This is a genomic window from Pseudomonas sp. WOUb67 (assembly GCF_050058005.1).
Classification (GTDB): domain Bacteria; phylum Pseudomonadota; class Gammaproteobacteria; order Pseudomonadales; family Pseudomonadaceae; genus Aquipseudomonas; species Aquipseudomonas putida_R.
The window spans coordinates 5770439-5883631 of sequence record NZ_CP170112.1 but is presented as its reverse complement, the minus strand read 5'-3'; the positions used below and the strand labels follow the sequence as shown (position 1 = coordinate 5883631).

Annotated in this window: 98 protein-coding genes, 4 tRNA genes, 1 pseudogene and 1 riboswitch (2 of these 104 only partly in view); of the genes and pseudogenes, 62 read left to right on the top strand and 41 right to left on the bottom strand. The window is 63.8% G+C overall.

Features of this window, described 5'->3' with window-relative positions:
* The 3 genes from relA to ABOC32_RS25975 all read left to right on the top strand — a co-directional run.
* Positions 1–1812, top strand: the 3' portion of a protein-coding gene (gene relA / locus ABOC32_RS25985) for a GTP diphosphokinase (RefSeq protein WP_086974699.1). 429 nt of this gene lie to the left of the window's left edge; 1812 of the gene's 2241 nt are visible here — the last part of the coding sequence; the start codon falls outside the window, past its left edge; the stop codon is at positions 1810–1812.
* A 124-nt stretch (positions 1813–1936) separates the two neighbouring features.
* Positions 1937–2770, top strand: coding sequence for a nucleoside triphosphate pyrophosphohydrolase (mazG, locus tag ABOC32_RS25980; RefSeq protein ID WP_426809401.1), 834 nt, complete (start codon positions 1937–1939; stop codon positions 2768–2770).
* A 26-nt stretch (positions 2771–2796) separates the two neighbouring features.
* Complete coding sequence (locus ABOC32_RS25975) at positions 2797–3336, top strand: DUF2058 domain-containing protein (RefSeq protein ID WP_086974697.1); 540 nt, start codon at positions 2797–2799, stop codon at positions 3334–3336.
* Between the two features lie 45 nt (positions 3337–3381).
* Here the strand turns inward: ABOC32_RS25975 and ABOC32_RS25970 are convergent, their stop codons facing one another.
* From ABOC32_RS25970 to purM, 4 genes are all read right to left on the bottom strand, one after another.
* Positions 3382–3564 carry a hypothetical protein gene (locus ABOC32_RS25970; protein ID WP_054900562.1) on the bottom strand — a complete coding sequence of 61 codons (183 nt, stop codon included), beginning with the start codon at positions 3562–3564 and terminating at the stop codon, positions 3382–3384.
* Between the two features lie 274 nt (positions 3565–3838).
* Positions 3839–4549, bottom strand: coding sequence for a DUF3108 domain-containing protein (locus tag ABOC32_RS25965; RefSeq protein ID WP_016501109.1), 711 nt, complete (start codon positions 4547–4549; stop codon positions 3839–3841).
* 8 nt (positions 4550–4557) lie between these two features.
* Positions 4558–5211 carry a phosphoribosylglycinamide formyltransferase gene (purN, locus tag ABOC32_RS25960; protein WP_426809400.1) on the bottom strand — a complete coding sequence of 218 codons (654 nt, stop codon included), beginning with the start codon at positions 5209–5211 and terminating at the stop codon, positions 4558–4560.
* On the bottom strand, positions 5211–6269 hold the full coding sequence (gene purM / locus ABOC32_RS25955; RefSeq protein ID WP_043204324.1) for a phosphoribosylformylglycinamidine cyclo-ligase: 1059 nt from the start codon (positions 6267–6269) through the stop codon (positions 5211–5213). Before purM ends, purN begins: the two co-directional genes overlap by 1 nt.
* A gap of 437 nt (positions 6270–6706) precedes the next feature.
* On the opposite strand from purM, the gene ABOC32_RS25950 reads away from it, so the two are divergent.
* The 5 genes from ABOC32_RS25950 (at position 6707) to ABOC32_RS25930 (ending at position 11269) form a co-directional block, all read left to right on the top strand.
* A complete protein-coding gene (locus tag ABOC32_RS25950) occupies positions 6707–7774 on the top strand; it encodes a DUF2066 domain-containing protein (protein ID WP_426809399.1) in 1068 nt (355 codons plus the stop codon).
* 12 nt (positions 7775–7786) lie between these two features.
* The gene (locus ABOC32_RS25945; RefSeq protein ID WP_234229678.1) at positions 7787–8860 is read left to right on the top strand and encodes an AI-2E family transporter; all 1074 of its coding nucleotides are present in this window, start codon (positions 7787–7789) and stop codon (positions 8858–8860) included.
* Between the two features lie 252 nt (positions 8861–9112).
* Positions 9113–9820 carry a DnaA regulatory inactivator Hda gene (gene hda, locus ABOC32_RS25940; RefSeq protein WP_016485270.1) on the top strand — a complete coding sequence of 236 codons (708 nt, stop codon included), beginning with the start codon at positions 9113–9115 and terminating at the stop codon, positions 9818–9820.
* A 126-nt stretch (positions 9821–9946) separates the two neighbouring features.
* A complete protein-coding gene (locus ABOC32_RS25935) occupies positions 9947–10594 on the top strand; it encodes an NlpC/P60 family protein (protein WP_234229677.1) in 648 nt (215 codons plus the stop codon).
* 141 nt (positions 10595–10735) lie between these two features.
* Positions 10736–11269 (top strand): C40 family peptidase, encoded by a 534-nt coding sequence (locus tag ABOC32_RS25930; RefSeq protein WP_426809398.1) that lies wholly within the window; start codon positions 10736–10738, stop codon positions 11267–11269.
* Between the two features lie 56 nt (positions 11270–11325).
* On the opposite strand, the gene ABOC32_RS25925 is transcribed toward ABOC32_RS25930, so the two are convergent.
* Entirely contained in the window at positions 11326–12633 is a 1308-nt protein-coding gene (locus ABOC32_RS25925; protein WP_426809397.1) for a PQQ-dependent sugar dehydrogenase, read from the bottom strand.
* A gap of 861 nt (positions 12634–13494) precedes the next feature.
* A riboswitch (cobalamin riboswitch) is annotated at positions 13495–13715 on the top strand.
* 120 nt (positions 13716–13835) lie between these two features.
* Here ABOC32_RS25925 and cobO point away from each other — a divergent pair.
* The 14 genes from cobO to ABOC32_RS25855 all read left to right on the top strand — a co-directional run bounded on the left by cobO (position 13836) and on the right by ABOC32_RS25855 (position 25084).
* On the top strand, positions 13836–14447 hold the full coding sequence (gene cobO, locus ABOC32_RS25920) for a cob(I)yrinic acid a,c-diamide adenosyltransferase (protein ID WP_043198530.1): 612 nt from the start codon (positions 13836–13838) through the stop codon (positions 14445–14447).
* Positions 14444–15739, top strand: a complete 1296-nt coding sequence (locus ABOC32_RS25915) for a cobyrinate a,c-diamide synthase (protein ID WP_426809396.1) — start codon at positions 14444–14446, stop codon at positions 15737–15739. The genes cobO and ABOC32_RS25915 overlap by 4 nt, the downstream gene beginning before the upstream one ends.
* Positions 15736–16386 (top strand): 5,6-dimethylbenzimidazole synthase, encoded by a 651-nt coding sequence (gene bluB / locus ABOC32_RS25910; RefSeq protein WP_426809395.1) that lies wholly within the window; start codon positions 15736–15738, stop codon positions 16384–16386. The genes ABOC32_RS25915 and bluB overlap by 4 nt, the downstream gene beginning before the upstream one ends.
* Positions 16383–17291 (top strand): adenosylcobinamide-phosphate synthase CbiB, encoded by a 909-nt coding sequence (cbiB, locus tag ABOC32_RS25905; RefSeq protein WP_426809394.1) that lies wholly within the window; start codon positions 16383–16385, stop codon positions 17289–17291. The genes bluB and cbiB overlap by 4 nt, the downstream gene beginning before the upstream one ends.
* Positions 17284–18276: a threonine-phosphate decarboxylase CobD gene (cobD, locus tag ABOC32_RS25900; protein WP_426809393.1), complete on the top strand. Its 993-nt coding sequence runs from the start codon at positions 17284–17286 to the stop codon at positions 18274–18276. The genes cbiB and cobD overlap by 8 nt, the downstream gene beginning before the upstream one ends.
* Complete coding sequence (locus ABOC32_RS25895; protein ID WP_426809392.1) at positions 18273–19727, top strand: cobyric acid synthase; 1455 nt, start codon at positions 18273–18275, stop codon at positions 19725–19727. The genes cobD and ABOC32_RS25895 overlap by 4 nt, the downstream gene beginning before the upstream one ends.
* A gap of 1 nt (position 19728) precedes the next feature.
* Positions 19729–20250: a bifunctional adenosylcobinamide kinase/adenosylcobinamide-phosphate guanylyltransferase gene (gene cobU, locus ABOC32_RS25890; RefSeq protein ID WP_341797805.1), complete on the top strand. Its 522-nt coding sequence runs from the start codon at positions 19729–19731 to the stop codon at positions 20248–20250.
* Positions 20247–21302 carry a nicotinate-nucleotide--dimethylbenzimidazole phosphoribosyltransferase gene (cobT, locus tag ABOC32_RS25885; RefSeq protein WP_426809391.1) on the top strand — a complete coding sequence of 352 codons (1056 nt, stop codon included), beginning with the start codon at positions 20247–20249 and terminating at the stop codon, positions 21300–21302. The genes cobU and cobT overlap by 4 nt, the downstream gene beginning before the upstream one ends.
* Positions 21299–21865: an alpha-ribazole phosphatase family protein gene (gene cobC, locus ABOC32_RS25880; protein ID WP_426809390.1), complete on the top strand. Its 567-nt coding sequence runs from the start codon at positions 21299–21301 to the stop codon at positions 21863–21865. The genes cobT and cobC overlap by 4 nt, the downstream gene beginning before the upstream one ends.
* Position 21866: 1 nt before the next feature.
* Positions 21867–22589, top strand: coding sequence for an adenosylcobinamide-GDP ribazoletransferase (locus ABOC32_RS25875; RefSeq protein WP_426809389.1), 723 nt, complete (start codon positions 21867–21869; stop codon positions 22587–22589).
* A gap of 106 nt (positions 22590–22695) precedes the next feature.
* The gene (locus ABOC32_RS25870) at positions 22696–23100 is read left to right on the top strand and encodes a MarR family winged helix-turn-helix transcriptional regulator (protein WP_426809388.1); all 405 of its coding nucleotides are present in this window, start codon (positions 22696–22698) and stop codon (positions 23098–23100) included.
* 64 nt (positions 23101–23164) lie between these two features.
* Complete coding sequence (locus tag ABOC32_RS25865) at positions 23165–24367, top strand: MFS transporter (protein ID WP_426809387.1); 1203 nt, start codon at positions 23165–23167, stop codon at positions 24365–24367.
* Positions 24364–24486 carry a hypothetical protein gene (locus tag ABOC32_RS25860; protein WP_426809386.1) on the top strand — a complete coding sequence of 41 codons (123 nt, stop codon included), beginning with the start codon at positions 24364–24366 and terminating at the stop codon, positions 24484–24486. Before ABOC32_RS25865 ends, ABOC32_RS25860 begins: the two co-directional genes overlap by 4 nt.
* A 46-nt stretch (positions 24487–24532) precedes the next feature.
* A complete protein-coding gene (locus ABOC32_RS25855; RefSeq protein WP_426809385.1) occupies positions 24533–25084 on the top strand; it encodes a glutathione peroxidase in 552 nt (183 codons plus the stop codon).
* A gap of 707 nt (positions 25085–25791) precedes the next feature.
* On the opposite strand, the gene ABOC32_RS25850 is transcribed toward ABOC32_RS25855, so the two are convergent.
* Positions 25792–26052 (bottom strand): DUF2798 domain-containing protein, encoded by a 261-nt coding sequence (locus tag ABOC32_RS25850; RefSeq protein ID WP_426809384.1) that lies wholly within the window; start codon positions 26050–26052, stop codon positions 25792–25794.
* A 115-nt stretch (positions 26053–26167) separates the two neighbouring features.
* Here ABOC32_RS25850 and ABOC32_RS25845 point away from each other — a divergent pair, with 115 nt between their 5' ends.
* Positions 26168–27097 carry a LysR family transcriptional regulator gene (locus ABOC32_RS25845; protein ID WP_426809383.1) on the top strand — a complete coding sequence of 310 codons (930 nt, stop codon included), beginning with the start codon at positions 26168–26170 and terminating at the stop codon, positions 27095–27097.
* 42 nt (positions 27098–27139) lie between these two features.
* Here ABOC32_RS25845 and ABOC32_RS25840 read toward each other — a convergent pair whose 3' ends face one another.
* The 3 genes from ABOC32_RS25840 to ABOC32_RS25830 form a co-directional block, all read right to left on the bottom strand.
* Positions 27140–28405 (bottom strand): OmpP1/FadL family transporter, encoded by a 1266-nt coding sequence (locus tag ABOC32_RS25840; protein ID WP_426809382.1) that lies wholly within the window; start codon positions 28403–28405, stop codon positions 27140–27142.
* A 147-nt stretch (positions 28406–28552) separates the two neighbouring features.
* Positions 28553–29035: a hypothetical protein gene (locus ABOC32_RS25835; RefSeq protein ID WP_086974753.1), complete on the bottom strand. Its 483-nt coding sequence runs from the start codon at positions 29033–29035 to the stop codon at positions 28553–28555.
* A gap of 249 nt (positions 29036–29284) precedes the next feature.
* Positions 29285–29509, bottom strand: coding sequence for a hypothetical protein (locus ABOC32_RS25830; protein WP_016501083.1), 225 nt, complete (start codon positions 29507–29509; stop codon positions 29285–29287).
* Between the two features lie 946 nt (positions 29510–30455).
* On the opposite strand from ABOC32_RS25830, the pseudogene ABOC32_RS25825 reads away from it, so the two are divergent.
* Both ABOC32_RS25825 and rmuC read left to right on the top strand, forming a co-directional pair.
* Positions 30456–30794: pseudogene (locus tag ABOC32_RS25825) on the top strand (sel1 repeat family protein); the annotation flags it as partial.
* 180 nt (positions 30795–30974) lie between these two features.
* Positions 30975–32345 (top strand): DNA recombination protein RmuC, encoded by a 1371-nt coding sequence (gene rmuC, locus ABOC32_RS25820; RefSeq protein WP_426811663.1) that lies wholly within the window; start codon positions 30975–30977, stop codon positions 32343–32345.
* On the opposite strand, the gene ABOC32_RS25815 is transcribed toward rmuC, so the two are convergent.
* The 3 genes from ABOC32_RS25815 to bglX all read right to left on the bottom strand — a co-directional run bounded on the left by ABOC32_RS25815 (position 32317) and on the right by bglX (position 39678).
* On the bottom strand, positions 32317–35796 hold the full coding sequence (locus ABOC32_RS25815; RefSeq protein ID WP_426809381.1) for a hybrid sensor histidine kinase/response regulator: 3480 nt from the start codon (positions 35794–35796) through the stop codon (positions 32317–32319). The genes rmuC and ABOC32_RS25815 overlap by 29 nt on opposite strands.
* A 234-nt stretch (positions 35797–36030) precedes the next feature.
* Positions 36031–37209 carry an MFS transporter gene (locus tag ABOC32_RS25810; protein ID WP_426809380.1) on the bottom strand — a complete coding sequence of 393 codons (1179 nt, stop codon included), beginning with the start codon at positions 37207–37209 and terminating at the stop codon, positions 36031–36033.
* Positions 37210–37377: 168 nt separating this feature from the next.
* Positions 37378–39678, bottom strand: coding sequence for a beta-glucosidase BglX (gene bglX / locus ABOC32_RS25805; protein WP_426809379.1), 2301 nt, complete (start codon positions 39676–39678; stop codon positions 37378–37380).
* A gap of 160 nt (positions 39679–39838) precedes the next feature.
* On the opposite strand from bglX, the gene ABOC32_RS25800 reads away from it, so the two are divergent.
* Entirely contained in the window at positions 39839–41716 is a 1878-nt protein-coding gene (locus ABOC32_RS25800) for a 1-acyl-sn-glycerol-3-phosphate acyltransferase (RefSeq protein ID WP_426809378.1), read from the top strand.
* Between the two features lie 9 nt (positions 41717–41725).
* Here ABOC32_RS25800 and sugE read toward each other — a convergent pair whose 3' ends face one another.
* From sugE to rdgC, 3 genes are all read right to left on the bottom strand, one after another.
* The gene (gene sugE, locus ABOC32_RS25795) at positions 41726–42043 is read right to left on the bottom strand and encodes a quaternary ammonium compound efflux SMR transporter SugE (RefSeq protein ID WP_016501077.1); all 318 of its coding nucleotides are present in this window, start codon (positions 42041–42043) and stop codon (positions 41726–41728) included.
* A gap of 215 nt (positions 42044–42258) precedes the next feature.
* Positions 42259–43224 (bottom strand): bile acid:sodium symporter family protein, encoded by a 966-nt coding sequence (locus tag ABOC32_RS25790; protein ID WP_426809377.1) that lies wholly within the window; start codon positions 43222–43224, stop codon positions 42259–42261.
* Positions 43225–43409: 185 nt separating this feature from the next.
* Entirely contained in the window at positions 43410–44330 is a 921-nt protein-coding gene (gene rdgC, locus ABOC32_RS25785; protein ID WP_426809376.1) for a recombination-associated protein RdgC, read from the bottom strand.
* Positions 44331–44545: 215 nt separating this feature from the next.
* Here rdgC and ABOC32_RS25780 point away from each other — a divergent pair.
* The 4 genes from ABOC32_RS25780 to ABOC32_RS25765 all read left to right on the top strand — a co-directional run bounded on the left by ABOC32_RS25780 (position 44546) and on the right by ABOC32_RS25765 (position 45046).
* Positions 44546–44621 (top strand) — tRNA-Val (locus ABOC32_RS25780).
* Between the two features lie 13 nt (positions 44622–44634).
* Positions 44635–44711: transfer RNA gene (locus tag ABOC32_RS25775), tRNA-Asp, on the top strand.
* 169 nt (positions 44712–44880) lie between these two features.
* A tRNA-Val gene (locus ABOC32_RS25770) sits at positions 44881–44956 on the top strand.
* Between the two features lie 13 nt (positions 44957–44969).
* Positions 44970–45046, top strand: a tRNA-Asp gene (locus tag ABOC32_RS25765).
* Positions 45047–45260: 214 nt separating this feature from the next.
* On the opposite strand, the gene map is transcribed toward ABOC32_RS25765, so the two are convergent.
* Positions 45261–46058: a type I methionyl aminopeptidase gene (gene map / locus ABOC32_RS25760; protein WP_426809375.1), complete on the bottom strand. Its 798-nt coding sequence runs from the start codon at positions 46056–46058 to the stop codon at positions 45261–45263.
* A 317-nt stretch (positions 46059–46375) separates the two neighbouring features.
* Here map and ABOC32_RS25755 point away from each other — a divergent pair, with 317 nt between their 5' ends.
* The 8 genes from ABOC32_RS25755 (at position 46376) to ABOC32_RS25720 (ending at position 57234) form a co-directional block, all read left to right on the top strand.
* Positions 46376–50401: a molybdopterin-dependent oxidoreductase gene (locus tag ABOC32_RS25755; RefSeq protein ID WP_426809374.1), complete on the top strand. Its 4026-nt coding sequence runs from the start codon at positions 46376–46378 to the stop codon at positions 50399–50401.
* Between the two features lie 290 nt (positions 50402–50691).
* A complete protein-coding gene (gene nirB, locus ABOC32_RS25750; protein ID WP_426809373.1) occupies positions 50692–53244 on the top strand; it encodes a nitrite reductase large subunit NirB in 2553 nt (850 codons plus the stop codon).
* The gene (gene nirD / locus ABOC32_RS25745; protein WP_426809372.1) at positions 53244–53606 is read left to right on the top strand and encodes a nitrite reductase small subunit NirD; all 363 of its coding nucleotides are present in this window, start codon (positions 53244–53246) and stop codon (positions 53604–53606) included. Before nirB ends, nirD begins: the two co-directional genes overlap by 1 nt.
* Before the next feature lie 159 nt (positions 53607–53765).
* On the top strand, positions 53766–54698 hold the full coding sequence (pcaQ, locus tag ABOC32_RS25740) for a pca operon transcription factor PcaQ (RefSeq protein WP_426811662.1): 933 nt from the start codon (positions 53766–53768) through the stop codon (positions 54696–54698).
* Between the two features lie 228 nt (positions 54699–54926).
* Positions 54927–55691, top strand: coding sequence for an FKBP-type peptidyl-prolyl cis-trans isomerase (locus ABOC32_RS25735; protein ID WP_234229165.1), 765 nt, complete (start codon positions 54927–54929; stop codon positions 55689–55691).
* A gap of 288 nt (positions 55692–55979) precedes the next feature.
* Positions 55980–56420 (top strand): YkvA family protein, encoded by a 441-nt coding sequence (locus tag ABOC32_RS25730; protein ID WP_426809371.1) that lies wholly within the window; start codon positions 55980–55982, stop codon positions 56418–56420.
* 110 nt (positions 56421–56530) lie between these two features.
* Entirely contained in the window at positions 56531–56869 is a 339-nt protein-coding gene (locus ABOC32_RS25725) for a helix-turn-helix domain-containing protein (protein ID WP_426809370.1), read from the top strand.
* A complete protein-coding gene (locus ABOC32_RS25720) occupies positions 56866–57234 on the top strand; it encodes a hypothetical protein (RefSeq protein ID WP_016501064.1) in 369 nt (122 codons plus the stop codon). The genes ABOC32_RS25725 and ABOC32_RS25720 overlap by 4 nt, the downstream gene beginning before the upstream one ends.
* A gap of 152 nt (positions 57235–57386) precedes the next feature.
* Here ABOC32_RS25720 and ABOC32_RS25715 read toward each other — a convergent pair whose 3' ends face one another.
* The gene (locus ABOC32_RS25715; protein WP_426809369.1) at positions 57387–58346 is read right to left on the bottom strand and encodes an EAL domain-containing protein; all 960 of its coding nucleotides are present in this window, start codon (positions 58344–58346) and stop codon (positions 57387–57389) included.
* 118 nt (positions 58347–58464) lie between these two features.
* Positions 58465–60546 carry a carboxy terminal-processing peptidase gene (locus ABOC32_RS25710; RefSeq protein ID WP_426809368.1) on the bottom strand — a complete coding sequence of 694 codons (2082 nt, stop codon included), beginning with the start codon at positions 60544–60546 and terminating at the stop codon, positions 58465–58467.
* 140 nt (positions 60547–60686) lie between these two features.
* Here ABOC32_RS25710 and ABOC32_RS25705 point away from each other — a divergent pair, with 140 nt between their 5' ends.
* On the top strand, positions 60687–61649 hold the full coding sequence (locus tag ABOC32_RS25705) for an NAD(P)H-quinone oxidoreductase (protein ID WP_426809367.1): 963 nt from the start codon (positions 60687–60689) through the stop codon (positions 61647–61649).
* 112 nt (positions 61650–61761) lie between these two features.
* On the opposite strand, the gene ABOC32_RS25700 is transcribed toward ABOC32_RS25705, so the two are convergent.
* The 6 genes from ABOC32_RS25700 to ABOC32_RS25675 form a co-directional block, all read right to left on the bottom strand.
* Positions 61762–62415 carry an HAD family hydrolase gene (locus tag ABOC32_RS25700; protein ID WP_426809366.1) on the bottom strand — a complete coding sequence of 218 codons (654 nt, stop codon included), beginning with the start codon at positions 62413–62415 and terminating at the stop codon, positions 61762–61764.
* 14 nt (positions 62416–62429) lie between these two features.
* Positions 62430–63419 carry an ABC transporter ATP-binding protein gene (locus ABOC32_RS25695; protein ID WP_132844496.1) on the bottom strand — a complete coding sequence of 330 codons (990 nt, stop codon included), beginning with the start codon at positions 63417–63419 and terminating at the stop codon, positions 62430–62432.
* A 1-nt stretch (position 63420) separates the two neighbouring features.
* On the bottom strand, positions 63421–64215 hold the full coding sequence (locus ABOC32_RS25690; protein ID WP_059395324.1) for an ABC transporter permease: 795 nt from the start codon (positions 64213–64215) through the stop codon (positions 63421–63423).
* Entirely contained in the window at positions 64205–65056 is an 852-nt protein-coding gene (locus ABOC32_RS25685; protein ID WP_426809365.1) for an ABC transporter permease, read from the bottom strand. The genes ABOC32_RS25690 and ABOC32_RS25685 overlap by 11 nt, the downstream gene beginning before the upstream one ends.
* Positions 65053–65859 (bottom strand): alkaline phosphatase family protein, encoded by an 807-nt coding sequence (locus ABOC32_RS25680; RefSeq protein ID WP_234229171.1) that lies wholly within the window; start codon positions 65857–65859, stop codon positions 65053–65055. The genes ABOC32_RS25685 and ABOC32_RS25680 overlap by 4 nt, the downstream gene beginning before the upstream one ends.
* Before the next feature lie 146 nt (positions 65860–66005).
* Positions 66006–67064, bottom strand: a complete 1059-nt coding sequence (locus tag ABOC32_RS25675) for an ABC transporter substrate-binding protein (RefSeq protein ID WP_426809364.1) — start codon at positions 67062–67064, stop codon at positions 66006–66008.
* Positions 67065–67404: 340 nt separating this feature from the next.
* Here ABOC32_RS25675 and ABOC32_RS25670 point away from each other — a divergent pair, with 340 nt between their 5' ends.
* Complete coding sequence (locus ABOC32_RS25670) at positions 67405–68118, top strand: UTRA domain-containing protein (protein WP_426809363.1); 714 nt, start codon at positions 67405–67407, stop codon at positions 68116–68118.
* 105 nt (positions 68119–68223) lie between these two features.
* Here the strand turns inward: ABOC32_RS25670 and ABOC32_RS25665 are convergent, their stop codons facing one another.
* The 7 genes from ABOC32_RS25665 to minC form a co-directional block, all read right to left on the bottom strand.
* Entirely contained in the window at positions 68224–70377 is a 2154-nt protein-coding gene (locus ABOC32_RS25665; protein WP_426809362.1) for a mechanosensitive ion channel family protein, read from the bottom strand.
* Between the two features lie 44 nt (positions 70378–70421).
* Entirely contained in the window at positions 70422–70589 is a 168-nt protein-coding gene (locus tag ABOC32_RS25660; RefSeq protein ID WP_016501052.1) for a hypothetical protein, read from the bottom strand.
* 216 nt (positions 70590–70805) lie between these two features.
* The gene (locus tag ABOC32_RS25655) at positions 70806–72095 is read right to left on the bottom strand and encodes a M18 family aminopeptidase (RefSeq protein WP_049274952.1); all 1290 of its coding nucleotides are present in this window, start codon (positions 72093–72095) and stop codon (positions 70806–70808) included.
* 182 nt (positions 72096–72277) lie between these two features.
* Entirely contained in the window at positions 72278–72913 is a 636-nt protein-coding gene (locus ABOC32_RS25650) for an RluA family pseudouridine synthase (protein ID WP_011532730.1), read from the bottom strand.
* A gap of 151 nt (positions 72914–73064) precedes the next feature.
* Positions 73065–73319, bottom strand: a complete 255-nt coding sequence (minE, locus tag ABOC32_RS25645) for a cell division topological specificity factor MinE (protein ID WP_003252572.1) — start codon at positions 73317–73319, stop codon at positions 73065–73067.
* 3 nt (positions 73320–73322) lie between these two features.
* A complete protein-coding gene (gene minD / locus ABOC32_RS25640) occupies positions 73323–74135 on the bottom strand; it encodes a septum site-determining protein MinD (RefSeq protein WP_016501049.1) in 813 nt (270 codons plus the stop codon).
* A 101-nt stretch (positions 74136–74236) separates the two neighbouring features.
* A complete protein-coding gene (gene minC, locus ABOC32_RS25635) occupies positions 74237–74998 on the bottom strand; it encodes a septum site-determining protein MinC (protein ID WP_063422977.1) in 762 nt (253 codons plus the stop codon).
* Positions 74999–75109: 111 nt separating this feature from the next.
* Between minC and ABOC32_RS25630 the strand changes: the two genes are divergently transcribed.
* Positions 75110–76045, top strand: coding sequence for a lipid A biosynthesis lauroyl acyltransferase (locus ABOC32_RS25630; RefSeq protein ID WP_049274368.1), 936 nt, complete (start codon positions 75110–75112; stop codon positions 76043–76045).
* 148 nt (positions 76046–76193) lie between these two features.
* On the top strand, positions 76194–77342 hold the full coding sequence (locus tag ABOC32_RS25625; protein WP_049274369.1) for a patatin-like phospholipase family protein: 1149 nt from the start codon (positions 76194–76196) through the stop codon (positions 77340–77342).
* 99 nt (positions 77343–77441) lie between these two features.
* Here the strand turns inward: ABOC32_RS25625 and ABOC32_RS25620 are convergent, their stop codons facing one another.
* Together ABOC32_RS25620 and ABOC32_RS25615 are read right to left on the bottom strand one after the other, a co-directional pair.
* Positions 77442–78188 (bottom strand): MlaA family lipoprotein, encoded by a 747-nt coding sequence (locus ABOC32_RS25620; RefSeq protein WP_426811661.1) that lies wholly within the window; start codon positions 78186–78188, stop codon positions 77442–77444.
* Between the two features lie 73 nt (positions 78189–78261).
* Positions 78262–79560: a serine/threonine protein kinase gene (locus ABOC32_RS25615; RefSeq protein ID WP_426809361.1), complete on the bottom strand. Its 1299-nt coding sequence runs from the start codon at positions 79558–79560 to the stop codon at positions 78262–78264.
* Between the two features lie 190 nt (positions 79561–79750).
* On the opposite strand from ABOC32_RS25615, the gene ABOC32_RS25610 reads away from it, so the two are divergent.
* On the top strand, positions 79751–80104 hold the full coding sequence (locus ABOC32_RS25610; protein WP_426809360.1) for a hypothetical protein: 354 nt from the start codon (positions 79751–79753) through the stop codon (positions 80102–80104).
* A gap of 290 nt (positions 80105–80394) precedes the next feature.
* On the opposite strand, the gene ABOC32_RS25605 is transcribed toward ABOC32_RS25610, so the two are convergent.
* The gene (locus tag ABOC32_RS25605; RefSeq protein WP_426809359.1) at positions 80395–81960 is read right to left on the bottom strand and encodes a beta (1-6) glucans synthase; all 1566 of its coding nucleotides are present in this window, start codon (positions 81958–81960) and stop codon (positions 80395–80397) included.
* 197 nt (positions 81961–82157) lie between these two features.
* Between ABOC32_RS25605 and ABOC32_RS25600 the strand changes: the two genes are divergently transcribed.
* The 9 genes from ABOC32_RS25600 (at position 82158) to ABOC32_RS25560 (ending at position 94529) form a co-directional block, all read left to right on the top strand.
* Positions 82158–83018: a glycine betaine ABC transporter substrate-binding protein gene (locus ABOC32_RS25600; RefSeq protein ID WP_426809358.1), complete on the top strand. Its 861-nt coding sequence runs from the start codon at positions 82158–82160 to the stop codon at positions 83016–83018.
* A gap of 254 nt (positions 83019–83272) precedes the next feature.
* Positions 83273–83584: a DUF485 domain-containing protein gene (locus ABOC32_RS25595; protein ID WP_016501040.1), complete on the top strand. Its 312-nt coding sequence runs from the start codon at positions 83273–83275 to the stop codon at positions 83582–83584.
* Entirely contained in the window at positions 83581–85245 is a 1665-nt protein-coding gene (locus ABOC32_RS25590) for a cation acetate symporter (protein ID WP_426809357.1), read from the top strand. Before ABOC32_RS25595 ends, ABOC32_RS25590 begins: the two co-directional genes overlap by 4 nt.
* 217 nt (positions 85246–85462) lie before the next feature.
* Complete coding sequence (locus ABOC32_RS25585; RefSeq protein WP_426809356.1) at positions 85463–85939, top strand: CS1 type fimbrial major subunit; 477 nt, start codon at positions 85463–85465, stop codon at positions 85937–85939.
* 135 nt (positions 85940–86074) lie between these two features.
* Positions 86075–88531 carry a TcfC E-set like domain-containing protein gene (locus tag ABOC32_RS25580; protein WP_426809355.1) on the top strand — a complete coding sequence of 819 codons (2457 nt, stop codon included), beginning with the start codon at positions 86075–86077 and terminating at the stop codon, positions 88529–88531.
* A gap of 165 nt (positions 88532–88696) precedes the next feature.
* Positions 88697–89431, top strand: coding sequence for a fimbrial biogenesis chaperone (locus tag ABOC32_RS25575; protein WP_426809354.1), 735 nt, complete (start codon positions 88697–88699; stop codon positions 89429–89431).
* Positions 89432–89436: 5 nt separating this feature from the next.
* Entirely contained in the window at positions 89437–90624 is a 1188-nt protein-coding gene (locus ABOC32_RS25570) for a hypothetical protein (RefSeq protein WP_426809353.1), read from the top strand.
* Between the two features lie 26 nt (positions 90625–90650).
* On the top strand, positions 90651–91277 hold the full coding sequence (locus ABOC32_RS25565) for a response regulator (protein WP_426809352.1): 627 nt from the start codon (positions 90651–90653) through the stop codon (positions 91275–91277).
* Positions 91278–94529, top strand: a complete 3252-nt coding sequence (locus ABOC32_RS25560; RefSeq protein ID WP_426809351.1) for a response regulator — start codon at positions 91278–91280, stop codon at positions 94527–94529. It begins immediately after the preceding gene.
* Here ABOC32_RS25560 and ABOC32_RS25555 read toward each other — a convergent pair.
* Positions 94457–94609: a DUF3309 family protein gene (locus ABOC32_RS25555; protein WP_012271016.1), complete on the bottom strand. Its 153-nt coding sequence runs from the start codon at positions 94607–94609 to the stop codon at positions 94457–94459. The genes ABOC32_RS25560 and ABOC32_RS25555 overlap by 73 nt on opposite strands.
* Positions 94610–94903: 294 nt before the next feature.
* Between ABOC32_RS25555 and ABOC32_RS25550 the strand changes: the two genes are divergently transcribed.
* Together ABOC32_RS25550 and csrA are read left to right on the top strand one after the other, a co-directional pair.
* Positions 94904–95713, top strand: a complete 810-nt coding sequence (locus ABOC32_RS25550; protein ID WP_426809350.1) for an SDR family oxidoreductase — start codon at positions 94904–94906, stop codon at positions 95711–95713.
* Between the two features lie 120 nt (positions 95714–95833).
* Entirely contained in the window at positions 95834–96022 is a 189-nt protein-coding gene (gene csrA, locus ABOC32_RS25545) for a carbon storage regulator CsrA (protein WP_426809349.1), read from the top strand.
* 114 nt (positions 96023–96136) lie between these two features.
* On the opposite strand, the gene ABOC32_RS25540 is transcribed toward csrA, so the two are convergent.
* The 5 genes from ABOC32_RS25540 to mnmC form a co-directional block, all read right to left on the bottom strand.
* Positions 96137–96364, bottom strand: a complete 228-nt coding sequence (locus ABOC32_RS25540; protein ID WP_016501031.1) for a YheU family protein — start codon at positions 96362–96364, stop codon at positions 96137–96139.
* A 181-nt stretch (positions 96365–96545) separates the two neighbouring features.
* Positions 96546–97730, bottom strand: a complete 1185-nt coding sequence (locus tag ABOC32_RS25535; RefSeq protein WP_426809348.1) for an osmoprotectant NAGGN system M42 family peptidase — start codon at positions 97728–97730, stop codon at positions 96546–96548.
* Between the two features lie 200 nt (positions 97731–97930).
* A complete protein-coding gene (gene ngg, locus ABOC32_RS25530; protein ID WP_426809347.1) occupies positions 97931–99676 on the bottom strand; it encodes an N-acetylglutaminylglutamine synthetase in 1746 nt (581 codons plus the stop codon).
* 3 nt (positions 99677–99679) lie between these two features.
* A complete protein-coding gene (locus ABOC32_RS25525) occupies positions 99680–101467 on the bottom strand; it encodes an N-acetylglutaminylglutamine amidotransferase (RefSeq protein ID WP_234229189.1) in 1788 nt (595 codons plus the stop codon).
* 415 nt (positions 101468–101882) lie between these two features.
* Positions 101883–103847, bottom strand: coding sequence for a bifunctional tRNA (5-methylaminomethyl-2-thiouridine)(34)-methyltransferase MnmD/FAD-dependent 5-carboxymethylaminomethyl-2-thiouridine(34) oxidoreductase MnmC (gene mnmC / locus ABOC32_RS25520; protein ID WP_426809346.1), 1965 nt, complete (start codon positions 103845–103847; stop codon positions 101883–101885).
* Between the two features lie 215 nt (positions 103848–104062).
* On the opposite strand from mnmC, the gene pap reads away from it, so the two are divergent.
* The 3 genes from pap (at position 104063) to ABOC32_RS25505 (ending at position 108085) form a co-directional block, all read left to right on the top strand.
* Entirely contained in the window at positions 104063–105556 is a 1494-nt protein-coding gene (gene pap, locus ABOC32_RS25515; protein ID WP_049276395.1) for a polyphosphate:AMP phosphotransferase, read from the top strand.
* A 260-nt stretch (positions 105557–105816) separates the two neighbouring features.
* Entirely contained in the window at positions 105817–106767 is a 951-nt protein-coding gene (locus tag ABOC32_RS25510; RefSeq protein WP_426809345.1) for an IS110 family transposase, read from the top strand.
* Positions 106768–107122: 355 nt separating this feature from the next.
* Positions 107123–108085, top strand: a complete 963-nt coding sequence (locus tag ABOC32_RS25505) for a DMT family transporter (RefSeq protein WP_426809344.1) — start codon at positions 107123–107125, stop codon at positions 108083–108085.
* Between the two features lie 123 nt (positions 108086–108208).
* Here the strand turns inward: ABOC32_RS25505 and ABOC32_RS25500 are convergent, their stop codons facing one another.
* A complete protein-coding gene (locus ABOC32_RS25500) occupies positions 108209–109603 on the bottom strand; it encodes a class II fumarate hydratase (protein ID WP_063422994.1) in 1395 nt (464 codons plus the stop codon).
* A gap of 154 nt (positions 109604–109757) precedes the next feature.
* On the opposite strand from ABOC32_RS25500, the gene ABOC32_RS25495 reads away from it, so the two are divergent.
* From ABOC32_RS25495 to ABOC32_RS25475, 5 genes are all read left to right on the top strand, one after another.
* Positions 109758–110282, top strand: a complete 525-nt coding sequence (locus ABOC32_RS25495; protein ID WP_016485344.1) for a DUF2059 domain-containing protein — start codon at positions 109758–109760, stop codon at positions 110280–110282.
* Positions 110283–110292: 10 nt separating this feature from the next.
* Positions 110293–110589 (top strand): BolA family protein, encoded by a 297-nt coding sequence (locus ABOC32_RS25490; protein WP_426809343.1) that lies wholly within the window; start codon positions 110293–110295, stop codon positions 110587–110589.
* A gap of 220 nt (positions 110590–110809) precedes the next feature.
* Positions 110810–111742 carry a rhodanese-related sulfurtransferase gene (locus ABOC32_RS25485; protein WP_426809342.1) on the top strand — a complete coding sequence of 311 codons (933 nt, stop codon included), beginning with the start codon at positions 110810–110812 and terminating at the stop codon, positions 111740–111742.
* A 3-nt stretch (positions 111743–111745) separates the two neighbouring features.
* Positions 111746–112378 carry a DsbA family protein gene (locus ABOC32_RS25480; protein WP_426809341.1) on the top strand — a complete coding sequence of 211 codons (633 nt, stop codon included), beginning with the start codon at positions 111746–111748 and terminating at the stop codon, positions 112376–112378.
* Positions 112371–113193, top strand: partial view of an ABC transporter ATP-binding protein gene (locus ABOC32_RS25475; RefSeq protein WP_426809340.1) — the 5' portion only. The gene runs 1010 nt beyond the window's last position; the window shows 823 of its 1833 coding nt (coding positions 1–823); it begins with the start codon at positions 112371–112373; its stop codon lies off the right edge, out of view. Before ABOC32_RS25480 ends, ABOC32_RS25475 begins: the two co-directional genes overlap by 8 nt.

Below are 113193 nucleotides of genomic sequence, written 5' to 3'. Positions count from 1 at the left end.
GAGAACTTGCGCAAGATGCTCGTGGCCATGGTCGACGATGTGCGTGTGGCACTGATCAAGCTGGCCGAGCGTACCTGCGCAATCCGTGCGGTCAAGGCCGCCGACGACGAGAAACGCCTGCGTGTCGCGCGTGAGGTGTTCGACATCTATGCGCCGCTGGCGCACCGCCTGGGTATCGGCCACATCAAGTGGGAGCTGGAAGACCTGTCCTTCCGCTACCTCGAACCCGACCAGTACAAGCAGATCGCCAAGCTGCTGCACGAGCGCCGGCTGGACCGCGAACGCTTCATCAGCGACGTGATGAACCAGCTGCAGAACGAGCTGCTGGCCACGGGCGTCAATGCCGACATCAGCGGCCGGGCGAAACATATCTATTCGATCTGGCGCAAGATGCAGCGCAAAGGCCTGGAATTCAGCCAGATCTACGACGTGCGTGCAGTGCGCGTGCTGGTGCCGGAAATTCGCGACTGCTACACCGCGCTGGGTATCGTGCACACGCTGTGGCGGCACATCCCCAAAGAGTTCGACGACTACATCGCCAACCCCAAGGAAAACGGCTACCGCTCGCTGCACACCGCAGTGATCGGCCCCGAGGGCAAGGTGCTGGAGGTGCAGATCCGTACCCACGGCATGCATGAAGAAGCCGAGCTGGGGGTTTGCGCCCACTGGCGCTACAAGGGCACCGACGTCAAGCCCAGCTCCAACCATTACGAAGAGAAGATTTCCTGGCTGCGCCAGGTGCTGGAATGGCACGAAGAGCTGGGCGACATCGGTGGCCTGGTCGAGCAGTTGCGGGTCGACATCGAGCCGGACCGGGTCTATGTGTTCACCCCTGACGGCCACGCCATTGACTTGCCCAAGGGGGCGACCCCGCTGGACTTCGCCTACCGTGTGCACACCGAGATCGGCCACAACTGCCGGGGTGCCAAGATCAACGGCCGTATCGTGCCGCTGAACTATAGCCTGCAGACCGGTGAGCAGGTGGAGATCATCACCAGCAAGCACGGCAACCCCAGTCGTGACTGGTTGAACTCCAACCTGGGCTACGTCACCACCTCGCGGGCACGGGCCAAGATCGTGCACTGGTTCAAGCTGCAGGCACGTGACCAGAACGTCGCCGCCGGCAAGACCTTGCTCGAGCGCGAGCTCAGCCGCCTGGGCTTGCCGCAGGTGGACTTCGAACGCCTGGCCGAGAAGACCAACGTCAAGACCGCCGAGGACATGTTCGCCTCGCTCGGCGCAGGCGACCTGCGCCTGGCCCACCTGGTCAACGCCGCCCAGCAGTTGCTGGAGCCTGAGCGCATCGAGCAGATCGAGCTGGTACCGCGCAAGCCTACCGGGCCGCGTACCGGCAAGCGTGGTGACATCCAGATTCAGGGTGTCGGCAACCTGCTGACGCAGATGGCCGGCTGCTGCCAGCCGCTGCCGGGCGATGCCATTGTCGGTTACATCACCCAGGGCCGTGGCGTGAGCATCCATCGCCAGGACTGTGCCTCGGTGCTGCAACTGGCGGGCAAGGAGCCGGAGCGCATGATCCAGGTGAGCTGGGGGCCGATCCCGGTGCAGACCTACCCGGTCGACATCGTCATCCGTGCCTACGACCGCCCGGGGCTGCTGCGCGATGTGTCGCAGGTGCTGCTGAACGAGAAGATCAACGTGCTGGCGGTGAACACCCGCTCGAACAAGGAAGACAACACGGCGCTGATGTCGCTGACCATCGAGATTCCCGGCCTGGACGCGCTGGGTCGCCTGCTGGGGCGGATCTCGCAGTTGCCGAACATCATCGAGACGCGGCGTAATCGTACTCCTTGAGACCGCGGCGGCTTCTTCGCGGGTAAACCCGCTCCCACAGGTACGGCGCACATCTCAGGATTTGCACGATACCTGTGGGAGCGGGTTTACCCGCGAAGCAGGCGCCACTAAAGGATCTGCCTAGATGACCTACACCCTCGAAGACCTGCTGCACCTCATGGCCCGCCTGCGCGACCCGCAGTACGGCTGCCCGTGGGACTTGAAGCAGAACTACGCGAGTATCGTTGCCCACACCATCGAAGAAGCCTACGAGGTCGCCGACACCATCGAGCGCGGCGATTTCGAGCACCTGCAGGGTGAGCTGGGCGACCTGCTGTTCCAGGTGGTCTACTACAGCCAGCTGGCCCGGGAAGAGGGGCGTTTCGAGTTCGATGGCGTGGTCGACAGCATTACCCGCAAGCTGATTCGCCGCCACCCACATGTATTCCCCACCGGCGAGCTGTATGCGCCGCTGGACACCCCCAGCCTGAACGAGGCCCAGGTCAAGTCGCGCTGGGAAGAGATCAAGGCGCAGGAACGCGCCGAGAAAAGCACCCCCGAGCAACTGTCGCTGCTCGACGATGTACCGTCAGCCTTGCCGGCCCTGTCGCGGGCAGCCAAACTGCAGAAGCGTGCGGCCACGGTCGGTTTCGACTGGCCTGGAGCATTGCCGGTGCTGGACAAGGTGCGCGAAGAGCTGGATGAAGTACTGCAGGCCATGGCCGACGGTGATGCCGATGCGCTCGAGGATGAGGTCGGCGACCTGCTGTTCGCCGCCGTCAACCTGGCTCGCCATCTCAAGCAAGACCCTGAAAATGCCCTGCGCCGCGCCAACCGCAAGTTCGAGCGACGTTTCCGTTTTATCGAGCAGGCATTGCGCGACAGCGGCCGCCCCATTGAAGATTGTAACCTTGACGAACTGGACGCCCTTTGGGGTGAAGCCAAACGTCAGGAAAAGAACCTGCCCAGCTGCGGCTGAGCTGTTGCATAAGTGAGTGAACATTCATGAGCCTTTCCCTTCGCGACCAATTGCTCAAAGCCGGTCTGGTCAACCAGAAACAGGTCTCGCAGACCAACAAAGCTGAAAAGAAACAGAAGCGCATGGAGCACAAAGGCCAGGTCGAAGTCGACGACAGCCAACAGCGCATCGCCAAGGAAGCCATGGCCGAAAAGGTCAAGCGCGACCAGGAGCTGAATCGCCAGCAGCAGGAAAAGGCTGAGCAGAAAGCCCGTGCCGCACAGGTCAAGCAGTTGATCGAAGCCACGCGCCTGCCCAAGCTGAACACCGAGGATTACTACAACTTCGTCGACGACAAGAAGGTCAAGCGCATTGCCGTCAACGCTTTGATGCGGACCCGGTTGAGTAACGGCGCATTGGCCGTTGTGGCCCATGCCGGCGGTTACGAGGTGATTCCCCGTGAAGCGGCGGTGAAGATCCAGGAGCGTGACCCCAGCCGTATCCTGCTGCTCAACACCCATGTCGAGGAAGCGGACGAGGACGACCCGTACGCGGCCTACAAGATCCCGGACGACCTGATGTGGTAAACACGAAAAACCCCGCCTTGGCGGGGTTTTTTATTTGAAGAGGGGTCACTGCGTGGTGCGCTGGTTTTCCAGGACTTCCAGCTCTACGCGGTACTGGTGCGCTTCATGTTCATTGTGGAACATGCCCACCAATTGGCCTTGTTGGTGCACATCCCAGATCCGCACGCCAGCGGCCAGGCCTTCGTGGGACATTTTCGATTCGTCGCGTTCGGTTACTTGGACTGTCATCGGTAAACTCCACTTCTTCAGTTGGCTGCGACAGTGTGTCGCACACCCTCTTTATAGAGTTTGTTAGCAGGCTAAGTAAATAAAACAGGCATGAAACAAGTTTCATAAAGCTGGAAGGTGTGTTGCCTGTACCGGCCTCTTCGCAGCACAAGGCTGCTCCTACAGGGGAAGCGCGATACCTGTAGGAGCAGCCTTGTGCTGCGAAGAGGCCGGTACAGGTATTATAAAAAACCCCGCACTGGGCGGGGCTTCGGGTGCAGCAGGCGGTGCTGGATCAGTTGCCTTTAACCGGCTTGCCATCGACCGTGCCATCCTGCAGCACGATCACGTACTCCTTGCCATCCGTTTCGACCTGGCGCAGTTGCACCAGCAGGTAGTCCCAGTTCTTGGCGAACCACAGCTCGGTGATGCGCTTGCTCTGGCTCGGGTCGCGTACGCGCTCGACCTTCACGGCATCGACCTGGCCGGTCTTGGTGGCGACCTTTTCAGTGCCCAGCACGCGGAAGTCGTAGGTGTCGATCTCGTCACCGTCAACCACCTGGTAGGTCATGCTTTTCTTGCCGGCGGCTACGTCATGCTGCAGGGCCAGCTGGTAGGACGACTTGTCCAGCACGCCGCGGTTCAGCGGCAGGCTGACAGCGTCGCCACGGTCGCTGCCGGTGACCTTCTTGCCGGTCCAGTCGAAGTTCAGGTCGACCTTCTTGGCTTTGCCCAGGCCGCCGCGCTCGAAGTGGTACTTCTGCGGCAGCAGGGTGTCGTTTTCCAGGCGCAGGGTGCTTTGCTCGGTCAGGCTGGCGATCATCATGGAAGCCTTGAAGTTAAGGTCCCAGGTACCGTTGGCATTCTTGACCAGGCTGCGCTCGGCGGTGCCGCTCATGGGTAGCTGCTTCCAGTCGGCGGTGTAGCTGGCCGAGAAAGGCTTGAGATCAGCTGCCTGGAGGGGCAGGGCGAGCACGGCGAGAGCCAAGAGCAGGGCGCGACGCATAAATTCTCCTAGGATCGAATCAAGTGACCGCTGGCCGCCAGCGGCTGGCCATCCAGTAATGCACCCTGTTCGCCAAGGCGCAAGCGCCCGTCAGCGAACCAGCGCACCGCCAGCGGGTAGATCAGGTGTTCCTGGTGGTGTACCCGCTGGGCCAGGCTTTCGACGGTGTCGTCAGACGCCACCGGTACTACAGCCTGTACGACCAGTGGGCCGCCATCGAGTTCCTCGGTCACGAAGTGTACGCTGCAGCCATGCTCGGCGTCGCCTGCCTCCAGCGCCCGGCGATGGGTATGCAGGCCCTTGTATCTGGGCAGCAGCGACGGGTGGATGTTGAGCAGGCGGCCCTGATAGTGGCGCACGAAGCCGCCACTGAGGATGCGCATGAAACCGGCCAGCACCACCAGGTCCGGGGCGAAACCGTCGATGCGCGCAACCAGTGCGGCATCGAAGGCTTCACGGCCGTCGAACTGGGTGTGGTCGAGCACCACGCAGTCGATGCCTGCCGCCGCCGCACGTTGCAGGCCGTAGGCATCGGCGCGGTTGGAAACCACCGCACGGATGCGCACCGGGCTGTCCTGGCCTTGGCAGCTGTCGATCAGGGCTTGCAAGTTGCTGCCGGAACCCGACAGCAACACCACTACATTGCAGGTCTTGCTTGGCATCAGTGTGCCTTGAGGTTTTGCAGCTCGACCTGGGCGGCGCCTTCGGCGGCTTCGGCGATGTGGCCGATGACCCATGGCTGCTCACCGGCGGCGCGCAGTTCGTTCAGGGCGGCTTCGACCTGATCCTGGGCTACGCAGATGACCATGCCGACGCCGCAGTTCAGCACGCGGTGCATTTCATGCTCGTCGACGTTGCCTTTTTCCTGCAGGAAGTCGAATACCACCGGGCGCTGCCAGCTGGCGACGTCAACCACGGCCTGGGCGTTTTTCGGCAGTACGCGCGGGATGTTGTCCAGCAGGCCGCCACCGGTGATGTGGGCCATGGCCTTCACGGCACCGGTGTTCTTGATCAGCTGCAACAGCGGCTTGACGTAGATGCGGGTAGGCGCCATCAGCAGGTCGGTCAGCGGTTGGCCGTCCAGCTGGGTGTTCTCGATGTCGGTGGCGGACACTTCGAGGATCTTGCGGATCAGCGAGTAGCCGTTGGAGTGCGGGCCCGAGGACGGCAGGGCGATCAGCGCGTCGCCAGTGGCAACCTTGGAGCCGTCGATGATCTCGGCCTTTTCCACCACGCCGACGCAGAAGCCGGCCAGGTCGTAGTCTTCGCCTTCGTACATGCCAGGCATTTCGGCGGTTTCACCACCGACCAGCGAGCAACCGGCCAGTTCGCAACCGGCGCCAATGCCGGTGACGACGGTGGCGGCCACGTCAACGTTCAGTTTGCCGGTGGCGTAGTAGTCGAGGAAGAACAGCGGCTCGGCGCCGCACACCACCAGGTCGTTGACGCACATGGCGACCAGGTCCTGGCCGATGCTGTCGTGCTTGTTCAGGTTCAGCGCCAGGCGCAGCTTGGTGCCGACGCCGTCGGTGCCGGAGACCAGCACTGGCTGCTTGTAGCCGGCCGGGATCTCGCAGAGGGCGCCGAAGCCGCCCAGGCCACCCATGACTTCAGGGCGTGCGGTGCGTTTTGCCACGCCCTTGATGCGTTCGACCAGTGCTTCGCCGGCGTCGATGTCTACACCGGCGTCCTTGTAGCTCAGGGAGGGTTGCTTGCTCATTGATCCAGGCCTTTAGGAGGGAGGGATTCTTAAAAACGACCATGACGGCCAAGACCGGCGGGTAAGCGGCGGCTGCCTGAAACATCAGTGGTCTGTGAAGGCGCGCGATTTTATCAGGGTTGCCGGGCAGCGGCCATCCTCAGGCCGACGGGCAGGGCATGAAAATAGGTATTTAGTGGGGGCACCAAGGGGGCACGCGCCGTTGCCTCAGGAATAATTGGCGCGAAACAAATGTAGGAGCAGCCTTGTGCTGCGAAGCGCCGCGCGGGCGGCGCTCGATTTCACCGGCGCTTAACCTGTTGTGGCGAACACCTGTCAACCTCGGGCTCCCCTTCCCGACAACACCCCGCAACCAATCTTTCACCCCCTCGCGACTGGTGACCTTGCTCCCCCGTGTATAAGGTATAGGCATTGCGGTAACTGGACAGGAATCCTCCATGCGTTTTTTCAATATTCTGGCAGCCGGTTGCCTGGCCCTGATAGCGGCCACCGCTCAGGCTGAAAATGTCTCTGGCCTTTATCAGGTACGCGAGCCGGTCACAGGGCAGGGCCCTGAAGCCCGTACCGCAGCCACCACCAAAGCCCTCGACACGCTGGTGCTGCGCCTGACCGGCGACGCCAAGGCCGCGCAGAGCCCGGCGCTGGCCGAGCTGCGCAAGGACCCGCAGCAGATCATCAACCAGGTTGGCAGCGAAGCCGGCCCGCCCGAGTCGGTGCTGGTGGAGTTCGACCCGGGCAGTACCGAGCGCGCCCTGCGCAAGGCCGGCCTCGCGCTGTGGGGCAGCAATCGGCCCTCAATTCTCGGCTGGTGGCTGAATGACAGTGTCGAGGGCAGCAGCCTGGTCGGTGATGGCCAGGCCAGCGCCCAGCCGCTGCGTCGTGCCGCGCAGCATCGTGGCCTGCCGCTGCGCCTGCCGCTGGCCGACCTGCAGGAGCAACTGGTGGCCAATGCCAAGCAGATCGAAGGCAGCGACCCGGCACCGTTGCGGGAGGCCTCCGAGCGCTATGGCGCTGACGCCTTGCTGGCGGTGCATGCCCAGGAAACCGATGGCAAGTGGCAGGGCAAGTGGCAGCTGTGGCTGGGCGACCAGCGTGAGCAAGGCACTGCCGAGGGGGCCGACCCGGCAGCCTTGGCCGATGCGGTGATGTTGGCGGTAAGCAGCCGACTGGCGCCACGTTATGTCGCCCGCCCGGGCGCCAGCAGCCAGATGCAGGTGCAAGTACAGGGGATGAGCCTGCAGCGTTATGCCGAGCTTGCCCGTGTACTTGAGCCCTACGGCCCGCGCCTGAAGATGGTCGAAGGCACCACCCTGACCTATGGCGTGACCGGCAACCGCGAGCAATTGCGTGCCCAGCTTGGCCTGGCCAAATTGCAGGAACTGCCCGCCGAGCAGGCGCCGGCAGTGCCCGTCACGCCAGCCCCGGCCGCGAGTGCAACGGCTGAACAACCCGCGCCGGCCTCGTCTGCGCCCAAGCCGTTCGACGGCCTGCGTTTTCGCTGGTAAAGGGAGCATACCGTGATCGATGTACGTCGCTGGATCTGGCTGGGTGCTGCCCTGCTGATCGCTGTGCTGCTTTATAGCTTGCACAACATTCTTACGCCGTTTCTGGTCGGCATCCTGCTGGCCTACCTGGCCGACCCGCTGGTTGACCGCCTGGAGCGCCTGGGGCTGTCGCGAACCTGGGGCGTGGTGGTGGTGTTCGGCCTGTTCACCTTGTTACTGATGGCCTTGCTGCTGGTGCTGGTGCCGATGCTTGCCAAGCAGCTGGTGCGCCTGTACGAGTTGGCGCCGCAGATGCTCGACTGGCTCGAACAGGTGGCGCTGCCATGGGTGCAGGGTCGTCTGGGCCTGGCCGATGGCTTCTGGAAATTCGACAAGATCAAGGCCGCCATCGGCGCGCACATGGGCCAGACCACCGACATCGTTGGCATGTTGTTGTCCCATGCCACCGCCTCGAGCCTGGCGTTGATGGCCTGGCTGGCGAACATGGTGCTGATTCCTGTGGTGGGCTTCTATCTGCTGCGCGATTGGGACCTGATGATGGGCAAGCTGCGCGGCCTGCTACCGCGCCAGCGTGAGCCGCAGGTGATGGGCCTGGCAGGCGAATGCCATGAGGTACTGGGGGCATTCGTGCGCGGGCAACTCATGGTGATGGTGGCCTTGGGCATCATCTATTCGGCCGGGCTCATGCTGGTGGGGCTTGAGCTGGGCCTGCTGATCGGCATGCTCGCGGGCCTTGCGGCCATTGTGCCGTACATGGGCTTCATCATCGGCATTGGTGCCGCGCTGGTGGCTGGCCTGTTCCAGTTCGGCGGCGACCTGTACCCGATGCTGGGCATCGTTGCGGTGTTCATGGTCGGGCAGGCGCTGGAAGGCATGGTGCTGACCCCGCTGCTGGTGGGTGACCGCATCGGTCTGCACCCGGTTGCGGTGATCTTTGCCATCCTTGCCGGTGGTGAGCTGTTCGGCTTCACCGGGGTGCTCCTGGCCCTGCCGGTGGCGGCGGTGATCATGGTGCTCCTGCGGCATATGCATGACTTGTACAAAGAGTCGGACATGTATGCCGGGGAAATTGACCCGGATCTGTGAGGTGGGGGCATTCGCTTTCCCTGTGGGAGCGGGTTCACCCGCGAAAAAACCAACACGGTGTATGGCACCGGCAGAGCCGGTGTTCGCGGGTGAACCCGCTCCCACAGGGTCTGATGTCAGCCGTTAAACAGCGCAACTTGTTGATTTTGCTTGCGCTATCCATTGCCGTGATTGTGCGCCCCGCGTTGCGGGTATAGACTTTGCAGATTGTTCACCAAAGGCCCCCTGCGGTCCTGCTGACCGCCCGCGAGCATGAAACCACCGATCCAGTTGCCCCTGGGTGTGCGCCTTCGCGATGACGCCACCTTCATCAACTACTATCCGGGCGCCAATGCTGCGGCATTGGGTTACGTCGAGCGGCTATGCGAAGCCGACGCCGGCTGGACCGAGAGCCTTATCTACCTGTGGGGCAAGCAGGGTGTTGGCCGTAGCCACCTGCTGCAGGCCGCCACCCACCGTTTCCAGCAACGTGGCGAGCCCGCCGTCTACCTGCCGTTGGCGCAACTGCTCGACCGTGGCGTAGAGGTGCTCGACTACCTGGCCCAGTACGAACTGGTCTGCATCGACGACCTGCATGTGATTGCAGGCAAGGCAGACTGGGAAGAGGCCATGTTCCACCTGTTCAACCGCCTGCGCGACAGCGGCCGGCGCCTGCTGCTGGCCGCTTCGGCATCGCCACGGGAGCTGCCGATCAAGCTGCCGGACCTGAAGTCGCGCCTGACCCTGGCCCTGGTGTTCCAGATGCGGGGCCTGTCCGACGAAGACAAGCTGCGTGCCCTGCAATTGCGTGCTTCGCGCCGCGGCCTGCACCTTACCGACGAAGTCGGCCACTTCATCCTTACCCGCGGTGCGCGCAGCATGAGTGCGCTGTTCGACCTGCTCGAACGCCTCGACCAGGCCTCGCTGCAGGCACAACGCAAGCTCACCATCCCTTTCCTCAAGGAAACCCTGGGCTGGTAACCCCCTGAAAACGCTGGGCCAGAGCGGCAAAACAAAAAAGTCACATCTTTTTCGATAAAATTTGCAAATGGCCATGATAGAGGGCATAGTTTCCCCCTCTAAAGGATTACAGACACGGTCGTGCCCATGCTAAAGCGCTTCGCACCCCTCGTGCCACTCGCACTCGTGACCCTGCTTTTTGGCTGCGCGGCCCAAGGCCCAGCTTCTCATTCAGAGCCGCAGGATCACACCCCGATTGCCGCACAGTCGGCAATCAAGGCCAAAGCCTCGTCCTCGTCGGTATTCGGCGAACCGGAAGAGCTGGCCACTGAAGATGACCTGGCGGCTTTCTCCAGCAACAGCAAGCCTTACCAGCTGCCCGTTCTGGCGGACAGCATTCTCGAGCGCGGCATGGCCTTGATCGGCACCCGCTACCGCTTCGGTGGTACCTCGGAAAAGTCCGGCTTCGACTGCAGTGGTTTCATCGGCTACCTGTTCCGCGAAGAGGCGGGCATGACCCTGCCGCGCTCCACGCGTGAAATGATCAACGTCGATGCCCCGAAAGTGGCCCGCAACAAGCTCAAGCCTGGTGACCTGCTGTTCTTCAGCACCAATGGCCGCGGCCGCGTCAGCCATGCCGGCATCTACCTGGGTGACAACCAGTTCATCCACTCCAGCAGCCGCCGCAGCGGTGGTGTGCGCATCGACAGCCTCGGTGACCGCTACTGGAGCAAGACCTTCATCGAAGCCAAGCGTGCCTTGGCCATGGCGCCGACCAACATCGCGCGCAACTGATAGCAAAATGATATATCCTGCCGCGGCGGCGATGCTTTTGAAAAAAAGCTCGCCGCCGTGCGCATTTACAGAAAGCGTCTAATCTAAATTCTCAACTCTTTTCGGCTGCTGCGCAGCGGTCTCAGACAGGATGTTCTGGCCATGATAAAGATGGCGCGCTTCGCATTTCTCTCCCTGGCGGCATTGCTTGCTGCCTGCTCCAGCCGCGCGCCTGCGCCGGCCCCTGTGGTTCAGCCGCAGGTGAGCTATAGCCAACCGAGCCCTTCGCCGATTGCCGATGACGTGCTGATCCGTGCCATTGGTCTGGTGGGTACGCCTTATCGCTGGGGCGGCAACACCCCGGACTCCGGCTTCGATTGCAGTGGTTTGATCAAATACGTCTACCGTGATGCGGCCGGCATCAGCTTGCCGCGTTCCACGCGCGAGATGATCGTCATGCGCGCCCCGACGGTGGATGCCAAGGCGCTGCAATCCGGCGACCTGGTGTTCTTTGCCACCGGTGGTGGTTCGCAGGTCAGCCATGCCGGCATTTACGTAGGGGAAGGGCGCTTCGTGCATGCGCCCTCCACAGGTGGCACGGTACGCCTGGACTATCTGTCCAACAGCTACTGGGCCAAGGCCTACCTGCAGGCCAAGCGCGTGATTCCGCAAGGGCATCTGGCGCAGAACCCCTGATTCTCAATGCCTGAAGCAGCGGCCCCGTTCAGCGGGGCCGATACAGGCCGTCGGGCTCAAGGTGCTTTGCTCACCCGCCAGATGACATTGCCGACATCGTCGGCCACCAATATCCCGCCTTTCCCGTCGTTGATGACTCCCACCGGTCGCCCCATTGCCTTGCCATCGCTATCGAGAAACCCTGTGAGCAGGTCGATGGGGCGGCCCACAGGTTTGCCTGAACGGTCGAAGGGTACGAACAACACTTTGTAGCCACTGTGTGGTTTACGGTTCCACGACCCGTGCTGGCCGACCAATGCGCCCTGTTCGAAAGGCGGCGGCAACATGCCAGGTTCGGTGAATGCCAGCCCCAGGGATGCGGTGTGTGGGCCCACCGCGTAGTCGGGCGCCAGCGCCTGGGCGACCTTCTGCGGGGCCTGCGGGTGTACCCGTTGGTCTACGTGCTGCCCGTAGTAGCTGTATGGCCAGCCATAGAAGCCGCGGTCTTTCACCGAGGTGATGTAATCCGGCACCAGGTCGCTGCCGATTTCGTCACGTTCGTTGACTGCTGTCCACAAGGCCTTGCTGTGCGGCTCCCAGGCGAGTCCGTTGGGGTTGCGCAGGCCGGTGGCGAACAGCCGGTGCTTGCCGCTTGCCGGGTCCACTTCCCAGATCGCGGCGCGGCCTTGCTCTTTTTCCATGCCGTTTTCCCCGACGTTGCTGTTCGAGCCAACCGTGACGTAGAGCTTCTTGCCGTCGGGGCTTGCGATCACGTTCTTGGTCCAGTGATGGTTCAGGGGGCCGCCGGGCAACTCGGTTACCGGCTGCCCCTTGTCGGTAATCTGCATGGCGCCCGGTTCATAGTGAAAGCGCAGCAGCCTGTCGGTGTCGGCCACGTACAAGTCTTTACCCACCAATGTCATGCCGAAAGGGGAGTTGAGCCCTTCGATGAAAGGGGTGTGGATTTCTGCCACGCCATCGTGGTCGGCATCGCGCAGCAGGGTAATGCGGTTGGCACTGGGTACGGTCGCGCCGGCGCGTTTCATTGCCTTGCCCATGGCCCAGCCGCGAATGCCTTTGCCATCTTCGGGTTTGGGTGGCGCGTTGGTCTCGGCTACCAGCACATCGCCGTTGGGCAGTAGGTAGAGCCAGCGTGGGTGGTCGAGGCCGCTGGCGAAGGGGGCGACCTGGGTGCCTGGCGCAGCGGTGGGCTTCTTGCCTTTTGGCCAGCCGATTGCGGGGGCGATATTTACGGTGGGGATCAATGTCGTGACGGGGGCGGGGAGGCTGGGGTTGGGCCCGCTGCCCTCGTTTACGCTCAACAGGGCTGTTTCGCCGCAGCCTGCCAGGCTGGCTGCTATTAACCAAGGCATCAGGCATTTCATGTGCGGCGTCCTTTAACGAAGGCCTTTTCAATTGAGAGGCTGTCGGCGTTCGCCAGGTTCCCCTCGGCTTGCTCTTGCTCTTGCTCTTGCTTCGGCTTTTGCTTTTAAACGCGCGATAGTTCAGGCGACGCAGATTGCGACTTCAGGAGGCCGAGCGCAGGGCTTGCGGAGGGAGGTGACGGGCATGGATGCCCGTCAAGCGCTGGGCCCCAGGATGGGGCCTGCAGCGCGGTCCTCCCGGGAGCAAGCCCGGAGCGAGGGGACCCCGGAGCGCAGCGTAGGGGCCGGATGATGGGAGCGCAGCGTTTTTTGGTTACTTTTTGTCGCGTTTGACAAAAAGTGACCCGCCGTAAGGGCGGAAAGGTGACTATGCGCCACCTGCGCGAACGAATGTCTGCTCGGTGTGAATGCCCACACCTCAAAAGCTAAAAGCTAAAAGCTAAAAGCTTAAGCGTCGGTTTTGATAAGTCGAAAACTCCATTTGCGATGGTGACACTGACTCACCTTTTCGCTCTTACAGCGAGTCACTTTTTGTCAAACGCGACAAAAAGTAACCAAAAAACGCTGCGCTCCGATCATCCGGCCCCTGCGCTGCGCTCCGGGGTTCCCTCACTCCGGCCTTGCTCCCGGGAGGACCGCGCTGCAGGCCCCATCCTGGGGCCCAGCGCTTGACGGGCATCCATGCCCGTCACCTCCCTCCGCAAGGCCTGCGTTCGGCCTCCTGAAGTCGCGAAGATCAAAAGCCAGATCAAGATCAAGAGCTAGATCAAGAGCTAGATCAAGAGCTAGATCAAGAGCCAGATCAAGAGCATACGTCGCTGCAACACCCGCTTCGATTGACGCTCCGGGTGCAACCCTCTAACCTTCGCGCGTGTTTCAGGTGCCCTGCCAGCCCCGGCTGGGCAGGGTGAAACTGGGAAGCCGGTGGGCGCCAGCATGGCGCGATTCCGGCGCTGCCCCCGCAACGGTAGGTGAGTAGAAGGCCGCGCAGGGCCACTGGATGCCAGCATCCGGGAAGGCGCGCAGGCCAGGGCCAAAGCCCGCTCACAAGCCCGGAGACCGGCCTGGAACTGTCAACGGCATCACGGAGGGTGATGCGCGGTGCACCGTGGCCCCCTGCCATGGCCCCTGCGCGTTCTCCGTCTGCCTGCCTATTACCTGTCACCACGCCTTGCCATGGTGCCAGCCTGCGGAGAACCCTGATGAGCGAACCCACCGAACGCGACGAACGCCACTTGGCGCGCATGCAGCGCAAGAAGGCGGTCATCGACGAACGCATCGCCAATTCCCCCAACGAATGCGGCCTGCTGCTGGTGCTGACCGGCAATGGCAAGGGCAAGAGCAGCTCGGCCTTCGGCATGCTCGCGCGCGCCCTGGGCCATGGCATGCAGTGCGGTGTGGTGCAGTTCATCAAGGGCCGCAACAGCACCGGCGAAGAGCTGTTCTTCCGCCGCTTCCCCGAGCAGGTGCGCTACCACGTGATGGGCGAAGGCTTTACCTGGGAAACCCAGGACCGCCAGCGCGACATCGCTGCCGCCGAAGCCGCCTGGGCGGTGTCGCGCCAGTTGCTGCAAGACCCAAGTGTGCAGTTCGTGGTGCTGGATGAGCTGAATATCGCCCTCAAGCACGGCTACCTCGACCTCGACCAGGTACTGTCCGATATCCAGGCCCGCCCGCCCATGCAGCACGTGATCGTCACTGGCCGCGCTGCCAAGCCCGAAATGATCGAACTGGCCGATACCGTGACCGAGATGGGCATGCTCAAGCACGCCTTCCAGGCCGGTATCCGCGCACAGAAGGGCGTCGAACTGTGAGTCAATCGCGCCACTGCCCCGCCGTGTTGATCGCGGCACCGGCCTCTGGCCAGGGCAAGACCACCGTCACTGCTGCCCTGGCCCGCCTGCACCGCAACCTCGGGCGCAAGGTGCGGGTGTTCAAGTGTGGGCCCGACTTCCTTGACCCGATGATTCTCGAACGGGCCAGCGGCGCGCCGGTGTACCAGCTGGATTTGTGGATGATCGGTGCCGACGAAAGCCGCCGCCTGCTGTGGGAAGCGGCCGGTGAGGCCGACCTGATCTTGATCGAAGGCGTGATGGGGCTGTTCGATGGCACCCCGTCCAGCGCCGACCTGGCGCGCCATTTCGGGGTACCGGTGCTGGCGGTGATCGACGGCACGGCCATGGCCCAGACCTTCGGCGCCCTGGCCCTGGGCCTGGCGCGTTACCAGGCCGACCTGCCGTTCGCCGGCGTGCTGGCCAACCGGGTGGGTAGCCTGCGCCATGCACAATTGCTGGAAGGCAGCCTGACCGAAGGCCTGCGCTGGTATGGCGGCTTGTCCCGCGAGCGCGGCATCGAGTTGCCCAGCCGTCATCTGGGGCTGGTGCAGGCCAGCGAGCTGAACGACCTGGATGCCCGCCTGGATGCCGCAGCCGAAGCGCTGGGCGCCAGCTGTGACGCAGCCTTGCCACCGCCGGTGACTTTTGCCGAACCCGAACCGCAAGCCTGTGCCGCCTCGCTGGCTGGCGTGCGCATTGGTGTGGCGCGGGACGAGGCGTTCGCCTTCACCTATGGCGCAAACCTTGAACTGCTGCGTAACCTGGGTGCGCAGCTGGAATTCTTTTCGCCGCTGCATGACCGCGAACTGCCGGTGGTGGACAGCCTGTACCTCCCGGGCGGTTATCCCGAACTGCATCACCACGCCCTGGCCGCCAATGCGCCGATGAGCGAGGCAATCCGTGCCCATCATGCCCAGGGCAAGCCGTTGCTGGCCGAGTGTGGCGGCATGCTCTACCTGCTCGATGCCCTGACTGACGTCGCCGGCGAGCGTGCCGAACTGCTCGGCTTGCTGCCGGGCGAGGCGACCATGCAGAAGCGCCTGGCGGCCCTGGCCTTGCAGGCAGTGGAGCTGCCGGAAGGTACCCTGCGCGGTCACACCTATCACCACTCGCTGACCAGCACGCCGCTGGAACCGATTGCCCGGGGCCTCAGCCCCAACGGCGGGCGGGGCAACGAAGCGGTGTATCGCCTGGGCCGGCTGACGGCCTCCTACGTGCACTTCTACTTCCCCTCCAACCCGGATGCGGCGGCGGCGCTGCTGCGACCATGAGCGAACACGCTTACAGCGACGCCGAACGCGCCGCGATCTACCGGGCCATTGGCGAGCGCCGCGACATGCGCCATTTCGCCGGTGGCCAGGTGGCGCCGGAGCTGCTTGGCCGCCTGCTGGCAGCCGCGCACCAGGCGCCCAGCGTCGGTTTGATGCAGCCCTGGCGGTTTATCCGCATCACCCAGCGTGAACTGCGCACCCGCATCCAGGCCCTGGTGGAGGCGGAGCGGCTGCGCACCGCCGAAGCATTGGGCGAGCGGTCGGATGACTTCATGAAACTGAAGGTAGAAGGCATCAACGACTGTGCCGAGCTGCTGGTAGCGGCCTTGATGGACAACCGCGAGCCGCACATCTTCGGCCGTCGCACCTTGCCGGAGATGGACCTGGCCTCGCTGGCCTGCGCCATCCAGAACCTGTGGCTGGCGGCCCGTGGCGAAGGGCTGGGCATGGGCTGGGTGTCGCTGTTCGACCCCTTGGCGCTGGCGGCACTGCTGGGCATGCCGGATGGGGCCAAGCCGGTGGCGGTGCTGTGCCTGGGGCCGGTGACCGAATTTTACCCGGCGCCCATGCTGGTGCTGGAACACTGGGCCGAAGAACGGCCCTTGAGTGACATGCTGTACGAAAACCAATGGGGAGAGCGCCAATGAGCGTGGCCTTGCTGACCATGGCCGGGGTGGCCCTGGATGCCTTGCTGGGCGAACCGCAGCGGCGCCACCCGCTGGTGGCCTTCGGCAATATGGCCGGTAACCTGGAGCGTCGCCTGAATGCAGGTGGCCGCGGCTGGCGCAGCCACGGCGTGAGTGCGTGGTTTCTGGCGGTGGTACCGCTCACCCTGGTGGCGCTGATCCTGTCCTGGCTGCCCTACATTGGCTGGCTGGTGGATGTGCTGGCGCTGTACTGCGCCCTTGGCCTGCGCAGCCTGGGCGAACATGTGCTGCCGGTGGCCAGCGCCCTGCGCCAGGGCGACCTGGAAGAAGCGCGGCGGCGCGTCGGCTACCTGGTCAGCCGCGAAACCCGTGAGCTGGACGAGCCCGCCGTGGCCCGGGCGGCCACCGAGTCGGTGCTGGAAAACGGCAGTGACGCGGTGTTCGCCGCGTTGTTCTGGTTTGTGGTGGCCGGTGCGCCGGGTGTGGTGCTGTACCGCCTGAGCAACACCCTGGACGCTATGTGGGGGTATCGCAACGAGCGCTTCGAGCGCTTCGGCTGGTGCGCGGCGCGCATTGATGACGTGCTCAACTACATTCCCGCACGGCTGGTGGCGCTGACCTACGCACTGCTGGGCAAGACCCGCCTGGCCCTGGCCTGCTGGCGCAAGCAAGGCCCGCTGTGGGACAGCCCCAACGCCGGGCCAGTGATGGCTGCCGGTGCCGGTGCGCTGGGAGTAGAGCTGGGCGGCCCGGCGGTTTACCACGGCGAACTGCATGAGCGGCCACGCCTGGGTGAGGGGCCGATGGCTGACGCCGATGCCATCGAGCGTGGCTGGAGCCTGGTGCAGCGCGGCGTGTGGCTGTGGCTGATGTTGATCTGCCTGGGGGCTTACATCAATGCTTGAACACGGTGGCCGCCTGCTGCGTGCAATGCAGCACTATGGTATCCCTCGCGAGGAGTGGCTCGACCTGTCCAGCGGCATCGCGCCCTGGCCATTCCCGATCCCGTCGATCCCCACGGATGCCTGGGCCCGCCTGCCAGAGACCGAGGACGGCCTGGAGGAGGCTGCCCGTGCGTATTACGGCGCCCGCCAATTGCTGCCGGTGGCGGGCTCCCAGGCGGCGATCCAGGCTCTGCCGCTGCTGCGTGCGGCTGGCCGGGTAGGGGTGCTGACGCCGTGCTATGCCGAACACCCGTACGCCTGGCAACGGGCGGGGCATCAACTGGTTGAGCTGGATGAGGCGCAAGTCGAGGCGACGCTCGACAGCCTCGACGTGCTGGTGCTGGTCAACCCCAACAACCCGACCGGTCGGCGGGTGCCGCGTGAGCGCCTGCTGGGCTGGCACGCCCGCCTGGCCGCCCGTGGTGGCTGGCTGTTGGTCGATGAGGCGTTCATGGACAACACCCCGGCGCAGGGCGTGGTCGATTGCGCCGAGCGCCCGGGGCTGATCGTGCTGCGTTCGTTCGGCAAGTTCTTTGGCCTGGCCGGGGTACGCCTGGGCTTCGTCGCCGCCGAGCGCAGCCTGTTGCTGCGCCTGGCCGAGCTGTTGGGCCCGTGGACGGTCAACGGGCCAACCCGGGTGCTGGCTCAGGCCAGCCTGGCCGACACGCCTGCCCAGCGCGTGCAGATCGAACGTTGCGCTGCCGCCAGCCAGCGCTTGGCAACATTGCTGTCCAGCACAGGCCTTGCACCCAGCGGCGGCTGTGATCTGTTCCAGTACGTGCGCAGCGGGCGGGCCGCGCAGCTTCATGACTTTCTTGCCCGCCGCGGCATCCTGGTGCGCTTGTTCGAGCACCCAGCGGCCGTGCGCCTGGGGCTGCCCGAATGTGCGGCGGACGAACAACGCCTGGCCCAGGCCCTGGCGGATTATCAAAAGGAATCGGCATGACCACCCTCATGGTGCAAGGCACCACCTCCGACGCCGGCAAGAGCACGCTGGTAACTGCCCTGTGCCGCTGGCTGTTGCGCCAGGGTGTTGGCGTGGTGCCGTTCAAGCCGCAGAACATGGCGTTGAACAGCGCGGTGACTGCCGACGGCGGTGAAATCGGCCGCGCCCAGGCGGTGCAGGCGCAGGCTTGCCGGCTGCCACCCCACACCGACATGAACCCCGTGTTGCTGAAACCCAACAGCGATACTGGTGCCCAGGTGATCATCCACGGGCGTGCGGTCACCAGCATGAACGCGGTGGCCTACCACGACTACAAAGCCATCGCCATGCAGGCGGTGCTGGCTTCGCACCAGCGCCTGAGCGCCGCGTACCCGGTTGTCATGGTCGAGGGCGCGGGCTCGCCGGCCGAGATCAACCTGCGTGCCGGCGACATCGCCAACATGGGCTTTGCCGAGGCGGTGGACTGCCCGGTGATCCTGGTCGCCGACATCAACCGCGGCGGCGTGTTCGCCCACTTGGTGGGCACGTTGGAACTGCTGTCGCCCAGTGAGCAGGCGCGGGTCAAAGGCTTTGTCATCAACCGCTTCCGTGGCGATATTGCCTTGTTGCAGCCGGGGCTGGACTGGTTGGAGCAACGCACCGGCAAGCCAGTGCTGGGCGTACTGCCTTACGTCACCGACCTGCACCTGGAAGCCGAAGACGGCATCGATGTGCGCCAAGGCGCCAAAAGCGAGCGTGTGCTCAAGGTGATCGTCCCGGTATTGCCGCGCATCAGTAACCACACCGACTTTGACCCGCTGCGCCTGCACCCGCAGGTGGACCTGCAGTTCATTGGACCGGGCCAGCCGATCCCGGCTGCCGACCTGATCATCCTGCCCGGCTCCAAGAGCGTGCGCGGTGACCTGGCACAGCTGCGCGAGCGCGGTTGGGACAAGGCCATCGAGCGGCACTTGCGCTACGGTGGCAAGCTGATCGGGATCTGTGGAGGCCTGCAGATGCTTGGGCGTGACGTGCATGACCCGCTGGGGCTCGAAGGGGCTGCCGGTTCAAGCCCGGGGCTTGGCCTGCTCGATTACGCCACGGTGCTGGAAGCCGAGAAGCAACTGCGCAATGTTGCCGGCGCGCTGAACCTTGAAGCCGTGCCGGTTGGCGGCTATGAAATTCACGCTGGCGTCACCACCGGCCCTGCCCTGGAGCAGCCCGCCGTGCAGCTGGCCGATGGCCGCTGTGACGGCGCTGTCAGTGCCGATGGCCAGATCCTCGCCACCTACCTGCACGGCCTGTTCGAGGGCAGCCAGTCGTGTGCTGCGCTGCTGCGCTGGGCTGGCCTGGAGGATGTGCAGAGCATCGATTACGAAGCCCTGCGCGAACGCGACATCGAGCGCCTAGCCGACCTGGTGGAAAAACACCTGGACACCGCGCACCTGCGCCAACTGTGCGGGGTGGCCTGACATGCGCAGCCTGATCCTCGGTGGCGCCCGCTCCGGCAAGAGCCGCCTGGCCGAACAGCTGGCCAGCGCCAGCGGCCTGCCGGTGACCTACATCGCCACCAGCCAGCCGCTGGATGGTGAAATGAACGAACGCGTGTCGCTGCACCGCCAGCGCCGTCCCGCAGACTGGGGGCTGATCGAAGAGCCGCTGGCCCTGGCCGCAGTATTGCGTGCCGAAGCGGCCGAAGGGCGCTGCCTGTTGGTGGACTGCCTGACGTTGTGGCTGACCAACCTGCTGATGCTCGAAGACGACCAGCGCCTGGCCGAAGAGCGCGATGCCCTGCTGGCCTGCCTGGAGCAGCTGCCTGGCACCCTCATTCTGGTCAGCAATGAAACCGGCCTGGGCGTCGTGCCCATGGGCGAACTGACCCGTCGCTATGTCGACCTGGCCGGCTGGCTGCACCAGGCCGTGGCCGAACGCTGCCAGCGCGTAGTGCTGACTGTGGCCGGCCTGCCCTTAATGCTCAAAGGAGCTGCACTATGACTCAAGCCTGGTGGCGCGACGCCTGCCAACCCCTCGACAACGCCGCCATGGACCAGGCCCGCGCCCGTCAGCAACAGCTGACCAAACCTGCCGGTTCACTCGGCCAACTGGAAGGCCTGGCCATTCAACTGGCGGGCCTGCAAGGGCGTGAACGGCCAACCCTGGACCAGGCTGCCATCAGCATTTTTGCCGGTGACCACGGCGTGGTCGAAGAAGGTATTTCGGCCTACCCACAGGCGGTGACCGGGCAGATGCTGCGCAACTTCGTCGGCGGTGGTGCAGCGATCAGCGTGTTGGCGCGCCAGCTGCAGGCCAGCCTTGAGGTGGTCGATCTGGGCACCATTGACCCTCATCTGGAACTGCCCGGCGTGCGCCACCTGCGCCTGGGGGCCGGTACGGCCAACTTCGCCCGTCAGCCCGCGATGACCGAGGGGCAACTGCAAGCTGCCTTGCAGGCAGGCCGCGACAGCGCCTTGCGTGCCGCCGAACAGGGCGCGCAGCTGTTCATCGGCGGCGAGATGGGTATTGGTAACACCACGGCCGCTGCGGCCTTGGCCAGCGTTCTTCTGGGGTGCCCGCCTGCCGAACTGAGCGGCCCGGGCACCGGCTTGGACAACGCTGGCGTGCGGCACAAGGCTGAGGTCATTGAGCGGGCGCTGAGCCTGCATGGCCTGCAGGCCACAGATCCATTACAGGCACTGGGCTGTGTCGGCGGTTTCGAGATCGCTGCGTTGGCCGGTGCCTACATCGGCTGCGCGCAGGCAGGCGTCGCCGTGCTGGTGGACGGCTTCATCTGCAGCGTTGCCGCCCTGGTGGCGGTGCGCCTCAACCCGCAGTGCCGGGCGTGGTTGCTGTTTGCCCATCAGGGCGCGGAGCCTGGGCACAAGGCTTTGCTGGATGCGTTGCAGGCCGAACCGCTATTGGCGTTGGGCCTGCGCCTTGGGGAGGGCAGTGGTGCTGCGCTCGCCGTGCCGCTGTTGCGCCTGGCCTGTGCGCTGCATGGGCAGATGGCGACCTTTGCCGAGGCCGCCGTGGCGGACCGCCCGGCATGATCCTCGACCTGCTGCGCCACGGTGAAACGGAGCAGGGCGGCCTGCGCGGCAGCCTGGACGATGCCCTCACCGACAAGGGCTGGGCGCAGATGCGCAGCGCCGTGGCCGAAGCCGGCCCGTGGCATGTGCTGGTCAGTTCGCCGCTGCAGCGCTGTGCGCGTTTTGCCGATGAACTGGGTGGGCGTCTTGATTTGCCTGTGCAGCGTGAACCCGGTTTGCAAGAGCTGCATTTCGGTGACTGGGAAGGCCGTAGCGCGGCGCAGATCATGGAAGACCAGGCGGATGCGCTGGGGCGCTTCTGGGCGGACCCGTACGCCTACACCCCGCCCAATGGCGAACCGGTGCAGGCATTCGCCGAGCGCGTGCTGGCGGCTGTCGAGCGTTTGAGCCGCCAGCATGCAGGCAAGCGGGTGCTGCTGGTTACCCATGGCGGGGTGATGCGGTTGCTGCTGGCCCGGGCGCGAGGCTTGCCGAAGGAGCAGTTGCTGCAGGTTGAAGTCGGGCATGGGGCGCTGGTGCGGCTGGTGATGGGTGACCGCGGTCAACTGATCGAGGCTCACTGAGATGTTGCCGTTCTGGATTGCCTTGCAGTTTCTCAGCAGCTTGCCGGTGAGCCTGCCGGGCATGCCGGCACCGCGCGAGCTGGGGCGTTCGCTGCTGTTCTACCCGCTGGTCGGGCTGTTGTTCGGGCTGCTGCTGTGGCTGGCCAGCCTTCTGCTGCAGGGTACGCCGGCGCCGCTGCATGCGGCTTTGCTGCTGACGGTGTGGGTATTGCTCAGTGGCGCCTTGCACCTGGATGGCCTGGCCGACAGCGCCGACGCCTGGCTGGGCGGTTTCGGCGACCGTGAGCGCACCCTGCTGATCATGAAAGACCCGCGTAGCGGGCCGATTGCCGTGGTCACCCTGGTGCTGGTGCTGTTGCTGAAGTTCTGCGCCTTGTGGGTGCTGGTGGAGCAGGGCATAGGGGCGCAATTGCTGCTGGCGCCCTTGATCGGGCGGGCGGCGATGCTGGGTTTGTTCCTCTCTACGCCCTACGTGCGGCCTGGCGGGTTGGGGCAGGCATTGGCCGATCAGCTGCCCCGGCGTGCAGCCGGGTGGGTGCTGCTGGGCAGTGCACTGTTCTGCCTGGTATTGGGCGGCTGGGTCGTGGCGCTGGCGCTGGCGGTGTTTGCCTGGCTGCGGCATCTGATGTGCCGGCGCCTGTGTGGCACCACCGGTGATACTGCGGGTGCGCTGCTGGAATTGCTCGAACTGGCAGTGATACTTGGCTTGGCGCTAGGCCTCTGACGTCGCTCACAATCTAGAAGCATGCGCACGCTCCCACATGACTGAGCAGGATCATGAACTGTGAAACCTCTTGCAACACTCATGACGCGGGTATATACACGTATCCATGCTGACCAGTGAATGCATCTGTACCCATCTGCGTCGTGCCGCCCGCGGGGTGAGCCGGCATTACGACGAGGCCCTTGCCGGCTTCGGGGTCAATGTCGCGCAGTTTTCCCTGCTTAGGCACCTGCAACGGCTCGACCGCCCCAGTATCACCACCCTGGCCGAGGCCATGGGCCTGGAGCGCAGTACCCTGGGCCGTAACCTGCGGGTACTGGAGGCGGACGGGCTGGTGGCCCTGGCCGATGGCGACGACCAGCGCAACCGCGTGGTGCTGCTGACCGAGGCCGGTAAGCAACTGCTGCGTGCTGCGCACCCGGCCTGGGAACAAGCCCAGATCGAGCTGGTGGAGCGGTTGGGTGCAGGGCAGCGGGATGAACTGGTGCGCTTGCTGGACCAACTGGCCTGATTTGATACGACTATAAGCGGGTATATACCCGCAATTACCTTGCGATGTGCTGGAGATAACGACAATGACTTCGGTGTGGCGAACCAGCGGGTGGGTATTGGTAGGGGCGGCGTTGATCCTGGCGCTGTCTCTGGGTGTGCGGCACGGCTTTGGCCTGTTCCTGGCGCCGATGAGCGCCGATTTTGGCTGGGGGCGTGAGGTGTTCGCCTTTGCCATTGCCTTGCAGAACCTGATCTGGGGGCTGGCGCAACCGTTCGCCGGTGCCTTGGCCGACCGTTTGGGCGCGGCGCGGGTGGTAATCATCGGCGGTATTCTGTACGCCGTCGGCTTGATCCTCATGGGCATGGCTGATTCTGCCTGGTCGTTGTCGCTCAGTGCCGGTTTGCTGATCGGCATCGGCCTGTCTGGCACATCGTTCTCGGTCATCCTCGGCGTGGTCGGGCGTGCGGTGCCGGCAGAGAAGCGCAGCATGGCCATGGGCATTGCCAGCGCCGCCGGTTCGTTTGGCCAGTTCGCCATGCTGCCGGGCACCCTTGGCCTGATCCAGTGGCTGGGTTGGTCCGCAGCGTTGCTGGTGCTGGGCCTGATGGTGGCGTTGATCGTGCCTTTCGTCGGCCTGCTGCGCGACCGTCCGCTGCCCAGCCATGGGGCTGAACAAACCCTGGGCCAGGCGCTGCGCGAGGCGTGCTCGCATTCCGGCTTCTGGTTGCTGGCGCTGGGTTTCTTCGTGTGTGGGTTCCAGGTGGTGTTCATTGGCGTGCACCTGCCGGCCTACCTGGTTGACCAGCACCTCGCCGCGACCACCGGTACCACGGTGCTGGCGCTGGTGGGCCTGTTCAATATCGTGGGTACGTTCACGGCTGGCTGGCTGGGCGGTCGCATCTCCAAGCCGCGCCTGCTGACCGGGCTGTACCTGCTGCGTGCGGTGGTGATCGTGCTGTTTCTCTGGGCGCCGGTGAGTGAGTTCAGCGCCTACCTGTTTGGCATCGCCATGGGCCTGCTGTGGTTGTCCACGGTGCCGCTGACCAATGGCACCGTGGCTACGTTGTTCGGGGTGCGTAACCTGTCCATGCTCGGCGGTATCGTCTTCCTGTTCCACCAGTTGGGTGCTTTCCTCGGTGGCTGGTTGGGCGGGGTGGTCTATGACCGCACTGGCAGCTACGACCTGGTCTGGCAGATTTCCATCCTGCTCAGTCTGTTGGCCGCCGCCTTGAACTGGCCCGTACGCGAACGGCCGGTCGCCCGGCTTCAGGCCCAGGCCGCATGAACCGCTACCTGGCCCGCGGGTTGCTGGCCCTGGGCGCGCTGGTGCTGCTGGCGTTGGCGTGGTGGGGCTGGCACAAGGGCGGGATGGCGTTGATGCAACTGGGCATGAGTGTTTGTTAGGCGCTACCCTGCAAGCTCAAGGGTTGTCTAGCAGGAGAAACGAATCATGCGTGCTCATTGGTTGACGGTGCCGTTGTTGGCTGTGCTTGCCAGCACGTCGAGTTGGGCTGCTGATTGCCCGGCGTTGTTGCAGGGCAGCCTGCCGGAGTTGCGTGGCAAGGGGCAGGTCGACCTGTGCCAGCGCTTTGCCGGCAAGCCTTTGGTGGTGGTCAACACGGCCAGCTATTGTGGGTTTGCACCGCAGTTCGAGGGGCTTGAGTCGACGTACAAGGAGTATCACAAGGACGGCCTGGAAATGCTTGGTGTGCCGTCCAATGACTTCAAGCAGGAAGATGCCGACAGCGAGAAGACTGCCAAGGTTTGTTATGCCAACTACGGCGTTACGTTCACCATGACCAAGACGCAGGCGGTGCGGGGCAAGGATGCGATACCGCTGTTCGCTGAGCTGGCCAGCCAGAGCAGTGCGCCGAAGTGGAACTTCTACAAGTATGTTGTCGATCGTAAGGGCAAGGTGATCGGTAATTTCTCCAGCCTGACCAAACCGGATGATCCGGAATTCCGCGCAGCCATCGAGAAGGCCATCGCTTCGCAGCAGTAATCTCGCTGCACTTGCACTTGCACTTGCACTTGCACTTGCACTTGCACTTGCTCCGGCTTTTGCTTCTAAGCGCGCGATAGTCCAGGCGACGCAGATTGCGACTTCAGGAGGCCGAGCGCTGGGCCCCAGGATGGGGCCTGCAGCGCGGTCCTCCCGGGAGCAAGCCCGAAGCGAGGGGACCCCGAAGCGCAGCGCAGGGGCCGGATGATGGGAGCGGACGGTTTTTGGTTCCTTTTTGCCACGACAAAAAGGGACCCGCCGTAAGGGCGGAAAGGTGACTCAGCGCCACCTGCGCGAACGAATGTCTACACTGTGTTGAGGCCAACATCCCAAAATCAAGAGCTTCTGCGGCGGTATTGAAACGGAGAACAGTCCGTTTGCGATGGCGACGCATACTCACCTTTTCGCCCTTACGGCGAGTCACTTTTTGTCAAACGCGACAAAAAGTAACCAAAAAACGCTGCGCTCCGATCATCCGGCCCCTGCGCTGCGCTCCGGGGTTCCCTCACTCCGGCCTTGCTCCCGGGAGGACCGCGCTGCAGGCCCCATCCTGGGGCCCAGCGCTTGACGGGCATCCATGCCCGTCACCTCCCTCCGCAAGGCCTGCGTTCGGCCTCCTGAAGTCGCGAAGATCAAGATCAAGATCAAGATCAAAAGCCAGATCAAAAGCTGGAGCAAGATCAGTCGGCGTGGTTTGCCGGGTTACTTCACTTTGCATGCACCGTAATCGCCACCAGCCGCACCACCACCGGCCTGACCATCAACACACAAACGAACGCCACTGGCATCGCCAATTGATAGGCCTTCAGCACATTGTTCAGGTACTCCGGGGTAACCCCGGCATTTGCTGCCGTGATCACGAAGCACATCAACAGCGCCATGATCGACGACATGAAAAAAGCAAAAACGTAAGGCGTAGCACCCGGGTGCAGTTTGCGTCGGCTGCGCGACTGGGACAGGTTGCTCATGTGAACTCCTGAAAGTTGAATGGAGGCGCAGGTTAGCAATCCCCTCGGCCGCAGCTGTAGACCAGTGGTACTGAGTTCTTTATAAAGAGATTCTTACGAATCCAAGAGCTCACCCATGGACCTGCTCAACGCCATCCGCAGCTTCATCAAGGTGGTCGAGGCCGGCAGCATCGCCGGCGGCGCCCGTAACCTGGGCCTTAGCCCGGCAGCGGTCAGCCAGAACCTGGCGCGCCTCGAGGGCCATCTGCAGGTGCGCCTGCTCAGCCGTACCACCCGCAGCATGGCGCTGACGCCGGCCGGTACGCAGTATTATGAGCGGGTCAGGCATATCGAACGTGACCTCGCCCTGGCCGAGCAAGCCGTCACAACGCCAGACAGCGAACCCCAAGGGCGGCTGTGCATTGCCTCGACGTCCGCTTTTGGCCGCCACGTGCTGGCGCCACTCATACCCGCCTTCAGTGCCCGCTACCCACTGCTTTCGATAGAGTTGGTAACGACTGATCGCCGGGTCAACCATGCCCGTGAAGACGTCGACGTGAGCCTGCGCATTGCCCCGCAACTCGAAGACCAACTGTTGGCCCGGCACATTGCCCGTATCCCGTTCATTTGTTGTGCCTCGCCCGGTTACTTGCAAAGCGCCGGGGTGCCGGGTTCGCCCGAGGTATTGCGCGATCACCGTTGCCTGGTGTTCCGTTACCCGGTGGATGGGCGGTTTCTGCGCTGGGGCTTCATGCGTGATGGGCTGCGTTTCGAAGCGGAGTTCGGCAGCGTATTGATCAGCGACGACATCGACGCACTGACCCAGATGGCACTGCACGATGGCGGCATCACCCGCCTGGCCGAGTTCATGGTGCGACCGCACCTGGCCAGCGGTGCGCTGGTGCCGTTGTTCGAGTACAGCGACAGTGGCCAGGCCTACGCCCAGACCGAACCCATGGACATCTACCTGTGCCTGGCCGACCGTTTCGCCATGACCGCGAAAGTGCGCGTGTTCATGGATTATCTACGTGAATGCTTGGGGGACAGTTGGCAGGTGCAGGCATGAAAAAACCGCCACGAGGGCGGTTTTTCAGGGGTTACGTACGAATCAGAAGCGGTAGGTGAGGGATGCACCGATACCGTGAGCGCTGTTCTCGTACTTGGCCTGGTAGCTGCCTTTGGTGGCGCTCACCTGATTGACCTTGGTGTCTTCTTCCCACAGGTAGGAATAGGCCACGTCGATGGTCATGTCGTCGTTCGGGCTCCAGCCGGCGCCCAGGCTGAACACCTTGCGGTCGCCCGTCGGGATGCGTGGCGAACGGTCGTGGTTGTTGGTCGGCGACTGGTCGACGGTAAAGCCGGTGCGCAGCACCCACTCCTTGTTGACCTTGTACGACGCACCAATGGCGTGCGCCCAGGTGTCATGCCAGTTCTGCTCTTCGGTGATGGTCTGGAACGCCGAACCTGCCAATGGCGCCGGGACATCGTTCTGCACGGTGATGTCTTTCAGGCGGCTCCAGCGGGTCCAGGTGCTGCCTGCATACAGGGTCCACTGGTCGTCCAGTTCGTGGGTAACCGAGAAGTCGACCGATTCCGGCGTCTTGATCTTCAGCGAGGCGTCGAACTTGTTGCCGTTGAACGGCCCGATCAGCGGGGTGCTGACGCGGGTCTTGCCCTCGAGCTTGTAGTCGACCATCGAGTGGTAGGTCAGACCGAGGCGGGTGCTGTCGGTAGCCTGTACCAGGATGCCGATGTTGTAACCAACGGCGGTATCGTCACCCTTGATTTTCACTTCGCCATCGTTGCGGCCGGGGGTGAACGGGTTGATCAGGCTCGAGCCCAGTTCGCCCTTGATGCGGTTGATGGTAGGGCCGAAACCGATCGAGACCTTGTCATTGAAGGCGTAGCTGACGGTTGGCTGGAAAGTGACTACCTCGACGTGGCTCTTCTTGCCCCAGTAGCGTGCGGCATCATCGCTGCCGTAGTCGGTTACCAGGCCGAATGGTACATAGACACCGAAGCCGACGCTCCAGTGGTCGTCGATCGGCTTGACGTAGTAACCCATGGGTACGCCAACGAGAGGCACCATGTCACCATCGGTTTCCCCCCCGAGGTTGCTGCCCCGGCCCGAGATGTCGGACTTGGCGATGACGGCGGCGCCGCCCACGGTGAACTGTTCGCGTTTGAGCCGGGACATGCCGGCCGGGTTGCCAAACACGGTGCTGGCATCTTCGGCAGAAGAAGAACGTCCCGCGAAACCTGTCCCCATGCTGCTGATGCTCTGTTCGTTCAGGGCGAAGCCTGCAGCGAACACTTGGCTGGATGCCACGGCAACAGCGACGGCGAGGGAGGTTTTGAGCATTACTTTTTTCATTATTAGAAAACTCCTTGGGATCTCCGGGGCGAAAAGCTACCAACAAATCACGCGCCGCGCCATAGCCTCAATCGCTGAAGATAGAGCGGTTTTGTAGGACAATCCGACCAAAATTCCATTTTTTCCGGTAATGTTGTAGGACGCTTCTTAAGATACCTGTGGCAATCTCTGATCTATGCAGGTATGCCAGGCATGAGTGAAGTCGCGCAAGCGACCTTGGGGGTGGAAAATCTGACGCCATATCCGTGCCAACGCCAACAGGTCGTCAGCGGCAGGCAGTGGCGTGGCCTGCTCTTCGACGAGCATCCAGGCAATGGCTGTGGAATAGCGCAGGTTGACGGTGAGTTCCAGGTGCGGGCCGCCGAGGAAGGCGTGCTGGCTGGCCAGGCCGCGCACAAGGCTGGCCAGGTCGGGGTCGCGGGCCAGGTAATCGTCCCAGAGCGCCTGGTGACGGTGTTCGCCAATGCGGTAAAGGCCGTGCCCGCGTCGGTCATGCAAGGCTGACCCGAGTGCCGACTGGCTGGCGGCAATGCCCAGTAACAAGGCTTCCGCGCTGGCGCAGTGACGGTTCAGGTAGACCAGGGTGGGTCGGATCACATACTGACACAATTCATTCGCCGCAATACCCATGATGCCCTCGAGCAATTAAGGGCCGGACGGGCGCTGGAGCTTGGCAGCTGGTGAATGATCAGGCCCGCCGGAAGCGGTAAGCACCGCTCGAGTTGAAGTGTAGTGTGATAATCGTGGTGTAAAGAGCTGTTTTTAAATCGATTGCTGCCTGACGTACCGGGCTATATGCCCTGAGGCAATTACGCCAAGAACGTTCAGGCAGGCGTGCGATGGGATGATTCAGCGCTTGAATGCCCCGGTATTCGCCACTCACGCGGTGAGCGATTGGCGAGTCCGGGCGATGACCGCCTGCAGCGGTTCATTGCGGCTGTACTGTTCATGGTACAGGCGCTCGGTATGGCAGGCGACGCCGTGTTCGTCTACCAGGGTGAAGCTGAAGCTGCCCTTGCGTGGGGCAACGATAAGGCACTTCAACGGCGAGAAGGCCTGGGAGAGGGTGCCAATGGCAGCCTGAATCTGATGATGAGTTTGCATATTGTTGGAGGTTCCTGCTTTAAACACGGGGAATATGATCCGTGCATGATAGAAACGTTCCAGTGACGCCTTTATTAAGGGACGAACGAACCTGACTGGAACAAAGCAGCCAGAGAGAGCGCAATCAAATGTGGGCGCTTGGGCTGACTGGTAGGTACTTCGGAAGGCAGGCAGCACGTCGGGGCCAAGGTTCTAGGCCGTCGGGTGGAATCCTGATCAATCTGTCACGTGATTCGTGCTTGAGCAGCCTGAGGCTGGCGAGTGAATCATCGAATGGGCAATCCTGGTTTCAGCAGTGCACTCTTGGGAAAGTGGGTCTGCAAGGATGTTATGGCCCGAATTGACTTTCAGCTTGGTACTAACGAGGCGCACCTTACCGGAAATGCCGGTGCTTGGCAAGCACTACGTTTGTTCAGGTTAGCCGAGCAGTATGGCGCGTATTTGCACCGCTGTGAAGAGGGGGCAAATAGCCCGTATCCAGGCGGATGTGCCCATTTCGTGCACTCAAATGAGGGATCATGGTGCACTTGTTCACATTCGGGGCAATGGTTGTAACAGGCCGGCAACACGCTGCAACAGCCTCGCCAATGCCTTGACTGGGCGGTTAAGTCAATGAAAAAAAACACTATTTTTAGCTGGTGAAAAAATCGTCAGTTTGAGACGAAGCCCCAATTCACGGGGCTTTGCGGGGTGTGCAAGGGGGTTGTCCACCGAGTTATCCACAGGAACTGTGGATTGTCGCGGGCGCTTGCTCTAGCACGGGCGTGCCAGCAGTACGGTGAACTGTCCGACAATCGACAGACCCCGACAGACCGTTTGGTCATGCGCTCGAAAACGTCAAGAAAAGATCATTCAAATATTTTTTCAATCCTCCAGAAAACGACAGGTCACGGCGAAAAAAAAAGAGTAGAGTGGCGCGCCTTTCGAGTTGCCAAACCTGTTGCTCATGAAGTTTCGCGGTAAACACCTCGCCAGCCCTGCAGCATCGACGCCTCCTTCCGAGCGTTTTTCCTTGAAAGTGGCCTTGTGGCTGCTAGACAGCCCGCGGCTGGGCGACAAGCCCCAGGTCAAGCACCTGGCCGGGCGCCTGCTGAAGCAGCCTGCGCGCCAGGGCGTGGTAGTGGCTCAGAGCCGCTTGGGGCAGATGCTGTGCCGCGATTGCGGCAACGCCCGTGACCGGCGTATTGGCCATGAGCTGCTGCGCCAGGCAGCCCGCGCCGGTGACCGGCGGGCACAGCTGGAGTACGCGCGGCTGTGCGAGCGAAACGATCCGGACCAGGCGAAGTAATGCTCCGACAAGCCCCAGGCTGATAAGCTGCACTCAATTTGCATCAGCGTGATCGGGGTAAGCATGACAGTGGATCTGGCCAGCATTCTGCTGGGCTTGGCGGCAGGTGCTTTACCCTGTCTTTTTTGGGTCATGCAGGTGCAGCGCCGCCAGGGCGCACGGCAAGGCGAGCAGGCCTTGCTCGAAGAGCGCCTTAACGCAGCCCAACTGGCCCAGGCCGGCCTTCAGGCGCAGCTGGAAGCCAGCCGCGACGAAGTCAGCGACCTCAGCGAAGCCAACACCGTCAAGCAGGCCCAGCTGGCCGCCCAAGGCCGTGAACTGGAACTGCTGCAGATCGACCGCGACAACGCCCGTGACGCTGCCCACGCCTGGAGCCTGGAGCGCGCCAACCGTGAAGCCGAGCTGCGTCGTCTGGAGTCGCAGGGCGCACGCCTGGAGGCCGAGCTGCGAGAGCAGCAGGAAAGCCATCAGCAGCGTCTGGAAGACCTGCAGGAAGCCCGCGACACCCTGCGCGCCCAGTTCGCCGACATGGCCACCAAGATCTTCGACGAGCGCGAGCAGCGCTTCGCCCAGACCAGCCAGCAGCACCTGGGCCAGTTGCTCGACCCGCTCAAGGAGCGCATCCAGTCCTTCGAAAAACGCGTGGAAGAAAGCTATCAGCAGGAAGCCCGCGAACGCTTTTCCCTGGGCAAAGAGCTTGAGCGTCTGCAACAGCTCAACCTGCGCCTGTCCGACGAAGCCACCAACCTGACCCAGGCCCTGAAAGGCCAGAAAACCCAGGGCAACTGGGGCGAGCTGATCCTTGAAAGGGTGCTGGAACATGCCGGCCTGGAAAAAGGCCGCGAGTACCAGACCCAGGTCAGCCTCAAGAGCGCTGACGGCGAGCGGTTCCAGCCCGATGTGCTGATCATGCTGCCCGGCGACAAACAGGTGGTGGTGGATGCCAAGGTCAGCCTTACGGCGTACCAGCAGTTTGTTGCCAACAACGACGAGGCCGCGCTCAAGCAGCACGTGCAGTCGCTGCGCAGCCACGTCAAAGGCTTGTCGAGCAAGGACTACAACCGCCTCGAAGGCCTGCACAGCCTGGATTTCGTGCTGCTGTTCGTACCCATCGAAGCGGCCTTCTCGGCAGCCCTGCAGGCCGAGCCGAACCTGTTCCAGGAAGCCTTCGACCGGCATATCGTGATCGTCAGCCCTACCACCCTGCTGGCAACCTTGCGGGTGATCGACAGCCTGTGGAAGCAGGAGCGCCAGGGCCAGAACGCCCGGGAGATTGCCGAGCGCGCCGGCTGGCTGTACGACAAGTTCGTGCTGTTCATCCAGGACCTGGACGAGCTGGGCAGCCGCCTGCAACAGGTAGACAAGGCTTATGCCGCTGCCCGTAACAAACTGTGCGAAGGGCGCGGCAACCTGGTCAGCCGCAGCGAACAGCTGAAGCTGCTGGGCGCCCGCGCCAGCAAGGGCCTGCCGGCAGACTTGCTGGAACGGGCGCTGTCCGATGAGGTGCCGGACGCTGCGGTTACTGAACCTGGCTCAGATGGCGATTGAGCATGGCGCGCAAGGCTGCCGGCTTGACCGGTTTGGCCAGGTAATCCAGGCCTGACGCATGCACCATGGCGATGGTTTCCTTGCTGCCGTCGGCGCTGATCACCACGCCTGGCACCGGTTCACCCAGGCGCGCACGTAACCAGCCCATCAGCCCGGTGCCGGTCTCGCCGTCATCCAGGTGGTAGTCCACCAGTGCCAGATGCGGGCGCATGCCCTTGGCCAGCAGGGCTTCGCATTCGGCCTGGTTGCGCGCGGTCCATACCTGGCAACCCCAGCGGCTGAGTAAGCTGTTCATGCCAATCAGGATGCTGTCTTCGTTGTCCACGCACAGCACTTGCAGCCCGGCCAGTGGCTGGCCGCCTTGTTGTTCGGCGGGAGCGCTTGGCGCCGGGGCGGCCTGGCGGGCAATCGGCACGCTGACGCGGAATACCGTGCCCTTGCCCGGCCACGAGCGCACTTCCAGCGGGTGCCCCAGCACCCGGCACAGGCCGTCGGCAATCGCCAGGCCCAGGCCCAGGCCTTTCTCGGCGCGGGTCTGGTGACTGTCCAGACGTTTGAACTCCTGGAAGATCACTTGCAGCTTGTCGTCGGCGATGCCCGGGCCACGGTCCCACACCTCCAGCCACAGGCGCTCGCCCTGGCGGCGCGCGCCCAGCAGGATCGGGCTCTTGCCGTAGCGCAGGGCATTGGTGAGGAAGTTCTGCAGTACCCGGCGCAACAGCTTCATGTCGCTGTCCACCCGCAGGCGGCTGCCACGCAGGCGGAACTCCAGGTTTTTCTCGGCTGCCAGCACCTTGAATTCGGCACCCAGTGTGTCGAACAGTTCGTTGAGGGCGAAGGGCTTGGCGTCTGGGGTGATCTTGCCGTTTTCCAGGCGCGAGATGTCCAGCAGGTCGCTGATCAGCTCTTCGGCCGAGCGCAGTGAGCTGTCCATGTGCTGCACCAACTGCTGGGCCTCTTCGTTCATGCCCTCGGCCTGCTGCGACAAGGCGGCGGAGAACAATCGGGCGGCGTTCAGGGGCTGCATCAGGTCATGGCTGACTGCAGCCAGGAAGCGGGTCTTGGACTTGCTGACCGCTTCGGCCTGGCTCTTGGCTTCGGACAACGCCTGGTTCAGTTGCGACAGTTCGTGGGTGCGCTCGGCCACCCGTTGTTCCAGGCCTTCGTTGGCATCGCGCAGGGCCTGCTCGGCCTCACGGAACGGGGTGATGTCAGTGAAGCTCATGACGAAGCCGCCGCCCGGCATCGGGTTGCCGATCAGTTCGATCACCCGGCCATTGGGGAACAGCCGTTCGGAAGAATGCGCGCGGCCTTGGCGCATCCAGTGCAGGCGCCGCGCCACATGCACCTGCGCTTCGCCCGGGCCGCACAGGCCGCGCTCGGCGTTGTAGCGGATGATGTCGGCAATCGGCCGGCCCACGCTGATCAGCCCGTCGGGGTAGTTGAACAGCTCCAGGTAGCGACGGTTCCAGGCCACCAGGTGCAGGTTCTGGTCGACCACGCTGATGCCCTGGTTGATGTTCTCGATGGCGCCTTGCAGCAGCGCGCGGTTGAACTGCAGCACCTCGCTGGCTTCGTCGGCAATACGTACGACGTCTTCCAGCTGCATGTCGCGGCCTTCGATGGCGGCCTTGACCACGGCGCGGGTCGACGAGGTGCCGAGCACCCCGGCCAGCAGGCGTTCGGTGTGTTCGATCCAGTCGCCGTCGGCATTCTGGTTGGGGTTGAAGCCCTTGCCCTGGCGGTAGGCAAAGCGGATGAAGCTCTGCCGTGCGCGTTCCTCACCGACAAAACGCGAGGCCAACGTCAGCAGGTCGTCGATCTGCACCGCCAGCAGTGGCTTGCTGCTGGGGCGGGCGCTGGTCTGCTGGCCGATGAAGCGGCCTGCCTGCCAGTGCTCGGAAACCCGTGTGCGCGACAGTACCGACACCCAGGCGAACAGGGTGAAGTTGCCTGCCAGCGACAGCACCACCCCCTGGGTCAGCGGGCTGATCGGCAGGCCCAGCGGGTTGCCATGCAGCCACGCCAGCCCCGGGAACAGCTGCAGCGACCAGCCCAGGCTGTGCGCGGCAATCGGCAGGACCAGGGTGTAGAACCACAGGAAGATACCTGCCGCCAGACCGGCGAACACGCCACGGCGGTTGGCCTGCTTCCAGTACAGCGCGCCGAGCATGGCCGGGGTGAGCTGGGTGACGGCGGCGAAGGCGATCTGGCCGATGGTCGCCAGGCTGGCGGTGGAGCCCAGCAGGCGGTAGCTGACGTAGGCCAGCAGCAGGATCACCACAATGGTTACCCGGCGTACCGAGAGCATCCAGTGGCGGAACGCCTCGAACGGCCGCTCGGCGTTGTTGCGGCGCAGCAGCCAGGGCAGCAGCATGTCGTTGGACACCATGGTCGACAGCGCCACCGCCTCGACGATGACCATGCCGGTGGCCGCCGAAGCGCCACCAATGAATGCCAGCAGGGCCAGGCTCGGGTGCGCCTCGGCCAGTGGCAGGCTGATGACGAACGAGTCGGAGATCACCGTGCCCGGCAGCAGCATCTGCCCGGCCAAGGCAATCGGCACCACGAACAGCGCGGCCAGCGCCAGGTACATCGGAAACACCCAGCGCGCCAGGCGCATGTCCTGGGGTTCGATGTTCTCCACCACGGTGACGTGAAACTGCCGCGGCAGGCAGATGATCGCCATCATCGCCACAGCGGTTTGCACCACCATCGACGGCCAGTTGATGGTCTCTTGCCAATAGTCCTGCAAGTGGATCGACTGGCGTGCCTGGCTGAACAGGTCATCGAAACCGTCATACAGGTTGAACACAACGAATATGCCCACAGCCAGGAAGGCCAGCAACTTGATCAACGATTCGAAGGCAATCGCCAATACCATGCCCCGGTGGTGCTCGGTCACGTCCAGGCTGCGGGTGCCGAATACGATGGCGAACAGCGCCAGCACCAGTGACACCACCAGCGCGGTGTCCTGGACGCGGGTGCCGGTGGCGTCGGCGTTGGCCCCGATCAGCAGGTTGACGCCCAGCACGATGCCTTTGAGCTGCAGGGCAATGTACGGCAACACGCCAACCAGGCAGATCAGCGCCACCACCACCGCCAGGGTTTGCGACTTGCCGTAGCGTGCGGCGATGAAGTCGGCGATTGAGGTGATGTTCTGCTGTTTGCTGATCAGCACCATCTTCTGCAGCACCCAGGGCGCGAAGACCATCAGCAGCACCGGGCCCAGGTAGATCGGCAGGAATGCCCAGAGCTGTTCGGCGGCCTGGCCGACCGCGCCGAAGAAGGTCCAGCTGGTGCAGTACACGGCCAGCGACAGGCTGTACACCCAGGCACGCAGCTTCGGCGGCAACGGCGTGCTGCGGCGGTCGCCATAGAAGGCGATGGCGAACATGACGGCCATATAGGCCAGGGCGACCACGGCGATCAGCCCGCTGGACAACGACATGAAGACTCCGAAGCAAAAAAAGATAACGCGGTCCCGATCAACCAGTCTGGCACGCAGGCGCCGCTTCGTCAGCGCAGACGATGGTCGCAGTGGCAGGTGGTCGCAGGCTGCATGACAAGCCTGTGCTGGCCTCTTCGCGGGTGAACCCGCTCCCACAGGTACGGCGCTGCCCTCAAGGCATGTGATATCCCTGTGGGAGCGGGTTCACCCGCGAAGAGGCCAGCACAACCAACATCAATTACTGCGGGTACCCAGCCAGTAAAACACCCCCGCCAGTATCACCGACAGCACCAGCAGGTAGAAGATCACCCCCGGCCACAGGTGCACCAGGGCGAACCCCACCATCACCGGCCCCAGCGCCGCCCCCAGGTTGGACAGGTTCTGCGCGCCGTAATACACCCCGCGCAAGTGCTCCGGAGCGATCAGGTCGATGAACATGTACTCGGCAGGGATCACGATGATCTCGCCCAGGGTGAACACCAGCATCGCCAGGCACCACACCAGCACCGAGCCTGCCCACGAGAAGCCCAGCAGCCCGGCGATGAACAGGGCCATGCCGGCGAGCAACCAGGGCATCAGGTGCTGACGGCTGATGCGTCGGCCAATCAGGTACTGCAGGGCAATCACCGTCACCGCGTTGGTGGTGACCAGGTAGCCGACCAGTCGCGCGGCTTCTGCCGGGCTGCTGGTTACCACCAGGTACTGCGACAGGTAGGCGGTGAACTGGCCGAATACCACCGCGCTCAGCACCCCGCCCAGGGTGAAGTACACCAGCCGGCGGTCACGCGCCAGCCCCAGCGCCACCTGGCCGAAGCCGGCCGCAGGCTTGTCCGGGGCGCTGGCCTGCAGGTCACGGTCACCAAGGCGCCAGTAGGCCAGGCACATGCCCAGGCCAAGCAGGGCCGAGGCGATGAACGGCATGTGGTCGTCCAGTTCCAGCATGGCGACCCCCAGCAACGGGCCGGCTGCGTAGCCGACGTTGCTGAGGGTGTACTTGATGGCGAACACCTCGGCCCGCTCTTCCACCGGCAGCAAGGCACAGAAGCCTGCCTTGGCGGCAATGTCGACCACCGCCAGCGCCAGGTTGATCAGCACCAGGCACAAAAAGAACAACAGCGCCGATTTACTGGCGACCGCGACGACGAAGGCCAGGGCGAACAGCAGGGTGCTGGCGCTGACCAGCGTGTGGTTGCGCAAGGTGTCGACCAGGTGGCCGCCATACAGGCTCAGCAACGAAGCGATGATCAGTGCGCCACCGATCAGCAGGCCGATCTGGCTGATGGGCAGCTGGAAGTTGTCGGCCAGGTACACCACCAGATAGGGCAGGGTGAGGGCGCGGGCGACCGTGAGGGTGAAGGTGGTCAGCAGTAGCAGGCGTACGGTGTGCGGGTAGCGTTTCAGGGCGGCGAGCATTGCCACGTCCTTGTTGTGGAATAGCCGATTGGGAGCATATGCCACATGGGGTTTGCGTGCACTGGCCTCATCGCCGACAGGTCAGCGCTTCTAAAGGAACAGGGGCAGGCATGGATCAGGCTGAGGCCGAGGAAGATGCTGTTGACGATTATTCGGTCGGTCAACCACTCAAGGCATCAGTTCAAAGCTGGTTGTCTGCACTGTTTGCGAGTCCAGGCCGACCATCACGTCGAACCAGCCCGGTTCGACGACCCAGCGCAGGTTGCGGTCAACGAAGCTGAACGCGGAGGCGGGTAGATGAAGGGTAACTTCCCGTGTTTGACCAGGGGAGAGCAGCAGCTTGTCGAAGCCTTTCAACTCTTTCACGGGGCGGCTTACCGAGGCGCGACGATCACGGATGTACAGTTGCACGACCGTTTCGCCTGCGCGCATGCCTTCGTTGCGAACAGTAACCTGCACCTGCAGGCCTTGCCCGGCCTGCAGCCGTGTGCTGGACAAGCGGGGCGAAGAGACACTGAAGCTTGTGTAGCTCAAGCCGTGGCCAAAAGGGTAGAGCGGCGTATCGTCGATGTCGTAGTAGCGCGAGCGGTAGGCAGCCGGTCGTGCCGGGTCAAACGGCCGCCCGGTGTTGAGGTGGTTGTAGTAGAGCGGGATCTGGCCGACGCTGCGCGGAAAGGTAACTGGTAATTTACCGGACGGGTTGTACGCGCCAAACAGTACATCGGCGATGGCATTGCCGCCTTCGCTGCCACTGAACCAGGTTTCCAGCACGGCATCGGCCCATTGGCTTTCTTCACTGATGGTCAGCGGGCGGCCGTTCATCAGCACCAACACCAGGGGCTTGCCGGTCCCCTTCAGTGCGCGCAGCAGGGCACGCTGCTGTCCCGGCAGGTTCAGCTCGGTCCTGCTGGCGCCTTCGTGAGACATGCCGCGCGCCTCACCCAGCGCCACCACCACGACATCCGCCTGCTGAGCAGCGGCCACTGCCTCGGCGCGCAGGGTTTCAGCTGGACGTGGGTCGAAGTTGACCCGGTTGTCGGCGAGCAGCGCGAATGCCTGCGGGTTGTCACTGATGTTCGCCCCCTTTGCATACAGCAGACGTGCGTCGGCGGCCTGGCCACTTTGCAGGCCTTGGCGCAGCGTCACTGCCTGCTCGGCTTCGCCATTGGCGTGCCAGCTGCCAAGGATGTCCACGGCATTGTCGGCCAGGGGGCCGATCAGGGCGAGGGTTGCATGCCGGCTCAACGGCAGTACCTCATCATGGTTTTTCAGCAATACCAGCGAGCGGCGAGCCATGTCCCGGGCGTGGGCACGGTGCTGGCGCCTGGCTTCGTTGTCAGGGCCGCTGCCTGGCTGCAAACGGCGATAGGGCGCCTCGAACAGGCCAAGGTCGTACTTGGTGGCCAGCACCTGGCGTACGGCGCTGTCGAGTTGCTGCTCTGTCACCTGCCCTTGTTTGACCAGGCTTGTCAGGCCACGGGCAAAGTAGCGGTCGCTCATGCTCATTTGCGTGCCGGCAGCGAGTGCTGCCAGCGCCGCCTGGTTACCGTCCTCGGCCACACCATGGGCGATCAGTTCTTCGACAGCACCGTGGTCACTGATGACCAGGCCTTTGAACTGCCATTGCTGGCGCAGAATGTCGTGCAGCAGCCAGCTGTTGGCGGTCGCCGGAACACCGTTGAGGCTGGTCAGCGCCGTCATGACAGCGCCCGCCCCGGCATCCAGGGCGGCCTTGAAGGGCGGCAGGTACTCCTCGACAAGGCGGCGCTCGCTCATGTCCGAGGTGTTGTAGTCACGGCCGCCCTCGACCGCGCCATAACCGGCAAAATGCTTGGCACACGCCATCAGGCTGTCGGACGCGCCCAGGGTCGGCCCCTGCAAGGCACGTATCACTGTGCCGGCGATGCGCGACACAAGGTAGGTGTCTTCGCCATAGCCTTCCGAAATCCTGCCCCAGCGCGGGTCGCGACTGATGTCCAGCATGGGGGCGAAGGTCATGTCCAGGCCGTCGGCGGTGGCTTCGAGCGCGGCTACCCGGGCGCTTTTGCCGATCGCCTGCAAGTCCCAGCTGGAGGCCTGGCCCAGGTTGATGGGGAATATGGTCCGTTGGCCGTGAACCACATCCCCGGCAAAAAACAGCGGGATGCGGAGGCGGCTGCGCTGCACCGCGGCATCCTGCAGTTCGCGCAAGCCTGCCTGACTGGCAGTGGGTGCGGTGAACATCGCACCGACTTGCCCACTTGCGATGGTGTCGAGCATTGCCTGAGGATTTGGTTGGGCCCCCGCATACTCCATGCGCAACTGGCCGACCTTTTCCTGCAGGGTCATCTGCGCCAGCAGGCTGTCGACAAACCTGTCCTTGTTTGCTTGCATGTCGATGGCTGCCGCGTGGGCCAATATTGGCAACAGCACCAGAGCAGCGCTGAGTCGCGTTGCAATCATGCTTAGGCGGGCAGGTGTTTTTTTCATTCCATCGAGTCGTGGTTGGTCAAACCCGACAGTGGTGCCTGGACGATGCAACTCGCTACTGGTAGTTCTGTCAGTTGACATCGACGATGTGGCTTTGCATGGCCCGCGCGCATTCTAATAAGGCAACTGCCATCCGTGGCTGAATCCAGGACCAAGGACGATGAGTCACTCCTCGCAATTCACCTTGCTCGGCAAGCGGCGCTTCCTGCCGTTTTTCATCACCCAGTCGCTGGGTGCCTTCAACGACAACCTGTTCAAGCAATCGCTGATCCTGGCGATCCTGTTCAAGCTCAGCCTGGGCGACGGTGACCGTTCGATCTGGGTCAACCTGTGCGCCCTGCTGTTCATCCTGCCGTTCTTTCTGTTTTCGGCGCTGGGCGGGCAGTTTGGCGAGAAGTTCGCCAAGGACGCGCTGATCCGTGCGATCAAGCTGGCCGAGATTGTCATCATGGCAATCGGTGCGCTTGGCTTCATCACCAACCACCTGGCGCTGATGCTGGTGGCGCTGTTCGGCATGGGTACGCACTCGGCGCTGTTCGGCCCGGTGAAATACTCGATCCTGCCGCAGGCCCTGCGCGAGGAGGAACTGGTCGGCGGTAACGGGCTGGTGGAAACCGGCACCTTCCTCGCCATCCTGGCCGGCACCATCGGCGCCGGGGTGATGATGTCGGCCGACAGCTATGCCACGGTGGTGGCTGGCGGTGTGGTTGGCACCGCGGTGCTCGGCTACCTGGCCAGCCGCTGGATCCCGCGGGCCGCTGCCGCCTCGCCGAACATGCCGCTGGACTGGAACATCTTCCGGCAGTCGTGGGCGATCCTGCGCATGGGCCTGGGGCAGCCGCCTGCCGTGTCGCGCTCGATCGTGGGTAACTCGTGGTTCTGGTTTGTCGGCGCCATCTACCTCACGCAGATCCCGGCCTATGCCAAGGACTGGCTGCACGGCGATGGCACGGTTGTGACCCTGGTACTGACGCTGTTCTCGGTGGGCATCGCCCTGGGTTCGCTGCTGTGCGAACGGCTTAGCGGGCGCAAGGTGGAGATCGGCCTGGTGCCGTTCGGCTCGTTCGGCCTGACCCTGTTCGGCCTGCTGTGGTGGTGGCACTCCGGCGATGTGCCGGCTGCCGCAGTGCCGCACGACTGGCTGGCGCTGCTGGGCATGGGCCAGGCCTGGTGGATCTTGCTGTCGATCGTCGGCCTTGGCGTGTTCGGTGGCTTCTACATCGTGCCGCTGTATGCGCTGATCCAGGCCCGCACGGCCGAAGACCAGCGCGCCCGGGTGATCGCCGCCAACAACATCCTCAATGCCTTGTTCATGGTGGTGTCGGCAGTGCTCACCATCATCCTGATGGGCCTGGCCGAGCTGAGCATCCCGCAGCTGTTCCTGGTGGTGTCGCTGCTTAATATCGCGGTCAACGCCTATATCTTCAGGATCGTGCCCGAGTTCACCATGCGCTTCCTGATCTGGTTGCTCAGCCATTCGATGTACCGCGTGCAGCACCGCGACCTTGAGCGCATTCCCGACGAAGGCGCGGCGCTGCTGGTGTGCAACCATGTGTCGTTCGTCGATGCACTGCTGCTGGGCGGGGCAATCCGCCGGCCGATCCGCTTTGTCATGTACTACAAGATCTACAACCTGCCAGTGCTCAACTTCGTGTTCCGCACCGCAGGCGCCATCCCGATTGCCGGGCGCAACGAAGACCCCGCCACGTACGAGCGTGCGTTCGCACGCATTGCCAATTACCTGGCCGAGGGTGAGCTGGTGTGCATCTTCCCGGAGGGCAAGTTGACCGGCGATGGTGAGATCGATGTGTTCAAGGGCGGCGTCAACCGCATCCTCGAAGAAACGCCGGTGCCGGTGATTCCCCTGGCCTTGCAGGGGCTGTGGGGGAGCTTCTTCAGCCGCGACCCGGCCAAGGGTTTCTTCAAGCGCCTGTGGTCGCGGGTGACCATCGTCGCGGGCGCCGCCATCCCGGTGGAGGCCGCGCAGCCTGAGCTGTTGCGCGAGCAGGTCAGCCGCCTGCGCGGTGACCTGCGCTAGGGGAGGGGGTTAGCTGGCGCTGACTTTGAGGCCGACAAGGCCGCAGATGATCAGCGCCACACTCACCAACCGCACCAGGGCCATGGACTCGCCGAACAGGATGATGCCGGCAATCACCGTGCCGACGGCGCCAACACCGGTCCAGATGGCATAGGCAGTACCCAGCGGCAGTTCTTTCATGGCCAGGCCCAGCAGGCCCAGGCTGATGACCATGGCGCCGACGGTAAGTACCGTGGGAATCGGCTTGCTGAAGCCGTCGGTGTATTTCAGGCCGACGGCCCAGCCGACCTCGAACAGGCCGGCGAAGAACAGGATGATCCAGGACATGAGTGTGTCTCCATCGTTTGAATGATGGGGCCGTCCCCGGAATGGTCACGCGGTGCGTCGTGAGGCCGTCCTCACAGTGGGCACTATGGTGCACACCTGAAGGTTTCAGGGCAAGCCTGTGCTGGCCTCTTCGCGGGTAAACCCGCTCCCACAGGGACCGCACACAGTACCTGTGGGAGCGGGTTTACCCGCGAAGAGGCCCGCACAGGTAGACATCAATGCTTGGCCGGTTCGATCCCTACAACCTCAGTCTCGGACTCATCCATCCGCCGGAACCAGGTCGACAGCAATGCCCCGGAAATATTGTGCCATACACTGAACAGCGCACTCGGCACCGCCGCCAGTGGCGAAAAGTGCGCCGCCGCCAGTGCCGCGCCCAGCCCGGAGTTCTGCATGCCCACCTCCAGCGCCAGCGACTTGCGCTGGGCCAGCGGCAACTTGCACAGCTTGCCGGTCAGGTACCCCAGCAAATAGCCGAAGCTGTTGTGCAGCATCACCACCGCCATGATCAACAGCCCCGACTCGGCGATCTTCGCCTGGCTGGCCGCCACCACCGCGCACACGATCATCACGATGCTTACCACCGACACCAAAGGCAGCACCTGCACCGCTGCCTGCACCCTGGTACCGAGCAGGCGCTGGGCCAGCACGCCGAGCACGATCGGCAGCATCACCAGCTGCAGGATCGACCAGAACATGTCCATGAAGGACACCGGCAACCAGGCCGACGCCAGGAACCAGATCAGCGCCGGGGTCAGCAGCGGTGCCAGCAGCGTGGTGACTGCAGCAATCGCCACGGCCAGCGCCAGATCCCCGCGGGACAGCCAGACCATCACGTTCGAGGCCGTGCCGCTTGGGCAGCAGCCGACCAGGATTACGCCCACGGCAATTTCCGGCGGCAGGTGGAACAGCTGGCACAGCAGCCAGGCCATGCCCGGCATGATCACGAAGTGCGCGACCACCCCCAGCATCACCTGCCAGGGCTGGCGGGCGAGGGCGGCGAAATCGTCGAGTTTGAGGGTGAGGCCCATGCCGAACATCACCAGCCCCAGCAGCGGCACGATGGCGACCTTCAGGGCGATGAACCATTGCGGTTGCAGGAAGGCCAGCACGGCAAACACCAGCACCCACAGGGCGAAGGTATTGCCGACGAAGCGGCTTAGGGCGGCGAGGGCACGCATGGGGCAATTCCTTTTCTATTTATAGCTTTATATTAAATTCATTGGCCCTTTCGCGGGTGAACCCGCTCCCACAGGTACTGCACAAGACTGGGTATCTGTGCGGTCTCTGTGGGAGCGGGTTCACCCGCGAAGAGGCCGGTACTGGCGAAAAATCACTTTCCGGCCAGCACCGGCATTTCAAAACATCAGACCCCTTGCGGAATCTCCTCCCCACCCAGCGCCTCGAACAGCACCGGCAGGAACTCGGTAAAGGTCATCATCATCAGCAGGAAGCTGGCATCGAACTGCTGCGCTGCCTCATCGCCACCGTCCTGCTCGGCCTGCTCCTGCAGCAGCTCTTCGAACTTCAGACGCTTGATCACCATCTTGTCGTCCAGAATGAACGACAGCTTGTCCTGCCAGGCCAGGGCCAGCTGGGTTACCACCTTGCCAGTGCTCAGGTGCAGCTGGATTTCCTCGCCGGTCAGGTCCTGGCGTTTGCAGCGCACGATGCCGCCGTCTTCGGCGGTGTCACGCAGCTCGCACTCGTCCAGTACATAGAAACCTTCGGCAGTTTGCTGCGACTTGACCCAGTCGGTCATCGTGGCAACCGGTGCAATCTTCACCGTGGCCGGGCGCACCGGCAGCGAGCCCATCACTTCACGCAGGGTCGACAGCAGGTCTTCGGCACGCTTGGCGCTGGCCGAGTTGACCAGGATCATACCCAGGCGCGGGGCGATGGCGGCAAAGATCATCGAGCGGCGGATGAACGCGCGCGGCAGGAAGGCCTGGATGATCTCGTCCTTGATCTGGTCGCGCTCTTTTTTATAGACCTTGCGCATCTGCTCGGTCTCGATCTCTTCGACCTTTTCCTTGACTGCGTCGTTGACCACGCTGCTCGGCAGGATGCGTTCTTCCTTGCGCGCGGCAATCAGCAGGAACTCGCCGCTGACATGCACCAGGGGAGCGTCTTCGCCTTTGCCGAACGGCGCGACGAAACCATAGGTGGTCAGCTCCTGGCTGGCGCAGGGGCGGGCCGGCTTGCTGGCCAGTGCGGCTTCCAGCGCTTCAGGCTCGAACGGGACTTCCTGGGTCAGGCGGTAGGTCAGCAGGTTCTTGAACCACATGAGGGGTAACTCTCCTTAATGCATAAGGCGGGCATTATTCTCCGAGCGGTGCTCTCAGGCCAACCCTGTCAGAGGGCCAGTAGCGGCTTATGCATGAAAGAAACACCCGGCAACGCTAGGTCTTTGAAAGGCATGAGGTTTTTTTTGAAAAAAGTTTAAAAAGTGCTTGCCAGGGTGCAGGGTCGTCCGTAGAATGCGCGCCACACCGAGACGAAGGGTGATTAGCTCAGCCGGGAGAGCATCTGCCTTACAAGCAGAGGGTCGGCGGTTCGATCCCGTCATCACCCACCACTCGATGTATAGCGCAGCGGTAGTTCAGTCGGTTAGAATACCGGCCTGTCACGCCGGGGGTCGCGGGTTCGAGTCCCGTCCGCTGCGCCATATTCCACTTCCAGGCCCACTGAACACCTGGAAGTAACAAAGAAAGCGACCTTAGGGTCGCTTTTTTTGTGCCTGAATTTTGGTGTTTGAAAGAAGTGTGAAAAAACTTCGATAAGTGCTTGCCAGAGCGCAAAGTCGCCCGTAGAATGCGCGCCACACCGAGAGACATGGGTGATTAGCTCAGCCGGGAGAGCATCTGCCTTACAAGCAGAGGGTCGGCGGTTCGATCCCGTCATCACCCACCACTCGATGTATAGCGCAGCGGTAGTTCAGTCGGTTAGAATACCGGCCTGTCACGCCGGGGGTCGCGGGTTCGAGTCCCGTCCGCTGCGCCATATTCCGCTTCCAGGCCCACTGAACACCTGGAAGTCACAAAGAAAGCGACCTTAGGGTCGCTTTTTTTGTGTCTGCAATATGTCGAAGTCCTTAAAAGCGCCGCCAGGCCAGTGTGGGAGCGGGTTCACCCGCGAACACCGGCAAAGCCGGTGCCATACACCGTGTCGCATGCTTCGCGGGTGAACCCGCTCCCACAGGGGATTTGCGGCAGCTTCAGCTTCGGCGCTCTTCTTCCCGCAACGTCAGCACCTCGAACCCGTCCTCGGTCACCGCCACGGTATGCTCCCACTGCGCCGACAGGCTGTGGTCTCGGGTAATCACCGTCCAGCCATCCTTCAACGTGCGCGTACCGCGCCCGCCCTGGTTGATCATCGGCTCGATGGTGAACACCATCCCCGGCTTCAGCTTCATGCCCATGCCGCGCTGGCCGATGTGCAGTACTTCCGGCCCTTCATGCATCTGCTGGCCTATGCCGTGCCCGCAGTACTCGCGCACCACGCTATAGCCCGCCGCCTCGGCATGGGCCTGGACGGCATGGCCGATATCGCCCAGCGTGCCCCCGGGGCGCACCTGTTCGATGCCTTTCCACAGCGCGTCATAGGTGGTGTCGACGAGGCGTCGGGCTTCATCGCTGATGTGCCCGATGCTGTACATCTTCGACGAGTCGGCAATGTAGCCGCCCTGTTCCAGGGTAATGTCCACGTTGATGATCGAGCCTTCCTTCAGTACTTCATCGGCATTGGGCATGCCATGGCACACCACATGGTCCACCGAGGTATTGAGCGAGTAGGGGAAGCCGTACTGGCCCTTGCTCGCTGGCCGGGCCTCGAGCGTATTGACGATGAACGCGTCGGCACGGTCGTTGATCTGCATCGTGGTCACGCCGGGGCGGATGAAACTGTCGAGGTCGGCGAACACCTGGGCCAGCAGTTGGCCGGCGCGGCGCATCAGGTCGAGTTGGGCGGGGGTCTTGAGAATCACCTGGGACATAGGGGGAGGGCAGTTGCTCATGCTGGAATTTGCCCCAGCATAGCGCCAGGGGGCGGGAGGTTGCCACCGCATGGTGCGTCGCCTGTGCCGGCCTCTTCGCGGGTAAACCCGCTCCCACAGGGTTATCGCAGGACCTGAGGGCGGTGATATCCCTGTGGGAGCGGGTTTACCCGCGAAAGGGCCGGTGCAGCTGGCCCATTAATTGCTGATTCTCCTCAACACCGGGCTATCAACGTCGACAGCCCTCACCACTTCACGACAAAGGCGCCGTGTTGCCCCGCTTGCTCAGCAAGCCGGGGCAGCCGGCGCCTTTTTGCGTTTTCCACAGGAGCCCGCCCATGGCCAACAGCGAAGTACGCAGCGTGTGCCCTTACTGTGGCGTTGGCTGCGGCATCGTCATGAGCGTTGCCGATGGCAAGGTCGTCAAGGTCAGCGGCGACAAGCAGCACCCCAGCAACTTCGGCCGGCTGTGCACCAAAGGCCTCACTGCGCACGTGCCGCTGACCGCCGCCGGCCGCCTGGAAGACGCCTATGTGCGCCAGCAGCGCAACCAGCAACCGGCGCGCAGCGGCATGGACCAGGCCATCGCCGAGGCCGGCAAACGCCTGCGCGGCATCATCGACCAGCACGGCCCCGACGCCGTGGCGCTGTACGTGTCGGGGCAGATGTCGCTGGAGGCTCAGTACCTGGCCAACAAGCTGGCCAAAGGCTTTATCCGCACTCGCCATATTGAGTCCAACTCGCGCCTGTGCATGGCCAGCGCCGGCAGCGGCTACAAGCTGTCGCTCGGCGCTGACGGCCCGCCTGGCAGCTACCAGGACTTCGAGCACGCCGACGTGTTCCTGGTGATCGGCGCCAACATGGCCGACTGCCACCCGATCCTGTTCCTGCGCCTGCTTGACCGGGTCAAGGCCGGCGCCAGGCTGATCGTCGTCGACCCACGGCGCAGCGCCACCGCCGACAAGGCCGACCTGTTCCTGCAGGTGCGCCCCGGCAGTGACATGGCCCTGCTCAATGGCCTGTTGCATCTGCTACACCGCAATGGCCACACCAACCCCGACTTCATCGCCCGCCACACCGAAGGCTGGGACGCACTGCCAGCCTTCCTCGATGACTACACCCCCGAGCGCGTGGCCGCCATCACCGGGCTGGCCGAGGCCGACATCATCAAGGCCGCCGAATGGATCGGCAGCGCCAAGAACTGGATGAGCTGCTGGACCATGGGCCTGAACCAGAGCATCCACGGTACCTGGCACAGCAACGCCATCTGCAACCTGCACCTGGCCACGGGCGCCATCTGCCGCCCCGGTAGCGGGCCGTTCTCGCTGACCGGCCAGCCCAATGCCATGGGCGGCCGTGAGATGGGCTACATGGGCCCAGGCCTGCCAGGCCAACGTTCGGCGCTGGTGCAAGGCGACCGTGCGTTTGTCGAGCAGCAGTGGCAACTGCCACCCGGCAGCCTGCGCAGCGAAGGCGGCGAGGGTACGGTGGCGCTGTTCGAGCAGATGAAAGCGGGTGAAGTGAAAGCCTGCTGGATCATCTGCAGCAACCCGGTAGCCAGCGTCGCCAACCGCCAGCAGGTGATCGATGGCCTGCGCCAGGCCGAGTTGGTGATTACCCAGGATGCCTTCCTCGACACTGAAACCAACCGCTACGCCGACATCCTGCTGCCGGCCGCGCTGTGGGCCGAAGGTGAGGGCGTGATGATCAACAGCGAACGTAACCTCACCTTGATGCCGCGCGCGGTCGAGCCGCCAGGGCAGAGCCTGCCTGACTGGCAGATCATCGCCCGGGTGGCCTGCGCCATGGGCTACGGCGAAGCCTTCGACTACCCCGATGCCGAAGCGGTGTATGAAGAAATCCGCCGCTTCCATAACCCCGCAACCGGCTACGACCTGCGCGGCATCGGTTACCCCGAGTTGCGCCAGCAGCCGCACCAGTGGCCTTGTGCGCCAGGCCGTGACAGCAACCGCAGCCCTTTGCGCTACCTGAATGACGGCAGCAGCCAGACGCTGCTGCACGATGCCCAGGGGGACTGCCCGGCGCTGGCTTTCCCCACCGCCAGCGGCAAGGCCCGCTTCTTCGCCCGGCCCTGGCTGCCGGCGCCCGAGTTGCCGGATGACGACTACCCCATGGTGCTGAACACCGGCCGCGTGCAGCACCAGTGGCACACCCTGACCAAGACCGGCAAGGTGCCGGCGCTGAACAAGCTGGAGCCTGGCCCCTTCGTCGAGGTCCACCCGGACGACGCCGCACGCCTGGGCATCGCCGAAAAAGACCAGGTGGCCATCCGCTCACGGCGCGGTCAAGCCGTGCTGCCAGCGCGCATCAGCGACCGGGTCATGCCAGGCAACTGCTTTGCGCCGTTCCACTGGAACGACCTGGCCGGCGAGCAGCTGGCAATCAATGCCGTTACCTGCGATGCGGTCGACCCGCTGTCGCTGCAGCCCGCTTTCAAACACTGCGCCGTGGCCCTGCAACGGGTCGCGGGCGAGCGTATCGACGCCCTTGACCTGAACACCGCCATTCCGGAGCCAGCCCGCATGCCCACTGCCACCCTGTCCCGTCTGCTTGGCCTGGACACGCTGCCAGCCCCGGTGCTGGCAGAAGAAGAGCGCCATTACCTGCAAGGCTTCGTGCTGGGCCTGGACCAGGCCCGCGCCGAGGGCGTGCCCAGCCTGCCGGCCAGTGCGCCACTGGCGGCCAACCGCCGGCTGTTTATCGACGGCTTGCTGGCCGGGCTGTTCGCCCAGCCTGCGGCACTGCCCGTTGCGGCGTTGGCAGCGCCACGGCATCAGGTGCTGTGGGCCTCGCAGACCGGCAACGGCGAGCAGCTGGCCGAGCGCTGTGCCGAACGCCTGCGCGGTGCCGGCCTGGAGGTGCAGCTCAGTTGCATGGAGGCGGTCAGCCCGAGCCAACTGCAGGGCGCTGCCAGCGTGGTATTGATCGCCAGCACCTTCGGCGATGGCGACGCGCCCGACAGCGCGGCGGCGTTCTGGCAGGCCTTGCAGGGCGAGGAGGGTGCCTGCTGCGCCGAGCTCCCCTATGCCGTGCTGGCCCTGGGTGACTCCAGTTACGACCAGTTCTGCGGCTTTGGCCGCAAGCTCGACCAGCGCCTGGCCGAGCTGGGTGGCCGGCGCCTGTTGCAACGGGTGGACTGCGAGCCAGACTTTGACGAAGCGTTCGCAGGCTGGCTCGACGCGTTGCTGCCCTCGCTGGGCAGTGCCGCTGCGCCACCTCTGGCGAGTGAACCTGCTCCCATGGCGGCCTACAGCAAACAACAACCCTGGGCCGCCACCTTGCTGGAAAACCACCTGCTCAACGGCCCCGGTGCCAGTAAGGAAACCCGGCAACTGGTGTTCGACCTGAGCGGTAGCGGCTTCAGCTATGCCGCCGGTGATGCCTTGGGCGTGTGGCCGCGCAATTGCCCGGCGCTGGTCGATGAGCTGCTGACGCTGGCGCAGCTCGATGGCCAGGCCATGGTCGAGTTGAAGGGCCAGCCTGCCATGCCATTGGCCGAAGCCCTGCACGCGCACCTGGAGATCGCCAAGGTCACCCCGCAGCAACTGCAAGCATTCGCTGGCAGCGCCCCGGACTTGCAACGTCTGCTGCAGCCTGAGTGCAAGGTTGAACTGCAGGACTGGCTGTGGGGCCGGCAACTGGTCGATGTGCTGCGCGCCTTTCCGCAGCAGCTACCACTGGCCAGCTGGCTTGACCTGCTCAAGCCCTTGCAGCCGCGTCTGTACTCGATCAGTTCCAGCCCGTTGGCGCATCCGGGCCAGGTCCACCTGACCGTTTCCACCGTGCGTTATGGCGAGCGCAAGGGCGTGTGCTCGGCCTTCCTCGCCGACCGCGCGCAGGCGCTGAAGGTGGCAATCTTCCCGCAGGTGTCGAAGCACTTCCGGCTGCCCGAGGACGACAGCGTGCCGGTGATCATGGTCGGCCCGGGTACCGGCATTGCGCCGTTCCGGGCGTTTCTCGAAGAGCGGGAGGCGCGGGGGGCAAAGGGGGGTAACTGGCTGTTCTTTGGCGAGCAGTACGCGGCGACCGATTTCTATTACCGGGAACAGTTGCAGGCCTGGGAAACAGCAGGGCATTTGCGGCTGGACACGGCGTTTTCGCGGGACCAGGCGCAGAAGATCTATGTGCAGCAGCGCATGCTGGAGCAGGGTGCGCAGCTGTGGCAGTGGCTGGAGGCGGGGGCGTATTTCTATGTGTGTGGGGATGCGCAACGCATGGCCAAGGATGTGGATGCGGCGTTGCGCGCGGTCGTGGCTGAACATGGCGGGATGGATGCGGCGCAGGCGGCTGCCTATGTGGAAGGTTTGAGCAAGGCCAAGCGCTATCGGCGGGATGTGTACTGAGTGCACCGGGATGGGCTGATGTGCACCCCGGTTGTGCATTTTGATCACCTGTGGGGCCTCTTCGCAGCACAAGGCTGCTCCTACAGGAGCACGCGATACCTGTAGGAGCAGCCTTGTGCTGCGAAGAGGCCGGTACAGGTAAAGCAATTGGCACAGTCCCTGCTTTATCTCCGCTACAACAAGCCCCACTGATCAACGGCGATCAACCCGGGGGCACACCGTGATGAATACAGGCAAAGGCGCCTGGAGCTTCGGCTCCAGGCGCTTTTTTTTTGATCGAGGATCGGCTTATGAAGGCAACAGCGAGCAGCGGGCAACGAGAGCGACTGGTCATCGTCGGCAACGGCATGGTCGGCCACCATTGCGTCGAACAACTGGTCAGCCGCGGCGCCCTGCAGCGCTTCGAAGTGCGGGTGTTCGGCGAAGAGCGCCAGCGCGCCTACGACCGCGTGCACCTGTCCGAATACTTCGGCGGCAGCTGTGCCGAGACGCTGGCCCTGTGCGAGCACGATTTCTACAACGCCAGCGGCGTGCACCTGCACCTGGGTGAGGCCGTGCTGGAAATCGACCGTGAGCGCTGCGAAGTAGTCACCGCCGAGGGGCGCTACGGCTACGACCAACTGGTCCTGGCCACCGGCTCCTACCCCTTCGTGCCGCCGATGGAAGGCTCCAGCGGCAATGCCCGCCTGGTCTACCGCACCCTCGATGACCTCGATGGCATTCGCGCTGCCGCCGCCGGTGCCCGCCGTGGCGTGGTGGTCGGGGGTGGCCTGCTCGGCCTGGAGGCTGCCAACGCCCTCAAGTCGCTGGGCCTGGAAGCCCACGTGGTGGAATTCGCCCCACGGCTGATGCCGGTTCAGCTCGACGGCGAGGGCGGTGCCGCGCTCAAGGCGCAGATCGAAGCGCTTGGTGTGGGCGTGCACCTGTCGCGCGCCACCCAGTCGATCAGTGCCGGTGAAGCCTACCGCTACCGCATGAACTTCGACGGTGGCGAGCACCTGGAAACCGACCTGATCGTGTTCTCCGCCGGTATCCGCCCGCAGGATGCCCTGGGCCGTGGCTGTGGCCTGGACATCGCCGCCCGCGGTGGCGTGGTGATCGACAACCACTGCCGCAGTAGCGACCCGCGCATCTTTGCCATCGGCGAGTGCGCTTCGTGGAACGGTAGCGTGTTCGGCCTGGTCGCTCCGGGCTACAACATGGCGCGCAACCTGGCAGCGTTGCTGATGGGGGAAGCGGCGGTCGCGTTCACCGGCGCCGACATGTCGACCAAGCTCAAGCTGCTGGGTGTGGATGTCGGCTCGATTGGCGATGCCCACGGCGCCACCCCTGGTTCACGCAGCTATCGCTTCATCGACGAAGCCAACAGCGCCTACCGCCGGCTGGTGGTGGACGCCAGCGGCAAGCACGTGCTCGGCGCGGTGCTGGTCGGCGACAACAGCTATTACGACACCCTGCTGCAATACGCCCAGAACGGCATCGCCCTGCCAGCCGACCCCGCAGCGCTGATCCTCCCGCAAGGCGGTGGTGCACCGGCCCTGGGCGCCGATGCGTTGCCCGACAGCGCGACCATCTGCTCGTGCCACAACGTCAGCAAAGCTGCGGTGTGCGCCGCCATCGACAGCGGTTGCAGCGACCTTGCTGCGGTCAAGGGCTGCACCAAGGCCGCCAGCGGCTGCGGCGGTTGCGCGGCCTTGCTCAAGCAGGTGTTCGAGCACGAACTGACGGCCCGCGGCGTGGCGGTGGACAAGAGCCTGTGCGAGCACTTCGCCTACACCCGCCAGGAACTCTACGGGCTGGTGCGGGTGGAGGGCATCCGTACCTACAGCGAGCTGCTCGAGCGCCACGGCAAGGGCCACGTTGGCTGTGACATCTGCAAACCGGCGGTGGGCAACATCCTCGCCTCGTGCTGGAACCAGCCGATCATGGACCCGGCGCTGGTGCCGCTGCAGGACACCAACGACACCTTCATGGCCAACATGCAGAAAAACGGCACCTACTCGGTGGTGCCGCGTATCCCCGGTGGTGAAATCACTCCCGACAAGCTCATCGTCATCGGCCAGGTAGCCAAGAAGTACGACCTGTACACCAAGATCACCGGCGGCCAGCGCATCGACCTGTTCGGTGCCCAGCTGCACGAGCTGCCGCTGATCTGGGGCGAGCTGATCGAGGCCGGCTTCGAAACCGGCCACGCCTACGGCAAGTCGACCCGCACGGTGAAGTCGTGCGTGGGCAGCACCTGGTGCCGTTACGGCGTGCAGGACAGCGTCGGCATGGCCCTGCGCCTGGAAGACCGCTACAAGGGCCTGCGCAGCCCGCATAAACTCAAGTTCGCGGTATCGGGCTGCACCCGCGAATGCGCCGAGGCGCAGAGCAAGGACATCGGCGTGATCGCCACCGACAAGGGCTGGAACCTCTACGTGTGCGGCAACGGCGGCATGCGCCCGCGGCATGCCGAGCTGTTCGCCACCGACCTGGACGACGAAACCCTGGTACGCCTGATCGACCGCGTGCTGATGTTCTACATCCGCACGGCCGACAAGCTGCAGCGCACCTCGGTGTGGCGAGAAAACCTGGAAGGCGGGCTGGACTACCTGAAGCAGGTGATCCTCGACGACAGCCTGGGCCTGGCCAGCGAGCTGGAAGCGCAGATGCAGCACGTGGTCGACCAGTATGAATGCGAATGGGCCAATGCCCTCAACGATCCCGAGAAGCTCAAGCGCTTCCGCACCTTCGTCAATGACCGGCGTGCCGACCCGGACGTGCACTTCGTGCGCGAACGCGAACAACGCCGGCCTGCTGCGCCGTTGCACCTGATCCCAACTGTCGAGGAGGCTGTCTGATGAACCTGTCCAATGCTGCTGTGAAAACCCAAGAGAACTGGCAGGCGGTGTGCCAGGCGCAAGACCTGGTGGCCGACTCTGGGGTGGTAGTGTGGCTCGACGGGGCCCAGGTGGCGCTGTTCTACCTGCCGGGGCAGGCTCAGCCACTGTACGCGGTGGACAACCGCGACCCGCGTTCCGGTGCCAACATCATCGGCCGCGGGCTGGTGGGCAGTGTGCAGGGCGAACTGGTGGTGGCGGCGCCGTTGTACAAGCAGCATTTCAGTTTGCAGAGCGGGGCGTGCCTGGAAGATGCCGGGCAGCGCCTGCGGGTGTGGCCGGTGCGCTTGAATGGTGGGGCTGTGGAACTGGCTGTTGCCTGATACTCATATATCGCCTGCACCGGCCTATTCGCGGGTAAACCCGCTCCCACAGGTACTGCGCAGACCTGTAAGGCTGTGGAGATCTCTGTGGGAGCGGGTTTACCCGCGAAGAGGCCGGCACAGGTTATCTGCATGCCCCAATGCGGTAAGCTTGAGGCCATGAACCTCGATACCCGCATCAAATACCGCCACCTGCTGTGCTTCCTGGAGATTGCCCGGCAGGGCAGTCTGGCCAGGGCTGCCGACGCGCTCGCGATCAGCCAGCCGGCCATTTCCAAGACCCTCAAGGAACTCGAAGGCCTGCTGGAAGCGCGCCTGTTCGCGCGCAGCCGTCAGGGTGTCGAGCTGACCCCGGCCGGGGCGCGCTTCATGCGCTACGCCGGGCCCAGCGTACAAGCCCTGCGCGATGGCGTCAGCAGTTTGCGCGGCGAAGCACGGGCGCCGTCGCAGGTGCGTATTGGCGTGCTGTCGACGGTCGAGGGCCTGCTCATGCCCGAGGTGCTGTGCCGTATGCACCAGCGCCATGAAGCGCTGGTCATCAGTGTGGCCACCGGGGTCAGCGCGCAGTTGCTCGGCCAGTTGCGCCTGGGTGAGCTGGAACTGGTGGTCGGGCGCATGACCGACAGCCCACAGATCCAGGGCCTTTCGTTCGAGCACCTGTACAGCGAGTCGATGAGCCTGGTGGTACGCCCCGGCCACCCGCTGCTGGCCGCCACGCCGGTGGATCGCGCCCTGGTCGGGCGTTACCCGTTGGTGTTGCCGCCGGCGGGCACCACCATCCGCCAGCATGCCGACAGCCTGTTTGTGCAATGCGGCATCCAGATGCCGGCACAGCGCCTGGAAACCCTGTCGCTGGCCCTGAGCCGGCGCTACCTGCTTGGCAGCGATGCGCTGTGGGTGGCGCCGCGCGATGCGGTGCTGCTCGACCTGCGCCGTGGCGAGCTGGTCGAGCTCGACCTGGGCGTGCGCGAGCCGGGCGGCTCGGTGGGTATCTGCCGCAATGCCGCCTTGCCGCAAAGCCTGCCGGGGCAGTGGGTGTGCGAGGTGCTGCGCGAGGTGGCAGGGGAGTACCGCGAGGGCAACTACCCCTGAGTGCAGGCGTTTCAGAGTTCAGCGAAATAAATCGCCTGGACAACCGGGCAAAAACGGCACAACCGGTCAATACTGGCCAGTGGCTGCAAACCCAGGATGAATTAGCGTTTAACTACTGAACTTCCTTACCGAAACCCGCTCCTATGCCGGTAGCCATTGGTCATGGCCGCCTGCTAAGCTCGCGGCTTTACCCTGATTGCCCTTATGGCGCATGAACAAGGAAATAGCATGAAACAGCATCGTTTGGCGGCTGCGGTTGCCCTGGTAGGCCTGGTACTGGCTGGCTGTGATCAACAGGCCAGCAGCCCCGAGCTGAAGACTCCGGCGCAAAAAGCCTCCTACGGTATCGGCCTGAACATGGGCAAGAGCCTGGCTCAGGAAGGCATGGAAGACCTTGATTCGAAATCGGTCGCCCTCGGCATCGAAGACGCCGTTGGCAAGAAAGAACAACGCATCAAGGACGAAGAGCTGGTAGAGGCTTTCACCGCCCTGCAGAAACGCGCCGAGGAGCGCCTGGCCAAGGCCAGTGAAGAAGCCGCCTCCGCCGGCAAGAAGTTCCTTGAAGAAAACGCCAAGAAGCCAGGCGTGGTCACCACTGCCTCGGGCCTGCAGTATGAAGTGGTCAAGAAGGCTGATGGCCCGCAGCCCAAGCCGACCGACGTGGTCACTGTCCACTACGAAGGCAAGCTGACCGATGGCAAGGTGTTCGACAGCTCTGTCGAGCGTGGCAGCCCGATCGACCTGCCGGTCAGCGGTGTGATCCCGGGTTGGGTCGAAGGCCTGCAACTGATGCACGTTGGCGAGAAGTACAAGCTGTTCATCCCGGCTGAACTGGCCTACGGCGCACAAAGCCCAAGCCCGCTGATCCCAGCCAACTCGGTACTGGTGTTCGACCTGGAACTGATCGCCATCAAGGACCCGGCCCAGTTGCAAGGCGGCGAGCCGGAAGCCGAGGCTCCAGCTGAAGCACCTGCTGAAGCACCTGCCAAGTAACACTGGCTGGTTCTTGCAAAACGCCCCGTCCTGACGGGGCGTTTTCGTTTGTGGCGATTGGACGAACCTGCAACACCTGATACTGTCCGAGGAAATGCAGCTAGTAGATGTAGGATGTTTCTGGCGCAAATCGTTTGCGGCCAGGTACCCGCGGCTTGAAACGGTTGTGTAAAAAACGCCCGATCTGACCGTGGCCCTTGCCTGGCAGGCACCTGGGCTCAGAAACGCGACCCTGTTCACAAGGTTATCCACAATAAATGTGGATAACCTGTTCCGCCTGGAGGCTCCATGAGCGCACCCTGGAATTTTGCCCGTTTCCTGCCTTTGGCCGAGCGCCTGCTCAGCCGTGGTCGGCTGCCGGCCCTGCTGTTTGCAGTGGCCCGCAAAGGCCCGCGCATCGGCCAGTTGCGTGAGGACGTGAAACTGCTGCAGTCGCTGTGCCTGGCGTGGTGGCGTGGCGAATACCGCGCCATCAGCCCCAAGGCCCTGGTCACCATCGTGGCCGGTCTGCTGTACTTCGTCAGCCCCATCGATGCCATCCCCGACTGGTTGCTGGGCGTGGGTTTTCTCGATGACATCGCGGTGCTGGGCTGGGTGCTGAAGACCGTGGCCGACGAACTGGCGCGCTTCAAGGCCTGGCGCGACAGCCAGGCACCCGAGCGGCTGCGCGTGGTCGAGCGCTTGCCGGCTACCCCGCAAGCGCTGGGCCTGGAGCGCAAAACGCCGTGAAAACAGCCTGAACTGCACTCAACCGGACAGACCCCGGAGTTGGTAATATAATTGGCATAAGGGTTATGCCTACGGATTACATGCTGTAATCCTTTTTTAAGGGGTTTGTAATGGGTATTCAGGTAATTAGCCGGGACGGTCAACCCGAGTACGCCGTCGTTCCCTGGGAGCAGTACCAGGCACTGCTCAAGGCGGCGGGGCAAGCGCCTGCCGAGGCGGTCGTCAGCGAAGCGCCCGGCCAGGCTGCCGTGGCGCCATTGCCGGCGTTCGGCGAAGTGGCGCAGATTCGCCAGGCCAAGGGCATCGCCCCTGAGCAACTGGCGCGCAATGTCGGGGTGAGCCCGGCGTATCTGGCCATGATCGAATCGGGTGAGCGCCAGCCGGATGCTGCCATCCGCCGCGCCTTGGCCTGGCATCTGGGGGTGGCTGGCTGGAGCGAGCCATCATGAGCCAGGTCAGGATCAGCCGTCAGCACTGGGATAACCTGCTGGGCGAGCTTGACCTGGCCCGTCGTCAACGTCACTTGCTGACCTACCGAGCGCTGATCGAGCGCTTGCAACTGCCTAGCCCTGCCATGCAGACGCTAACCGCTGCGCTGGAGTACCTGGCGGTGCTGGATGCCCGTGCCGAGCAGCCGTTGCGCAGCTCGCTGGTGATCAGCCAGGGCGCCAGCCGCTTGCCGCGTACCGGCTTCTTCGAATGTGTCGAACGGCTGGGGCGGTTTGCCGGGCCGGTCGATGGCATGGAGGCGGCGTCGTGGCATGCCTCCGAGGTGGTCCGGGTGTTCGAGTACAGCTACCCCGAAACAGCCTGATTGTCAGTCTCAGCGCGGTCCCTCCCGCCGGTCCACCACCGGCCTGTAGGAGCAGCCTTGTGCTGCGAAGAGGCCAGTATGAGCAAATACTTTCAGTAGCAGTAATGGCCTCTTCGCAGCACAAGGCTGCTCCTACAGATACAGCGCAAGCCTCAAGGTCTGTGGTGTACCTGTGGGAGCTGGCTTGCCGGCGATAGGGCCAGAACAGGCAAAGAATGCCTGTGAATCAAACCACAAGGCCTGCCATCGGCATCAACCACCTCCAGTTCATCCAGGTGCTGGTGTCGGCCAAACAGCTCCAGCAACTGCCCGATCGTGGCATTCAACCGCACTGTCGGTTGCTCGGCCGCTGGTGTGCTCATCAGCGCCGGTAGCTCGCGCACCCCCAGCTCCTGCGGCCGCCCCAACAGGTAGCCCTGCACCAGGTCCACCCCCATCTCCCTCAACACCGCCAACTCCTCCGCCAGCTCGATGCCTTCGGCAATCACCTGTGCCTTCGATGCCCGGGCAATCTGCAAGATCGAGCCAACGAACTCGCGCTTGAGCGGATCGCGGTGGATGCCGTCGATGAAGTGGCGGTCGATCTTCACGTATTCGGGGCGCAGCTCCGACCACAGGCGCAAGCTCGAATAACCCGCCCCCAGGTCGTCGAGGGCAATCGAGAAGCCCATGTCACGGTAGTGGTGCAGGGCATTTGACAGCAGCTGGAAGTCGTCGGTCGGGGTGTGCTCGGTCAGCTCGATCACCACCTGGCTGGGCGGCAGGCCAACCTGCTCCAGCAGCTTCAGGGTAAGGCCGGACGGGTAGTGCGGCTCCAGCAACGATTCGGGCGAGATGTTGAGAAACAGCTTGCCCTGCAGTTGCTGCTCGCTGAAGCGCCGGCAGGCACTTTCCCGGCAGGCGGCTTCCAGCTCGGTCAGGCGGCCGGCCTGGCGGGCGATGCTGAACAGGTTCAGCGGTGCATGCAGCGGGCTGTTGGACGGCCCGCGGCTCAGCGCCTCATGGCCGAAAACCCGTTGCTCGCTCAGGCACATGATCGGCTGGAACAGACTGTGAATGCTGCGTTGAGCCAGGATGGCACTCAAGGCACTGAGCTGTTCGGCGACGGTCATGACGTATTCCTGAAAATGAAAGGGCCGGGCATCTGCATGCCCGGCCCCCGTATTTCACGACAGCGCGATGACTGTTTGATGACAGGTCACATTATTCTGCCATCACTGCCGTTGTGCCTTACTTCTTGGCCACCTTGGTGCTGGCGCTGAGGTAGTCGATCAGGATACGACCGGTTTCGGACAGGTAGGCGTCGTCTTCCGGCTTGGTGTTCTCATCCTCGACTGGCAACGCGTCCTCGTCCTCTTTCTTCAGCTCCTTGAGCGGCTCTTCACCCTTGGCCTTGCGGCGGACGTTTTCCAGCGCCAGCTGCTTGGCTTCGATTTCGTCGTGGCGTGCACGGCGATCCTGCTCGTTGAGGCTGACGGTTTTTTCGGTCATCAGCTTCTGCGTCAGGGCCAGACGGTCGCGAATGTAGGTGAACTCGGCATCCTTGTCGCTGCGCGCTTCATGCTGTGCCTTGAGCTGGGCCAGGTACGGCTTGAACGGGTCGGCCGCCGGCTTGACTACCGGGCGGATGGTGTCCCACGGCATGGCCTCGGGCAGGGCGCTCTCGCCGATTTCCTTGGTGTCGATGATCGACGGGTAGTCGATGTCCGGCAGTACGCCCTGGTGCTGGGTGCTCTGCCCGGAAACCCGGTAGAACTTGGCCAGGGTCAGCTTCAGCTCGCCATGGTTGAGCGGCTGGATGGTCTGCACGGTGCCTTTGCCGAAGGTCTGGCCGCCGATGATCAGGGCGCGGTGGTAGTCCTGCATGGCGCCGGCGAAGATCTCCGACGCCGAGGCCGACAGGCGGTTGACCAGCAGCGCCAGTGGGCCTTTGTAGAAGGCCCCCGGGTTTTCGTCTTCCAGCACGTCGACGCGGCCGTCGCTGTTGCGCACCAGTACGGTTGGGCCTTTCTCGATGAACAGGCTGGTGAGCTCGGTGGCTTCCTGCAGCGAGCCGCCGCCGTTGTTGCGCAGGTCGATGACCACGCCGTCGACTTTTTCTTTCTGCAGTTCGGTGAGCAGCTTCTTCACGTCACGCGTGGTGCTCTTGTATTCCGGGTCACCGGCGCGGTAGGCCTTGAAGTCGAGGTAGAAGGCCGGGATCTCGATGATGCCCAGCTTGTAGTCACGCCCGTCCTGCTTGAGCTTGAGCACCGACTTTTTCGCCGCCTGCTCTTCAAGCTTCACCGCTTCACGTGTGATCGACACGATCTTGCTGGTCTGGTCGCTTGGCGCATTGCTGGCCGGGATCACTTCCAGGCGTACCACCGAGCCTTTCGGGCCACGGATCAGCTTGACCACTTCGTCCAGGCGCCAGCCCACCACGTCGACCATTTCCTTGTTGCCCTGGGCCACGCCGATGATCTTGTCGGCCGGGGCTACCTGCTTGGTCTTGGCGGCAGGGCCAGCCGGCACCAGGCGCACGATCTTGACCTGGTCGTTGTCGCTTTGCAGCACTGCGCCGATGCCTTCGAGCGACAGGCTCATGTTGATGTCGAAGTTTTCGGCGTTGTCCGGCGACAGGTAGTTGGTGTGCGGGTCGTAGGACTGGGCGAAGGTGTTGATGTAGGCCTGGAAGATGTCCTCGGCACGGGTCTGGTCCAGGCGCGCCAGCTGGTTCTTGTAGCGCTTGGTCAGGGTTTCCTGGATCTGCTTGGGTTCCTTGCCGGCGATCTTCTGGCGCAGCACTTCGTCCTTGACGCGTTTGCGCCACAAGTCGTCGAGCTCGGCCTGGTCCTTCATCCACGGGGCGTCCTTGCGGTCGATCAGCAAGGTTTCCTTGGTGGTGAAGTCGATCTTGTCCACGCCTTTGTTCAGCTCGGCCAGGGCGAAGTCCAGGCGTTGCTTGACGCGGTCCAGGTAGCGTTTGTAGATGGTGAAGCCCGGGTCGAGATTACCGCTCTTGAGGAAATCGTCGAATTGCGTTTTCCATTTGTCGAATTCGGCAATGTCGGCCGCGGTGAAGTAGCTGCGCGCCGGGTCCAGCAGCTTGATGTAGCTGTCGTAGATGATGACCGAACGGGCATCGTCCAGCGGCGGCTTGCTGTAGTGGTGGCGCTTGAGCAATTCCACCACGTTGAGGCTGGCGACGATCTCGTCGCGGTCCGGCTGCAGGCCGTCCCACTTGTTGGCGGCCGCTGCATTGCCGCCGAGCGTGAGGCTGCCCAGGCCGATCATTACAGCGAGGGCGGTGCTTGGGAGGAAATGCTTCATGCTGATTCGACGTGGAGGCAATTGATCACGCATAGTAGGCCGTCTTTTCCGTTGCCGGTTCCATGGAACCGGGCAAATACTGCAAAAAGCCTGGGGTGTGCGTTCCCCAGGCCCAGTCATGATTCAACTATGGAGGCACTGTGAAGGCATTGCAAGGCGTTGACGGACATGTGGAGTGGGTCGAGGCCGAACGCCCGGCCTGTGACGCGGGCCAAGTGCGCATTCGCGTGGCTGCTGCGGGCCTGAACCGCGCCGATCTGCTGCAGATGAAAGGTTTGTACCCGCCACCGCCAGGCGCCAGCCCGTACATGGGCCTTGAATGCGCCGGCGTGGTCGAGGAGGTGGGCGCCGGTGCCGACTGGCGGGTGGGCGACCGGGTGTGCGCACTGCTGGCCAGCGGCGCCATGGCCGAGGAAGTGGTGGTCGATGCCCGCCATGTACTGCCGGTACCCGAAGGGCTCAGCCTGCATGAAGCGGCAGCGTTGCCGGAGGTGTATGCCACCGCCTGGCTGAACATCTTCCAGCTCGGTGCTGTGAAGGCTGGCGAGAAGGTGCTGGTGCATGCTGGCGCCAGTGGCGTTGGCTCGGCCGCCATCCAGCTGTGCAAGGCATTCGGCAGCCCGGTGTGGGTCAGCGTCGGTTCACCGGACCGCCTGGCCTATTGTGAAGCGCTGGGCGCTGCAGGTGGTGTGGTACGTAACGAGAACCTGGAGGCACTGGAAGGTTTCGGGCCGTTCGACGTCATTCTCGACCCGGTGGGCGCCAGCTACGGCGAGCTCAACCTCAAGCTGCTGGCCCGTGACGGGCGTTGGGTGATCATCGGCCTGATGGGCGGGCGCAAGTTTGAGCTGGACCTGGCCCAGGTGCTGGGCAAGCGCCTGGAGATTACCGGCTCTACGCTGCGCAACCGTGATGACGGCTTCAAGGCCGAGTTGCTGCGTGAGTTGCAACAGCAGGTGTGGCCGCTGTTCGCCGAAGGGCGTTTGTCGCCGCAACTGGTCGATACCTACCCGGTGGCGTTTGCCCAGGCGGCGTATGCCGCGCTTGAGAGCAACCAGGTGTCGGGCAAGCTGGTGATGGTCATAGATCCGAGCCTGGCATAAGCAGGCCTGGCCCTTTCGCGGGTAAACCCGCTCCCACAGGATCACCACAGATTCGAAATTTGTGCGATCCCTGTGGGAGCGGGCGAGCCCGCGAATAGGCCCACCCAAATCTTCAGGTCCAGCTCAGGATCGGCCAGCCATTGGTCTGGGCATGCTCGCGCAACACCGCATCCGGGTTCACCACATGCGGGTGATCCACCTTCAGCAACAGCGGCAGGTCGTTGCGTGAATCGGAATAGAAACTCGCGCCCTCCAGGTTCTCCTGCTCCTGATCCAGCCACTCCAGCAGCCGGGTGATCTTGCCTTCGCGGTAGGTCAGTACCCCGTGGGTCTTGCCCGTATACACCCCGTTCACCGCCTCCAGCTCGATCGCCAGGTACTCATCCACCCCCAGGCGCGCCGCAATCGGCCCGACCAGGTGCGTCCCCGAAGCGGAAATGATCAGAATGCGGTTCCCGCGCTTGCGGTGCTCGGCAATGCAGCGGCAGGCGTCGCCGTAGATGATCGGCTCGATCACGTCCTCGACCCACGGCTCAACCAGATGCTCCACCTCTTCCAGGGTACGCCCGGCCATCGGCTCCAGGCTGAAGGCCATGTAGTCCTCCATCTGCAGGTGGCCCTTGCCGTAGGCTTCCATCAGCTCACGGTCGCGGCGCAGGAAGTCCTTGCCGTCGACCCAGCCCAGCCGGGCCATCTGCTCGCTCCACAGCGACGCACAGTCCCCGTGGATCAGGGTTTCGTCCAGATCGAAAATTGCCAGTGCCATTGTGTTGAATCTCCTTAAGCCACTTCCCGCAGCGCTGTCGGGTCGATCGACAAGCTAACCCGTTTTCCGTCCGCGTGCAGGTCGGCAGGCGAGCGGTTGAGCACGTCGACCACCAACTCCACCTCGCGCACGTTCACGCGGTAGCGAATCACATTGCCCAACAGGCTGTGGCTGCGGACTTCTGCGTCCAGTTCGCCATTCACGCCCAGGGTGATCGACTCCGGGCGGATCGCCAGGCGGCTGGTGACCGGGCGTTGCAGCAGGCGGCTGGCGCTGTCGGCGTCGAGCAGGTTGTAGTTGCCGATAAAGCCGGCGGCAAACAGGTCCACAGGCGCTGTGTAGAGGGTTTCGGCATCGCCGCTCTGGACGATACGCCCCTGGTTCATCAGGAAGATGCGGTCAGACAGCGTCAGCGCTTCTTCCTGGTCGTGGGTGACAAAAATGGTGGTCAGCCCCAGTTCACGCTGGATGGCACGAATCTGCTCGCGCAGGTGTTTGCGAATACGCGCATCCAGTGCCGACAGCGGCTCGTCGAGCAGCAGCAGGCGCGGGCGGGTGACCAGCGAGCGGGCCAGGGCCACGCGCTGGCACTGGCCGCCAGACAACTGGTGCGGGTAGCGCCCGGCAAAGTTGCCCAGCTCCACCAGCGCCAGCACCTCGCGTACGCGGGCCTGGCTTTCGTCGGCCTTGACCTTCTGCATGCGCAGGCCAAAGGCCACGTTCTGTTCCACGGTCATGTTGGGGAACAGCGCGTAGCTCTGGAAGACCATGCCGATGCCACGCTTTTGCGGGCTCAGCGGCACGATGTCGTGGCCGTCGAGGAGGATTTGCCCGCTGTCCACCGGGGTCAGCCCGGCGATGCAGCGCAGCAGGGTGGACTTGCCGCAGCCGGACGGGCCTAGCAGGGTAACGAACTCGCCGCGTTCGATGTGGCAGTCGATGTTCTCGAACACCGGGCTGCCGGCGTAGCTTTTCTGCAGTTTCTGTACGCTGACGAAGCTCATGTCAGGTCTTGTCCTTGTTCAGGCGGTTGGCGACCCAGGTCAGTACCAGCACAAAGGCGAAGTACGAGATCACCAGCGCGCTGTTGAAGTGGCCGCTGCTGTTGCGCATGTTGTTCAGGTACACCTGCAGGGTCTCGTAGCGGGTGCCGACCAGCAGGTTGGCGAACACGAACTCGCCGAACAGGAACGAGAACGACAGCAGCAGTGCCACCATCAGGCCCTTGCGCAGGTTTGGCAGCACCACCAGCAGCGCGGCCTGCCATGTGCTGGCGCCAAGCAGCTGGGCGGCGTCCATCAGGTCGCGCAGGTTGATCGCCTGCAGGTTGTTGGTAATGGCCCGGTACATGAACGGCAGGGCGATGGTGAAGTAGCAGCCGATCAGGATCCAGGGCGTGCCGACCATGGCCATCGGCCCGCTGCCATACAGCTGCAGCAGCCCCACCGACGACACCACCGGCGGTACCGCGAACGGCAGCAGGATGAGGATGTTCATCAGGGCGTCGAGCCGCGGGAAGTGGTAGTGCACCACGAACAGCAGCGGCAAGATCAGCACCACCGAAAGCAGCAGTGCGCCCATGCACACCAGTAGCGACTGGCCGAAGGCGGCCAGGAAGCGCGGCTCGCTCCACAGCGCCACGTACCATTTCAGGGTCAGGCCGCTGGGCAGCAGGCTGGCCGACCAGCTGGTGGCCAGCGAGTAGAGCAGGGTGCCGGCCAGTGGCAGCAGCAGGATCAGGAACAGCAGGTAGACCACGATGCGGTGGTACCAGCCGCCGGAACGGGTGTCAGCGCGCATGGTAGCTCCTCTTCAGCAACCATTGGTGCACCACCGTGACCAGCGTCATCAGCCCCACCAGCACCATCGCCAGGGCGCTGGCCAGGTTGGGGTCGAGGCTGATGTCGCCGGCCACCAGGCCTGCGATGCGGATCGGCAGTACGTTGAAATTGCCGGTGGTCAACGCGTACACGGTGGCGTAGGCGCCCAGGGCGTTGGCCAGCAGGATGACGAAGGTGCCCAGCAATGCCGGGGTCAGCACCGGCAAGCCGATGTGCCGCCAGTATTGCCAGTGGTTGGCACCGAGCAGCGCGGCCGACTCGCGCCAGTCTTCACGCAGGGCGTCGAAGGCGGGGTAGAGCAGCAACACGCCCAGCGGGATCTGGAAGTAGGTGTACACCAGGATCAGCCCGCTTTTGGAGTAAATGCTGAAGTCTTCCAGCAGGCCGATCTGCTTCAGCAGCAGCGTCAGCGCGCCGTTGAAACCGAGCAGGATGATGAAGGCGAAGGCCAGCGGCACCCCGGCAAAGTTGCTGGTCATGTTGGCGAAGGCGCTGACGAAGTCGCGCAGTTTCGAGTCCACCTGGCGCAGCGAATAGGCGCCCAACGTGGCGATGACGATGCCGAACAGGCTCGACCAGAAGCTGATCTCCAGGCTGCGTTGCAGGGCCTGCAGGTAGAACTTCGAGCTGAATACCTTGCTGAAATTTTCGACGCCCCAGCCGGCTTCCGATTGCACGCTGTTGATCGCTACCCAGGCCAGCGGGGCGATCTGGAAAACGACAAAGAACACGGCAAACGGCAGCAGGCAGAGCAGGGCCAGGTAGCGGCCACGGGCGCCGCTGCGCTTGGGTGTAGTCACTTCAGCAGCTCCCGGCACACGGTCTTGTCGTGGGTAGCGCCAAGCAGCTCGCACATGGTGCCGCACAGCTCGGTCTGCAGCGGCTTGGCCGCCGGGTCCAGGCTGAACGCGTCGCCAAACACGAACAGCGGCACTTCGCGTTCCTCGGCCAGCAGGCCGTTGTGCGAGCGGTCGTTGTTCATGCCGTGGTCGGCGGTGACCAGCACCTGATAGCCCTCTTCGAGCCAGCCGGGCAGGTAGTCGGCCAGCAGGATGTCCACACTGCGGGCGGCGTTGCGGTACTGGCTGCTGTCCAGGCCGTGGCGGTGGCCGACATCGTCGATGCTCATCGGGTGCACCAGCAGGAAGTTGGGGGCGTGGCGGCGGCGCAGGTATTCGCCATCGGCCAGCAGGTGCGAATCGGGGTAGCGGTCGTCCCAGTAGAACAGCCCGTGCTGGATCGGCAGCTTCGGCGCGTGGGTGTGGCGGTCGCGCTGCGGGTCGAAGGGCGAGCGGTTGTACAGCTCGCTCATCCAGTGATAAGCCGCCGCTGCGGTGCCCAGGTTGGCCTCGCGGGCGTAGTGGAACACGCTGCGCTGGTTGGACAGGCGGTTGACGTTGTTGTGCACGATGCCGCTGTCGATGGGCGGCACGCCGGTGAGGATGCACTCGTACAGCGGCCGTGACAGCGACGGCAGCTCGCATTCCACGCGGTACAGCGCGGCGCGGTCGGCCTCGACGTAGGCATGCAGGTGGCCCATGGCGTGGTGGGCGACCTGGTAGTTGAGGCCGTCGAGCAGGACCAGGATGACGTTGTGTTGCATGGTGGCTCCAGTCATAAACCGCGTTGGCTTCTTCGCGGGCACGCCCGCTCCCACAAGGACTGCACAAGGCTCAGGACCTGTGCTGTACCTGTGGGAGCGGGTTTACCCGCGAAAGGGCCCGTCCAGGCACTAGAGAAACTAGCCCTTTACTCCATCTCGATGATCACTTGCTCCTGCCACATCTGCGGCAGTTTCTTCGAGGTGGCTTCCCAGGCATCGGCATTCTTGATCGGCTGGGCTGCACCGTACTGCTCGTTGGGCAGCAACTTGGCCTGCACGTCCGCCGGCAGCTTCAGGTGCTCGGCACGGATTGGCCGCGCGTGGCCCTTGGCCAGGTTGGTCTGCCCGGCATCGCTGAAGATGTATTCACGGGTCAGTTTGGCCGCGTTGGGATGCTTGGCGTACTTGTTGATGATGGTGGTATAGCCCGAGGTGATGGAACCGTCCGACGGGATCAGCACTTCAAAGCGTTTGGGGTCGATCTGCTCGCGGTAGCTCAGGCCGTTGAAGTCCCACACCACGCCGACTTCCACTTCGCCCTTTTCCAGGGTCTGGATGGTCGGGTTGGCCAGCGACAGGCGCTTCTGCTGGGCCAGTTTGGTGAACAGCTCCAGGCCCGGCGCCACGTTGCTTTCGTCGCCTTTGTAGGCGATGGCGGCAGCCAGCACCCCGTTGGCGGCCTGGGCGGCAGTGCCGACGTCACCGATGGCGACCTTGTACTTGCCTTTTTCCAGGTCATGCCAGGTTTTTGGCCGTTGCTCTTCCTTGACCAGGTCCTTGTTGATGATGAAGGCGATGGTGCCGGTATAGGCCAGCGCCCAGTGGCCGTCCTTGTCCTTGGCCCAGTCCGGCACCTGGTCCCAGGTGCTTGGCTTGTACGGCTGGCTCACGCCCTTGGTCAACGCGATTGGGCCGAAGGCGGCGCCCACGTCACCGATGTCGGCGCTGGCGTTGTCCTTCTCGGCTTCGAACTTGGCAATTTCCTGGGCCGAGCTCATGTCAGTGTCGCTGTGCTTGAGGCCGTACTTGCTGGCCAGGTCTTCCCAGGTGCCTTTCCAGTTGGCCCAGGCATCGGGCATGCCCACGCTGTTGACGGTGCCTTCCTTGCGGGCGGCATCTTCCAGGGCCTTGAGGTCCTCGGCCATGGCCGAGGTACAGAACGCGATGGCCGAACCGAGCAGTGACGCCATGAACAACTTTTTCATCCGTAGCTCCTTGGGTGGGTGCCTTTAGCCGATCGTTATCATTTCGGTGTGGGCGAGTGAAGCCGTTGCCTGGAACCTTTGGTCTAGGTCAGCAAACCTTGAGCCAAGGTAGGCCGCTTGCGTGACAATTTGATGTAGGGAAGGGCCCTGGCAGGTGGCTGGGGGCCCCTGGCAATACAGCGTAGACCATGGTTAACCCCCGGTTTTGCGGGGCTGGCCCGATTCTGGCAGTGCCCTGTGCGCAACCTTGTCACAGGATGTTCATCAGCCCTGCCTAGGCTTGCACTATTCTCCAAGTGCCCTGTTCTGGGGCTGGACTAGTCCAGATAGGTAACCTTTGATGCAGCCGATGCCACCGCGTGCGGTAACAGCCATCTGCCATGCCCTGCAGGAGCAGATCGAGCACGGCTTGCTGGCGCCCGGGGGCAAGCTGCCGGCGGAGCGCAAGCTTAGCGAGGTGTTCGACACCACGCGCATCACCCTGCGCGAGGCGCTGGCGCAGCTGGAAGCCCAAGGCCTGATCTACCGCGAAGAGCGCCGCGGCTGGTTCGTCGCGCCCGAGCGGCTGACCTACGACCTGATCGAGCGCAGTCACTTCCATGCCATGGTGCGTGACCAGGGCCGTGTCGCCACTACCGAACTGCTGTCGGCACGGCTGCAGCCGGCCTCGGCTGCCATCTGTGCGCGCTTGCAGTTGCCGGCGTTGTCCAGTGTGGTGCGTATCTGCCGGTTACGGCGGATTGACGGGCGGGCGGTGCTGTATGCCGAGCATTACCTGAATCCCCGGTACTTTCCGGACATTCTCGAACAGGACCTGGCGCAGTCGCTGACCGAGATTTACGGGCGGGTGTACGGCATCCGGTATGGGCAGGTGTGCTTCGAGATCCTGCCAACGGCGTTGCCGGTGGAGGCAGCGGCGGCCTTGAAGGTGTCGGTGGGCAGCCCGGGGTTGCACATTACCCGGGTCAACAGCGACCAGCATGGGCACCTGATCGACTGTGACCTGGAGTATTGGCGGCACGATGCGATCCGCATCCGCGCTCAAGCTGGTTAGGGGCTGCTTTGCAGCCCATCGCCGGCAAGCCAGCTCCCACCCCGACCGCATTGATTCCAGGACATGTGCAGTACCTGTGGGAGCTGGCTTGCCGGCGATAGGGCCCTAACTGGAGGAATTGGTTTCGGCCATCCCACCGCCCCCGGCGGTCACCACTTGCACCGACAACCGTGGCGTTGCCAAATCCAGCCCCGCCTCATCGAGCTGCCGCTTCAGCGCCAGGTTGAATGCCCGCGACACCTCCCACTGCTTGATCGGTGCGGTCTTGAACCGTGCCCGCAAGATCGCCGACCCCGACTCGAAACTTTCCACCCCCTGCAGCTCCAGCGGCGACCAGATATTGCGGCGCATCAACGGGTCGTTGCGCAGCTTCTGCCCGACCTCACGGATCAGGGTGATAGCCCGGTCAATGCTCATGTTGTGCGGGATGGCCACACGGAAGATGGCGTAGCCGAACTCCCGCGAGTAGTTCTTGATGCTCTTGATCTCGCTGAACGGAATGGTGTGCACGATGCCGTCGATGTCCCGCAGGCGTACGGTACGAATGGTCAGCCCCTCCACCGTACCCAGGTGCCCGCCCACGTCCACGTAGTCGTCGATGGCCAGCGAGTCTTCGATGATGATGAACAACCCGGTGATCAGGTCGGCGACCAGCGATTGCGCGCCAAAGCCGATGGCCAGGCCGATCACACCGGCACCGGCCAGCAGCGGGGTGACGTTCATGCCCATGTTGGCCAGGGCGACGATCACCGCAATGATGAAGATGACCACGAACAGCACGTTGCGGATCAACGGCATCATGGTTTGTGCGCGGGCGTTGGCCAGGCCCCGGCGCGAGCGCACCAGGGCGTGGTGCACGGCGGTGTCGGCCAGGATCCACACCAGCCAGGCGACGATCAGCGTGCCGGCCAGGCCCATCAGGCGCAGGCTGACTTCGTGGCCGTCGCCCTCGGCGAAGCTGATCATCGACAGGCCCCACACCCGCAGGCCCAGTTCGATGAACACCAGCCAGATGAACAGGTGCACCAGCAGGTAGCCGAAGTTGCGCAGGCGTTCGGCATACACCGCCTGGCGCTTGTTGGCGCGTTTGGGGTTGGCGGCGTGGCGACGCACCAGGCCGTTGAGCACCATGCACACCACCACCAGCACGGTACACATCAGCGACTGGCGCAGGGCGGTGCTGGTGTCCCCGGCCGAGACGAAGGTGGCGAACAGCGAGATGGCCACCAGGATCAGCGCCGGGATGAACCAGAAGCTGCCGAGGATCTCGATGGTGTCGCTGAGGGTGCGGCGGGTCAGGCGTCGCGCCAGCGGCTGGTTGCGGATCAGGTGGGCGATCGGGCGGCGGAAACGCAGGATGAACAGCCCGGTGCACAGCGCAGCGATGACGTTGGCCAGGGTCGCCAGGGCATGGGCCAGGTGGGTTCCCAGTGCGACCAGCATGCGCGGGTCGCTCATGGCCTCGCCAAACGCAGCGAAGCTGCCGATCAGCCACAGCGGGCGGAATGCCTGGTGCCGCAGAATGTGCAGGGCGCGGTGGCGGTGCGGGCCGTCGAGCAGCGAGAAGGCGATCACGCAGATGGCCGAGAAGCAGGTGCCGACGACCAACGCGTAGGCCAGCACCATGGCCAGCGACTTACCCAGCGACGGCGGCAGCACAAAGCTCAGGTACACGGTGAACACCAGCGCCACCAACCACGGGCCGAGCTTGCGCAGGGCAAAGCGCACCAGGTCCCAGGTACGCGGGTGCTGGGGCAGTTCTTCGCTCAGGCCAAAGCGCAGGCGTATCCGGTGGCCGACCCAGTTGAAGGCATAGGCCAGCACGCTCCACACGGCAATGACGGCGGCAAAGCCGAACAGGATCGCCGGCCACTGATGCACCGGCACCATCAGTTCGATCAGTTCGGCCTGGGCTTGTTCGATTTCCGTAGACCAGCGGTGGAAGGGGCTGGCATCGCCGCTGAACTGCTTTTCGAAATCATGCAGGGCGCCGCCGATCAGGCCGAGCACGCCCTGTTCCACGCTGGGCTGCGATTGCTTGGTGGCGTCGCGCAGCTTTTTCAGGTCGGCCAGCAGCTTGGCCCGTTGCTGGTCGTTTTCCAGGTTCTTGATCACTTCGTCCAGCGACTTGCCCAGCGGCTCGGTGGCCTCCGGTTGCGCGGGCGCACTGCCGCCCAGCAGGCCGGGCAGGCCCGCTGCCTGTACCGGTGTGATGAACAGCAACAGAAGCAGGAACAGGTAACGCAGGAGGGCAGGCACTGGCAAATCTACCTCAGGTCAAACGATTGACCGAGTGTAGAGGTTTATGTCGGCAGTTTCTCGAGGATCTTCCAGCAGGTGAGGCCGAAGATGCCCAAGGTGCCGATCCACATCATCAGCACACCGATATTGCGCTCGCGCATGCTGAAGCCGATGGTCAGCAGCATCAGGAACAGGAACACCGGCACGAACAGGGACAGAAACGGGGACATGGACAGCAATCCTTTTGCAGTGGGGCCATGTAACAAGCATAGCGCTTGGCAGGTGAAGCGGGATTGACCTTGGGCATTCGATCAGGTCACACCGCTTTTTGTAGGAGCAGCCTTGTGCTGCGAAGAGGCCGGTACACCCAGTAAATATGCATGGGTTGTACGGGCCTCTTCGCAGCACAAGGCTGCTCCTACAAGGGCGGTATGGGGCTCAACAGATCAGGGCAGTTCGCGGCTACGGTAGAAGGCGGTCAGTACCTTCACCAGGTGGGCCAGGTCGTGGCTGCCGCACAGTTCGCGAATGGAATGCATGGCAAAGGTCGGCAAGCCGATATCCACCGTGCGCACGCCCAGGTGGCTGGCGGTAATCGGCCCGATGGTCGAGCCGCAGCCCATGTCGCTGCGCACCACGAAGCTTTGCACCGGCACTTCCTCGGCCATGCACAGGTGGCGGAAGAAACCGGCAGTTTCGCTGTTGGTGGCGTAGCGCTGGTTGTTGTTCACCTTGATCACCGGCCCGGCGTTGAGCTTGGGCCCGTGGTTGCCATCGTGCTTGTCGGCGTAGTTGGGGTGCACGCCGTGGGCGTTGTCGGCCGACACCATCAGCGAGCGCTGGATGGTACGCACGTAGGCGTCGCCATCGGGCAGCAGGCGCTGCAGGGTCTGCTCCAGCATCGGGCCGTCGGCGCCGCAGGCCGAGCTGCTGCCGACTTCCTCGTGGTCGTTGCACACCAGCACGCTGGTTTCGTCGCTGTCGGCGGCCAGCAGGGCTTGCAGGCCGGCGTAGCACGACAGCAGGTTGTCCAGGCGGGCCCCGGCGATGAAGTCGCCGTTCAGGCCGACCAGCGCGGCGTCCTGGGTGTCGTAGAAGCTCAGCTCGTAATCCAGCACCACGTCGGCGATCAGCTCGTGCTCGCGGGCCAGCTGCTCGGTAAGCAGGGCGCGGAAGTCGATGCGTTCGTCACCCGCGACCTGGGCCAGGATGGGCGGCAGCTCGTTCTGCGGGTTGATCGCCCAGCCTTCATTGGCGGTGCGGTTCAGGTGGATGGCCAGGTTGGGAATGATCGCGATCGGCAGTTTGAAGTCGATCAGCTGGCTTTCAACCTTGCCGTCACGGCGATAGGTAACGCGGCCGGCCAGGGACAGGTCGCGGTCGAACCACGGCGCCAGCAGGGCGCCGCCATACACTTCCACACCCAGTTGCAGGAAGCCGTGGCGCTGCAGCTCCGGCTGCGGCTTGACCCGCAGGCACGGGCTGTCGGTGTGGGCACCGACCATGCGGATACCGTTCAGCAACGGTGCCTGCTTGCCCAGTTTGATGGCGATGATCGACGAGTCGTTGCGGGTGACGTAGTAGCGGCCGCCAGGCACCGTGGCCCAGCTGTCGCGCTCGTCCAGGCGCTGGTAGCCGGCAGCTTCGAGGCGCTGGGCCAGGCTGGCGGTGGCATGGAAGGGCGTGGGGGAGGCCTTGAGGAAATCGATAAGGCCAGAATTCAGTTCGTCGCGCATAGCTCACTCCAGACAGCAGTGGCGCGAGTTTAGCGCAGAATGTCGACAATTTGTGTCTGCATTACACCCTGTAGGAGCAGCCTTGTGCTGCGAAGAGGCCAGTGCCAACAACACAGATAGAGGTTGTTTGCACCGGCCTCTTCGCAGCACAAGGCTGCTCCTACAGGGGGATGAGGTGCGGCTTAGAAGGGTGCAGGGCACTCGAATTTCAACCGCTCCCCGGACACCGGGTGGGTAAAGCTCAGCATGGATGCATGCAGGCACAGCCGCTCGTGCGCCGCCAGCGCCTCGGGGTTGGCATACAGCCGGTCACCCAGCAGCGGGTGGCCGATCGACAGCATGTGCACGCGCAACTGGTGCGAGCGCCCGGTAATCGGCGTCAGTTCTACCCGGCAGTAGTCGCCGCAGCGCTCGACGATGCGCCAGAACGTCAGCGCATGCTTGCCTTGCTCGTGGTCCACCACATGCCGTGGCTTGGTTGGCGGGTCATAGCGCAGCGGCAGGTCGATGCTGCCGCTGTCCAGCGCCGGTTGGCCCCAGCACAGTGCGGTGTAGGCCTTTTCGGTTTCGCGGTCGTGGAACTGGCGCGACAGCTCGCGGTGGCTGTCGGCATCGCGGGCCAGCAGGATGATGCCGGAGGTTTCCCAGTCCAGACGGTGCACGATCAGCGCGTCGGGGTAGCCGTTTTCCTGCAGGCGGGTGATCAGGCAGTCCTTGTTGTCTTCGGCGCGGCCAGGCACCGACAGCAGCAGGGTCGGTTTGTTGATCACCAGGATGGCGGCGTCTTCGTGCAGGATCTGGATATTGGACAGCGGCATTGCGTGGTCTCTGTTAAATCGGGAGAAAAAAGCGGGGCCGCTCTGCGGCCCATTTGCGGCACGAGGCCGCTCCTACAGGGGAACGCGATCCCTTGTAGGAGCGGCCTTGTGCCGCAAATGGGCTGCAGGGCAGCCCCGGCTTTCAGCCAGATCAGCGATCCGGCAGGGTAATGTTCAGCTCCAGAATCGAGCAACTGCCCTGGTTTTCCAGCTCGATATGCACGTCATCGTTGCCGATGTTCACATACTTGCGGATCACCTCCAGCAGTTCTTTCTGCAGCGCCGGCAGGTAGTCCGGCTCGCTGCGTTGGCCGCGCTCGTGCGCCACGATGATCTGTAGACGCTCTTTCGCTACCGACGCGCTGGTCTGTTTCTGTCTGCCACGAAAGAAGTCAAAAAGGTTCATGGTTTACTTGCCTCCAAACAGGCGCGCGAAGAATCCTTGCTTCGGCACTTCAACAAAACGCAGGGGCTTGTCTTTCCCCAGCAGGCGGTCGACGGTGTCGCTATACGCCTGGCCAGCATCGCTCTGGTCGTCGAGGATGACCGGGATACCTTGGTTGGAGGCCTTGAGCACAGCCTGGGACTCAGGGATCACACCCTTGAGCTTGATCGCCAGGATGTCGGTGACGTCGTCGATGCTCAGCATTTCGCCGTTGACGACGCGCTCCGGGTTGTAGCGAGTGATCAGCAGGTGTTCCTTGATCGGCTCTTCGCCGTTTTCGGAGCGGCGCGATTTGCTCGACAGGATACCCAGCATGCGGTCAGAGTCACGTACCGAAGACACCTCAGGGTTGGTTACCACGATGGCTTCGTCGGCGAAGTACATCGCCAGGTGTGCACCTTTCTCGATACCCGCCGGGGAGTCGCAGATGACGTATTCGAAATCTTCTTTCAACGCCATCAGCACCTTCTCGACGCCTTCCAGGGTCAGCGCGTCTTTATCGCGGGTCTGGCTGGCGGCAAGTACATACAGGTTCTCGAGGCGCTTGTCCTTGATCAGGGCCTGCTGCAGGTTGGCTTCTTCGTTGACCACGTTGACGAAGTCGTAAACCACGCGGCGTTCGCAGCCCATGATCAGGTCGAGGTTACGCAGGCCCACGTCGAAGTCGACAATGACGGTCTTGTGGCCACGCAGTGCGAGGCCGGTACCAATGGCGGCGCTGGTGGTGGTCTTGCCCACACCCCCTTTGCCGGAAGTAACCACGAGAATCTTGGCCAAGGTGTTTCACCCCTAAAATAAGTCGGGACATGTGTCCCGGCAAAAAGCAAAAAAACGGCAACAGTTAAAAAAGTTGCTCTGAAAATGACGGCAAGTATCCGTTAAAGACGGGTGATGTTCAACACATCACCGGACAGGCTGACTTGCACGCCGGTGCCCCACAAAGGGTCGCGGCGCAGGTCTTCGCAAACCTTGTACTGGCCAGCGATGGAGACCATTTCGGCGGTCATCTGCTGGCAGAAGATACGTGCCTTGGTATTGCCTTTGATACCGGCCAGGGCCCGGCCGCGCATGGCGCCGTACACATGGATGTTGCCATCGGCCAGAAGTTCCGCGCCCGGGCTGACCGAGGCGGTGACGATCAGGTCGCCACCCTGAGCATAGATCTGCTGGCCGCCGCGCACCGGCGAAGTGATGATGCGGGTCGGGCGCACCTCAGGCTCGGGGGCGGGTGCTGGCGCGGGGGCCGGCTCGGGCTTTTTGACCACTTCGGGTTCGGGTTCCAGCGGCCGCTCGCGGGCGCCGGACGGTGGCAGCACCGGCAGGTCGATGGCGATGGCGGCGGCGATGTCCTCGATGCGGTTGGCGCGGATGGCCAGGGTACGCAGGCCATGGTGGCGGCAGATGCGCATCAAGCCCGGCAGGTCGATTGCCCCTTCGCCGGCCGGCAGCTTGTCCAGCGCCAGCACCAGTGGCGTATTGCTGAAGAAGTTCGGTGCCTGGGCAACTTTGGCCGCCAGCTGGCGGTCGAGGGCTTCAAGGTCATTGCGCGCCAGTTCCAGCACTGTGATGGCGAGCATGCTGCCCTTGAGCTGGAACACGGAGGCGGTGTCGGGTGTGTGGTTTGGGCTCATGGTCTGCATAGACGGCTTGTTGCGAAAAAAGTGCCCTGATTTATAACGAGAACACCGGTTGCCCGCAACATACGCTGATCCGTTGTAGAATGCGCAGCCTTTGTCTTTCCGGAAGCTTCAATGGAACGCCCGCGTTTTCGTCCCTATTTCCTTCACCCAAAGTTCTGGGGCCTGTGGCTGGGCCTGGGCCTGCTGTGGCTGGTGGTCCAGCTGCCATACCGGGCCCTGTTGAAAGCCGGTGCCGCGCTGGGGGCCGTGATGTATTGCTTTGCCGGCGAACGTCGGCGCATTGCCGCGCGCAACCTTGAGCTGTGCTTCCCGGAGCTGTCGGTCGACGAACGGCGGCGTTTGCTCAAGGCCAACTTCGCCTCCACCGGTATCGCCTTCTTCGAAATGGCCATGAGCTGGTGGTGGCCCAAGGCCCGGCTGGCGCGCCTGGCCCATATCGAGGGGCTGGAGCACCTGCAGGCCGCCCAGCAGGCGGGGCAGGGCGCCATCCTCATGGCCGTGCACTTTACCACCCTGGAAATCGGCGCCGCCCTGCTGGGCCAGCAGCACACCATTGACGGCATGTACCGTGAGCACGGCAACGCGCTGTTCGACTTCATCCAGCGCAGCGGCCGCGAGCGGCATAACCTCGATTCGCTGGCGGTGGAGCGCGAAGACGTGCGCGGCATGCTCAAGCTGCTGCGTTCGGGCCGGGCGATCTGGTACGCACCGGACCAGGACTATGGCGCCAAGCAGAGCATTTTCGTACCGCTGTTCGGCATCCCGGCAGCGACGGTAACCGCCACCACCAAGTTCGCCCGGCTGGGCAAGGCGCAGGTTATTCCGTTCACCCAGAAGCGCCTGGAGGATGGCAGCGGCTATCGTCTGGTCATCCATCCGCCGCTGGCGGACTTCCCCGGCGAAAGCGAAGAGGCCGACTGCCTGCGCATCAACCAGTGGGTCGAGGGGGTGTTGCGCGAGTGCCCCGAGCAGTACCTGTGGGCGCACCGCAGGTTCAAGTCGCGGCCAGAAGGCGCGCCGCGGCTGTATGACAAGAAAAAGCGCTGAACCTTGTGCAATCAGGTCTGGCCTCTTCGCGGGTAAACCCGCTCCCACAGGATTACCACAGGTTCTGAATATTGTGGGGTCCCTGTGGGAGCGGGTTCACCCGCGAAAGGGCCGGGCCTGAAAGCACATCAACCCCAAGAAGGAAGCCATGGCACCACCCCCGGTAACCGGTCTTATCCTTTCTGGCGGCGGCGCCCGCGCCGCCTATCAGGTCGGCGTATTGGCCGGCATCGCCGAGCTGCTGCCCGCCGGCGCACACAACCCGTTCCCGGTCATCGTCGGCACCTCTGCCGGTGCCATCAACGCGGTAACCCTGGCCAGCGGCGCCACCCACTTCAACGACGCCGTGCAGCGGCTTACCGCCTTCTGGCAGAACTTTCGCAGCCACCTGGTCATCCGCAGTGACTGGCCCGGCGTCGTCCGCCAGGCCAGCCGTTTCGTCGGCCACAGCCTGCTCGGCCTGGGCGGCCAGGCGCCGGTGGCGCTGCTGGACAGCAGCCCGTTGCGCAGCCTGCTGGAGGCGCACCTGAACCTGGATGGCATCGGCCATTCCCTGGCCGCCGAGCAGTTGCGCGCGGTGGCAGTCACCGCCTTTGGCTACGAGTCTGGCCAGGCGGTCACCTTCTACCAGGGGCGCGGCACTATCGAAGCCTGGCTGCGCCACCGCCGCATCGGCGTACCCACGCCACTGACCATCGACCACCTGCTGGCCAGCGCGGCCATCCCACTGCTGTTTGCCCCGGTGCAGCTGGGCGACGAATTCTACGGTGACGGTGCGGTGCGCCAGTCGGCGCCGATCAGCCCGGCCTTGCACCTGGGCGCCAGCCGGGTGCTGGTGGTCGGGGTCAGCGGCAACCCGCAGCGGCCAGCGCCACCCTTGCCCACTCAGCGTGTGTTCAGCGGGCAGCAGCCAAGCCTGGCGCAGATCGGTGGGCACATGCTCAACAGCACGTTCATCGACAGCCTGGAAGACGACATCGAACTGCTGCAGCGGCTCAACCACCTGAGCCGGCTGCTGCCGGCGCATCTGGATGCCCGGCGCCTGGGGCTGGCGCCAATCGAGGTGCTGGTGGTGGCGCCCAGCCAGCCGTTGGACGAGATCGCCGCCCGGCACCGGCGCGAGCTGCCAGCGGCGTTGCGCTTGTTCCTGCGGGGGCCGGGGGCGACCCGCACCAGCGGGGCGGGGGTGTTGAGCTATCTGCTGTTCGAGGCGAGCTATTGCAGCGAGCTGATCGAACTGGGGCGGCGGGATGCCCTGGCCAAGAAGCGCGAGCTGTGCCAGTTCCTGGGGATTTGATGTTGCCTGTACCGGCCTCTTCGCAGCACAAGGCTGCTCCTACAGGGGAACGCGTGGTTTTGTAGGAGCAGCCTTGTGCTGCGAAGAGGCCAGGCCTGCTTACTCGGCTATCTGCAACTTGCGCGCCTGGGTGTACACATACCGCACCTTCTCGTACTCGAACGGCGAGTTGAGCTGGCCATAGCGGAAGTTGGTGGTATAGCGCTTGTCCACCACCCGCAGGGCGAAGATTTCCGGGTGGTCGGTGCTGGTTTCGGCCACGTCCAGATAATTGACCGCCTGCTCACCCGCGTAGTCCACCACCAGCCCGGTGGTATCGCGCAGGTTCGATGGCCCCAGCACCGGCAGCATCAAGTACGGCCCCTCCGGCACGCCATAGAAGCCCAGGGTCTGGCCAAAGTCCTCGCTCTGGCGCGGCAGGCCCATGCTGGTCGCCGGGTCCCATAGCCCACCCACGCCGATGATGGTGTTGAACATCAGCCGTGCGGTGATCTCTGCCGAGCGCTTGGCCTTGAGCTGCAACACGCTGTTGAACAGGTTCGGCACATCACCGATGTTGTTGAAGAAGTTGCTCACCCCGGTGCGCACGAAGCGCGGTGTGACGTACTGGTAACCACTCACCAGCGGCAGCAGCACCCATTGGTCCAGCCGGTAGTTGAAGTGGTAGACGCGCCGGTTGATCGACTCCAGCGGGTCGTACACGTTCAGCGCTTCCAGGGTAGACCGCTCGAACTCGCGCTGGTCCAGCCCGGGGTTGAATTTCAGCTCGCGCAACGGGTCGATGAAGCCATCGGCCTCGGGCACCAGAGGCGCGGTGCCGACCACCTGTGGGTCGGCCTCCACCACGCTGGCCCGGGGGGCGGTTTCGGCAGCGAAGGTGTGGCCGGCGGCAAGCAGGGCAGTGGCGAAGAGGAGTTTGTTAACCACGGAAGAACTCCAGCATGGCGTCACTGTTGACGCGGTAGTTGAGGTTGCCGCAATGGCCGCCATGGGGGTAGAGGGTCAGACGGTCACCAAACACCTTGCGCAAAAAACCGATGTCGCCGGGGCCGAGGATGACGTCATCGGCATTGTGCATCACGGCAATCTTGTCGCTGCTGCGCAGGTAGTCTTCCAGGGCGTACAGGCTGACCTGGTTCACCAGTTGCAGGATGCTGTTGCCGTCGGTGCGGGCGCGCCACATGGGGATCACCTGCTCGGTCATGTAGCAGTCGAAGTCGCACTGCAGGGCACGCTTGAAGAACGGCGTGAGGCTGCTGCCCTCGGTGATCGGGAACTTCGGCGGAATGATCAGGCCGCGGCGGTTGATCAGGTCGGAGGTGAAGGCAATGTCGGCCGCCGAGAAGCGGAACGAGGTGCCGATCAGCATGGCCATCTGTTCGTTGGACAGGTGCTGGCGTGACTGCTGGAAGTCGTACAGCAGGGCGTCGTTGAGGTCGATGTAGCCCTTGTCCTGGAAGTAGCGGGTCAGCTTGGTCAGCATCAGCTCGTAGAAGGTAGTGCTGCGGTCGATGCCCTTGACCTGGGTTTGCACCAGTTTGTCCAGGTTGTTGATCGAGGTGTACAGGTTGACCGGCGGGTTCAGCAGCAGCACGCGCTTGAAGTTGAAGCTGCGGCGGGTTTCGTCCAGGTGGCTGACGAATGCTGCATCCAGCGCGCCCAGGCTGTAACCGGTGAGGTAGAACTCGCTGATCGGCAGGCGTGGGTGCTGGGCGCGCACGGCCTGCATGACCCGGTACATGTCCTCGGCGTCTTCCTGGCTGACGCCGGGGGTGGCAAAGCGCGAGGCGGCGCTCATGAAGTCGTAGCTGGTGGGCGACGACAGTTGCACCACGTGGAAGCCGGCCTGGTAGAACAGCTTCTTCAGGTATTCGTTGATGCTGCTGCTGTAGGGTGCGCCGGTGCCGGCAATGATGAAGATCAGCGGCGCTTCGTGGTCCTGGCGGGCCAGGCGGTACTTGAGCTTTTTCACCGCCCAGAAATTGTCGGGCAGGGTGAACTCACGCTCCGGGCGCAGGTTCAGGCTGTAGTCCGACTGGTTGATTTCATCGTCGCCGGGCAGCGTCGGGCGCTGGTCCGGCGGGGTGGTGGCGATGGTCGCCTCGAACGGGTTGGTCAAGGGGTAGCCGTAGCTGGCAGCGTCGATATCCCGCGCTGAAGCGGCCACCGCCATGAGCAGGCTACCGAGCACGGCAGCGAGGCGCAAAGATCGAAGCATGTAATCCCCCAAAAGAACGCAAGGTCGAGCAGTGTGCAGGCTAGGACCACATCCAACCGGGCAAAGTTGCCAGTTGCGGTGGCCTTTGGTGTGCTTGTTATCTGCAACATAGCTGCAGGGTTGTGATTTTGCCTTACAACCGGGCATAAGCGATCATGGATGCTTTCGATTACCGCTATTGGAGAACAGGATGTCTCGTTCGCTACCGGCTGCGCTGCTGGTGCTGTTTCTGGGGCTGTGGCTCGCTGCCAGTTATGGCGTGCGCTATGGGCTGATGGAGGATGGCCAGTGGGTTGGGCTGTGCACGGCGCCTGCGGCGTACTGGCAGTGTGAGGTGCGCTCGCTGCTGGGGTTGGGCATACACCATCAGGTGATGGCCTGGAGCGGGCTGGGCCTTGCGCTGCTGGCGCAGCTGGTTGCCGGCCGCGCGGGCTGGTGGCTGGCGGTGCTGGCGTTGATCTTCGCGGTGCCGGCGCTGGTGCTGTATACCGCCAGCATTGCCGTGTTTGCACTGGTGCTGGCGGGGCTGCGGCTGGTTCGGTAATTGCGGTGGGGCTCAAAGGTGCATGCCTTGGGTACTGCGGTGGGGCGGAAATCGAACGCCGCCCGCGCGGCGCATCGCGAGCTGCGCTCGCTCCTACGTTTGTTTCGGGCCAGTAACGCCTGTGACAGGCGCGCGCGACCGCCTTGTTTGTACGATACGATATCGAGCCATGCGCCAAGGCGTTCGCGCACAAATCCCACAGCTATAATTGGCCCGAAACAAACGTAGGAGCGAGCGCAGCTCGCGATGCGCCGCGCGGACGGCGCTCGATTTCCGCCCCACCTCAACAATCAAGCCGGACGCAGCCGCAAACTCCGCCACAACGCCGCTGTCATCACCACACTCACCACCGCCCAACCCCAAGCCTGCTGGTTCTCCAGCCCTTCCACGAACAACTGCGGCGCCACCCCGGCCCCGACAATGAACGCCAGCAACGCCACCTCCGCCCGCCGCGCCCGCACCGGCCACAGCACATACACCAGCGCTGGCAGGGCCAGGGCGGCGCTGGGGAAGCTGCGATAACGTGGGTCGAACACCATCGCCAGCATGCTCACCGCCGCGGCAAAGCCCGCCGCCAGCAACAGCCAGCCGGCCCGCGCCTGTAGCCAGGCGAACAAACGCTCGCGCCAGCCGGCCCGCTGCGCCAAGGCCAGCAGCGCATGGGCCAGCACCAGCAGGTTCAGCCCGGCCAGTGCAACGGCCCACAGCCACTCCCCGGCAAAGCGTGCATGGGTGCGCATCAGCTCGCCCCACAAGCCCAGGCAACCTGCGCCAAACGCGGCCAGCAATGGCAATAGCACGGCCGCCATCGGTGTAGCAGGGCGCCCGGCCAGCAACAGCATGGCCGCCATCAACAGTGCACTCGCCAGCAACCACTGTGGCCAGTAATGCAGGTTGCTCACCGGCCCTTCCAGCACGCCCTTGTCCTGCCGGTCGGCATCGTAAAGGCCCCAGTAACCGCCTACCGCCCCTTCATTGGCGCGCTTCCACGGCTGGTCGAACGCTTCGATCAGGTTGTAGTGCCAGCCGTTGCTTTCGGCCATGGCCACGAAGCCACGGATGAAGCGCGCCTCGTTGACCCGGCTGGGGATGGCGGTCTCGCGTTGGCGGCCTTCGCTGGGCCAGCCGGTTTCGCCAATCAGGATGTCCTTGGGCGCAAAGCGTGTGCCGAACACCCGGCGCACATCGGCCACGTGGGCCAGCGCATCGTCGATGCCGCGCGGGTCGTCTTCCCAGTAGGGCAGCAGGTGGATGGTCAAGAAGTCCACCTCGGGTGCCACCTGCGGGTGCTGCAGCCAGAACTCCCACACATCCGCGTAGGTCACCGGCACCTTCACCTGGCTTTTCACCCGGGCGATCAGCTTGGCCAGGTGCGCACCGGTGACTTCCTTGCGCAGCAACGTCTCGTTGCCCACGATCACCGCGCTGACCACATCGGGGTTGGCGTTGGCGGTGGCGATCAGCAGGTCGATTTCCTTGTCGGTGTCGGCCGGGTGAGCGTTGACCCAGGCGCCCAGCATCACTTTCAGCCCATGCTTGCGCGCCAGCGCCGGGATTGCCTCAAGGCCGGTCACGGAATAGGTGCGGATGCACTGGAAACGCTCAGCCAGCAAGGCCAGGTCGGCGTCCATGCGTGCCGGGCGCAGGCGAAACGGCTGGTCGTAGGGCGACTGGTCCTTGTCGAACGGCGTGTAGGACGCGCATTGCAACTTGTGCGTCGGGCTGGCCGCATCGGGCAGGTGCACCGGCTTGCCAAGCCCGTACCAGAGCCCGGCAAGCCCGAGCAGGGCCAACAGGCAGGCAAGCAGGTACAGCGGCAGCAACAGGCGGGCAGAACTGGGCATCGGGCGGTCCATCGTCAGGCGCAAAAGGGTAGATAGTAGCCCGGCGCCAAAGGTTTGGCATGCAAGGATCGCGCAGGCCGGCGTAGGCCGATGGCGCTAATGGCACAGTGCTGTCGCATATGGGGCGGGTGCAGGTCGCAGCTGGATCAGGTCGACCTGTGTTGCAGGAAGATGATGCAATCTCCAAGACCTGACGAGGGGATGCTTTGATGGCAACTTTGAAAAAAATGCGACGTTTCCTGGGTGTGGGCACCGCCCTGGTAATGGCCATGAGCGCTGCACAGGCAATGGCCAAAGAAGTAAGCATAGGTTACGTGGATGGTTGGGCCGACAGTGTGGCCACCACCAACGTGGCCGCCGAAGTGATCAAGCAAAAGCTCGGCTACGACGTGAAGTTGCAGGCCGTGGCCACGGGGATCATGTGGCAGGGCGTGGCAACCGGCAAGCTCGATGCCATGTTGTCGGCCTGGTTGCCGGTGACCCATGGCGAGTACTGGGCCAAGAACAAGGACAACGTGGTCGACTACGGGGCCAACTTCAAGGACGCCAAGATCGGCCTGATCGTCCCCGAGTACGTCAAGGCGGTGAGCATCGCCGACCTCAAGACCGATAGCAGCTTCAAGCAGAAGATCGTCGGCATCGACGCAGGCTCCGGCGTGATGCTCAAGACCGACCAGGCGATCAAGGACTACGACCTGACCGGCTACAAATTGCAGGCCAGTTCGGGCGCGGCGATGACGGCGGAGCTGGGCCGTGCCTACGCCAAGCAGCAGTCGATTGCAGTGACCGGCTGGGTACCGCACTGGATGTTCGCCAAGTGGAAGCTGAAGTTCCTCGAAGACCCGAAAGGCGTGTATGGCGCGGCGGAAACCGTGAACAGCATCGGCAGCAAGGAACTGGCCACCAAGGCACCGGATGTGGCGGAGTTCCTGAAGAAGTTCAGCTGGCAGTCCAAGGACGAGATTGGCGAGGTGATGCTGGCGATCCAGGAAGGGGCCAAGCCTGAGGCAGCGGCCAAGGATTGGGTAGCCAAGCACCCTGATCGCGTGGCGGAGTGGACTGGCAAGTAATCACCGGTTGCAATTCCCTGTAGGAGCAGCCTTGTGCTGCGAAGAGGCCGGTAAAAGCTGCGAAGATTCGGGCAGCCTGCACCGGCCTCTTCGCAGCACAAGGCTGCTCCTACAGGGCAGGCGCAAGCTGTTTTGTTACGCAATCGGTAAAACACCATTGCATCTAAGACTAAGGTCGTCTGGTTGCCGTCCAACAGCCGCATAAAGTAAGGGCGTGGGTTTCATCCCCTACCTGTGCTGCTAGGACAAAAACAATGAACGACAGCATTTACCTCTCGATACAAAACAGCCCCCGTTTCAAGGAGCTGGTCACCAAACGCGAACGGTTCGCCTGGATTCTCTCGGCGATCATGCTCGGCCTGTACTGCGCCTTCATCCTCCTGATCGCCTACGGTCCTCATCTGCTGGGTGCCAAGCTCAGCCCTGAGTCGTCGATTACCTGGGGCATTCCCCTGGGCGTCGGCCTGATCGTTTCGGCATTCGTCCTGACCGCCATCTACGTACGCCGCGCCAACGGTGAATTCGATGAGCTGAACAAGGCCATCCTGAAGGAGGCGCAACAATGATTCGCCACGCCAAAACCCTGGCTGTACTGGCCTGCGGCGCCTTCGCACCCGCCGTGTGGGCAGCCGATGCCCTGACCGGCGAGGTGCAGAAACAGCCGCTGAACGTTGCCGCGATCGCCATGTTCGTGGCCTTCGTCGCCTTTACCCTCGGTATCACCTACTGGGCCTCCAAACGCAACAAGTCGGCAGCCGATTACTACGCGGCCGGCGGCAAGATCACCGGCTTCCAGAACGGCCTGGCGATTGCCGGCGACTACATGTCGGCAGCCTCCTTCCTGGGTATTTCCGCCCTGGTGTTCACCTCTGGCTACGACGGCCTGATCTACTCGATCGGCTTTTTGGTCGGCTGGCCGATCATCCTCTTCCTGATTGCCGAACGCCTGCGCAACCTGGGCAAGTACACCTTTGCCGACGTGGCCTCGTACCGCCTCGGGCAGAAGGAAATCCGTACATTGTCGGCCTCCGGTTCGCTGGTGGTGGTGGCGTTCTACCTGATCGCGCAAATGGTCGGTGCCGGTAAATTGATCGAACTGCTGTTCGGCCTGGACTACCACGTCGCGGTGATCCTGGTGGGTATCCTGATGTGCCTGTACGTGCTGTTCGGCGGCATGCTGGCCACCACCTGGGTACAGATCATCAAGGCCGTGCTGCTGCTGTCCGGTGCCAGCTTCATGGCACTGATGGTGATGAAGCACGTTGGCTTCGACTTCAACACCCTGTTCTCGGAAGCGATCAAGGTGCACAGCAAGGGCGAGGCGATCATGAGCCCGGGCGGTTTGGTCAAAGACCCGATCTCGGCCTTCTCGCTGGGCCTGGCGCTGATGTTCGGTACCGCCGGCCTGCCGCACATCCTGATGCGCTTCTTCACCGTCAGTGACGCCAAGGAAGCGCGCAAGAGCGTGCTGTACGCCACCGGCTTCATCGGCTACTTCTACATCCTGACCTTCATCATCGGCTTCGGCGCGATCCTGCTGGTCAGCACCAACCCGGACTTCAAGGACGCCGCCGGCGCCCTGCTGGGTGGTAACAACATGGCGGCGGTGCACCTGGCCGATGCCGTGGGTGGCAGCATCTTCCTCGGCTTTATCTCGGCAGTGGCCTTCGCCACCATCCTGGCAGTGGTTGCCGGCCTGACCCTGGCCGGTGCCTCGGCGGTGTCCCACGACCTGTACGCCAGCGTATGGCGCAAGGGCAAGGCAAACGACAAGGACGAGATCCGCGTGTCGAAGATCACCACCATCGCCCTGGGCGTGCTGGCGATCGGCCTGGGTATCCTGTTCGAGAAGCAGAACATCGCCTTCATGGTCGGCCTGGCGTTCTCCATCGCTGCCAGCTGCAACTTCCCGGTACTGCTGCTTTCGATGTACTGGAAGAAACTGACCACCCGCGGCGCCATGATCGGCGGCTGGCTGGGCCTGGTAAGCGCAGTGACGCTGATGATCCTCGGCCCGACCATCTGGGTGCAGATCCTCGGCCACGAGAAGCCGATCTACCCGTACGAGTACCCGGCGCTGTTCTCGATGGCCATTGCCTTCGTCAGCATCTGGTTCTTCTCTGTCACCGACAAGTCCAAGGCTGCCGACGACGAGCGTGCGCTGTTCTACCCGCAGTTCGTGCGTTCGCAGACTGGCCTGGGGGCCAGCGGGGCGGTGTCTCACTAATCACGCAACAGGGGGCCGCCATGCGGCCCCCACGTGCTTCATGCTCTCCTGCGGAAGCGTATCCCCTCGATTGTCGTTAGGAAATGTCAACAACCCGCTCAGATAGTTCCCCTATTTCCATTGTGGGTAACTGCAGATACTCCTGCCTGTCAACGGCGCTTAGCCTGATTGACCCTCAATCAAAGCTTATGTCTACAGGTTCCAAGGAGATCTATTCGTGAAAGCACTCATGCTGGCACTTCCATTCGCTGCTCTCGTTGCCGGCCCCGCCATGGCCGAAGACCCGATCGAGAAACAGGTGCTGATTACAGCTACCGTGCCTAGCGCCAACTTCTACGTCGAGCCCGTCGGCGGCAACTGGATGAACGACCCGCAGGACATGGCCTGGAACTCGTTCCAAGGCACCCTGACCCCAGTCCGCAAGCAGCTGCAGGCCAAGAGCACCATCGGCCCGATCACCGCCCACCTGCTGTCCCCGGCAGCCGTCAGCAGTGGCCTCAACGCCATCAATCTGGACGTCAAGATCGGCGACACCGTACTCACCACCAGCGCGGCTGAAATCCTCTCCCACGCCCAGGCTACGCCAGGCGCGATCATCGACTTCGAAGTCTCGCCTCAAGTACCGGCGGGTGGCTACGAGCCCGGCAACTACCAGGGCCTGGTCAGCATGATGTTCGAAACCGCTGCACCGTGACCTGAAGCGCCCGCATTTTTCCCCTTCACCCGTTGTTGCTCTCCTTCGCCCCTGGGTCACCCCGGGGGTGAGGGCGACGTATTGCTCGCAGACAGGGTCATGGCCTTTTCCACAATTTCAAAGACTTTGCTGCTGATGGCATGCCTTGCGGTGCTTCCCCTCGCTGGCGCTGCCGAAGGCAACGCCATGGGGGTGGTCAGCCAGGCCCAGGGCCTGCCGCGTGAATTCGAGGAACACTTCTTCGATGTGCCGCTGGCAGTCCGGGTGGACCTGGATGGCCGCTACCTGGGCGATGCCATGGTCGTGCTCAGCCGCGACGAACGTGTGCAGTTGCTGGAATTCACCGACCACTTCGACAGCCGCGAACCCGAAACCCTGCGCCGCCGCTGGCAGGAGCGCCTGGCTTCCGGCCGGCCGCTGGGCGATTGCCGCAGCGACTGCCCCGATGGCCTGCGCGCCATCCACTACAGCCTGGTCAACTCGCAACTGTCGCTGCTCACCCACGCCGCCGAACTGGCCGGCGATACCCCGCGCTTCCATGCGTTGCCCGAACACGGCGGTGGCCTGCTGCTGCGCAACCAGCTCAACCTGGTCAGCGACGGGCGCGAAACCAGCGGGCTGTATGCGCTGCAAGGGCAGGGTAGCCTCGACAGCTGGACGACCCTGGCCGATGCCCAGGTCGACCGCGGCGGTCTCAGTGGTCAGGAAACCCGACATCGTGTCAGCCAGTTGTATGCCGAACGCCTTCACGATGAACACTTCTTCCGCCTGGGCTATTTCACCCCCGGTGCCCAAGGCCTCACCCGTCAGCCCCGGTTGCTCGGGCAGAGCCCCGATACGACGTTGGGCCTGATGTTCGGCAGCAGTGATAGCCTGCTGATCGACAATGGCCAGCCAAGCTCCACGCCGATCTACGTCACCCCCAACCGCCCCGGCGTGGTGGAGATCTACCGTAACGGCGTGCTGATCAACAGCCAGCCGGTGCAGCCTGGCCTGCAGGCGCTGGACACCCGGGTGCTGCCCGGTGGCATCTACCAGGTAGAGGTACGCCTGCTCGAAGACGGCCAGGAAACCGCGCGTACCGATGAATTCGTCTACAAGCCCAGTATCTGGCGCAACCCTGAAAGCCGCTGGCGCTACAACCTGTACCTGGGCCAGCAGACCAGCCTGCTGAGCAACTGGGACGAAACCCACGACGACAGCCTCAGCGCCGGGGTGCTGGCCAACTACCTGTTGCACCCGCGGGCGGTGCTCGGGCTTTCCGTGCAGCAGGTCGACGAAGCCATGCAGTACGGCACATCGCTGGACTGGGACGCGCTGGACCGGCTCAAGCTCTACGGCAACCTCTATCGCACCGAAGACCAGGGCAACGGTTACGACCTGCAGGTAATCCATAACCATGACTTCGGTTCGCTGGTGCTCAGCCACAGCCGCTCTTGGCTGGAAACGACCCGCAACGTCACCCACAGCCAGTTTGTGCGCTACGACGAGCAGAGCCAGAGCTCGCTGCTGATCACCCAGCGCCTGAACAACCGCAGCACGGCGACGTTGCGCCTGGCCCACAGCTCTGGCGCCGCCGATGGCCTGGGCGTCGACCTGGGCTGGTCGCACTACGGCAAACTCTTCGGTTCCGACGCCAACTGGCGCCTGAGCCTGTTCGACCGCCCCGGCACCCGCAGCAGCGGTGATGCTCGCAGCCGTGGTGTCAACCTGGCGCTGAGCATGAGCCTGGGTAGCCCCGGCGAGCGCGTCGCCGTCAGCATCGGCAGCCGCACTTCGCACGATGGCGGTCGTGATCAGAACGCCTCGCTGTCGTACCAGCGCGACGTCGACCTGGGGCTGGTACGCAACATCGGTGCCACTGCCACGGTAGACCGCTACGGCGCCGGCTTCGGCGGCAATGCGCAGTTTCAGAACCAGGTGCTGTATGGCGACGCCTACGCCCAGAGTTCGTCGTACAACGGCGAACTGAGTGCTGGCCTGAACCTGCAGAGCATCGTTGCCGTGGGCGAGGGCAAGGTGGCCATGACCGGCCAGTACCTGCCCCACGATGCCGGCCTGATCGTCGATGTCGAAAGCGATATCGATGGCCTGGCGCTGCGCGCCGATGACCAGCATGGCCTGAGCGCCACCTTGCACCCGGGGCGCAACGTGATTCCGGTGGGGGCGTACAAGTCGGGCTATGTGCAATTCGACCTGGAGGGCGACGACGAGACGGCGGCGGTGATCCAGCCCACCAGCTTCGACTACCACCTCAACCGTGGTGGGGTGGGCTATCGCCAGCTGCGGGTGATGCGCACAGTCACCGTGCTCGGCCGCCTGCTCGACCTTCAGGGGCAGCCGATGTCCGGTGCCCAGGTGGTCAACCATGCCAGCCGCAGCGTCAGCGAGAGCGGTGGGCACTTTGCCGTGGAGATGAGCGAATCTACTCCGACGCTGGAGGTGCGCCAGGGTGGTAAAGCGTTATGCCTGCTGGAACTTGACTTGCGTGCACTGGAACGTGAAGGCGATGTGTTGCTGGCAGGGGATGTGTCCTGCGTAGCAGGGCACGTGGCACAGCGCCAGGCCCCGGTCGGGGCGGGCAAGACGTGAAGCGGGCTGGCTACTCGCGTGCAAGCAAAGCCACGACGGTTGTCTTTAGGAAATTTCCACAACTCCACAGCGAAATTTCCTGCATTTAACCCGAGCTCGAAAGACCACAATCCATTCAATGATGCTGATTCGCTATCAGCGGCTTTTTGCTATGAGGAATTGCCCATGAAACTGGTCCGATTCATCTGCCTGGCCTTCGCGCTGCTGCCCTGTGCTGCCCATGCAGCCCCGGAGCTGAACGTCGGGGGGCTCTACGATTACCTGGAAGAGGGCAAGAGCACTTTGCTCAAGCGCGTGCGCAATGGCGGTGATTCCACGGCTTTCGTCAAGGTCAGTGTGGTCGAGCTGGTGTACGACGGCAGTGGCCCGCCCCGCGAAGTGGCCATTGAAGGCCTGGCCCTGGAGCAGCGTGGGCTGGTGGTCAGCCCGGCGCGGCTGATCGTGCCGGCGCGGGGCATGCAGGCGGTGCGCCTGTTGTACCGTGGCGCGCGCGACAACGAACGCTACTTCCGCCTGCGCTTTATCCCGGTACTGCCGGAAACGGGCGACGGCTTTGCCGTCAGCGATGCGGAGGCGGAGCAATACCGCGACAGCCTCAAGGCTGGGGTCAACCTGCTGGCCGGCTACGGCACGCTGTTGTTCGTGCGCCCCAACCAGACCCGCTACCAGACCCCGATCCGTCGCCAGGGCGGTGCGTTGACCGTAACCAACCAGGGCAACGCCACCGTGGTGCTCGACCACTTCCGCCAGTGCCAGGCCCAGGACCAGGTGTGCGAGCCGGCCGCCAAGCATCATCTGCTGCCAGGGCGTACCCGCCAGTTCGAAGGGCAGGCGGCCAAGGTGCACCAGTTCGAGTTGCATGAAGGCGCTGAGCGCAAGCCGATGGTACTGGAGGGATGAAAACCATGGCGCGTACCCGCAGGGTTCTGGTCTGGTTGCTGACCGCCCTTGCTTTGCCGCTGTCGTTTGTAGAGGCAGCACAAGTGACGATCTCCGCCCAGTATCGCGGCGGCGGCTCGGGCCGCTTCGACAATACAACGCCACCCGGCGGTCTGTGCCAGTACCTGACCTATACCTGTAGAACCCGCCAGACCGTGAGCCTGCCGATCAGTTTTACCAAGCGGAGCACGAAAGATGCAGCGGATGTGCGAGATGAGTTCTATGTACAGGTACCCAGTCGCAGGACGATCGATGTCTATCACGAGCAGACCGGCGAGCCTCGCCAGATCACCTTTGACTGGTCAGCCATCCATCAGCGGGTAACCGGCACCAGCCTTGACGACATCCCTGCCAGTGGTACCAATGTGCGCGGCGGCTGCCGGTATGTCGCTATCAATGGTCAGCACGCACCAGCAGTAGCCAATTACTTGTGGGATGTGACCAGTCCTGCGGCTCCCCAGCCCTGCTGGGGCAGTGTGAACCGGGTCCCGTCTGGCCGGGTGAATACCGTCGAGGTGCACGAAACCAGTGTTGCCTATCAGTTGGAGGTACCGCCCCCCTATCGCCTTCGTGCCGGTATCTATCGCGGCAGCGCCGTATACAGCGTGGGCCCGGGAGGGGATTTCGACTTCGGCAACCAGGTCAGTGGCTTGAGCACCAACACCCTGAGGGTCGATTTCGTGCTTGATGTCCAGCACGCGTTCATCTTCGAATTTCCTCCCGGCTCCGACCGCGCGGTGCTCGAACCCCGCGGCGGCTGGAAATCCTGGCTGTCCGGAAGGCGGCCGCCGCAGAGGCTGTATCGAGACCTGCCGTTTCGGGTGTGGTCCACCGGGCCGTTCAAGGTCTACAAACTGTGCCAGTACGACATGGCCGGCACCTGTGCCATCCGCAATACAGATCAGCACCAGGTGCCGGTGGGGATATCACTCAGCCTGCCTGCCGGCATTCAGCATCGCGGTCAGGCCGTTGAACGTGTACCACTGCCAACCGGCAGGGGCGCTGCGTTGCAGTTCGAAGCGGCTACGCCGGCGCTCAACCGGCCCGGGCAATTGCATTTCGAGGTCGCGAGCGCTGCGGTGGGCGAAATGCTCGACCATGCGGGCAGTACCTACAACGGCATGACCACCGTGGTGTTCGATGCCGAACTCTGAGCCAGCCTGCCAAGTGAGAACGCCTGATGAATAAAGCACTGGTGGTCGACGACCATCCTTTCATACGTTCCACGGTGTGCATGCTGCTGCGCCAGGAGCGCCTGGAGATCGTCGGCCAGACCGACAATGGCATCGACGCCGTGCGCATGGCCCGTGAGCAGGCGCCCGATATCATCATCCTCGACATCAGCCTGCCCGGGCTCGATGGCATGGAGGTGATCGCCCGGGTCAAGCGCCACGAACGGCCAGCCAAGACCCTGGTGCTGACCTCGCACCAGGCCGAAGCCTACTCCCTGCGCTGCATGCAAGCCGGGGCGGCGGGCTTCGTGTCCAAAAGCAACGACCTGGGTGAACTGAACAAGGCGGTGCGCGCTGTGCTGTCGGGTTTCACCTACTTCCCCGAGGTAGCGCTGAGTTCGGTGCACAGCCAAGACCTGTACGCCACCGACGCGCAGCGTATTGCCTGCCTCAGTGACCGTGAACTGATGATCCTCCAGCACCTGGCCCGTGGCATGAGCAACAAGGCTGTCGGTGAAGTGATGCTGCTCAGCAACAAGACGGTCAGCACCTACAAGGGCCGCCTGCTGGAAAAACTGCGCCTCAACTCGCTCATCGACCTGGCGGATTTCGCTCGTCGCAACCAGCTTATTTGAATGGTGCGTGCAATCTGGCTGCTGCTGTTGTGCTGTCTGTTTACCGTGCCGGGCCTGGCGGCGCCGGTGTTCCATGGGCGTGCGGCGTTCGAAGGCCCGCGTGCCGAACCGGTCAGCAGTGACCTGCGCTGGCTTTGGCACCATCGGGTACTACGCCTTGGGGTGTTGAGGGGCGACCAGCCGCCACTGGATATTCTCGGCACCGGGCGAGCCTACGAAGGCATCACGGCTGATTACGCGGGGCTACTGGCCGAACACCTGCAACTGGACATGCAGGTGCAGGTGTTCGAGTCGTTCCAGGCGGCGGTCGCGGCGTTGCGCGAAGGCACAGTCGACCTGCTTGGCTCGGTCACTGCGCAGCAGGCACTGCAGGCCGGCTTGCGCCTGTCGCAGCCCTACGCCGAGGACTATCCCCTGTTGCTGGCCCAGGAGCACAAGGCGGTTTTCCAGGGCGCCGAAACGTTGCGCCTGGTGATGGTGGACGGTTACCGCACACCCGAGCAGGTCAGCCAGTACTACCCACAAGCCGACCTGCAGGTGCACCCCACGGCGTTCAGCGCCCTGGCCGCGCTTGCCCTCGGCCAGGCCGACCTGTACCTGGGCAACGCCTTGATCGCGCGCTATGTGAAGGGGCGTAGCCCCTTCAGCGGTGTGGAGGAGGTTGGCCACGCAGCCTTGCCTCACCAGAAAATCGGCTTTGCCATGCTCGACAACGGCACGCCCTTGCCGCGCCTGGTGGATGAGGTGCTGCTGGGCATCAGCACAACCCAGCATGCGCGTATCCAGGCGCGCTGGAACCCGCTGGCGAGTGGCCCCCGCTCGGCCCAGTCGGTGCACTTGAGTGAGGCCCAGCAGCGCTGGCTGGCGGACAACCCCAAGGTGCGCGTGCTGGTGGACGATCAGGTGCTGCCACTGAGCTACCGCGACAGCAAGGGCCAGTTGCGCGGCCTGACCCTTGATGTACTGCAGCTGATCACCCGGCGCACCGGCCTTGAATTTGACGTGCAGGCAGGGGAGGGCGCCGAACAGATGATCGGCCAAGTGATTCAAGGCAAGGCGCAACTGATTGCCGGGCTGCCCTACAGCGACAGCCTGGCGCAGCGCCTGGGCTTCAGCCGCGCCTACCTCAGTGCTTCGCGGGTGCTGGTCAGCCGCACCGGCGAACAGGCGCCGGCCAGCCTTGAGCAACTGGCTGGCCGGCGCGTGGCGCTGGTGTGGGGCAGTGCCATGGTCGAGCTGTTGCAGCAGCGTTATCCGCAGGTGCGCCAACGCGTGTTGCGCGGCCCGCTGGATGCCCTGCACGCGGTGGCCGATGGCCGGGTGGACGCGGCGTTGCTGACCCTGGATGACGCCCGCCCCCTGGTTGCCCGGTGGTACCCCGGGCAGTTGCAGGTCAGTGCCAGCCTCGCCCTGCCGCCAGCGCATTTTGCATTGGCCAGTACCCGTGGTGCCAGCGAGCTGCTGGGTATCATCGACAGCGCGTTGCTCAGCCTGACGCCGCAAGAGACCACTGCGCTGGTGCGTCGCTGGCGCAACCCGATGATCGTCCCCGACGGCGTCTGGTCGCGCCATCGCGCCAAGGTGCTGTTCGGCTTCGGCGTCGCCCTCTGCCTGCTGATCATCGCCTTGTTGTGGATCCGTTACCTGCGCCGGCTGCAGGTGCGGTTGCGGCGGGCCAAGCGTGCGGCGGATGCGGCCAACCAGGCCAAGACCGAGTTCCTGGCCACCATCAGCCACGAGATCCGCACCCCGCTGCACGCGGTACAGGGCATGCTTGAACTGGCCCAGCGCAAGGCCGCCCAAGGCGTGCTCGACCGCCTGGCCATCGAAGTGGCCACCGAAGCGGCACGGGGGCTGAAAGAGCTGATTGGCGACATACTCGACATTACCCGTATCGAAACCGGCCACCTGCAGCTTTCGCCGCAGCGGGTGCGGGTGGGCGAGCTGGTCGGGCGGGTGGTGCAACTGTTCGAGCAGTTGGCCCGTGGCAAAGGCCTGGAGTTGCAGATGCAGCTGGGCGGGGCGGTGGGTGCCGAGGTCATGCTCGACCCGCTGCGGTTCAAGCAGGTGCTGGCCAACCTGCTGAGCAACGCGATCAAGTTCACCCAGCGCGGGCGGATCGTGGTCAGCCTGCACGCAGCGCCGGCAGGTGGGGTGCTCGATATCGTACTGCGGGTCAAGGACAGCGGCGTGGGCATCGCTGCCAGCGAGCTGGCCGCCTTGGGGCAGCCGTTTCGTCAGGCCAGCAACCACCGCCAGTCGCCACGTGCCAGCTCCGGCCTGGGCCTGAGCATCAGCCGTAACCTGTGCCAGTTGATGGGGGGGCAGCTGCGCCTGCGCAGTACCTTGGGGGAGGGCACCGAAGTGCAGGTGCAGCTCAAGTTGCCGTTGTTGCCGAGTGCGGCGCCGGCGCCTGAGGTTTCACCTTTGCTGGCGGCAGACCCTGACGCACGTTTGCGTGTGCTGGTGGTGGACGACTACCCGGCCAACCGGCTGCTGTTGGCGCAGCAGCTGGATTTTCTCGGGCATCAGGCGCGGGTCGCGGAAGACGGCGCACAAGCCTTGCGCCTATGGTTGAAAGAGCATTTCGATGTGGTGATAACCGACTGCAACATGCCGCGCCTGGATGGCCATGCCCTGGCCCGCGCCATTCGCGAACACGAGCGCCGCAGCGGGCGCCCACGCAGCCGGGTAATCGGCCTGACTGCCAGCGCCCAGGAAGCCGAGCGCAGGCGAAGTTGCGAGGCGGGGATGGACGACTGCCTGTTCAAACCGCTGGACCTGGGCAGCCTCACCCAGGCACTGAAGGGCACGCGGCCTGCACAGCCACCGGATGAACACCACAGCCTGCTGGACTTGCAGCATCTCAGGCATCTGGTGGGCAATGACGAAGCGGCGTTAAAGGCGCTGCTGGGCGACTTGCGTGCCAGCAACCGGGAAGACCTGCAGCGCCTGGAAAACCTCGGTGATGCGCCTGCGGCCATTGCCGGCTTGGCGCACCGGGTCAAGGGTGGCGCGCGCATTGCCCGCGCCGACGCCCTGGTTACCCTGTGCGAGCAGGTGGAGCATTGTTGCCAGGCAGAGCCGTTGCAGCGCCCGGCGCTCGGCCTGGCGGTCCGCGCCCTGGGCGACGGCATGCGTCGCCTGGAACGCCAGCTGGAACGCCAGGCCGGGGTGGCTCATATCATGCCAAGCAGTAACAGCACCAACAAAATCACCAGCACAACGCCGACGATGCCGGACGGGCCATAGCCCCAGCTGCGTGAGTGTGGGAAGACCGGTAAGCCACCAATCAGCAGGAGGATCAGGATGATGATGAGGATCGTGGTCATGACGGAGTCCTTGCGTGGTTGAGGGTCAAGGGCCTCGTACTGCTGGCCTCTTGTATGTTCGGACTGTTGCCGCTTGTGAAAGATTCCATTGGGTGTTGCCAGTACCGGTCTCTTCGCAGCACAAGGCTGCTCCTACAGGCGCAGGCGATCCCTGTAGGAGCAGCCTTATGCGGCGAAGAGGCCGGTACTGACTACACAGTCATGCCCGCCCATTCACTACCCTGATGAACCCTGCCTGCCCACTTGGCCTTGATTAGACTCGCTGCACTACCACCAAGAACAAGGCCAGCCACCATGCAAAACCGCATCATGATCACTGGCGCCGGGTCCGGCCTCGGTCGCGAGATCGCCCTGCGCTGGGCGCGCGAGGGCTGGCGCCTGGCGCTGGCCGATGTCAACGAAGCCGGCCTGCGCGAAACCCTGGACATGGCCCGCGCGGCCGGTGGCGAGGGCTTCGTCCAGCGTTGCGATGTGCGCGACTACAGCCAGCTCACCGCCCTGGCCCAGGCCTGCGAAGAGCAGTTCGGCGGCATCGACGTGATCGTCAATAACGCCGGCGTTGCTGCGGGCGGGTTCTTCGCCGAGCTGTCGCTGGAGGACTGGGACTGGCAGTTGGCGGTCAACCTGATGGGCGTGGTCAAGGGCTGCAAGGCCTTCCTGCCGCTGCTGGAGCGCAGCAAGGGGCGCATCATCAACATCGCCTCGATGGCCGCGCTGATGCAGGGGCCGGGCATGAGCAACTACAACGTGGCCAAGGCCGGCGTGCTGGCCCTGTCGGAAAGCCTGCTGGTGGAACTGCGCCAGCTGGAAGTGGCGGTGCACGTGGTGTGCCCGTCGTTCTTCCAGACCAACCTGCTGGACTCGTTCCGCGGCCCCAACCCGGCGATGAAAGCCCAGGTGGGCAAGCTGCTGGAGGGTTCACCGATCAGCGCGGCGGACATTGCCGACTACATGCATCAGCAAGTGGCCGCAGGCCAGTTCCTGATCCTGCCCCACGAAGCCGGGCGCCAGGCGTGGGCCTTGAAGCAACAGGCCCCAGAACGGCTGTATGACGAAATGGCCGAGATGGCGGTAAAAATGCGTGCCAAAGCTCATTCGCGATGAATGATCTGTAGGAGAAATTACCAAGAAATGTAGGGCGCTTCTGATTTGCTGCGGAACTATTGAGTAGGTAAATACCTACGAGGCACGCTCCGTTTTTCCCTTTCGCCAAAGGAGCGGAACATGCTGGTAATAGGACGCGAAGCGGGGGAGATCATCGTGATTGGCGATGACATCCGCATCATGGTGGTACAGGCCCGTGACGGGGTGGTGCGCTTCGGGGTCGAAGCCCCGAAAGAGGTGACAGTGCATCGGGAAGAGGTCTACAAGCGCATCAAGGAGGCAGAGCAGCGCAAGGCCCGCAGGGCTTGATGTTGCCTGTGCCGGCCTGCTCGCGGCTAAAGCCGCTCCCACAGAGACCGTCCAGGCCTTGATTACAGCGCTGTACCTGTGGGAGCGGGTTCACCCGCGAAGAGGCCGGGCCTGCTAATCGAGCAGCTCGCGGGGCACATCATGCTTGGCCAGCAACTGGCACTGCTGGCTTTCCGGGTCGAACAGGATGAACGCCTGGCCCTTCGCCAAAGCCTGGCGCACCCGCAGTACGCGCGTCTCCAGCGGGGTATCGTCGCCGTTGTCGGTGCCATCGCGGGTGACGAAGTCCTCGATCAGCAGGGTCAGGGTTTCGGCTTGCAGTTGGTCGTAGGGGATCAGCATGGTGGGAAGTGTCTGAAGTAAGTGTGGGCAATGCTACGCGAAACGTTCGGGATTTTGGGGCCGCTTTGCGGCCCATCGCCGGCAAGCCAGCTCCCACAGGATCACCACAGGCCTGAACATTGTGCGGTCCCTGTGGGAGCTGGCTTGCCGGCGATGGGCTGCAAAGCAGCCCCAAAGGCCATCAGCCTTTATTACCCACCAGGCTGTCCACCGCCGGCACCCGCGTGTCGCTCTCCATCTGCGCATCGTGCTCCAACTGATGGCTGAACCTTTCCAGCGAGGCATTGGCCGGCTGCGAGTCGCTGGCGAACACTGGCGGGCTCAGCAGGTACGCCGACAGCAACCGGCTCAACGCCGCAAGGCTGTCGATGTGCGTGCGTTCGTAGCCATGGGTGGCGTCGCAACCAAACGCCACCAGTGCAGTACGGATGTCATGGCCCGCCGTCACTGCCGAATGGGCATCGCTGAAGTAGTAGCGGAACAGGTCGCGCCGCACCGGCAGGTCGTGGTCGCCGGCCAGTTTCAGCAAATGCCGGGACAGGTGGTAGTCGTAAGGCCCTGACGAGTCCTGCATGGCCACGCTCACCGCATGCTCGCTGGAGGCCTGCCCGGGTGCCACCGGGGCGATGTCAATGCCGACGAATTCGCTGACGTCCCAGGGCAGGGCACCGGCCGCACCCGAGCCGGTCTCTTCGGTGATGGTGAACAGCGGGTGGCAGTCGATCAGCGGTTGGCGGCCGCTTTCCACCACCGCCTTCAGTGCCGCCAGCAAAGCTGCCACGCCGGCCTTGTCGTCCAGGTGGCGGGCGCTGATATGGCCGCTTTCGGTGAACTCGGGCAGCGGGTCGAAGGCGACGAAGTCACCAATGCTCACGCCCAGCGCCTCGCAGTCGGCACGGGTGGCGCAATAGGCGTCCAGGCGCACTTCCACGTGGTCCCAGCTGATCGGCATCTGGTCGATGGCGGTGTTGAAGGCATGCCCGCTGGCCATGAGTGGCAGCACGCTGCCACGGCATACGCCAGTGTCGGTGAACACGCTGACCCGGCTGCCCTCGGCAAAGCGGCTGGACCAGCATCCCACCGGCGCCAAGGCCAGGCGGCCGTTGTCCTGCAATTGGCGCACGCTGGCGCCGATGGTGTCCAGGTGGGCCGACACGGCGCGGTCGGGGGATGTCTGCCTGCCCTTGAGGGTGGCGCGAATGGTGCCGCGGCGGGTCAGCTCGAAGGGGATGCCCAGCTCGTCCAGGCGTTCGGCCACGTAGCGCACGATGGTGTCGGTGAAACCCGTGGGGCTGGGGATGGCGAGCATCTCCAGCAGCACGCGTTTGAGGTAGTCGAGATCGGGTTCGGGGAGTCGTTCGGACATATCCAGGCCTCCGGTCGGGTTGATATTCCAGGCTGTGGCGCGGTCTTTGTAGGAGCAGCCTTGTGCTGCGAAGAGGCCATTGCAGCCGAAGATAATCTTTAGCCTTACCGGCCTCTTCGCAGCACAAGGCTGCTCCTACAGGGTGTGGTGGCAGCCTGAGTGATGGTGCAAGACAGTTGCTCCCAAAAACCGAGCGGCTGTCAGGCCAAAGGCCGGGTATGCGGAAACAGCAGGTCGATAAAGCGCTCGGCCGTTGGCTGCGGTTCATGGTTGGCCAGGCCTGCACGCTCGTTGGCTTCGATGATCACGTACTCCGGTTGCCCGGCATCGCGCACCATGAAGTCCAGCCCGACCACCGGAATTTCCAGCGCCCGTGCAGCGCGCACGGCCGCGTCGGCCAGCACCGGGTGCAGGCGTTCGGTGACGTCTTCCAGGGTGCCACCGGTGTGCAGGTTGGCGGTGCGCCGTACGGTCAGGCGCTGGCCGGCAGGCAGCACATCGTCATAACCAAAGCCCGCCGCCCGCACGGTGCGCTCGGTTTCGTCGTCCAGCGGAATGCGGCTTTCGCCACCGGTGGCGGCCTGGCGTCGACGGCTCTGGGCTTCGATCAATTGGCGGATGCTGTGCTTGCCGTCCCCCAGCACCTGGGCCGGGTGGCGGACGGCGGCGGCCACCACCTCGTAGCCGATCACCACGATGCGCAGGTCGAACCCGGCATGGAAGCTCTCCAGCAGCACACGGCTGTCGAACTGGCGGGCGTGCTCCACGGCGCGGGTGATCTCATCGATGCAGGTCAGGTTCACCGCCACGCCCTGGCCTTGCTCGCCATCGACCGGCTTGACCACAACGGCGCCATGCTCGTCGAGAAACGCCAGGTTGTCGTCTGCATTGCCCGCCAACTGTTGCGCCGGTACCTGCAGCCCGGCGTTGTGCAGGGCATGCTGGGTGAGGCGTTTGTCCTGGCACAGGGTCATGGTCACGGCACTGGTCAGGTCGCTGAGCGATTCACGGCAGCGGATGCGCCGCCCGCCCAGGCTCAGGGTGAACAGGCCACCTACGGCGTCATCCACCTGCACGTCGATGCCGCGGCGCAGGGCCTCATCGACGATGATGCGTGCGTAGGGGTTCAGCTCGGCCTCGGGGCCCGGCCCCAGGAACAGCTGCTGGTTGATGCCGTTCTTGCGCTTGACCGCAAAGGTGGGCAGGTTGCGAAAACCCAGCTTCTGGTACAGGCGCTTGGCCTGGCGGTTGTCGTGCAGCACCGACAGGTCCAGGTAGGCCAGGCCACGGCTCATGAAGTGTTCGATCAGGTGGCGCACCAGCACCTCACCCACGCCGGGGCGGGTGCATTGCGGGTCCACCGCCAGGCACCACAGGCTGCTGCCGTGTTCCGGGTCGTCGAAGGCCTTGGCGTGGTTCAGGCCCATGACGCTGCCGATCACCGCGCCGCTGTCTTCGTCTTCGGCCAGCCAGTACACCGGGCCGCCCAGGTGCCTGGGGGTGAGCAGGTCGGGGTCGACCGGCAGCATGTTGCGCGCCTGATACAGGGTGTTGATGGCCTGCCAGTCGGCCGGGTTCTGGGCCCTGCGCACGCGAAAGCCGCGGAACACCCGCTGCGCTGGCCGGTAGTCGGTGAACCACAGGCGCAGGGTGTCCGACGGGTCGAGGAACAACTGCTGCGGGGCCTGGGCCAGCACCTGCTGCGGCGCGGCCACGTACAGGGCGATGTCGCGCTCGCCGGGGCTTTCGTCCAGCAGCGCCTCGGCCAGGCTGGCCGGGTCGGGGTAGGTCTGGCCGATCAGCAGCCGGCCCCAGCCGCAGTGCACGGCACGCGGCTGGTCGTGGGGCTGGCTGCCGTCGCCGGCCAGGCGCGCCTGCAGGCGCTCGTAGGACGGCGCCTGGCCGCGCAGCAGGCGCTGGCCGTATGCGATTTCATGGGCTTTCATCGGTCAGATTCCTTGTTCGCTCAACCACAGGTTCAGCGCCGCCAGCTGCCACAGCTTGGAGCCGCGTAGCGGGGTGAGCTGGCCGTGCGGGTTGCTCAGCAGGCGGTCGAGCATGGCCGGGTTGAACAGCCCACGGTCCTGGCTGGGGTCGGTCAGCAGGTCACGCACCCAGCCCAGGGTGGCGCCTTCCAGGTGCTTCAGGCCCGGCACCGGGAAGTAGCCCTTCTTGCGGTCGATCACCTCATGCGGGATTACCCGCCGTGCCGCCTGCTTGAGTACCTGCTTGCCGCCATCGGGCAGCTTGAAGCGCGCCGGAATACGCGCCGACAGCTCCACCAGGCGGTAGTCCAGGAACGGTGTGCGCGCCTCCAGGCCCCAGGCCATGGTCATGTTGTCCACGCGTTTGACCGGGTCGTCCACCAGCATCACCGTGCTGTCCAGGCGCAGGGCCTTGTCCACTGCGTCACGGGCCCCTGGGCGGGCGAAGTGCTCGCGCACGAAATCGCCGGCCGCGTCGGTTTCCAGCAGCCAGGGTGCCTGCACGGTGTCGCGGTACTCGGCGTGGCTGCGGTCGAAGAACGCGTCGCGGTAAGCCGCAAAGGCATCTTCGGCGCCGTCCACTTGCGGGTACCAGTGATAACCGGCGAACAGCTCGTCGGCGCCCTGGCCGCTTTGCACGCCCTTGCAGTGCTTGGCCACTTCCCGGGACAGCAGGTAGAAGGCGATGCAGTCGTGGCTGACCATCGGCTCGCTCATGGCGCGGAATGCCGCTGGCAACTGGTCGATGATCTCGTGTTCGGCGATGCGCAGCTGGTGGTGGCGGGTGCCGTAGTGCTTGGCGATCAGGTCTGAATACTGGAATTCGTCGCCACGTTCGCCACCGGCGTCCTCGAAACCGATGGAGAACGTCGACAGGTCGTCCACGCCCGCTTCGCGCAGCAGGCCGACCAGCAGGCTGGAGTCGACACCACCGGACAGCAGCACGCCGACGTCGACGGCGGCCCGTTGGCGGATGGCCACGGCGTCGCGGGTGGCGTCGAGCACGCGGGTGGTCCAGCCTTCCAGGTCCAGCTCACGCTCGTCCGGGTTGGCACCGTATTTCAGCTGCCACCAGGTCTGGCGTTCGACTTCGCCATGGCGGTCGACGCGCATCCAGGTGCCGGGTTCCAGCTTCTGCACGTTGGCCAGCAGGGTGCGTGGCGCCGGCACCACGGCGTGGAAGTTCAGGTAATGGTTGAGCGCCACCGGGTCGAGCATCGGGTCGATGTCGCCGCCCTTGAGCAGCGCTGGCAGGGTCGAGGCAAAACGCAGGCGCTCGCCGTTGCGCGACAGGTACAGGGGTTTTACGCCCAGGCGGTCGCGGGCCAGGAACAGGCGCTGGTTGTCGCGCTCCCAGATGGCCAGGGCGAACATGCCGTTGAGCTTGGGCAGCAACGCCGCGCCCCAGGCGTGGTAGCCCTTGAGCAGCACCTCGGTGTCGCCGTCGGACCAGAAGCTGTAGCCCAGGTCCTGAAGCTCCTGGCGCAGTTCGGGGAAGTTGTAGATGGCACCGTTGAACGCCAGCGACAGGCCCAAGGTGTTGTCGACCATCGGCTGCGCCGAGCCGTCGGACAAGTCCATGATTTTCAGGCGCCGGTGGCCGAGGGCGATCGGGCCTTGGCTATGGAAGCCCCACGCATCCGGGCCGCGAGGCGCCAGGTGATGGGTGATGCGCTCTACCGCAGCCAGGTCGGCTGGGCGAGGGGCTTGGTCGATGGGGGTGAAACGCAACTCTCCTGCTAATCCGCACATAAGTCCTTACCGGTTTTTCCGTTGGGGAGGTGATGCCCAGGATTAGGGCACCTTAAGGAACTGACCGGTGTGCTTTGTGAGAGTTTTAGAACGATTTGTTATATGAAGTTGGGTTGCTGGGTGTTCGTCTTGGATATTGTGGTGTTGCGCAGATCGAGCGCCGCCCGCGCGGCGCATCGCGAGCTGCGCTCGCTCCTACGTTTGTTTCGGGCCAATTATTCCTGTGGGATTTGTGCGCGAACGCCTTGGCGCAGGGCTCGATATCGTGTCGTACAAACAAGGCGGTCGCGCGCGCCTGCCACAGGCGTTACTGGCCCGAAACAAACGTAGGAGCGAGCGCAGCTCGCGATGCGCCGCGCGGGCGGCGCTCGAACTCACAGGCGCAGCAAATCCAACGGCCAGCACCCCGATGCAATCACTTCCCCCGAATCAACCGCCGCAACGCAAACCGGTTCGGATGACAAGCCTCCGCCACCGCCCGGGGCAACGGCAACGGTTCCCCACACACCCAAGCCGCTACCAGCTCGCCACTCAGCGGCGCCGTGATCAACCCGCGCGACCCATGCCCGCTGTTCACATACAACCCCTCCAGCCATGGGCAGGCCACATCCGGCACCTGCCGTGCATCCCGGCCCAGCACCGCATAGGCCTCGGCAAACAATTGCGCATCAGCCACCGGCCCTACGATTGGCAGGTAATCCGGGCTGGTGCAACGGAACGCTGCACGCCCCTGCAACTGCTCAGGGGCCAACGCGGCTGTGCCCAACCGCTGGGCCAGATCGACGGAGATCTCATCCAGCAACGCCAGGTTGCCCTGGTGCTCGGCAACCGTCGGCGCCAGGTCTTCGTTGTGGAAATCAAAGCTCGCGCCCAGGGTATGTTCATCCCCGCGCGGGGGCGCCACATAGCCCTCTGCGCACACCACGGTGCGCAGCGCCCGGCTGCCGGCGGTGGCCGGCAAGCGGGTGATCTGCCCGCGGATGCGCTTGAGCGGCAGCTGTGCGCAAGGCTCGAAGCGCCGCACCTCGGCGGCACCGGCTAAAACAACCACCGGCGCGCTAGCCAGCAGGCGCTCGTCGGCCCAGGCTTGCCATTGTTCATCGACCTTGCGCAGCTCGATAACCTCCTGATGTGTCAGCAGGCGAATCCCCGGGTGCTGCAACTGCTGCTGGCACAGCGCAGGCGGGTGCACCCAGCCACCTTCGGGGTAAAACAACCCGCCGGCGGGCAATGCCACCCCGGCGATGGCTTCGGCCTCGGCGCGCTCCAGTGCGTGCAGCAAATCGTGGTCGAAGGCGGCGGCCAGTTTGCCCTGGCGTTCGGCTTCCTTGCTGTCGAAGGCCAGTTGCAGCACGCCGCAGGCATCCCAGTCATGGCCACGCTGCAAGCGCTCAAGCTGGCGTCGCGTGTAGCCGAACCCGGACAGAATCATCTGTGAAAGTGCGGTGCCATGGGCGGACAGCTTGAGGTACAGCACCCCCTGCGGGTTGCCCGACGCTTCCTGGGCCGGGGCTTCGTGGCGCTCCAGCACGGTGACCTGCCAGCCACGCCGGGCCAGGCTGGCAGCGGTGGTGCTGCCGGCCAGCCCGGCACCGATCACCAGCGCCTCGCGCGGCCCCTGTGCAGCGGCGGGGCGTGCGTACCAAGGGGCGCCGGGGCCGGGCAGTGGGCCGACGTAGGCGCCGCTCATCACCTCCCACTTCTTGCCGATGCCTGGCACCTTCTTCATGGCGAAACCGGCGTCGACCAGGCTGCGGCGTACCCAGCCGGTGGTGGTAAAGGTGCCCAGCACAGTGCCCGGGTGCGATAGCCGCGCCAGCTGCGCGAACAGCTCCGGGGTCCACATGTCAGGGTTCTTGGCGGGGGCGAAGCCATCGAGGAACCATACATCGATCTGCGCATCGAGCTGTGGCAGCTGCTCGAGCACGTCGCCGATCAGCAGGGTCAGGGTGACCCGGCCATTGCCGAAGGTGAATTGCTGAAAGCCCGGGTGCACCGCCACATATTGCGCCAGCAGGGGCTCGGTGTAGGCGGCAAGTTCAGGCCACAGGCGCACGGCGCGGGCCATGTCATCGTGGCCGAGGGGGTATTTCTCGATACTGACGAAGTGCAGGCGCGCGTCGCTGTGTGCGTGCTCTTCAAACAATTGCCAGGCGCAGAAAAAATTCATCCCGGTGCCAAAACCGGTTTCGCCGATCACCATGCAGCTGTGCGGCGTCAGGCTGGCAAAGCGCTCGGCCAGGCGGGTCTGGCCGAGGAACACGTGTTTGGTTTCTTCGATGCCTTCGTTGACCGCGAAATAGACGTCGTCATATTGCCGCGAATGGGGGCGGCCCTGGTCGTCCCAGTCGATCTGGGCGTGCTGGAGGAGGGTGGACATGGTTGGCTCGGTTGCAGCGGATGGCGGGATTTTATGCCATCTGAAAGGTTTGCGCAGGCTGTGCCGGCCTCTTCGCGGGTAAACCCGCTCCCACAGGTATTTCACCACTTTCAAACGTTGCCCAGTGCCTGTGGGAGCGGGTTTACCCGCGAAGAGGCCGGCACAGACGCCCCATAAATCCGCTAGTCTTGCTTATCCATTGAAGGAGCCAATGCATGTTCGAATCCGCCGAAATCGGCCACAGCATCGACAAGGAGGCTTACGACGCCGAGGTACCCGCTTTACGCGAGGCCCTGCTCGAAGCCCAGTACGAACTCAAGCAGCAGGCGCGCTTCCCGGTGATCGTGCTGATCAACGGTATTGAAGGCGCCGGCAAGGGCGAGACGGTAAAACTGCTCAACGAGTGGATGGACCCGCGCATGATCGATGTGCTCACCTTCGATCAGCAGACCGACGAGGAGCTGGCCCGGCCGCCCGCCTGGCGCTACTGGCGGGCCTTGCCACCCAAGGGGCGGATGGGCGTGTTCTTTGGCAACTGGTACAGCCAGATGCTGCAGGGGCGGGTGCACGGGGTGTTCAAGGATGCCGTGCTCGATCAGGCGATCATGGGCGCCGAGCGCCTGGAACAGATGCTGTGCGATGAAGGTGCGCTGATCATCAAGTTCTGGTTCCACCTGTCCAAGAAGCAGATGAAGGCACGGCTGAAATCGCTCAAGGACGACCCGCTGCACAGCTGGAAGATCAGCCCGCTGGACTGGCAGCAGTCGCAAACCTACGACCGCTTCGTGCGCTTTGGCGAGCGCGTGCTGCGCCGCACCAGCCGCGACTACGCGCCGTGGCATATCGTTGAAGGGGTAGACCCGAATTACCGCAGCCTGGCGGTGGGGCGCATTCTGCTGGAAAGCCTGCAAGCCGCGCTGGCCAATAACCCCAAGGGCAAGCACCAGGGCAACGTGGCCCCGCTGGGCCGCAGCATCGACCAGCGCAGCCTGCTTGGCGCCCTGGACATGACCTTGCGCCTGGACAAGGCCGACTACCAGGAGCAACTGGTCACCGAACAGGCCCGCCTGGCCGGCCTGCTGCGCGACAAACGCATGCGCCGGCACGCCCTGGTGGCCGTGTTCGAAGGCAACGATGCTGCCGGCAAGGGCAGTGCCATCCGCCGCGTGGCGGCGGCGCTGGACCCGCGCCAGTACCGCATCGTGCCGATTGCCGCACCCACAGAGGAAGAGCGCGCGCAGCCTTACCTGTGGCGGTTCTGGCGGCATATTCCGGCGCGCAGCAAGTTCACCATCTTCGACCGCTCCTGGTATGGCCGGGTGCTGGTGGAACGGGTGGAAGGGTTTTGCAGCCCGGCGGACTGGATGCGTGCCTACAGCGAAATCAACGACTTTGAAGAGCAGTTGGTAAACGCCGGCGTGGTGGTGGTGAAGTTCTGGCTGGCGATCGACCAGCAGACCCAGCTGGAGCGTTTTCAGGAGCGTGAGCAGATCCCGTTCAAGCGCTACAAGATCACCGAGGACGACTGGCGCAACCGCGACAAGTGGGACGACTATGCCCAGGCGGTGGGCGACATGGTCGACCGCACCAGCAGCGAAATTGCGCCCTGGACGCTGGTGGAGGCCAACGACAAGCGCTGGGCGCGGGTGAAGGTGCTGCGCACCATCAACCAGGCGCTTGAGGCGGCGTTTGCCAAGGACAAGAAATAGCCCAGGCGCTTGATTGCCTGTACCGGCCTCTTCGCGGGTAAACCCGCTTGTGTCTTGAGGTGGGATTAGAATCTGGAGTGAGAGCGGTGAATGGCCAGCTGAATGCCGCAGGTGCCATGAGCACGAGTGGGAGCACAAGCTGCCATTCACCGTTCCACTTTGGCGAGAGCCCGAACAGTTGGATGCGGCTCTGATCTCGAATCACAAGCGTGGGCCAAGCCAAAGTCCTCTCACTGTGTTGAGTTTAGGAGGTTTTGGTGATGGCTTCCTTCTTGGGTATCGATGTTTCCAAACTTTCTCTGGATGGCTGGGTGAGTCCGCAGGGCGTCAAAATTGCTGTGACCAATGACCCGGCTGGATTTGAGGCGCTGGAAAGGATCGTGCGCAAGTTCAGTATCAAGCGCGTCTTGCTAGAAGCTACAGGTGGCTACGAGCGTGATGTTCTGCGCTTTCTGCAGGACGCTGGCTACAAGGTCATACGCGTCAATCCCTTGCGAGCCAGGAAATTCGCTGACTCGATGGGCGTCAAAGCCAAGACCGATGCTCTCGACGCTGAAGTGCTGGCCCACTTCGCCGAGGTCATTCCGGACCAGCCTACCCTGCGAATCAGCCCCGACAGGGCGCTGTTACGAGAGCTGCTGCAGCAACGTGATCGCCTGGTTCAGCAGCGAGACGATGACCGGCGGCGCCTGAAACAAGCCCAGTCACTTGTCGTGGCTAATTTCCTGAAAGCCAACCTCGAGTATTTCCGGTCGCAGATCAGGTTGGTGGAGCAAGAGATCAAACAGCAGGCCGTAAAACTGAACGATGAGCGAATTACTCAGCTGACTCGGGTCAAGGGCATTGGGATGGTGACAGCGGGCAAGCTTGTAACGTTGCTGCCAGAGCTAGGCCGCGTGGAATCCAGGGAAATAGCGTCCCTGGTCGGTGTTGCGCCGTTTAACCACGACAGCGGAAAGTCGGTCGGCAAGCGTTCAATCTCAGGAGGCCGGTTTGAGATCAGGCGGACGCTGTATATGGCCGTCCTTGTGGCTGTGAAGTACAACCCAGCGCTCAAGGCTCGGTATGAGGCGCTTCGCGATCGGGGCAAAGTAGCCAAAGTCGCTCTCGTGGCATGCATGAGGACCTTTATCGTACGGCTCAATGCGATGCTAAAAACGGGTACGCCATGGCGAGATTTGATCCTGCCTCAGCCGGCAGATGCAACGTAGATCAAGAAGGCAGCGTGATTGGTGTGGGAGCGGGCTTGCCCGCGAAGCAGGCGACGCGTTGGATGGCACGGGCTTCGCCCGTGTTCGCGGGCAAGCCCGCTCCCACAGTGATCGCGCAATCTTTTAGATTTTGATCAAGACAGTTGCTCCCACAAGGACCCCACAAGATTCAGAACCTGTGGCAATCCTGTGGGAGCGGGTTCACCCGCGAAGCGGCCAGATCAGGCTGCACACCTGCCAAGCCATGCCACAGAAGAATGACCTGATGAATTCTTTTCTCGGCACTCTTCCCCGTCACCGCCCTCCAAGCCCGTAGAATTCAGTCACCCCCACCACGGGCCTGATCGAGGATTTTATGCACACCACTTCTGGCCGCTGGAGCTATGGCCTGTTCCTGGCACTTCTGACCGCATTGCTGTGGGGCATCTTGCCAATCAAGCTCAAGCAGGTACTGCAAGTGGTCGACCCGATCACCGTCACCTGGTACCGCCTGCTGGTTTCCGGTGGCCTGCTGTTTGCCTGGCTGGCCGCCAAGCGGCAGTTGCCCTCGTTCACCCGGCTGGCGCCCAAGGGCAAGGGCCTGGTCGTGGTGGCCGTGCTCGGCCTGATGGGCAACTACGTGCTGTACCTGATCGGCCTCAACCTGCTTAGCCCGGGCACCGCGCAACTGGTAGTGCAGGTGGGCCCCGTGCTGTTGCTGGTGGCCAGCGTGTTCGTTTTCCGCGAGCGCTTCAGCCTGGGGCAGGGCGTGGGCCTGCTGATTCTGCTAGCGGGTTTTGGCCTGTTCTTCAACCAGCGCCTCGAAGAACTGCTGACCTCACTGGGCACCTACACCACCGGCGTGCTGACCATTCTGCTGGCCACCAGCATCTGGGTGTTCTACGCCCTCAGTCAGAAGCAACTGCTGACCGTGTGGCATTCACAGCAGGTGATGATGGTGATCTACCTCAGTTGTGCCGCGCTGCTCACGCCTTGGGTACACCCGCTGGAGGCGTTGCAACTGACCCCGGTGCAGGGCTGGCTGCTGCTGGCCTGCTGCCTGAACACCCTGGTGGCTTATGGCGCGTTTGCCGAGGCGCTGGCGCACTGGGAGGCATCGCGGGTGAGCGCCACCCTGGCGCTGACACCGCTGGTGACCTTCGTTGCGGTGGCACTGGCGGCGCTGGTCTGGCCGGAGTATGTGCACGCCGAGGACATCAATGCCCTGGGTTATGTGGGGGCGGTGACTGTGGTGTTCGGCTCGGCGCTGGTGGCGCTGGGGCCATCGCTGGTGGCCAGTTGGCGTGCCCGCAAAGCGCGGTTGGCCCAGGTTCACTGATCGCCTGTTCTGGCCTCTTCGCGGGTAAACCCGCTCCCACAGTGATCGCACAACATTCAGCCTTGTGGTGATCCTGTGGGAGCGGGTTTACCCGCGAAGAGGCCAGAACAGGCTGTAGATGACTTAGCCCTTGCCACCCGGTGCCAGCATGTTCTCTGGCCGCACCCACTGGTCGAACTGCTCATTGGTCAGGTACTTCAATTCCAGCGCCGCCTCGCGCAAGGTCTTGCCCTCGCTGTAAGCCTTCTTGGCAATTTCCGCTGCCTTGTCATAGCCAATGTGCGGGTTCAACGCCGTCACCAGCATCAAGCCCCGCTCCAGGTGCGCGGCCATTTGCTCGGCATCGGGCTCGATGCCCGCCACGCAGTGCAGCTGGAAGTTGCGGCAGCCATCGGCCAGCAGTTCGATCGACTGCAACAGGTTGTGGATGATCACCGGCTTGAACACGTTCAGCTGCAGATGCCCCTGGCTGGCGGCAAAGCCGATGGCGGCGTCGTTGCCCAGCACCTGGCAAGCCAGCATCGACAGCGCCTCGCACTGGGTCGGGTTGACCTTGCCGGGCATGATCGAGCTGCCCGGTTCGTTGGCCGGCAGGCGTACTTCGGCAAAGCCTGCGCGTGGGCCGGAACCCAGCAGGCGCAAGTCGTTGGCGATTTTCATCAGCGCCACGGCCAGGGTTTTCAGGGCGCCCGCCAGGCTGGTCAGCGGTTCGTGGCCGGCCAGGGCCGCGAACTTGTTCGGCGCGGTGACGAACGGCAGGCCGGACTCCGCCGCCAGCTCGGCGGCGATGGCTTCGGCAAAACCATGCGGGGCATTGAGCCCGGTGCCCACAGCGGTGCCGCCCTGGGCCAGCTCGCACACCGCCGGCAAGGTGGCGCGGATGGCGCGCTGGGCATAGTCGAGCTGGGCGACAAAGGCGGACACTTCCTGACCGAAAGTGATCGGCGTGGCGTCCATCATGTGCGTGCGGCCGGTCTTCACCAGCTTGTGGTGGCGCGCCGACAGCTCCGCCAACCCCGACGACAGCTCGGCGATTGCCGGCAGCAACTGCTCGTGCACCGCCTGCGCCGCAGCGATGTGCATGGCTGTGGGGAAGCAGTCGTTGGAGCTCTGCGAGCGGTTGACGTGGTCGTTGGGGTGTACTGGCGCCTTGCCGCCGCGGCCTTTGCCGGCCAGTTCGTTGGCGCGCCCGGCGATCACTTCGTTGACGTTCATGTTGCTTTGCGTGCCGCTGCCGGTCTGCCAGACGACCAACGGGAACTGGTCGTCGTGCTGGCCGTCCAGCACTTCGTCGGCGGCTTGTTCGATCAGCCGGGCGATGTCGGCGGGCAGGTCGCCGTTGCGGTCGTTGACGCGTGCCGCGGCTTTCTTGATCAGCGCCAGGGCGTGCAGCACCGCGAGGGGCATGCGTTCCTTGCCAATGGCGAAGTTGATCAGCGAACGCTGGGTTTGCGCACCCCAGTAGGCGCCATCAGGAACTTCGACCGGGCCCAGGCTGTCTGTCTCGATACGGCTCATTCTGTACTCACTCCTGTGTAGTTCGAAATCGCAGTTTAGGCCCTGATTCGACCGAGCGGTTCCGTCGCTCGTCGTGCCACTTGAGCACATCGCCACCACGGCGCAGAATGCTCTACTCTGAGGTACCCGCCTCCCTCTCCTTGAAGGAAATGCAATGACCCGTCTCCGTGTCCTTTGTGCCGCCGTTGCCCTGGCTTGCGCCAGCGGCCAGGTGCTCGCTGCCACCGCCAGCCACAACGCTGCTGCCGAGAAATTCCTGACCCTGGCCAACGCCGACAAGCTGGGCACCCCGGTGTACATGCAGGTCCAACAGATGTTCGCCCAGCGTTTTGCCCAGACCAAGGCCCCGGCCGCCAAGCAGCCGGTGCTGGAAAGCTACCAGGCCAAGGCCAACGCGGCGCTGGACAACGCCATCGGCTGGAACAAGCTGAAGCCGAAGATGGTCGACCTGTACACCCAGACCTTCACCGAGCAAGAGCTGAAAGACCTGGTCAAGTTCTACGAATCGCCGCTGGGCAAGAAAGTGCTGCGTGAAATGCCCAAGGTTACCCAGCAGTCGGCCCAGCTGACCCAGCAGAGCCTGGAGCCAGCAGTACCGGTGGTGAACAAGCTGCTGGAAGACATGACCAAGGAACTGGACCCTAACGCTGGCAAGGCCGCCGTCCCTGCCAAGAAGTGAGCACGCCGCGATGACCATGCAACAGCGCATTGAACAACAGCTGGGCGCCCTGGCGCCGCAGCACCTGCAAGTGCTCGACGAAAGCCACATGCACAGTCGTGGTCAGGAGACCCACTACAAGGCAGTGATCGTCAGCGAGCAGTTTGCCGGGTTGAACAGCGTCAAGCGCCACCAGAAGGTGTACGCGACCATGGGTGAGCTGATGGGTCAGATCCATGCCCTGGCCATTCATACCTACACCTCCGAAGAGTGGGCCAAGGTCGGCGTTGCCCCGGCCTCGCCGGTGTGCGCTGGCGGCGGGCACTGAAACCTTTCTGTTGTTCTGGTAGAATCCGTACCATCCAAGGGGGCCGCTGTGCGGCCCATTCGCGGCACAAGGCCGCTCCTACAGGGATCGCACGGCCCGTCGGGTTGTGTATTTTCCTGTAGGAGCGGCCTTGTGCCGCGAATGGGGCGCAAAGCGCCCCCTGCTTTTTGTCAAACCCGGTCCGCCCCTTACGAGGGCAACCACCTGGAGAACCCGCTTCATGTCACAACCTATCGTCGTCGCGGCGCTGTACAAGTTCGTCACCCTGCAAGACTACGTCGAACTGCGCGAGCCGCTGCTCAAGGCCATGCTCGACAACGACGTCAAAGGCACCCTGCTGCTGGCCCACGAAGGCATCAACGGCACCGTGTCGGCCACCCGCGAAGGCATCGACGGCCTGCTGGCCTGGCTGCGCAACGACCCGCGCCTGGTCGACATCGACCATAAAGAGTCGTACTGCGACGAGCAGCCGTTCTACCGCACCAAGGTCAAGCTCAAGAAAGAGATCGTCACCCTCGGCGTGCCGGGCGTGGACCCGAACCAGGCGGTCGGCACTTACGTCGAGCCCAAGGACTGGAACGCGCTGATCAGCGACCCGGAAGTGCTGCTGATCGACACCCGCAACGACTACGAAGTGGCCATCGGCACCTTCAAGGGCGCGATGGACCCGAAGACCGAAACCTTCCGCGAGTTCCCGGAGTACATCAAGGCCAACTTCGACCCCAGCAAGCACAAGAAAGTGGCCATGTTCTGCACCGGCGGCATTCGTTGCGAAAAAGCCTCCAGCTACATGCTCGGTGAAGGCTTCGAGGCGGTCTATCATCTTAAGGGTGGCGTGCTGAAGTACTTCGAGGAAGTGCCTCAGGAAGAAAGCCTGTGGGACGGCGACTGCTTTGTCTTCGACAACCGCGTCACGGTGCGCCATGACCTGAGCGAAGGCGAGTACGACCAGTGCCACGCCTGCCGCCACCCGATCAATGCAGAGGAGCGCGCGTCCGAGCATTATTCGCCAGGTGTCAGCTGCCCGCATTGCTGGGACACCCTGAGCGAGAAGACCCGGCGCAGTGCCATCGACCGGCAGAAGCAGATCGAGCTGGCCAAGGCCCGCAACCTGCCGCACCCGATCGGTTACAACTACAAAGCCGAGGCCTGATGCATGTCTGCACGCCTGATCTATGTGATGGACCCGATGTGCTCCTGGTGCTGGGGTTTCGCGCCGGTAGCCGCCGCCCTGATCGCCCAGGCGCGTGAGGCGGGCGTTGCCACCCGCGTGGTGCCGGGCGGGCTGCGCACCGGCGGCAGCGCCCTGGACAGCTCCACCCGCAAGTACATCCTCGAACACTGGCAGGCGGTGGCCGACGCCACCGGCCAGCCGTTTCGTTTCGAGGGGGCCATGCCTGACGGCTTCGTCTATGACACCGAACCGGCCTGCCGCGCCCTGGTCACGGCCCGCGAGCTGGACGCCGAGCGCGTCTGGCCGCTGCTGGCGCTGATCCAGCGTTCGTTCTACGAGCAGGGCGTGGACGTGACCACGGCGCCGCAGTTGGTCGAGCTGGCCTCGCAGTGCGGCTTCGACCGCGCCGTGTTTGCCGAAACCTTCGCCCGCGCCGACACCCGCGCCGCCACCGCAGCCGATTTCAGCTGGGCGCAGGACCTGGGCATTGCCGGCTTTCCGACCCTGCTGGCCGAGCGCAATGGCCAGTTGGCCCTGCTGACCAACGGCTACCAGCCGCTGGATCGCCTGCAACCCTTGCTCGGCCGCTGGCTGCAGCAGGCCGCCTGTGCTTGATGTGCCGGGGTCACCCGACCCGGTGCCGGGCAAGCCTCACACTGCGGGCGATCGACTGAGCTGGGCGGAAATCCGCCGCCTGGCCCTGCATCACAAGAAAAACCTCTGGTCTGCCAACCTCATCGCCGTGCTGGCGGCTTGCTGCAGTGTGCCCATTCCGTTGCTGTTGCCCCTGCTGGTGGACGAGGTACTGCTGGGCCATGGCGATGCTGCGCTGAAGTGGATGAACCACCTGCTGCCGTCCAGCTGGCAGGTGGCAGCCGGCTACATCGGGCTGATGCTGGCGCTCACCCTGTGCCTGCGTGTGGCTGCCCTGGGGTTCAACGTGGTCCAGGCCAAGCTGTTTGCCGGTTTGGCCAAGGATATCGTCTACCGCCTGCGCATCCGCCTGATCGAGCGGCTCAAGCGTATTTCGCTGAAGGAATACGAAAGCCTGGGCAGTGGCACGGTCACCACCCACCTGGTCACCGACCTGGACACCCTCGACAAATTCGTGGGCGAAACCCTCAGCCGCTTTTTGGTGGCCATGCTGACCCTGACCGGCACAGCGGCGATCCTGATCTGGATGCACTGGCAGCTGGCCTTGCTGATCTTGCTGTTCAACCCGCTGGTGATCTACTTCACCGTGCAGTTGGGCAAGCGCGTCAAACACCTGAAAAAGCTCGAGAACGACAGCACCGCGCGCTTTACCCAGGCGCTGACCGAAACCCTCGATGCCATCCAGGAAATCCGTGCCAGCAACCGCCAGGGCTACTTCCTCGGCCGTTTGGGCCTGCGCGCCCGCGAAGTGCGTGACTACGCCGTGGATTCGCAGT

What these genes read in the sequence shown, in the direction of transcription:
- mazG (WP_426809401.1), top strand. Translation starts at nt 1,937, where the DNA reads ATGACCTACACCCTCGAAGACCTGCTGCACCTCATGGCCCGCCTGCGC.
- ABOC32_RS25975 (WP_086974697.1), top strand. Translation starts at nt 2,797, where the DNA reads ATGAGCCTTTCCCTTCGCGACCAATTGCTCAAAGCCGGTCTGGTCAAC.
- ABOC32_RS25970 (WP_054900562.1), bottom strand. Translation starts at nt 3,564, where the DNA reads ATGACAGTCCAAGTAACCGAACGCGACGAATCGAAAATGTCCCACGAA.
- ABOC32_RS25965 (WP_016501109.1), bottom strand. Translation starts at nt 4,549, where the DNA reads ATGCGTCGCGCCCTGCTCTTGGCTCTCGCCGTGCTCGCCCTGCCCCTC.
- purN (WP_426809400.1), bottom strand. Translation starts at nt 5,211, where the DNA reads ATGCCAAGCAAGACCTGCAATGTAGTGGTGTTGCTGTCGGGTTCCGGC.
- purM (WP_043204324.1), bottom strand. Translation starts at nt 6,269, where the DNA reads ATGAGCAAGCAACCCTCCCTGAGCTACAAGGACGCCGGTGTAGACATC.
- ABOC32_RS25950 (WP_426809399.1), top strand. Translation starts at nt 6,707, where the DNA reads ATGCGTTTTTTCAATATTCTGGCAGCCGGTTGCCTGGCCCTGATAGCG.
- hda (WP_016485270.1), top strand. Translation starts at nt 9,113, where the DNA reads ATGAAACCACCGATCCAGTTGCCCCTGGGTGTGCGCCTTCGCGATGAC.
- ABOC32_RS25935 (WP_234229677.1), top strand. Translation starts at nt 9,947, where the DNA reads ATGCTAAAGCGCTTCGCACCCCTCGTGCCACTCGCACTCGTGACCCTG.
- ABOC32_RS25930 (WP_426809398.1), top strand. Translation starts at nt 10,736, where the DNA reads ATGATAAAGATGGCGCGCTTCGCATTTCTCTCCCTGGCGGCATTGCTT.
- ABOC32_RS25925 (WP_426809397.1), bottom strand. Translation starts at nt 12,633, where the DNA reads ATGAAATGCCTGATGCCTTGGTTAATAGCAGCCAGCCTGGCAGGCTGC.
- cobO (WP_043198530.1), top strand. Translation starts at nt 13,836, where the DNA reads ATGAGCGAACCCACCGAACGCGACGAACGCCACTTGGCGCGCATGCAG.
- bluB (WP_426809395.1), top strand. Translation starts at nt 15,736, where the DNA reads ATGAGCGAACACGCTTACAGCGACGCCGAACGCGCCGCGATCTACCGG.
- cbiB (WP_426809394.1), top strand. Translation starts at nt 16,383, where the DNA reads ATGAGCGTGGCCTTGCTGACCATGGCCGGGGTGGCCCTGGATGCCTTG.
- cobD (WP_426809393.1), top strand. Translation starts at nt 17,284, where the DNA reads ATGCTTGAACACGGTGGCCGCCTGCTGCGTGCAATGCAGCACTATGGT.
- ABOC32_RS25895 (WP_426809392.1), top strand. Translation starts at nt 18,273, where the DNA reads ATGACCACCCTCATGGTGCAAGGCACCACCTCCGACGCCGGCAAGAGC.
- cobU (WP_341797805.1), top strand. Translation starts at nt 19,729, where the DNA reads ATGCGCAGCCTGATCCTCGGTGGCGCCCGCTCCGGCAAGAGCCGCCTG.
- cobT (WP_426809391.1), top strand. Translation starts at nt 20,247, where the DNA reads ATGACTCAAGCCTGGTGGCGCGACGCCTGCCAACCCCTCGACAACGCC.
- cobC (WP_426809390.1), top strand. Translation starts at nt 21,299, where the DNA reads ATGATCCTCGACCTGCTGCGCCACGGTGAAACGGAGCAGGGCGGCCTG.
- ABOC32_RS25875 (WP_426809389.1), top strand. Translation starts at nt 21,867, where the DNA reads ATGTTGCCGTTCTGGATTGCCTTGCAGTTTCTCAGCAGCTTGCCGGTG.
- ABOC32_RS25870 (WP_426809388.1), top strand. Translation starts at nt 22,696, where the DNA reads ATGCTGACCAGTGAATGCATCTGTACCCATCTGCGTCGTGCCGCCCGC.
- ABOC32_RS25865 (WP_426809387.1), top strand. Translation starts at nt 23,165, where the DNA reads ATGACTTCGGTGTGGCGAACCAGCGGGTGGGTATTGGTAGGGGCGGCG.
- ABOC32_RS25860 (WP_426809386.1), top strand. Translation starts at nt 24,364, where the DNA reads ATGAACCGCTACCTGGCCCGCGGGTTGCTGGCCCTGGGCGCGCTGGTG.
- ABOC32_RS25855 (WP_426809385.1), top strand. Translation starts at nt 24,533, where the DNA reads ATGCGTGCTCATTGGTTGACGGTGCCGTTGTTGGCTGTGCTTGCCAGC.
- ABOC32_RS25850 (WP_426809384.1), bottom strand. Translation starts at nt 26,052, where the DNA reads ATGAGCAACCTGTCCCAGTCGCGCAGCCGACGCAAACTGCACCCGGGT.
- ABOC32_RS25845 (WP_426809383.1), top strand. Translation starts at nt 26,168, where the DNA reads ATGGACCTGCTCAACGCCATCCGCAGCTTCATCAAGGTGGTCGAGGCC.
- ABOC32_RS25840 (WP_426809382.1), bottom strand. Translation starts at nt 28,405, where the DNA reads ATGAAAAAAGTAATGCTCAAAACCTCCCTCGCCGTCGCTGTTGCCGTG.
- ABOC32_RS25835 (WP_086974753.1), bottom strand. Translation starts at nt 29,035, where the DNA reads ATGGGTATTGCGGCGAATGAATTGTGTCAGTATGTGATCCGACCCACC.
- ABOC32_RS25830 (WP_016501083.1), bottom strand. Translation starts at nt 29,509, where the DNA reads ATGCAAACTCATCATCAGATTCAGGCTGCCATTGGCACCCTCTCCCAG.
- ABOC32_RS25815 (WP_426809381.1), bottom strand. Translation starts at nt 35,796, where the DNA reads ATGTCGTTGTCCAGCGGGCTGATCGCCGTGGTCGCCCTGGCCTATATG.
- ABOC32_RS25810 (WP_426809380.1), bottom strand. Translation starts at nt 37,209, where the DNA reads ATGCTCGCCGCCCTGAAACGCTACCCGCACACCGTACGCCTGCTACTG.
- bglX (WP_426809379.1), bottom strand. Translation starts at nt 39,678, where the DNA reads ATGAAAAAAACACCTGCCCGCCTAAGCATGATTGCAACGCGACTCAGC.
- ABOC32_RS25800 (WP_426809378.1), top strand. Translation starts at nt 39,839, where the DNA reads ATGAGTCACTCCTCGCAATTCACCTTGCTCGGCAAGCGGCGCTTCCTG.
- sugE (WP_016501077.1), bottom strand. Translation starts at nt 42,043, where the DNA reads ATGTCCTGGATCATCCTGTTCTTCGCCGGCCTGTTCGAGGTCGGCTGG.
- ABOC32_RS25790 (WP_426809377.1), bottom strand. Translation starts at nt 43,224, where the DNA reads ATGCGTGCCCTCGCCGCCCTAAGCCGCTTCGTCGGCAATACCTTCGCC.
- rdgC (WP_426809376.1), bottom strand. Translation starts at nt 44,330, where the DNA reads ATGTGGTTCAAGAACCTGCTGACCTACCGCCTGACCCAGGAAGTCCCG.
- map (WP_426809375.1), bottom strand. Translation starts at nt 46,058, where the DNA reads ATGAGCAACTGCCCTCCCCCTATGTCCCAGGTGATTCTCAAGACCCCC.
- ABOC32_RS25755 (WP_426809374.1), top strand. Translation starts at nt 46,376, where the DNA reads ATGGCCAACAGCGAAGTACGCAGCGTGTGCCCTTACTGTGGCGTTGGC.
- nirB (WP_426809373.1), top strand. Translation starts at nt 50,692, where the DNA reads ATGAAGGCAACAGCGAGCAGCGGGCAACGAGAGCGACTGGTCATCGTC.
- nirD (WP_426809372.1), top strand. Translation starts at nt 53,244, where the DNA reads ATGAACCTGTCCAATGCTGCTGTGAAAACCCAAGAGAACTGGCAGGCG.
- pcaQ (WP_426811662.1), top strand. Translation starts at nt 53,766, where the DNA reads ATGAACCTCGATACCCGCATCAAATACCGCCACCTGCTGTGCTTCCTG.
- ABOC32_RS25735 (WP_234229165.1), top strand. Translation starts at nt 54,927, where the DNA reads ATGAAACAGCATCGTTTGGCGGCTGCGGTTGCCCTGGTAGGCCTGGTA.
- ABOC32_RS25730 (WP_426809371.1), top strand. Translation starts at nt 55,980, where the DNA reads ATGAGCGCACCCTGGAATTTTGCCCGTTTCCTGCCTTTGGCCGAGCGC.
- ABOC32_RS25725 (WP_426809370.1), top strand. Translation starts at nt 56,531, where the DNA reads ATGGGTATTCAGGTAATTAGCCGGGACGGTCAACCCGAGTACGCCGTC.
- ABOC32_RS25720 (WP_016501064.1), top strand. Translation starts at nt 56,866, where the DNA reads ATGAGCCAGGTCAGGATCAGCCGTCAGCACTGGGATAACCTGCTGGGC.
- ABOC32_RS25715 (WP_426809369.1), bottom strand. Translation starts at nt 58,346, where the DNA reads ATGACCGTCGCCGAACAGCTCAGTGCCTTGAGTGCCATCCTGGCTCAA.
- ABOC32_RS25710 (WP_426809368.1), bottom strand. Translation starts at nt 60,546, where the DNA reads ATGAAGCATTTCCTCCCAAGCACCGCCCTCGCTGTAATGATCGGCCTG.
- ABOC32_RS25700 (WP_426809366.1), bottom strand. Translation starts at nt 62,415, where the DNA reads ATGGCACTGGCAATTTTCGATCTGGACGAAACCCTGATCCACGGGGAC.
- ABOC32_RS25695 (WP_132844496.1), bottom strand. Translation starts at nt 63,419, where the DNA reads ATGAGCTTCGTCAGCGTACAGAAACTGCAGAAAAGCTACGCCGGCAGC.
- ABOC32_RS25690 (WP_059395324.1), bottom strand. Translation starts at nt 64,215, where the DNA reads ATGCGCGCTGACACCCGTTCCGGCGGCTGGTACCACCGCATCGTGGTC.
- ABOC32_RS25680 (WP_234229171.1), bottom strand. Translation starts at nt 65,859, where the DNA reads ATGCAACACAACGTCATCCTGGTCCTGCTCGACGGCCTCAACTACCAG.
- ABOC32_RS25675 (WP_426809364.1), bottom strand. Translation starts at nt 67,064, where the DNA reads ATGAAAAAGTTGTTCATGGCGTCACTGCTCGGTTCGGCCATCGCGTTC.
- ABOC32_RS25670 (WP_426809363.1), top strand. Translation starts at nt 67,405, where the DNA reads ATGCAGCCGATGCCACCGCGTGCGGTAACAGCCATCTGCCATGCCCTG.
- ABOC32_RS25660 (WP_016501052.1), bottom strand. Translation starts at nt 70,589, where the DNA reads ATGTCCCCGTTTCTGTCCCTGTTCGTGCCGGTGTTCCTGTTCCTGATG.
- ABOC32_RS25655 (WP_049274952.1), bottom strand. Translation starts at nt 72,095, where the DNA reads ATGCGCGACGAACTGAATTCTGGCCTTATCGATTTCCTCAAGGCCTCC.
- ABOC32_RS25650 (WP_011532730.1), bottom strand. Translation starts at nt 72,913, where the DNA reads ATGCCGCTGTCCAATATCCAGATCCTGCACGAAGACGCCGCCATCCTG.
- minE (WP_003252572.1), bottom strand. Translation starts at nt 73,319, where the DNA reads ATGAACCTTTTTGACTTCTTTCGTGGCAGACAGAAACAGACCAGCGCG.
- minC (WP_063422977.1), bottom strand. Translation starts at nt 74,998, where the DNA reads ATGCAGACCATGAGCCCAAACCACACACCCGACACCGCCTCCGTGTTC.
- ABOC32_RS25630 (WP_049274368.1), top strand. Translation starts at nt 75,110, where the DNA reads ATGGAACGCCCGCGTTTTCGTCCCTATTTCCTTCACCCAAAGTTCTGG.
- ABOC32_RS25625 (WP_049274369.1), top strand. Translation starts at nt 76,194, where the DNA reads ATGGCACCACCCCCGGTAACCGGTCTTATCCTTTCTGGCGGCGGCGCC.
- ABOC32_RS25615 (WP_426809361.1), bottom strand. Translation starts at nt 79,560, where the DNA reads ATGCTTCGATCTTTGCGCCTCGCTGCCGTGCTCGGTAGCCTGCTCATG.
- ABOC32_RS25610 (WP_426809360.1), top strand. Translation starts at nt 79,751, where the DNA reads ATGTCTCGTTCGCTACCGGCTGCGCTGCTGGTGCTGTTTCTGGGGCTG.
- ABOC32_RS25605 (WP_426809359.1), bottom strand. Translation starts at nt 81,960, where the DNA reads ATGGACCGCCCGATGCCCAGTTCTGCCCGCCTGTTGCTGCCGCTGTAC.
- ABOC32_RS25600 (WP_426809358.1), top strand. Translation starts at nt 82,158, where the DNA reads ATGGCAACTTTGAAAAAAATGCGACGTTTCCTGGGTGTGGGCACCGCC.
- ABOC32_RS25595 (WP_016501040.1), top strand. Translation starts at nt 83,273, where the DNA reads ATGAACGACAGCATTTACCTCTCGATACAAAACAGCCCCCGTTTCAAG.
- ABOC32_RS25590 (WP_426809357.1), top strand. Translation starts at nt 83,581, where the DNA reads ATGATTCGCCACGCCAAAACCCTGGCTGTACTGGCCTGCGGCGCCTTC.
- ABOC32_RS25580 (WP_426809355.1), top strand. Translation starts at nt 86,075, where the DNA reads ATGGCATGCCTTGCGGTGCTTCCCCTCGCTGGCGCTGCCGAAGGCAAC.
- ABOC32_RS25575 (WP_426809354.1), top strand. Translation starts at nt 88,697, where the DNA reads ATGAAACTGGTCCGATTCATCTGCCTGGCCTTCGCGCTGCTGCCCTGT.
- ABOC32_RS25570 (WP_426809353.1), top strand. Translation starts at nt 89,437, where the DNA reads ATGGCGCGTACCCGCAGGGTTCTGGTCTGGTTGCTGACCGCCCTTGCT.
- ABOC32_RS25565 (WP_426809352.1), top strand. Translation starts at nt 90,651, where the DNA reads ATGAATAAAGCACTGGTGGTCGACGACCATCCTTTCATACGTTCCACG.
- ABOC32_RS25560 (WP_426809351.1), top strand. Translation starts at nt 91,278, where the DNA reads ATGGTGCGTGCAATCTGGCTGCTGCTGTTGTGCTGTCTGTTTACCGTG.
- ABOC32_RS25555 (WP_012271016.1), bottom strand. Translation starts at nt 94,609, where the DNA reads ATGACCACGATCCTCATCATCATCCTGATCCTCCTGCTGATTGGTGGC.
- ABOC32_RS25550 (WP_426809350.1), top strand. Translation starts at nt 94,904, where the DNA reads ATGCAAAACCGCATCATGATCACTGGCGCCGGGTCCGGCCTCGGTCGC.
- csrA (WP_426809349.1), top strand. Translation starts at nt 95,834, where the DNA reads ATGCTGGTAATAGGACGCGAAGCGGGGGAGATCATCGTGATTGGCGAT.
- ABOC32_RS25540 (WP_016501031.1), bottom strand. Translation starts at nt 96,364, where the DNA reads ATGCTGATCCCCTACGACCAACTGCAAGCCGAAACCCTGACCCTGCTG.
- ABOC32_RS25535 (WP_426809348.1), bottom strand. Translation starts at nt 97,730, where the DNA reads ATGTCCGAACGACTCCCCGAACCCGATCTCGACTACCTCAAACGCGTG.
- ngg (WP_426809347.1), bottom strand. Translation starts at nt 99,676, where the DNA reads ATGAAAGCCCATGAAATCGCATACGGCCAGCGCCTGCTGCGCGGCCAG.
- ABOC32_RS25525 (WP_234229189.1), bottom strand. Translation starts at nt 101,467, where the DNA reads ATGTGCGGATTAGCAGGAGAGTTGCGTTTCACCCCCATCGACCAAGCC.
- mnmC (WP_426809346.1), bottom strand. Translation starts at nt 103,847, where the DNA reads ATGTCCACCCTCCTCCAGCACGCCCAGATCGACTGGGACGACCAGGGC.
- pap (WP_049276395.1), top strand. Translation starts at nt 104,063, where the DNA reads ATGTTCGAATCCGCCGAAATCGGCCACAGCATCGACAAGGAGGCTTAC.
- ABOC32_RS25510 (WP_426809345.1), top strand. Translation starts at nt 105,817, where the DNA reads ATGGCTTCCTTCTTGGGTATCGATGTTTCCAAACTTTCTCTGGATGGC.
- ABOC32_RS25505 (WP_426809344.1), top strand. Translation starts at nt 107,123, where the DNA reads ATGCACACCACTTCTGGCCGCTGGAGCTATGGCCTGTTCCTGGCACTT.
- ABOC32_RS25500 (WP_063422994.1), bottom strand. Translation starts at nt 109,603, where the DNA reads ATGAGCCGTATCGAGACAGACAGCCTGGGCCCGGTCGAAGTTCCTGAT.
- ABOC32_RS25495 (WP_016485344.1), top strand. Translation starts at nt 109,758, where the DNA reads ATGACCCGTCTCCGTGTCCTTTGTGCCGCCGTTGCCCTGGCTTGCGCC.
- ABOC32_RS25490 (WP_426809343.1), top strand. Translation starts at nt 110,293, where the DNA reads ATGACCATGCAACAGCGCATTGAACAACAGCTGGGCGCCCTGGCGCCG.
- ABOC32_RS25485 (WP_426809342.1), top strand. Translation starts at nt 110,810, where the DNA reads ATGTCACAACCTATCGTCGTCGCGGCGCTGTACAAGTTCGTCACCCTG.
- ABOC32_RS25480 (WP_426809341.1), top strand. Translation starts at nt 111,746, where the DNA reads ATGTCTGCACGCCTGATCTATGTGATGGACCCGATGTGCTCCTGGTGC.